The 115,343-nt window shown below is 47.4% G+C and carries 102 protein-coding genes, 1 tRNA gene and 1 pseudogene (2 of these 104 running past the window's edge); 56 read left to right on the forward strand and 48 right to left on the reverse strand.

Annotated elements, in window-relative coordinates; all coding sequences use genetic code 11:
• A protein-coding gene (locus tag H8K36_RS13560) for a GGDEF domain-containing protein (protein WP_186917031.1) crosses the window boundary here: on the reverse strand, positions 1–956 show its 5' portion. Its footprint begins 187 nt before the window's first position; the window shows 956 of its 1,143 coding nt (coding positions 1–956); it begins with the start codon at positions 954–956; the stop codon falls past the left edge of the window.
• Positions 957–1,194: 238 nt separating this feature from the next.
• Here H8K36_RS13560 and H8K36_RS13565 point away from each other — a divergent pair, with 238 nt between their 5' ends.
• Positions 1,195–1,980: a hypothetical protein gene (locus H8K36_RS13565; RefSeq protein ID WP_186917032.1), complete on the forward strand. Its 786-nt coding sequence runs from the start codon at positions 1,195–1,197 to the stop codon at positions 1,978–1,980.
• Between the two features lie 55 nt (positions 1,981–2,035).
• On the opposite strand, the gene ychF is transcribed toward H8K36_RS13565, so the two are convergent.
• Together ychF and H8K36_RS13575 are read right to left on the reverse strand one after the other, a co-directional pair.
• Entirely contained in the window at positions 2,036–3,127 is a 1,092-nt protein-coding gene (ychF, locus tag H8K36_RS13570; RefSeq protein ID WP_186917033.1) for a redox-regulated ATPase YchF, read from the reverse strand.
• Between the two features lie 128 nt (positions 3,128–3,255).
• A complete protein-coding gene (locus H8K36_RS13575; protein ID WP_186917034.1) occupies positions 3,256–4,644 on the reverse strand; it encodes an MATE family efflux transporter in 1,389 nt (462 codons plus the stop codon).
• A 205-nt stretch (positions 4,645–4,849) separates the two neighbouring features.
• Here H8K36_RS13575 and H8K36_RS13580 point away from each other — a divergent pair, with 205 nt between their 5' ends.
• Both H8K36_RS13580 and H8K36_RS13585 read left to right on the forward strand, forming a co-directional pair.
• The gene (locus H8K36_RS13580; protein WP_186917035.1) at positions 4,850–5,314 is read left to right on the forward strand and encodes a hypothetical protein; all 465 of its coding nucleotides are present in this window, start codon (positions 4,850–4,852) and stop codon (positions 5,312–5,314) included.
• 334 nt (positions 5,315–5,648) lie between these two features.
• Positions 5,649–8,441 (forward strand): TonB-dependent receptor plug domain-containing protein, encoded by a 2,793-nt coding sequence (locus H8K36_RS13585; RefSeq protein WP_186917036.1) that lies wholly within the window; start codon positions 5,649–5,651, stop codon positions 8,439–8,441.
• A 114-nt stretch (positions 8,442–8,555) separates the two neighbouring features.
• Here the strand turns inward: H8K36_RS13585 and pth are convergent, their stop codons facing one another.
• Entirely contained in the window at positions 8,556–9,131 is a 576-nt protein-coding gene (gene pth / locus H8K36_RS13590) for an aminoacyl-tRNA hydrolase (RefSeq protein ID WP_186917037.1), read from the reverse strand.
• An 87-nt stretch (positions 9,132–9,218) separates the two neighbouring features.
• On the reverse strand, positions 9,219–12,167 hold the full coding sequence (uvrA, locus tag H8K36_RS13595; RefSeq protein ID WP_186917038.1) for an excinuclease ABC subunit UvrA: 2,949 nt from the start codon (positions 12,165–12,167) through the stop codon (positions 9,219–9,221).
• 311 nt (positions 12,168–12,478) lie between these two features.
• Between uvrA and H8K36_RS13600 the strand changes: the two genes are divergently transcribed.
• The 3 genes from H8K36_RS13600 (at position 12,479) to H8K36_RS13610 (ending at position 16,657) form a co-directional block, all read left to right on the forward strand.
• Positions 12,479–13,711, forward strand: coding sequence for an MFS transporter (locus tag H8K36_RS13600; RefSeq protein ID WP_230404634.1), 1,233 nt, complete (start codon positions 12,479–12,481; stop codon positions 13,709–13,711).
• A 142-nt stretch (positions 13,712–13,853) separates the two neighbouring features.
• Positions 13,854–14,360 carry a single-stranded DNA-binding protein gene (gene ssb / locus H8K36_RS13605; protein WP_186917039.1) on the forward strand — a complete coding sequence of 169 codons (507 nt, stop codon included), beginning with the start codon at positions 13,854–13,856 and terminating at the stop codon, positions 14,358–14,360.
• Positions 14,361–14,500: 140 nt separating this feature from the next.
• Positions 14,501–16,657 (forward strand): TonB-dependent receptor plug domain-containing protein, encoded by a 2,157-nt coding sequence (locus H8K36_RS13610; protein ID WP_186917040.1) that lies wholly within the window; start codon positions 14,501–14,503, stop codon positions 16,655–16,657.
• 41 nt (positions 16,658–16,698) lie between these two features.
• Here the strand turns inward: H8K36_RS13610 and H8K36_RS19725 are convergent.
• Positions 16,699–16,875 (reverse strand): annotated as a pseudogene (locus H8K36_RS19725) (diguanylate cyclase); the annotation flags it as partial.
• A 59-nt stretch (positions 16,876–16,934) separates the two neighbouring features.
• Here H8K36_RS19725 and H8K36_RS13620 point away from each other — a divergent pair.
• Positions 16,935–18,395: a hypothetical protein gene (locus H8K36_RS13620; RefSeq protein WP_186917041.1), complete on the forward strand. Its 1,461-nt coding sequence runs from the start codon at positions 16,935–16,937 to the stop codon at positions 18,393–18,395.
• Positions 18,396–18,813: 418 nt separating this feature from the next.
• On the opposite strand, the gene H8K36_RS13625 is transcribed toward H8K36_RS13620, so the two are convergent.
• Positions 18,814–20,148 (reverse strand): sensor domain-containing diguanylate cyclase, encoded by a 1,335-nt coding sequence (locus tag H8K36_RS13625; RefSeq protein ID WP_186917042.1) that lies wholly within the window; start codon positions 20,146–20,148, stop codon positions 18,814–18,816.
• Positions 20,149–20,287: 139 nt separating this feature from the next.
• On the reverse strand, positions 20,288–20,710 hold the full coding sequence (locus tag H8K36_RS13630) for an Lrp/AsnC family transcriptional regulator (RefSeq protein WP_186917043.1): 423 nt from the start codon (positions 20,708–20,710) through the stop codon (positions 20,288–20,290).
• A gap of 279 nt (positions 20,711–20,989) precedes the next feature.
• Between H8K36_RS13630 and H8K36_RS13635 the strand changes: the two genes are divergently transcribed.
• Positions 20,990–22,093: an ornithine cyclodeaminase gene (locus H8K36_RS13635; RefSeq protein WP_186917044.1), complete on the forward strand. Its 1,104-nt coding sequence runs from the start codon at positions 20,990–20,992 to the stop codon at positions 22,091–22,093.
• A gap of 263 nt (positions 22,094–22,356) precedes the next feature.
• Positions 22,357–22,683 carry a hypothetical protein gene (locus tag H8K36_RS13640; RefSeq protein ID WP_186917045.1) on the forward strand — a complete coding sequence of 109 codons (327 nt, stop codon included), beginning with the start codon at positions 22,357–22,359 and terminating at the stop codon, positions 22,681–22,683.
• A 105-nt stretch (positions 22,684–22,788) separates the two neighbouring features.
• Here the strand turns inward: H8K36_RS13640 and H8K36_RS13645 are convergent, their stop codons facing one another.
• From H8K36_RS13645 to H8K36_RS13655, 3 genes are all read right to left on the reverse strand, one after another.
• Positions 22,789–23,283 carry a cache domain-containing protein gene (locus H8K36_RS13645; protein ID WP_186917046.1) on the reverse strand — a complete coding sequence of 165 codons (495 nt, stop codon included), beginning with the start codon at positions 23,281–23,283 and terminating at the stop codon, positions 22,789–22,791.
• Between the two features lie 18 nt (positions 23,284–23,301).
• A complete protein-coding gene (locus tag H8K36_RS13650) occupies positions 23,302–24,486 on the reverse strand; it encodes a tetratricopeptide repeat protein (RefSeq protein ID WP_186917047.1) in 1,185 nt (394 codons plus the stop codon).
• A gap of 140 nt (positions 24,487–24,626) precedes the next feature.
• A complete protein-coding gene (locus tag H8K36_RS13655) occupies positions 24,627–25,265 on the reverse strand; it encodes an NAD(P)-dependent oxidoreductase (protein ID WP_186917048.1) in 639 nt (212 codons plus the stop codon).
• A gap of 169 nt (positions 25,266–25,434) precedes the next feature.
• On the opposite strand from H8K36_RS13655, the gene H8K36_RS13660 reads away from it, so the two are divergent.
• Together H8K36_RS13660 and bchE are read left to right on the forward strand one after the other, a co-directional pair.
• Positions 25,435–26,334 carry a LysR family transcriptional regulator gene (locus H8K36_RS13660; RefSeq protein ID WP_186917049.1) on the forward strand — a complete coding sequence of 300 codons (900 nt, stop codon included), beginning with the start codon at positions 25,435–25,437 and terminating at the stop codon, positions 26,332–26,334.
• 98 nt (positions 26,335–26,432) lie between these two features.
• Complete coding sequence (gene bchE / locus H8K36_RS13665; RefSeq protein WP_186917050.1) at positions 26,433–27,959, forward strand: magnesium-protoporphyrin IX monomethyl ester anaerobic oxidative cyclase; 1,527 nt, start codon at positions 26,433–26,435, stop codon at positions 27,957–27,959.
• Here the strand turns inward: bchE and H8K36_RS13670 are convergent.
• From H8K36_RS13670 to H8K36_RS13700, 7 genes are all read right to left on the reverse strand, one after another.
• Entirely contained in the window at positions 27,954–30,755 is a 2,802-nt protein-coding gene (locus H8K36_RS13670) for a nitrate reductase (protein WP_186917051.1), read from the reverse strand. The genes bchE and H8K36_RS13670 overlap by 6 nt on opposite strands.
• Positions 30,756–30,775: 20 nt before the next feature.
• On the reverse strand, positions 30,776–31,120 hold the full coding sequence (gene nirD / locus H8K36_RS13675) for a nitrite reductase small subunit NirD (RefSeq protein ID WP_186917052.1): 345 nt from the start codon (positions 31,118–31,120) through the stop codon (positions 30,776–30,778).
• 32 nt (positions 31,121–31,152) lie between these two features.
• Complete coding sequence (gene nirB, locus H8K36_RS13680; RefSeq protein ID WP_186917053.1) at positions 31,153–33,582, reverse strand: nitrite reductase large subunit NirB; 2,430 nt, start codon at positions 33,580–33,582, stop codon at positions 31,153–31,155.
• A 16-nt stretch (positions 33,583–33,598) separates the two neighbouring features.
• Positions 33,599–34,414, reverse strand: coding sequence for an ABC transporter ATP-binding protein (locus tag H8K36_RS13685; protein ID WP_186917054.1), 816 nt, complete (start codon positions 34,412–34,414; stop codon positions 33,599–33,601).
• A gap of 27 nt (positions 34,415–34,441) precedes the next feature.
• Positions 34,442–35,266: a nitrate ABC transporter permease gene (gene ntrB / locus H8K36_RS13690; RefSeq protein ID WP_186917160.1), complete on the reverse strand. Its 825-nt coding sequence runs from the start codon at positions 35,264–35,266 to the stop codon at positions 34,442–34,444.
• 104 nt (positions 35,267–35,370) lie between these two features.
• Positions 35,371–36,543 (reverse strand): CmpA/NrtA family ABC transporter substrate-binding protein, encoded by a 1,173-nt coding sequence (locus H8K36_RS13695; RefSeq protein ID WP_230404649.1) that lies wholly within the window; start codon positions 36,541–36,543, stop codon positions 35,371–35,373.
• Positions 36,544–36,982: 439 nt separating this feature from the next.
• Positions 36,983–37,654, reverse strand: a complete 672-nt coding sequence (locus H8K36_RS13700) for an ANTAR domain-containing response regulator (RefSeq protein ID WP_370587147.1) — start codon at positions 37,652–37,654, stop codon at positions 36,983–36,985.
• Between the two features lie 217 nt (positions 37,655–37,871).
• Between H8K36_RS13700 and H8K36_RS13705 the strand changes: the two genes are divergently transcribed.
• From H8K36_RS13705 to H8K36_RS13715, 3 genes are all read left to right on the forward strand, one after another.
• A complete protein-coding gene (locus H8K36_RS13705) occupies positions 37,872–38,144 on the forward strand; it encodes a hypothetical protein (protein WP_186917056.1) in 273 nt (90 codons plus the stop codon).
• A gap of 90 nt (positions 38,145–38,234) precedes the next feature.
• Positions 38,235–38,933, forward strand: coding sequence for a transposase (locus H8K36_RS13710; protein ID WP_186917057.1), 699 nt, complete (start codon positions 38,235–38,237; stop codon positions 38,931–38,933).
• A gap of 20 nt (positions 38,934–38,953) precedes the next feature.
• The gene (locus tag H8K36_RS13715) at positions 38,954–40,651 is read left to right on the forward strand and encodes an amidohydrolase (protein ID WP_222611225.1); all 1,698 of its coding nucleotides are present in this window, start codon (positions 38,954–38,956) and stop codon (positions 40,649–40,651) included.
• 53 nt (positions 40,652–40,704) lie between these two features.
• Here the strand turns inward: H8K36_RS13715 and H8K36_RS13720 are convergent, their stop codons facing one another.
• Both H8K36_RS13720 and H8K36_RS13725 read right to left on the reverse strand, forming a co-directional pair.
• On the reverse strand, positions 40,705–41,181 hold the full coding sequence (locus tag H8K36_RS13720) for an FKBP-type peptidyl-prolyl cis-trans isomerase (protein WP_186917058.1): 477 nt from the start codon (positions 41,179–41,181) through the stop codon (positions 40,705–40,707).
• A 111-nt stretch (positions 41,182–41,292) separates the two neighbouring features.
• The gene (locus tag H8K36_RS13725) at positions 41,293–41,775 is read right to left on the reverse strand and encodes a hypothetical protein (RefSeq protein ID WP_186917059.1); all 483 of its coding nucleotides are present in this window, start codon (positions 41,773–41,775) and stop codon (positions 41,293–41,295) included.
• A 424-nt stretch (positions 41,776–42,199) separates the two neighbouring features.
• On the opposite strand from H8K36_RS13725, the gene H8K36_RS13730 reads away from it, so the two are divergent.
• Complete coding sequence (locus tag H8K36_RS13730; protein WP_186917060.1) at positions 42,200–45,832, forward strand: two-component regulator propeller domain-containing protein; 3,633 nt, start codon at positions 42,200–42,202, stop codon at positions 45,830–45,832.
• 22 nt (positions 45,833–45,854) lie between these two features.
• Here the strand turns inward: H8K36_RS13730 and H8K36_RS13735 are convergent, their stop codons facing one another.
• From H8K36_RS13735 to H8K36_RS19390, 8 genes are all read right to left on the reverse strand, one after another.
• On the reverse strand, positions 45,855–46,292 hold the full coding sequence (locus tag H8K36_RS13735; protein ID WP_186917061.1) for a hypothetical protein: 438 nt from the start codon (positions 46,290–46,292) through the stop codon (positions 45,855–45,857).
• Positions 46,289–46,735 carry a GNAT family N-acetyltransferase gene (locus H8K36_RS13740; RefSeq protein WP_230404635.1) on the reverse strand — a complete coding sequence of 149 codons (447 nt, stop codon included), beginning with the start codon at positions 46,733–46,735 and terminating at the stop codon, positions 46,289–46,291. The genes H8K36_RS13735 and H8K36_RS13740 overlap by 4 nt, the downstream gene beginning before the upstream one ends.
• A 158-nt stretch (positions 46,736–46,893) precedes the next feature.
• The gene (ygjK, locus tag H8K36_RS13745) at positions 46,894–49,386 is read right to left on the reverse strand and encodes an alpha-glucosidase (RefSeq protein WP_186917062.1); all 2,493 of its coding nucleotides are present in this window, start codon (positions 49,384–49,386) and stop codon (positions 46,894–46,896) included.
• A 159-nt stretch (positions 49,387–49,545) separates the two neighbouring features.
• A complete protein-coding gene (locus H8K36_RS13750; RefSeq protein WP_186917063.1) occupies positions 49,546–50,001 on the reverse strand; it encodes a YccF domain-containing protein in 456 nt (151 codons plus the stop codon).
• Between the two features lie 36 nt (positions 50,002–50,037).
• Positions 50,038–50,553 (reverse strand): hypothetical protein, encoded by a 516-nt coding sequence (locus tag H8K36_RS13755; protein ID WP_186917064.1) that lies wholly within the window; start codon positions 50,551–50,553, stop codon positions 50,038–50,040.
• A 103-nt stretch (positions 50,554–50,656) separates the two neighbouring features.
• Positions 50,657–51,250 (reverse strand): class I SAM-dependent methyltransferase, encoded by a 594-nt coding sequence (locus H8K36_RS13760; RefSeq protein ID WP_186917065.1) that lies wholly within the window; start codon positions 51,248–51,250, stop codon positions 50,657–50,659.
• Positions 51,251–51,364: 114 nt separating this feature from the next.
• A complete protein-coding gene (locus H8K36_RS13765; protein WP_186917066.1) occupies positions 51,365–51,898 on the reverse strand; it encodes a GNAT family N-acetyltransferase in 534 nt (177 codons plus the stop codon).
• 328 nt (positions 51,899–52,226) lie between these two features.
• Positions 52,227–53,333, reverse strand: a complete 1,107-nt coding sequence (locus tag H8K36_RS19390) for a DUF2846 domain-containing protein (RefSeq protein WP_230404639.1) — start codon at positions 53,331–53,333, stop codon at positions 52,227–52,229.
• Between the two features lie 990 nt (positions 53,334–54,323).
• Here H8K36_RS19390 and H8K36_RS13775 point away from each other — a divergent pair.
• Both H8K36_RS13775 and H8K36_RS13780 read left to right on the forward strand, forming a co-directional pair.
• Positions 54,324–59,006 carry a glutamate synthase-related protein gene (locus H8K36_RS13775; protein WP_186917067.1) on the forward strand — a complete coding sequence of 1,561 codons (4,683 nt, stop codon included), beginning with the start codon at positions 54,324–54,326 and terminating at the stop codon, positions 59,004–59,006.
• Positions 59,007–59,113: 107 nt separating this feature from the next.
• Positions 59,114–60,577, forward strand: coding sequence for a glutamate synthase subunit beta (locus tag H8K36_RS13780; RefSeq protein WP_186917068.1), 1,464 nt, complete (start codon positions 59,114–59,116; stop codon positions 60,575–60,577).
• A gap of 92 nt (positions 60,578–60,669) precedes the next feature.
• On the opposite strand, the gene H8K36_RS13785 is transcribed toward H8K36_RS13780, so the two are convergent.
• The 3 genes from H8K36_RS13785 to H8K36_RS13795 form a co-directional block, all read right to left on the reverse strand.
• A complete protein-coding gene (locus tag H8K36_RS13785) occupies positions 60,670–61,101 on the reverse strand; it encodes a 2OG-Fe(II) oxygenase (protein WP_222611226.1) in 432 nt (143 codons plus the stop codon).
• A 176-nt stretch (positions 61,102–61,277) separates the two neighbouring features.
• The gene (locus H8K36_RS13790) at positions 61,278–61,790 is read right to left on the reverse strand and encodes an O-acetyl-ADP-ribose deacetylase (protein WP_186917070.1); all 513 of its coding nucleotides are present in this window, start codon (positions 61,788–61,790) and stop codon (positions 61,278–61,280) included.
• A 15-nt stretch (positions 61,791–61,805) separates the two neighbouring features.
• Positions 61,806–62,744 carry an ADP-ribosylglycohydrolase family protein gene (locus tag H8K36_RS13795; protein WP_186917071.1) on the reverse strand — a complete coding sequence of 313 codons (939 nt, stop codon included), beginning with the start codon at positions 62,742–62,744 and terminating at the stop codon, positions 61,806–61,808.
• A gap of 160 nt (positions 62,745–62,904) precedes the next feature.
• On the opposite strand from H8K36_RS13795, the gene H8K36_RS13800 reads away from it, so the two are divergent.
• The 7 genes from H8K36_RS13800 (at position 62,905) to H8K36_RS13830 (ending at position 71,405) form a co-directional block, all read left to right on the forward strand.
• Entirely contained in the window at positions 62,905–63,645 is a 741-nt protein-coding gene (locus H8K36_RS13800) for an NUDIX hydrolase (RefSeq protein WP_186917072.1), read from the forward strand.
• 129 nt (positions 63,646–63,774) lie between these two features.
• Entirely contained in the window at positions 63,775–64,623 is an 849-nt protein-coding gene (locus H8K36_RS13805) for a cysteine hydrolase family protein (protein ID WP_186917073.1), read from the forward strand.
• A 34-nt stretch (positions 64,624–64,657) separates the two neighbouring features.
• Positions 64,658–65,848, forward strand: a complete 1,191-nt coding sequence (gene pncB, locus H8K36_RS13810) for a nicotinate phosphoribosyltransferase (RefSeq protein WP_186917074.1) — start codon at positions 64,658–64,660, stop codon at positions 65,846–65,848.
• A 47-nt stretch (positions 65,849–65,895) separates the two neighbouring features.
• A complete protein-coding gene (locus H8K36_RS13815) occupies positions 65,896–67,596 on the forward strand; it encodes an NAD+ synthase (RefSeq protein ID WP_186917075.1) in 1,701 nt (566 codons plus the stop codon).
• Positions 67,597–67,630: 34 nt separating this feature from the next.
• A complete protein-coding gene (locus H8K36_RS13820; protein ID WP_186917076.1) occupies positions 67,631–68,683 on the forward strand; it encodes an NUDIX domain-containing protein in 1,053 nt (350 codons plus the stop codon).
• 83 nt (positions 68,684–68,766) lie between these two features.
• Positions 68,767–69,225 (forward strand): hypothetical protein, encoded by a 459-nt coding sequence (locus H8K36_RS13825; RefSeq protein WP_186917077.1) that lies wholly within the window; start codon positions 68,767–68,769, stop codon positions 69,223–69,225.
• Between the two features lie 227 nt (positions 69,226–69,452).
• Positions 69,453–71,405 (forward strand): methyl-accepting chemotaxis protein, encoded by a 1,953-nt coding sequence (locus H8K36_RS13830; protein ID WP_186917078.1) that lies wholly within the window; start codon positions 69,453–69,455, stop codon positions 71,403–71,405.
• Between the two features lie 51 nt (positions 71,406–71,456).
• Here H8K36_RS13830 and H8K36_RS13835 read toward each other — a convergent pair whose 3' ends face one another.
• From H8K36_RS13835 to H8K36_RS13895, 13 genes are all read right to left on the reverse strand, one after another.
• Positions 71,457–72,782 carry a hypothetical protein gene (locus tag H8K36_RS13835; protein ID WP_186917079.1) on the reverse strand — a complete coding sequence of 442 codons (1,326 nt, stop codon included), beginning with the start codon at positions 72,780–72,782 and terminating at the stop codon, positions 71,457–71,459.
• Positions 72,775–73,626 (reverse strand): ABC transporter ATP-binding protein, encoded by an 852-nt coding sequence (locus H8K36_RS13840; RefSeq protein WP_186917080.1) that lies wholly within the window; start codon positions 73,624–73,626, stop codon positions 72,775–72,777. The genes H8K36_RS13835 and H8K36_RS13840 overlap by 8 nt, the downstream gene beginning before the upstream one ends.
• 151 nt (positions 73,627–73,777) lie before the next feature.
• Positions 73,778–75,184: a dihydrolipoyl dehydrogenase gene (lpdA, locus tag H8K36_RS13845; RefSeq protein ID WP_186917081.1), complete on the reverse strand. Its 1,407-nt coding sequence runs from the start codon at positions 75,182–75,184 to the stop codon at positions 73,778–73,780.
• Positions 75,185–75,360: 176 nt separating this feature from the next.
• Complete coding sequence (locus H8K36_RS13850; RefSeq protein WP_186917082.1) at positions 75,361–76,686, reverse strand: dihydrolipoamide acetyltransferase family protein; 1,326 nt, start codon at positions 76,684–76,686, stop codon at positions 75,361–75,363.
• Position 76,687: 1 nt separating this feature from the next.
• Entirely contained in the window at positions 76,688–77,725 is a 1,038-nt protein-coding gene (locus H8K36_RS13855) for an alpha-ketoacid dehydrogenase subunit beta (RefSeq protein ID WP_186917083.1), read from the reverse strand.
• A 24-nt stretch (positions 77,726–77,749) separates the two neighbouring features.
• A complete protein-coding gene (locus H8K36_RS13860) occupies positions 77,750–78,982 on the reverse strand; it encodes a 3-methyl-2-oxobutanoate dehydrogenase (2-methylpropanoyl-transferring) subunit alpha (RefSeq protein WP_186917084.1) in 1,233 nt (410 codons plus the stop codon).
• A gap of 415 nt (positions 78,983–79,397) precedes the next feature.
• A complete protein-coding gene (locus H8K36_RS13865; protein ID WP_186917085.1) occupies positions 79,398–79,901 on the reverse strand; it encodes a hypothetical protein in 504 nt (167 codons plus the stop codon).
• A gap of 150 nt (positions 79,902–80,051) precedes the next feature.
• Positions 80,052–80,852 (reverse strand): nucleotidyltransferase domain-containing protein, encoded by an 801-nt coding sequence (locus H8K36_RS13870; protein WP_186917086.1) that lies wholly within the window; start codon positions 80,850–80,852, stop codon positions 80,052–80,054.
• Positions 80,853–80,957: 105 nt separating this feature from the next.
• Entirely contained in the window at positions 80,958–81,983 is a 1,026-nt protein-coding gene (gene rtcA / locus H8K36_RS13875; protein ID WP_186917087.1) for an RNA 3'-terminal phosphate cyclase, read from the reverse strand.
• 267 nt (positions 81,984–82,250) lie between these two features.
• Positions 82,251–83,480 carry an RtcB family protein gene (locus tag H8K36_RS13880; RefSeq protein ID WP_186917088.1) on the reverse strand — a complete coding sequence of 410 codons (1,230 nt, stop codon included), beginning with the start codon at positions 83,478–83,480 and terminating at the stop codon, positions 82,251–82,253.
• Between the two features lie 12 nt (positions 83,481–83,492).
• A complete protein-coding gene (locus H8K36_RS13885; protein WP_186917089.1) occupies positions 83,493–83,969 on the reverse strand; it encodes a phosphatase domain-containing protein in 477 nt (158 codons plus the stop codon).
• Positions 83,970–84,025: 56 nt separating this feature from the next.
• Complete coding sequence (locus tag H8K36_RS13890; protein WP_186917090.1) at positions 84,026–85,156, reverse strand: slipin family protein; 1,131 nt, start codon at positions 85,154–85,156, stop codon at positions 84,026–84,028.
• Positions 85,157–85,425: 269 nt separating this feature from the next.
• Positions 85,426–85,495: transfer RNA gene (locus H8K36_RS13895), tRNA-Ile, on the reverse strand.
• A 342-nt stretch (positions 85,496–85,837) separates the two neighbouring features.
• On the opposite strand from H8K36_RS13895, the gene rtcR reads away from it, so the two are divergent.
• The gene (gene rtcR, locus H8K36_RS13900; RefSeq protein ID WP_186917091.1) at positions 85,838–87,436 is read left to right on the forward strand and encodes an RNA repair transcriptional activator RtcR; all 1,599 of its coding nucleotides are present in this window, start codon (positions 85,838–85,840) and stop codon (positions 87,434–87,436) included.
• Between the two features lie 36 nt (positions 87,437–87,472).
• Here the strand turns inward: rtcR and H8K36_RS13905 are convergent, their stop codons facing one another.
• Complete coding sequence (locus H8K36_RS13905) at positions 87,473–88,258, reverse strand: substrate-binding periplasmic protein (protein WP_186917092.1); 786 nt, start codon at positions 88,256–88,258, stop codon at positions 87,473–87,475.
• A 307-nt stretch (positions 88,259–88,565) separates the two neighbouring features.
• Here H8K36_RS13905 and H8K36_RS13910 point away from each other — a divergent pair, with 307 nt between their 5' ends.
• From H8K36_RS13910 to tatC, 29 genes are all read left to right on the forward strand, one after another.
• Positions 88,566–89,375 carry a lipase family protein gene (locus H8K36_RS13910; protein ID WP_186917093.1) on the forward strand — a complete coding sequence of 270 codons (810 nt, stop codon included), beginning with the start codon at positions 88,566–88,568 and terminating at the stop codon, positions 89,373–89,375.
• A 209-nt stretch (positions 89,376–89,584) separates the two neighbouring features.
• Complete coding sequence (locus H8K36_RS13915; RefSeq protein WP_186917094.1) at positions 89,585–90,454, forward strand: phosphate/phosphite/phosphonate ABC transporter substrate-binding protein; 870 nt, start codon at positions 89,585–89,587, stop codon at positions 90,452–90,454.
• A gap of 3 nt (positions 90,455–90,457) precedes the next feature.
• The gene (locus H8K36_RS13920) at positions 90,458–92,338 is read left to right on the forward strand and encodes an ATP-binding protein (protein ID WP_186917095.1); all 1,881 of its coding nucleotides are present in this window, start codon (positions 90,458–90,460) and stop codon (positions 92,336–92,338) included.
• Between the two features lie 29 nt (positions 92,339–92,367).
• Positions 92,368–92,763 (forward strand): VOC family protein, encoded by a 396-nt coding sequence (locus H8K36_RS13925; RefSeq protein ID WP_186917096.1) that lies wholly within the window; start codon positions 92,368–92,370, stop codon positions 92,761–92,763.
• Positions 92,764–92,884: 121 nt separating this feature from the next.
• A complete protein-coding gene (locus H8K36_RS13930; protein WP_186917097.1) occupies positions 92,885–93,274 on the forward strand; it encodes a hypothetical protein in 390 nt (129 codons plus the stop codon).
• Between the two features lie 368 nt (positions 93,275–93,642).
• Positions 93,643–94,458 (forward strand): ABC transporter ATP-binding protein, encoded by an 816-nt coding sequence (locus tag H8K36_RS13935; protein WP_186917098.1) that lies wholly within the window; start codon positions 93,643–93,645, stop codon positions 94,456–94,458.
• The gene (gene mlaE, locus H8K36_RS13940; RefSeq protein WP_186917099.1) at positions 94,455–95,243 is read left to right on the forward strand and encodes a lipid asymmetry maintenance ABC transporter permease subunit MlaE; all 789 of its coding nucleotides are present in this window, start codon (positions 94,455–94,457) and stop codon (positions 95,241–95,243) included. Before H8K36_RS13935 ends, mlaE begins: the two co-directional genes overlap by 4 nt.
• Positions 95,244–95,303: 60 nt before the next feature.
• Positions 95,304–95,777, forward strand: a complete 474-nt coding sequence (gene mlaD, locus H8K36_RS13945) for an outer membrane lipid asymmetry maintenance protein MlaD (protein WP_186917100.1) — start codon at positions 95,304–95,306, stop codon at positions 95,775–95,777.
• Complete coding sequence (locus H8K36_RS13950) at positions 95,774–96,559, forward strand: MlaA family lipoprotein (protein ID WP_230404640.1); 786 nt, start codon at positions 95,774–95,776, stop codon at positions 96,557–96,559. The genes mlaD and H8K36_RS13950 overlap by 4 nt, the downstream gene beginning before the upstream one ends.
• A gap of 143 nt (positions 96,560–96,702) precedes the next feature.
• The gene (locus H8K36_RS13955; protein WP_186917101.1) at positions 96,703–97,335 is read left to right on the forward strand and encodes an MlaC/ttg2D family ABC transporter substrate-binding protein; all 633 of its coding nucleotides are present in this window, start codon (positions 96,703–96,705) and stop codon (positions 97,333–97,335) included.
• Positions 97,336–97,422: 87 nt separating this feature from the next.
• Complete coding sequence (locus H8K36_RS13960; RefSeq protein ID WP_186917102.1) at positions 97,423–97,707, forward strand: STAS domain-containing protein; 285 nt, start codon at positions 97,423–97,425, stop codon at positions 97,705–97,707.
• Between the two features lie 228 nt (positions 97,708–97,935).
• Positions 97,936–98,871: an ABC transporter ATP-binding protein gene (locus H8K36_RS13965; RefSeq protein WP_186917103.1), complete on the forward strand. Its 936-nt coding sequence runs from the start codon at positions 97,936–97,938 to the stop codon at positions 98,869–98,871.
• Positions 98,868–99,620, forward strand: a complete 753-nt coding sequence (locus H8K36_RS13970; RefSeq protein WP_186917104.1) for an ABC transporter permease — start codon at positions 98,868–98,870, stop codon at positions 99,618–99,620. The genes H8K36_RS13965 and H8K36_RS13970 overlap by 4 nt, the downstream gene beginning before the upstream one ends.
• Before the next feature lie 96 nt (positions 99,621–99,716).
• Positions 99,717–99,950 carry a BolA family protein gene (locus H8K36_RS13975; RefSeq protein ID WP_186917165.1) on the forward strand — a complete coding sequence of 78 codons (234 nt, stop codon included), beginning with the start codon at positions 99,717–99,719 and terminating at the stop codon, positions 99,948–99,950.
• Positions 99,951–99,952: 2 nt separating this feature from the next.
• Entirely contained in the window at positions 99,953–101,203 is a 1,251-nt protein-coding gene (gene murA, locus H8K36_RS13980) for a UDP-N-acetylglucosamine 1-carboxyvinyltransferase (protein ID WP_186917105.1), read from the forward strand.
• Positions 101,204–101,360: 157 nt separating this feature from the next.
• Positions 101,361–102,017: an ATP phosphoribosyltransferase gene (gene hisG, locus H8K36_RS13985; protein ID WP_186917106.1), complete on the forward strand. Its 657-nt coding sequence runs from the start codon at positions 101,361–101,363 to the stop codon at positions 102,015–102,017.
• On the forward strand, positions 102,014–103,333 hold the full coding sequence (hisD, locus tag H8K36_RS13990) for a histidinol dehydrogenase (protein ID WP_186917107.1): 1,320 nt from the start codon (positions 102,014–102,016) through the stop codon (positions 103,331–103,333). Before hisG ends, hisD begins: the two co-directional genes overlap by 4 nt.
• Before the next feature lie 51 nt (positions 103,334–103,384).
• Positions 103,385–104,344, forward strand: a complete 960-nt coding sequence (locus tag H8K36_RS13995) for a DNA-methyltransferase (protein WP_186917108.1) — start codon at positions 103,385–103,387, stop codon at positions 104,342–104,344.
• A gap of 47 nt (positions 104,345–104,391) precedes the next feature.
• Entirely contained in the window at positions 104,392–105,522 is a 1,131-nt protein-coding gene (gene hisC / locus H8K36_RS14000; RefSeq protein WP_186917109.1) for a histidinol-phosphate transaminase, read from the forward strand.
• Positions 105,523–105,619: 97 nt separating this feature from the next.
• A complete protein-coding gene (gene hisB, locus H8K36_RS14005) occupies positions 105,620–106,216 on the forward strand; it encodes an imidazoleglycerol-phosphate dehydratase HisB (protein ID WP_186917110.1) in 597 nt (198 codons plus the stop codon).
• 60 nt (positions 106,217–106,276) lie between these two features.
• Complete coding sequence (hisH, locus tag H8K36_RS14010) at positions 106,277–106,915, forward strand: imidazole glycerol phosphate synthase subunit HisH (protein ID WP_186917111.1); 639 nt, start codon at positions 106,277–106,279, stop codon at positions 106,913–106,915.
• Positions 106,916–107,032: 117 nt separating this feature from the next.
• Positions 107,033–107,824 (forward strand): 1-(5-phosphoribosyl)-5-[(5-phosphoribosylamino)methylideneamino]imidazole-4-carboxamide isomerase, encoded by a 792-nt coding sequence (gene hisA, locus H8K36_RS14015; protein WP_186917112.1) that lies wholly within the window; start codon positions 107,033–107,035, stop codon positions 107,822–107,824.
• On the forward strand, positions 107,821–108,585 hold the full coding sequence (gene hisF, locus H8K36_RS14020) for an imidazole glycerol phosphate synthase subunit HisF (protein WP_186917113.1): 765 nt from the start codon (positions 107,821–107,823) through the stop codon (positions 108,583–108,585). The genes hisA and hisF overlap by 4 nt, the downstream gene beginning before the upstream one ends.
• The gene (gene hisI, locus H8K36_RS14025; protein WP_186917114.1) at positions 108,582–108,980 is read left to right on the forward strand and encodes a phosphoribosyl-AMP cyclohydrolase; all 399 of its coding nucleotides are present in this window, start codon (positions 108,582–108,584) and stop codon (positions 108,978–108,980) included. Before hisF ends, hisI begins: the two co-directional genes overlap by 4 nt.
• 57 nt (positions 108,981–109,037) lie before the next feature.
• Positions 109,038–109,382, forward strand: a complete 345-nt coding sequence (locus tag H8K36_RS14030) for a phosphoribosyl-ATP diphosphatase (RefSeq protein ID WP_186917115.1) — start codon at positions 109,038–109,040, stop codon at positions 109,380–109,382.
• Between the two features lie 47 nt (positions 109,383–109,429).
• The gene (locus H8K36_RS14035) at positions 109,430–109,786 is read left to right on the forward strand and encodes a histidine triad nucleotide-binding protein (protein WP_186917116.1); all 357 of its coding nucleotides are present in this window, start codon (positions 109,430–109,432) and stop codon (positions 109,784–109,786) included.
• A 41-nt stretch (positions 109,787–109,827) separates the two neighbouring features.
• Positions 109,828–110,037 carry a Sec-independent protein translocase subunit TatA gene (tatA, locus tag H8K36_RS14040; protein ID WP_186917117.1) on the forward strand — a complete coding sequence of 70 codons (210 nt, stop codon included), beginning with the start codon at positions 109,828–109,830 and terminating at the stop codon, positions 110,035–110,037.
• Positions 110,038–110,064: 27 nt separating this feature from the next.
• Positions 110,065–110,562: a Sec-independent protein translocase protein TatB gene (gene tatB / locus H8K36_RS14045; RefSeq protein WP_186917118.1), complete on the forward strand. Its 498-nt coding sequence runs from the start codon at positions 110,065–110,067 to the stop codon at positions 110,560–110,562.
• A gap of 39 nt (positions 110,563–110,601) precedes the next feature.
• Positions 110,602–111,363, forward strand: a complete 762-nt coding sequence (gene tatC, locus H8K36_RS14050) for a twin-arginine translocase subunit TatC (protein WP_186917119.1) — start codon at positions 110,602–110,604, stop codon at positions 111,361–111,363.
• A gap of 52 nt (positions 111,364–111,415) precedes the next feature.
• On the opposite strand, the gene H8K36_RS14055 is transcribed toward tatC, so the two are convergent.
• The gene (locus H8K36_RS14055; RefSeq protein WP_186917120.1) at positions 111,416–112,084 is read right to left on the reverse strand and encodes a DUF2461 domain-containing protein; all 669 of its coding nucleotides are present in this window, start codon (positions 112,082–112,084) and stop codon (positions 111,416–111,418) included.
• A 15-nt stretch (positions 112,085–112,099) separates the two neighbouring features.
• The gene (locus H8K36_RS14060) at positions 112,100–113,266 is read right to left on the reverse strand and encodes a S1C family serine protease (RefSeq protein ID WP_186917121.1); all 1,167 of its coding nucleotides are present in this window, start codon (positions 113,264–113,266) and stop codon (positions 112,100–112,102) included.
• 12 nt (positions 113,267–113,278) lie between these two features.
• Here H8K36_RS14060 and H8K36_RS14065 point away from each other — a divergent pair, with 12 nt between their 5' ends.
• Positions 113,279–114,046, forward strand: coding sequence for a Nif3-like dinuclear metal center hexameric protein (locus tag H8K36_RS14065; RefSeq protein WP_186917122.1), 768 nt, complete (start codon positions 113,279–113,281; stop codon positions 114,044–114,046).
• 114 nt (positions 114,047–114,160) lie between these two features.
• Here the strand turns inward: H8K36_RS14065 and mscL are convergent, their stop codons facing one another.
• Positions 114,161–114,592 carry a large conductance mechanosensitive channel protein MscL gene (gene mscL, locus H8K36_RS14070; RefSeq protein ID WP_186917123.1) on the reverse strand — a complete coding sequence of 144 codons (432 nt, stop codon included), beginning with the start codon at positions 114,590–114,592 and terminating at the stop codon, positions 114,161–114,163.
• Positions 114,593–114,964: 372 nt separating this feature from the next.
• On the opposite strand from mscL, the gene petA reads away from it, so the two are divergent.
• A protein-coding gene (petA, locus tag H8K36_RS14075) for a ubiquinol-cytochrome c reductase iron-sulfur subunit (RefSeq protein WP_186917124.1) crosses the window boundary here: on the forward strand, positions 114,965–115,343 show its 5' portion. 236 nt of this gene lie beyond the right edge of the window; 379 of the gene's 615 nt are visible here — the first part of the coding sequence; the start codon lies at positions 114,965–114,967; the stop codon falls past the right edge of the window.

Here is a 115,343-nt window from a genome sequence, read left to right on the forward strand (position 1 = left end):
GCTTGGTTGGCGATACTTTTGCGTATCCGTTCCGCGACATATTTAGCGTCTTCGTGATTGGTGTTAACCAGCAAAACAACAAACTCCTCACCGCCAAATCGCCCTAAGGTGTCGCTTAAACGTAATTCAGCTTTGATTCGTTTAGCCGTCTCTTTGAGCACTTCATCACCACCTGGGTGGCCGTGAATGTCATTAATTTTCTTGAAGTAATCAATGTCCAAATACATGCATGAAATGCCGTAGTGCTGTCGTCTTGCTCGTCCAATTTCTTCAAGCATGCGTTGTTCGACGTAACGGCGGTTGCTGACGTTGGTCAGTGCATCGGTCAGTCCAATCTGGGTCAGCCGTTCACTGTTAATGACATTCTCAAGACAGATTGCAATGATGGAGCCGAGGCGCTCGATAAAATCGGTTCCCATATCGATGGCAAAGCGATCAGGATGGTCGCTACCTAGGTTTAGGCAACCAAGCAATTTGCTTTGGCGTATCAATGGAATGATAGCGACGCTATTCGGTTGGTCAGGGTAAGGTTCAAACCAGCGTTGGTGCTCTTTGCTTTCATATGGGCCTACCAAAGGTTTACGTAGCGGTCGACTGCCATGACGCAGCTCGGTCTCGCTCTCGGAAAAAAGCAGATAAGGGAATTCATCGTTATCAATTTTGAGGTCCGCTAGCATTTCCTTCAAATTGTGCTGGGAATTGAGTAAGCACAGGGTAACTTGATCGAGTTCGCAGATCTCAGCAAGGGTAATGAAAATATGGCGGATCAATTCGCGAAAACTTTGCGATCCAATGAGTTGCAAGTCGAGTGTTTGATGGCGTTGCAGAATTTCCTGATTTTGGCGTGCCTCAGCGATAAGGTCGTTGAGCTGCGCGCGCACCAATTGCAACTCATTTTCGACAGGGTTGCTGCGGGTACCTACTGGACCAGTCTGTGTTGTATGTAGTTTATCCATACTCTCTTTCATTGGATGAAATAGTGTGTTCCAAGCACCACTGAACAGCAACCGAAGACTTGAGTCATTAGGAGGGTGGTAGGGTGTCTAGTGGAAAGTCCAAAAAGTATCCTTTGTGATAATGCCATAACTGTATCATTTGGTGGTCACTTCCAACAAAATCTCGTTGTAAGCAAGTATGTGAGACGCTTGAAAAGGTAGTTTGCTGCTTTCTGATTCGGGCGATACAATCGCAAACATGAAAAAAAGTCATTTATTTGCGACGGTTTGTACTTGTCTGACAAGTATTGCTTTGCTGGCGGTGTTTGCCACTGAGGCGTGGTCTCAGGCGAGCCCAGTTAAGGCGACCAAAAGCGGTGTGCAGTCGGTGCAAGTGAGCGGGATGCGCGATCAAGATTGGAAGCCATATCGCACACTTCTGCGTGGTTTAGACGCTTATGAAGCCAATCGCTTTCTTGCACCGGAAACGGTATTTAAGTTTGTGCTTCGACCACAAAGTCTTGACGTCGACCTCAAGCAAATTCAGCTGAAAGTAGTAGGGGAGACGGTTGTGCTGCCCGTCGCCTTAGATTCGGATGGATCATTTGCTTTACCGAGAAACCAAATGGCTTTTGATGAGGATGCGGAGCTCGTTCTCAATCAACGTCAGCGCTCGATACGCTGGAATTTGCTCGCGATTCGCACCCGTGGACTGCCCGATCATCATCGCCGTATTGGCGATTTGCGGTTGACATGCGAAGTTTTCGCGGCAATGGAAGATTGGGAAAAATTGAAACGACAGTTGGGATTGCGCGGCGTGAACTCTAGTAATGCCTGCATTTCCCCACGCTTGCATTGGACCTTTTTTGAAGCGCGTACTTTGAAGTCTGCGCGCTTGGTCAATGATCAACGAAGTGAAAATTTAAGACTTACCTCTGATGGTAAAGGCTTTATTGTTTATTTGTTTGATCAATCATGGAGCGATCACTCATTGATCCATCTTGAATTCGCAGATGGAGACGAATTGCTTGATCGGCCCGAATAAAAAAACCCCGTTTTAAGACGGGGATTTCGGCTAATGTTTCGTTACTGATTGATCGTTAGACGTTAAACAAGAAGTTCAACACATCGCCATCTTTCACCACGTATTCTTTACCCTCGGCACGCATTTTTCCCGCTTCTTTGGCACCAGCTTCACCCTTGTGAGCGATGTAGTCTTCGAAAGCAATTGTTTGTGCACGAATAAAGCCGCGCTCAAAATCTGTATGGATCACGCCAGCCGCTTGTGGTGCTGTGTCACCGATATGAATCGTCCAAGCACGTACTTCTTTAACACCCGCGGTGAAGTATGTTTGTAAGCCCAAAAGCTTAAATGCAGCGCGAATCAACCGATCAAGACCTGGCTCTTCCATGCCCATATCTGCCAAGAAGGCAGATTTATCTTCATCTTCGAGGTCGGCGATTTCTGATTCGATCGCTGCACAGATCGCGACGATAGGAGCATTCTGTTTCGCCGCAAATTCCGTCAATTGATCGAGCAAAGGATTGTTGGTGAAGCCACTATCGGAAACGTTGGCGACATACATCGCTGGTTTCGCTGTAATCAAACACATCGGTTTGATCAAAGCCATTTCTTCTTTGTCTAAGCCCATGGCGCGAATTGGCGTCGCGTCATTCAAGCCTGGCATAATTTTCTCAAGTAAAGTGACGAGCTTCATCGCATCTTTATCGCCTGAACGCGCTTTCTTGTTTTCGCGATGGATTGCTTTTTCGACGGAACCCATATCGGCCAAGCACAATTCGGTTTGGATTACTTCGATGTCATCGAGTGGGCTCACTTTGCCAGCCACGTGAATGACGTTGTCATCTTCGAAGCAACGCACTACATTGACGATCGCATCAGTTTCACGGATGTGTGCCAAAAATTGATTACCTAAGCCCTCACCCTTGGAAGCACCTGCAACCAAACCTGCAATGTCGACGAACTCAACAATCGCATTCTGAATGCGCTCAGGTTTGACGATTTCAGATAACTGTTTCAAACGTGGGTCTGGGACCTCGACGACGCCGACGTTCGGTTCAATCGTACAGAACGGATAGTTTTCTGCAGGGATGCCAGCCTTAGTTAAGGCGTTGAACAGAGTTGATTTGCCGACGTTAGGGAGGCCGACGATGCCGCATTGAAGACTCATGATGTGCTTTGCTTTAAAAGTGTTGAGCAAGCCGCAAAGGAGTCGACTTGCTCAAACGGAAATATTTGGGGAATTAATCCGCTATTTTACACTATGTGTATTTCAGCCAAAAACTAAACCTCAGATGGCTATGCGTTCTGCGATTTGAAATGATAGGCAATACGCGTACTAGAAAGGCGCTGAAGGAAGATGCATAGGAAAAATGCCGCTACGGTTAAGCCAAGGACTAAACCTATCCAAAATCCGCTGGCTTCCATCGGTTTCTCGGGATGCCAAGGCATCCATTCGGGCGCAAGACCGAGAGCGCAGCCGACAGGCAAAGCGACACCGTAGAACGCAAGAATATGGATCATCATCGGCACTCTGGTCACTTTGTAGCCACGCAGAGCGCAAGAGAGTGTGACCTGTGCTGCATCTGATAATTGAAAAATGGCGGCAAGCAAGAGCAGGCTAGCGGCGACTTCTTGTACGGCAGGGTCAGAGGTGTAGGCGGCAGCCACTTGGTAGCGCAGCAGGGTCATGAAGGTTGCAGAGAAGACAGCAATGACCAGTGATACACCAACGCCCACCCACGATACAAAGCGGGCGTGGACAACGTCGCCTTCGCCCAAGGTTTGACTGACTCGCGTGGTCAAGGCAATACCTAGACTCATCGGTACCATGAAAATCAATGAGGAGAAATTGAGTGCGATTTGATTGGCCGAAATGGCGACTACACCAAATCGAGCAACCAAGAGGCCTACCGCGCAAAATGCCGAGACTTCAGCAAAATAAGTCACACCGATTGGCAAACCTATTTTGAGCATGGAGCGGATTTCGCTCCATTTTGGCCCTTCGCGGTGAGTGAACGGAAAGGTTTGTTGGTACACCGGTGCGTGATGTGTCCACCACAGCATCGAACCTAACATCAACCACATTCCTATACCTGTCGCCCAGGCGCATCCCGTCGAGCCGAGTTGCGGCAAACCGAATTTGCCATAGATAAACAACCAGTTCACGATGATGTTAAACAGTAAGCCAATGATCGCAATCACCATCACCGGCTTGGTTTGGTTGAGACTGGTCGTGTAACTATATAGCGCGCGATACATCGCGAACGCTGGCATCCCTATGCTGATGACATGAACAAATTCACTCGCCTTCGCTTGGACGACAGGTTCGAGCTGTAGATAGTTGAAAACGAAAGTGGAAAGGTTTAACAAGAGGCAGGCAATGAGACCCACTCCGAAAGCCATCCACATCGATTGGCGCATGATGTGGGGAATTTTATCGAATGCAGATGCACCGACTTCATGCGCAACGACCGCATTAATAGCAATCATAATGCCCATGACAGTGACCAAAATAATCGACCACAAAGACGCACCCAATGCAACAGCGGCTAGATCTTGCGAGCTTAAATGGCCAGTCATCGCGACGTCCGCAACTGACATGCCAACTGTGGCAAGTTGGCCTATCAATACGGGCCAGGCAATGTGCCACAACTTGGCAACTTCATTCAGGATTTTGGTCTTCATTGGTGTACGGCATTTTCTATTTTTACTGCGAGGCATCTTACCTGAACTACTGTTGAAGGTGGTTGTTAACTCGTGACGATTGATGTTGAAAATACTTGACTTGGCTTAATTTTGGTTCTGATATCATAAGCGCCAGCCTGAAGCGTGCAAGTAAGGCGATCAACATCTGCTGAAGCATTTCTCGCAAAAAATAATTGGAAATAATATGAATGAAGTGAAATATCAAAGCCGTCAATGGTTGAAGTTGCTATGGGTGTTTTTGCCGGTGCTAACTTTAGGAATGGTGTTGTTCGATATGCGAGGACAAGATCTCGCTTTATTGCCGAGAGCAATCGCCGTGTTGATGGTCGTGAACTTGCTCATTCTTTCGATGTTTGGCCATCTCCAAATTCGTTTAGATCGAGATCGTTTGCAGTGGCAATTTGGATTCTTGGGATGGCCGAAATGGGAACTGAAGGTAAATGACATACGCCACGTTGAAGTCTGTGAGACCCAATGGTTTGAAGGCAAAGGCATACGTTTTACGAGAGAGGGCATGCTGTATAACGCGGCTGGTCGCGGAGCGGTACGCATCACTAAGAGTGATGGCACACGCTTGCGCCTAGGTTCAGCGGAGCCGGAAATACTATGCCAACAAATAAAAGCAGCAATGGCTCAGCGTATTCTCTGACTGACACAGGCTTGCTTGGCTTTGGTAAGTTGTTGAAGTCAGTTTGAAGTGGTGCTTTACACAAAATTATCAAAAAGATCATTAAATGTAAAATTCTTTTCAAAATTTGTATGAAAAGCCCATTTTTGGATATCTTTTATGTAATAAAGCCGATTATTTATCGGTTTTGTTGCATATAGTTATTTAAGTTTTCCCTTGTTTCTTGTAACATCGCGCCCTGGTTTTGGAAGTATGTGGTAATACCACTTGCTTTCATCCCATTCCCGAGCATACGGGATTTAAACAAAACATAACTATGTTCCTTAGTTTATCCACATAGTACACAGGAAATCATATGAAACTTAAACAAATCACCCAGTCCCTGCTGGCAGTTGGTGTGGTGTCTTCGGCTTTCGTCGTAGCGCCAACACATGCACAGGAACAACAAAAAGTTCAACGCGTTGAGATTACAGGTTCCAGTATCAAACGTAGTGATTACGAAGCTGCTGGTTCTGTTCAAACTTTGACACGCGAAGATATCGAACGTTCAGGCGCAAATACAGCGTTGGGCGTTATTAACGACTCCGTTTCTGTTAATCAGGCGTCAAGCTCAGCGACAGCAAGTTCTGGTAGTTTCGCAACAGGTTCTTCCAGCGTAAGTATGCGTGGTTTGGGTAAAGTTTCGACATTGGTCTTGGTCAATGGTCGTCGCATCGCCCCTTATGGCCTGTCTGATAATGCACAAGAGAGCTTCACAAACTTAGACGCGATTGCAGCTGATGCGATTGAGCGTATCGAAATTTTGCGTGATGGCGCGTCCGCGATCTACGGTTCCGATGCGATTGCTGGTGTAATCAACATCATCTTGCGTAAAAACTACAAAGGCGCAGAAGTAAAAGTAGGCTATCGCCAAGCCGAGGATTTTCAAGACAACCGTAGCCGTAACGTCTCCGCGATCTATGGTTTCGGCGATGTGGAAAAAAATGGTTTCAACACCTATTTGACAATCGAAGGCTATAAGCGTGATGGTTATACAACTGGTGATTTGCAAAACAAATACCCAGAGTGGCACCGTCAAACACCAGGTCGCTCGACTTGGGATGCGAAAAGCACATTCTCCCCAACAGGTAACTACTTCCTGAGCAGTACGAATATTGTTGCTGCGCCAGGCTGCCCAACGGGAAGCATCGATCCAGTCGACAAACAATGTAAGTTTGACGTTTTGGGTTACGCTGGCCAAACAACAAATAACGAACGTTATGCTTTGGCGAGCAATACGAACTTCAAAATTGGCAAAGACATCAATGCGAATTTTGAATTGACTTACGCTAATGCCTACAACTCCTATATCGTTGCACCGTTCAGTAGCAATAACGGCGGTACGACAACAGCAACAAGTGTTTGGTATAACGTTTATGGCGGCAAAATGGTTGGTCCATTTAGCTATCCAAAACTGCCAGTTGGTCACCCAAATAATCCATACGCTGTGCCAGTCGAATACCGCGCGCGTTTGATGGATACAGGCAATGGCTTCAACTTCAACAAAACCAATTCTGAACAGTATCGTGCGATGTTGGCTTTGGATGGCACAATCGGTACATTCGATTGGAAATCTGCAGTTGGCTATATGGACTCCACAGCAGACAAAGCAACACGTGCTGTAAGCGCAAAAGGTTACACTGATGCGATCGTGAACAAAACTTACAAGTTCGGTCAACAAAATGATCGCGCTTTGTTAGAAACAATGTTCCCAGTGCGTACAACAAATGGTCAATCGACTATCGTGTTTGCTGATGCTGTCTTCACAGGTGAAGTAATGCAATTGCCAGCTGGCCCATTGTCAGTGGCGTTTGGTACAGATTTGCGTCGTGAATCTTATCAAATGAAGAGCTCTGATAACGTTTTGAACGGTGAGTTGGTTGGTATTTTCGGTTTGCAAGTAAAAGATACACGTAACCAAGCAGCGATCTTCGGCGAAGCGACTATTCCAGTCATCAAAAAAGTTGAAATGAGCGCGGCATTGCGTGCAGATAAATCTGACGGCTTTGATGCTCACGTTTCTCCAAAATTGGGCTTGAGCTATCGTCCAATGGACGGTTTGTTGTTCCGCGGTACAGCAGCCGGTGGTTTCCGTGCACCAAACATCGTTGAATCTGGTAATGGTTTGGGTCGTAGTTCTGTAGCGACAGGTGTTAACGATTTGCGTCGTTGCCCGATCGCGAATGAATTGAACGCTTTGGTTCAAAATGCACCAAATGCAACAACGACAGATAAGACTTTGGCGAATACTTATCGTGGTAATGATTGTGTAGCTGGCTTGCCAAGTTTCGTAGCATCTAATCCAAACTTGAAACCAGAAACTTCACGTTCTTACACCTTAGGCTTTGTGTTTGCACCAAACAAGCAATGGTCTTTCGCAATGGACTACTTCAACATCGAACGTAAAGATGAAATTGGTTCACGCTCTGTTATCGATATCTTGAAGGGTGAAGCAACATTGCCTGCGGGTCAATTGATTCGCGTGGATAACACAGTAACTGACAACGAATTCTTGGCGTTGGTGAAGAAATACGCTCCAAATACGACAATCAATTTCCAAAATATCGGCAAATTGGGCTTGGTGTATAACCCATACGTAAACACAAGTAAAACACGTGCTTCTGGTTTTGATTTCGATATCACGACAACACAGAAGATCGCGAATGTTGGTACTTTGAGTGTGAAGTTGGATGGTAACTACAACTGGAATTACCAACAATTCAGTCAAGCTGACAACAAGTGGGGTCCGAACCAAACTGGTACGTATGACTTCGGTGGACAAATGGAAATGAAACTGTCTGCTGGTTTGAAAACGGGTGTTTGGAACAACGCAGTGGTTGTTAGTTACAACAGCGGTTACAGCACAAACAGTATCGCTTTTCCAACATACTGCGTAACACAAAAAGTAGCAGCAGAAAATATGGCAACATGTGGCCGTGTTGATGCGTCTACCGTTGTTAACTACAGCTTGACATACTCTGGTATCAAAAATACTAAGATCAATATGTACGTTGGTAACCTGTTCGCTGCTGAAAATCCAATGGATTGGCGCGGTGGTTGGTCTCCAAACTTCCGTACATACTACTTGAACGCTTCATACAAGTTCTAATGTAGGGATTGGGGTGTTTGAACGGGCTTCGCCCGTTCAACAAAAAAGCCAGACAATTTTTTGTCTGGCTTTTTTATTTGTCGCAGCAAAAATCTCTGCCCTTAATTTTTTAGATTACTTGGCAGTGTGCAACTGCGTCATCGCTTCAGCAAATTGACCTTGTACTAGTTTCGGGATCACTTCTAAGCCGCGAGCAATTGATTCATCGATTAGCGGTTGTTCTTCTTTGCGCGGACGATGTAGAACGAAATCAGCCACGCCTTGTTGCAGATTGAGCGTACGCGGATGACCAATACCGATGCGCATGCGCCAATAGTCTTGCGTGCCCAATGCGGCGGTGATGTCCTTCAAGCCATTGTGCCCACCGCTAGATCCACCTTTTTTGAGTTTGGCTAAACCTGGAGCAATATCTAACTCATCGTGCACCACCAAAACTTGCTCGGGTGTGATCTTGTAAAAGCGACAGATTGCTCCAACCGATTGTCCAGAGCGATTCATGAAGGTTTGCGGTTGCAGTAGCCAAACTTCTTCGCCCGCAATGCGGGTTTTGGCGACGAGCGCATTAAAGTTTTTATCGCGTTGTAGACCCATGGTCGCTAACTGATCGACCAGCCAGAAGCCAGCGTTGTGGCGGGTTTGCTCATATTCAGCCCCAGGATTGCCGAGGCCAACGATTAATCGGATGCTCATACTATTTTTATGTTGGAGGCTTGCGAGGCAGCATTCATTGCAATTGAACGAATGCCGCTTCGCAAGCGTGTGCTCTATGTTTTCGTATTACTTTTTCTTCAGCAAAGGCAGCAGGTAGTGACCAGTCACGCTCGCTTCATTGGCCGCCACTTGTTCCGGTGTACCGCTCGCAATAATTCTACCGCCGCCGGCGCCGCCTTCAGGGCCCATATCGACTATCCAGTCGGCTGTTTTGATGACGTCCAGATTATGTTCGATGATGACAACAGTATTGCCTTGATCACGCAAACGATGAATCACTTTCAGTAGTAAGGCGATATCGTGGAAATGCAAGCCCGTGGTCGGTTCGTCGAGAATGTACAAGGTACGACCAGTGTCGCGTTTTGATAATTCCAAAGATAATTTCACCCGTTGCGCTTCGCCACCTGACAATGTGGTCGCGCTCTGGCCAAGTCGAATATAGCCGAGACCCACGTCGAGCAGGGTTTGCAATTTACGCGCGATCAATGGAACAGGTTTGAAGAATTCGTGCGCATCTTCCACCGTCATTTCCAAAATTTCGTGGATGTTCTTGCCCTTGTATTGGACTTCCAAAGTTTCGCGGTTGTAGCGTTTACCATGGCATACATCGCAAGGTACATACACGTCTGGCAAGAAGTGCATTTCGACCTTGATGACGCCATCGCCTTGACAAGCCTCACAACGTCCACCTTTGACGTTAAACGAGAAACGACCTGCGCTATAGCCACGTTCTTTGGCCACCGGTACTGTCGCGAACAAATCGCGAATCGGTGTGAACAAGCCTGTGTAAGTAGCTGGGTTGGAGCGTGGTGTGCGGCCAATCGGCGCTTGGTCGACTGAGATTACTTTGTCGAAATGCTCTAAGCCGCTAATGCTTTCAAATGCGGCAGGCTCGGTTTGTGAACCATACAAGTGGCGTGCTGCGGCCAGATACAAAGTGTCATTCACGAGAGTTGATTTTCCCGAACCTGAAACGCCTGAAACGCAAGTCAACAAACCGACTGGCAATTTCAAAGTCACTTTTTTCAAGTTATTGCCAGATGCACCCGCAATCACAAACTGTTTGTCAGGATTAAACGGTGTACGTGTTTTTGGTACAGCAATTTCTAAAGCGCCAGACAAGTACTGGGCCGTCAACGAGCGCTTACTTTGCATGATGTCATCGAGCGTGCCTTGTGCGATGACTTCGCCACCATGCACACCAGCACCCAAACCCATGTCGACGATAAAGTCGGCACAGCGGATCGCATCTTCATCATGTTCAACCACTAAGACGCTGTTACCGATATCGCGCAAATGTTTCAGTGTGCCAATGAGTCGATCGTTGTCGCGTTGATGCAAGCCGATCGACGGTTCGTCGAGCACATACATGACGCCAGTCAAACCAGAACCAATTTGGGAAGCCAAACGAATACGTTGCGCTTCGCCGCCAGATAAAGTATCTGCGCTGCGATCGAGCGATAAATAATCGAGACCGACATTATTTAAGAAAGTAAGACGTGAGCTAATTTCTTTAATGATGCGGTCAGCGATATCGCGTTTTGCACCAGTCAGTTTGAGCTTGCCAAAAAAATCCATCCCTTCACGTAAAGGCATAGCACTGATTTCATAAATCGCGCGCTCTTGTTTGCCTGTGCCGACTTTGACAAAACGTGCTTCGACGCGCAGACGCGCACCGTGGCAAGATGGGCATTCCTTCTCGTTGATGAACTTTGCCAGCTCTTCCTTCACTGCCATCGAATCGGTTTCGCGATACCGGCGCTGTAAGTTGGTGACCACGCCTTCAAAGGTATGCTCCTTAATGACGGTGCGGCCTTTTTCATTGATATAGGTGAACGGAATCGATTGTTTGCCTGAACCGTACAAGACAACTTGCTGCGCACTTTCTGGCAATTGCTCAAATGGGACATCGAGATCGAAGTCGTAAAACGCTGCCAAGTTAGACAACATCTGGAAATAGAATTGATTACGACGATCCCAACCTTTAACTGCACCGCTGGCTAAAGACAAATTAGGAAAGGCGACGATACGTTTCGGATCGAAAAATTCGATATGACCTAGACCATCACATTCAGGGCAAGCGCCCATCGGATTGTTGAATGAGAATAAGCGTGGTTCCAATTCTTGCAAACTATAGCCGCAAGTAGGGCAGGCGAATTTGTTTGAAAATAGTTGTTCGTGATTGCTATCCATATCGACGATCAAGGCGCGACCTTCGGCAATACGTAAGCAAGTCTCAAACGATTCTGCTAAGCGTTGTTTGATTTCAGCTTTCACTTTGACGCGATCAACGACGACATCAATGCTGTGTTTCTCTGTTTTCTTCAGTTTCGGTAAATCGTCGACGTCGTAGATCTTGGCAGCGTGAGTGCCGCTTTGCACGCGGAAGCGCACAAAACCTTGCGCTTGCATTTGTTCGAATAAGTCAACGTGCTCACCTTTGCGATTCGACACCACAGGTGCCAAAATCATCAGTTTGGTGTCTTCAGGCATCGCCAACACCGCATCCACCATTTGCGACACTGATTGTGCAGCAAGCGGGTTTTCTGGATGATCTGGACAATACGGTGTGCCAACGCGGGCATAGAGCAAACGCAGATAGTCGTGAATCTCAGTGACGGTACCAACGGTGGAGCGCGGGTTATGTGAAGTCGCTTTTTGTTCGATCGAAATCGCTGGTGACAAACCTTCGATCAAGTCGACATCAGGTTTTTCCATCAGTTGTAAAAACTGGCGCGCGTAAGCGGATAGTGATTCAACATAACGACGTTGACCTTCAGCATACAAAGTATCAAAGGCTAAAGAAGATTTACCTGAGCCCGACAAGCCCGTAATCACCACCAATTGATTGCGTGGCAAATCAAGGTTGATATTCTTCAGGTTGTGGGTACGCGCTCCGCGTACGCGAATCGCATCCTTTTTGGGGATGGGGAAATCACTACCGTCAAATTCAATTTCAGCGGGTTTGGCTGATTTTGAAGTTTTCGATGTTTTGGCGCTTTTGCTAATGGTCATGAAACGATTCCTGCAAAGGTACAAATAAGCTGCAAACTAAGCATCGAAATCAGCAAGCCACTGTAAACGCTGGCTTTGGGCCTCGTTTCGCGCAGTTTGCGCGGCTGAGACTTGATTTCGATGGATCTAGGCGTTGATTATTAAGCGCTTTTGTAATTCAAAAGCGAGCAACCTGATACTATAACGGGTTTTCGAAATTTAGCGCGAGTACCGCTTTAATATTGTCCCGAGAATCGCGCCTCGAAACCGGGTAAACCCATGAATAATGCAATACCCGCAAGCACTATCGCTCCAGCTGTCAGAAAAGCCTTATGAATAACGCAACATCGATGAATACTTCACCCATTGCCGACGAGCTCGCAAGTGACAAGATGTCACGTAGCGAGATTCGCGCTGGCGTTTCTTTGGCGTCGATCTTTGCGCTGCGCATGTTGGGCTTGTTTTTGATGTTGCCGATCTTTGTCCTGCATGCCAAGACATTGCCCGATGGTGGTAGCGAAAGTTTGATTGGTTTGGCGTTTGGTATTTACGGCATCACACAAGCTTGTCTGCAAATCCCCTTCGGTATCGCCTCTGATAAATTCGGTCGTAAGCCTGTGATTGTCGCTGGTTTGCTCTTGTTTGTGCTCGGTGCTTTGGTCGCTGCATTTTCCCATACGGTAATGGACTTGTTGATTGGTCGTGCCATTCAAGGCGCTGGCGCGATCTCCGCTGCGGTCACCGCCTTGCTTGCTGATACCACGCGCGAAGAACATAGAACCAAAGCCATGGCCATGGTCGGCGGCTCGATCGGGATTAGCTTTGCGCTAGCGATGGTCATCGCTCCTGTGCTGTATCTCAATATCGGCATGAATGGTATTTTCTTCTTGATCGCGGCGATGGCGTTCGCTGCGATTGGCGTCGTGTGGTGGATCACGCCCAACGCACCTAAGCTCGATGCACCTAAAGTGCCTTTGATCGAGGTCTTGAAAAACCGTGAGCTAATGCGTTTGAACTTTGGTGTGTTTGTTCTGCACCTCAGTCAAGTTGCGATGTTTGTGGTGTTGCCATCAGCACTTGTGCAATCTGCCCACATTCCATTGAATCATCATTGGCAGGTGTATTTGCCGGTAATGTTCGGTTCTTTCTTGGTCATGTTGATATTGATTATGCGCGGTGAACGCGCGGGCAAAATGAAGCAAGTATTTGTATGGTCGATTGCTCTGTTGATGGCTGTGCAATTCGGCTTCTGGGGATGGCTCGATAGCACAGTTGGCATTATTGCTTTGCTGTTTGCTTTCTTTGTGGCATTTAATACATTGGAAGCAAGTCAGCCTTCTTTAGTCTCTCGTATTGCGCCGCCAGCCGCCAAGGGTGCGGCTTTGGGTGTCTACAACACCCTGCAAGCCTTGGGGCTTGCCACCGGTGGTGCACTCGGTGGGTGGATGAAACAACACACTGGTAGCACCTCGATCTTCATTTTCACTGCAGTTTTATCACTGATCTGGCTTATAATCGCAGTCCGCATGCCGCAAATCTTAAAACGTGGTGCAAAGCCAGCGTAATTGAGTGAGCTTCTATTTTTTAGAGGCAGGCGGGAAGTGTAAGACCTAAGCAAAATTGTCCTCCTGAATGGAAAGCATTTTTGACCAATTGAAACATGTGAGTTACGTTGATAAATTAATTTTGAGTGTAGGAGACATTGAAATGGCATCATTAAATAAAGTTCTGATTATCGGTAATCTAGGACGTGATCCAGAAACACGTTACATGCCAAGTGGCGACGCGATGACAACGATCGCTGTTGCAACCACAGAGACTTGGAAAGACAAACAAACCGGCGAGAAAAAAGAAGCGACCGAATGGCATCGCGTGACTTTCTTCGGCAAGTTGGCTGAGATTGCAGGCCAATACCTGAAAAAAGGTTCACAAGTGTATATCGAAGGTTCTTTGCGTACGCGTAAATACACGGACAAAGATGGCGTAGAAAAATACGCGACTGACATCCGTGCCGATGAAATGAAAATGCTTGGTAGCCGTCAAGGCATGGGTGGTGGCGGTGGTGCTCCGATGGATGATGAGAGCTACGGCGGCGGTGCACCAGCGCCACGTCAACAGCAAGCCTACAGCGCGCCGGTACAACAGCCGCGTCAAGCGCCAGCACAACGTCCAGCGCCGAATTTCTCAGACATGGATGACGACATTCCATTTTGATCCATTCGAGCTGTGTAATGAGAGAAACAGCACATTTGATGTGCTGTTTTTTTTCGTCTGTAACAAGCCGAAAAATCTGCACTATTCGTGAAAACTGAATTCTGTCATCATGACGCCTTGTTAGAAAAATATCTCTTTTTATGCGCCGCACTTTTCTTCAGCTGTTCCCCTCGCGTCCTTTGTTTCCTTTGTTATCTTCCTGTGTGATCTTAGTTCCCACACTAAGCCTGGCACAAGAACAAAATGTTTCGCAGCCAAACAAGACTGAAGCGCCGCAAGGGCAAACGGTAGAGGTCAAAGCTAGCTATGATCCGCGTCGAGATGACACGGCGAGTAAGTTCGTGGTACGTCGAGAGGAAATTATCAAGTTTGGTGATCACTCTTTGCTTGATGTATTGAGCCGTCAGCCGGGTATTACGACGGATGGGAAAACAATCAGTCTTAATGGTTTTGGTGGCTATACCAAAATTCTGGTTGATGGTTTGCCACCAGCGGCTGGACGTGGACTTAACGATATTGATCCGAATGAGGTAGAACGGATTGAAATTATGCGTGCCGCTGTGGCTGAGTTTAGTACCCAAGCGATCGGTGGTGTTATTAATATTATTCTCAAGCGGAAGACCTTAGAGGATTCGAATAAGCTCAGTTATCGTCTCTCGAAATTTCAACCATCAGATTCATCTCAAAATCTTTCGTGGAATTGGCAAACGAAAGGTGACGCATACTCATATTTGCAAGTTGTGACAGCACGTGCATATGATATGTATCTACATAGTCAGGCATCTGTCTTTAATGTTGATGCAAAAAATCGTGAAGTTGATCGGGTTGAGACTTCTGGGAAGGTATTGGCGTCAGTCAGAAGCGCGCTATTCATGCCTAGATTTGATTTTAAGAGCGATGACGGTGATACGATTTCAGTACGCCTGACCAAGATTCATGAAAATCAAACGATCAAGGGGCCTGAGTATTGGGCAGTCATTCGCGGCACTCCAAAAGTCGTGCCTCAAGTCGACGAAAAAAGTGATGTAAGGACGAGTGTTGACAGTAGAACCGTCGATTGGGGGCGTGAAATCAGCAAAGATTTCACCCTACAAAGTACATTCACCCAAAGTACACGGTCCAAGCGATATGCTCACCAAGATGTAGGCTGGCTAAGTAAAATATCCGCTCCCATAACGATGAATAGCTTAACGATTGATGCAACGAATTCATGGATATCCAACGGTTCGTTAACCAATGCTAGCGTTGATCGACACCTTATTAAGTTGGGTTGGGAAGTTGGTCAAGATAGGAATAGTTCTATTTTCACGAACGATGATAATAGTCAAAATTCAGCAAATGTTCGAACCAGAAATCAAGCGTGGTATGTTCAGGACGAATGGAAGCTGTCTTCCAATTGGTCACAATACCTTGGCATACGAACGGAAGCGTTTAATACGGAAGTCCTTGAAGTAGGAGAGGGAAAAGTAACCAATTCGTCGCAGACGACAAGCCCGATCGTGCAAAGTTTGTGGCGGCTGAACCCTGAAAACGGTGACCAAATCCGCTTCGCATATGCTCGCACATTCAAGAATCCTAGTGTTTCCGATTTATATAACCCAAGAGTGATACGGTTCAACAATAACGTCGCTTGGACTCAGTTTGTCGGTAATGCACAATTGCAGCCCGAGTTAGCGCATGGATTTGATCTGGTTTTTGAACACAGTGGTCAAAATCAGCTTAACTATTCTGCCAATCTTGATACGCGCAATATTGGTGGCCTTCTCAATTTACAACAATTTACTCAAGAAGGTACTTGGTTAGCCCGTCAGGTGAACGATGGTAGAGCCTTTAAACGGACATTGGGTTTGGAAGTCAGCTTTCCAACGAGCTTATTTGTTGAATCTCTGAGGCGCTTACAGTTCAAAGGTAGTGCCCAACAAACGCAGGCTAGTTATCAGTCATTTGTCGCGGATCCAACTTTGCGTTGGACCTGTCAAACCTACAGCATGAAATGGTCGCTCGATTATATTGGAAACGACAATCTCAAAATGGGTGCTAGCGATAATTTTCAATCAGCGTCAGATTGCCGTTCGAGCCCATTGGAATGGTTGAAGACAAGCGCCACTCATCAACTTGATACTTACGTCAATTGGAATATCGAGAAGAAGCTCAGTATTAGGTTCGCGGTAAAAAATTGGCTAGCGAAAAATTCTCAGTCCGAGAGCCGAGTCAAAACCGACACGGGGTATGCGATTAGTCGCATGTCCTTTCCTCGGTATCGCCAGATTTCTTTGCAGTTGGAGTGGAATTTGTAGTTGGAAAAGTCTCGAATGAATTCCAATCGAGAGCCGGTTTCTTAACCTAACTCGACGCGATTTCTTCCCGAATTTTTAGCGCGATACAAAGCGACATCAGCGCGTTCAAAGACATTTTCTGCTGAACGATCCTCTGCATGGATCTGTGTGATACCTATGCTTATAGTAATAGGAATTTCGTGCTCGCTATCGAGGAACGGCGTGATTGAGCTATTGGTGTAGCTCCGTTTTCTTTGTACGCACTATTTTCTAGTTTGTTGCGTTATCCTGCAGCTTGATGGTTAAGAATAACTCTAAAAAAATGAAGAATCCATTCACAATTCGAATGTTGAAATTTGGATCTGGAGAAAAATTTCCCGTTTTGAGTGATTCGAATAATTTTCAACCTAATTCTTATGAAAAATATGCTGGGGCAAAAATGTATTTAAATGAGTTTGTTATGTTTGGAGCAAATAGGTCCACTTGTTCATTGCGGGGTTTAAGACGATTTTTCATCATTGGCTTAAACATATTTTTGGGATTATGTTTGTTTGCAAACCTTGCTTCAGCAACTGAAACCGAGGTGCCACTGCGGAAACGACCGAAATTCGAACAGTTAAAAATTGCCGAGATGAAAGTCAATGAATTAATGGTTCAAAGCAAGACATCTCAAGATGAAAATCTTGCAAACATCCTATCAAGTAAGATGCAAAACCTCGGGGCAATTCAAACCTTTGTCGGCGATGCATTTAACGCGATGAAAACTTTTGATGATTGGGCCAAGCTAGTCGGTCAAGCTGAAGTGCTTCGAACTGGCGACTTGAAACGCCTAGATGAATCAGAAGCGAGTGATGCAATTGACGCAATAATTAAAGAAGCAAAATCAAGACAGATTGTCATTCTTAATGAAGCACATCACATACCGCTACATCGTGCATTTGCGATGCGACTCGCGAGAGAGCTGAGAAAAATTGGATATCAATACTTGGCCTGTGAAACGCTCGATGGAGCATTTGACGATGGGCGCCTAAATCAAAGTTCTGGTTATTACTCTCAAGAACCAATGTACGGGAATTTTCTTCGTGATGCGGCCAATGATGGTTGGAAAATCGTGGGTTATGAGCCTAAAAACAATTATAGTAACTTGTCATGGAAAGAAGTCTTGAAATTACGAGAGTCTGGCCAGGCGAAAAACATTATCGCGGCGACTTTAAGCCGAGATAGTCAAGCAAAAATATTTATTTATGTGGGTTATGCGCATGTTTTGAAATCTGGTAACAAGCCTTCTGAAGAAAAGTGGATGGCAGAATACTTACAAGAGCTGACACATTTAGATCCGCTAAGTATCGATCAAACGGTGTTTTATGCTCATACAACTGATGAAGTGGGTCATCCGCTGTATAACTTAGCGAGCAGAAAATATGGCAAGCGACAAGCCTTTGTTCTAAAGTCAAAAGAGCCTGGCTATCAAGTCTTCAGTTCCTTCAATGGCCGAACAGATATTCAGGTTATCCATCCTAGATATTCAATTGACCCTATGACAAATCGTTATGAATGGCTCTCAAGCCTTGCCCAGCTCGAGCCAGTTAATGTGCCACCAGAGCTATTGCCAAAGCAAGGACGAAGAGTTGTCTACGCATTTCGAACGTCCGAAAGTATTGATGCGATTCCAGTAGATGCTGTGGTGGTTGAATCAGGTAGGCCGACACCAACGTTCATGCTTCCACGAGGTGACTATCGATTTGTCGTGGAAGAATAGTTAGGTTTAACTTTGTGAGCTTGTATCCCTTCTTGGAGCCGCATTTATTTAGAAGCAGATTTCTTTATGCGTCATATTTAATTTCCACCAGAGCTTAGTGTTCCTCGTGCCAGTCGCTGGTTGGGATAAGCCATAATTTGGCAACTACTTTTAATTGGCCTCGTAGTTTGGGCCAACGTTGCATTTGCATTGGGTCTTGTAATCTTCATTTCCAGTGCAAACTATATAGAACGAATATGCATAAACAGCGGTTTGGTTCGAAGTAAGGGATTACTCAAAGTACTTTCAAAGTAAGAGATTTAATGAACCTCAATAGCAAATAAGAATTGATTTACAAGTAAACCGGAAGGTTCGCTGAAGCGAAAGTGAGTAAAGAAGTGTGATAGATCTCGATTGAACTCTAATTGATCGTCGTTTTTTAACCCAACTCGACGCGATTTCTTCCTGAATTTTTAGCGCGATACAAGGCGACATCAGCGCGTTCAAATACACTTTCTGCTGAACTATCTTCTACGTGAATTTGCGTGATACCGATGCTAATGGTAATTGGAATACTGCGCTCGCCATCGAGCAGTGGGGTGATTTCGATTTTCTTGCGTAGGCGTTCTGCAAATGTCTTCGCTGCTTGAATATCGGTGTCTGGCATTAAGATTGAAAACTCTTCGCCTCCAATGCGACCGATGCTATCGACGCGGCGCAGATCATTGCGCATCAGGCGGCTTATGTGTTGCAGCATGTGGTCGCCAACCGCATGGCCATAGATATCGTTGACACGTTTGAATAGATCGAGGTCGATCAATAATAAACTACATAGTGCTTGCGGTGAGCGCTGTATCCGCGCAATTTGGCGATTGAGATCATCGATGTAGTCGCGGCGTGAGGCTAAGCCTGTTAGGAAATCTGTGGTGGCCATCGTGCGCAATTCGTCTTCGCGCGCTTTGCTCTCAGAAATATCGCGGCTGATACCGAAAATGCCGGTGACCGTTTTTCCATCTTCCGCAAACATCGGCCATTTATTAGTACTAACCCAACCGACGCTGCCATCAGCGCGGAAATAGGGATTTACTTTGTTGAGCACGGCGACTCCATCGCGGAAGATCGGTACTTCCTCTTGTATATAAACCTGTGCGGTTTCTAAGGGAAAGATTTCATTGTCGTGCTTGCCGACCATATCGCGCCAGCTCTGATGTCCTGTGATTTCCGCTAAGGTTTGGCTGCAATAGCGAATGCGACTTTCTTTGTCTTTAATGTAAATGAAGTCAGAAGTCGATTCTAAGACTGTGATGAAGTCCTGATTCATTCTTTGCAAGTCAAGTTCAGCTTGTTTGCGATTACTAATATCTTCGATGGCAATGACAAGTGCAGGCTCATCGTAAAGTTCGATATGACTTAAATTAATACTGAACCACTGAGTGCCCCTTTCATCTTGGCATTCTTGGGTGATGGGCTCTTTCGTATGCATGACTTTAGAAGCCAAGCTAAGCAAGGAATTTTCCCCCATCGAGAAGCGATTGCTGATTTTCTTTAGCGATGCGCTATTGAGTGCTTCGATACCTGTAAGTTTGGAAAAGGTATGGTTGGCATATGCGATGAGAAAATCATGTGTGTCGATCTTGTCATTGATTTTTGGAGTGCAGTAAAGCACGCCATAACGCAAGTATTCGAGTAAGTTAAAACAGTTCGCGCATTTATTGAGACCATTCGCTTGCAGTGATGATGCTGCGTGAATCTGCACATGAGGTTTGTTGTCCATGGTTCTTTTTCATCGACCAGTTAGTTCTTTGTTTAGTGAAGTTTTCCCCTTTGTTTAGGATACGCTGCTGGAAATCTGTCTATTTGATATGGGTCAAATGTTTATGGCGTAGCCGACGTGCTAGAAACATGCCTCGAAATTAGGTACGGAAGGTTTGCAGGTGAATACTCGTCTCCGTATTTTGAATTGCCTTGATCAAGCGTATCCGTTCCAAGATGGTCGACAGCTCAGATAGGTTTTCGGCTCGTAGACTGGCCAGTAAGTCCCAACGTCCATTGGTGTCATGAATCTCCTCAATCCCTGGCTCACCTAATAATTTAGCGATGACCGCCCGCGTTTCATTGCCCTCGACGGCGATGCTAATCCAAGCATGGATTTCGTTTGGCTGGGCGTCGGGACGCAGCCGTACGGTATAGCCGACGATGACACCGTCTTTTTCGAGTTTTTCAATGCGATTATTGACCGTCCCGCGCGACACCTTCAATTTGTATGCCAAAGCGGCAATACTGAGGCGGGCATTGGTGCGCAAAAGTCCAATTAATTGTTGATCTAAAGCATCCATTTTGTTTATTCCGTCAATTTAGGTCTTCATTTTGCCAGCTTTTTGACGAAATTGGTACATTTTTGCTGATTCTGTTTAACATTAACATCCCGTAAGATCCTTCCATCAGATTTTAAAAAGAACTTACGCAAAGTTGTTGCAGCGAGATTTACCCCTTCGCTTCATAGAAACAGTAAAAGCGCTGTTTTATCAAACAGCTGGTTGTAGAAATTTTGCGCAAGTTCTCGAGCGCCCCGCTATCAGGGGATTGAATTAGAGAATTGAAAAACGGAGACCATCATGTCCACAACTACACAAACAATTACACCACGTCGCGCAGTAACTCAATACTTGAGCGCAGAACGCGTTGCTGAAATCATCAACAAACGTGGCATCGCTGCTTGTATCACTGGCGTTGCTTCTTATATCAACCAAGATTTCTTGCGTTGGAACGCGTTTGATAAGTGCGCTCGTGTTGCTAGCCACTCTGACGTGGGCGTGATCGAATTGATGCCGATCGCTGATGACAAGAGCTATACATTTAAGTATGTGAACGGCCATCCAAGTAACCACCGCTTTAATTTGCCAACAGTAATGGCTTTCGGTGTATTGGCTGACGTAGAAACAGGTGTGCCAGAGTTGGTTAGTGAATTGACTTTAACGACGGCAATTCGCACAGCAGCGATGTCTGCAGTGGCTGCCCGCGCATTGGCACGTGACAATTGCAAAACAATGGCGATCATCGGCAACGGTGCACAAAGCGATTTCCAAGCTTTAGCATTCCATCATTTGTTGGGCGTTGAGACTTTCCATTTGTACGATATCGATTCCGCTGCAACAGACAAATTGGAAGCCAACTTGGCGAAATTTGGTTTGAAAACTAAACGTTTCAATAGCACTAAAGAAGCAGTCAAAGGCGTGGACATCATCACGACGGTCACTGCAGACAAAACCAATGCAACGATCATTACGCCAGACATGATTGAGCCAGGTATGCACATCAATGGCGTAGGTGGCGACTGCCCAGGTAAGACAGAGTTGCACGCCGATGTATTGCGTATGGGTCCAGTATTCTGCGAATTTGAGCCACAATCGCGTATCGAAGGCGATATGCAACAAATGCCAGCGGACTTCCCAGTGACAGAATTGTGGACAGTGTTGTCAGGCAAGGTTGTTGGCCGTAGCAGCGCTGACCAAGTAACGATTTTTGATTCTGTTGGTTTCGCTTTGGAAGATTACTCTGCTTTACGCTACATGCGCGATGTAGCGATTGAGTTGGGTATGAATGAAACTTTGTCATTGATTCCAGCATTGCCAGATCCAAAAAATCTGTTTGGTTTCATTGGCGCTAATGCTCCTACGACAACAACAGCTGCACGTGCTGTTCCAGCATTCGTAGCCTAAGTGATAGATTTTTGCTTATTGTAGATATTTTTGGTAGTAAATCATATAAGTTTGATCGTCCGGTAGTTACCGATTGAGCCCGAATTCCTTAAGAATTCGGGTTTTTTTTTATTCAAAACAAAAATAAAGGCGAAAAAGTGAAAAAAACTGAGATTTTGTAAGTATTTGTGTCAACCGACTGTTTCTGGCTCACGTTCTTGGACGTAAGCATCTTCACACGAAGGTTTGAGAATAGTGAAGAGTACCCCCCGAGAGGAAACATCATGATTTACGAAATTTTAGTTCGCCCTTCTTACAATAAAGTGATGACGTCTGATCACTTGATCTGGGTTGATAGTGAAATGCCAACACGCTTTTTTGAGCAATGGTTGCGTGATCATGCTTTGTTAGACGGCAGTGGTCGTTCCCCTATCGTGCGTTGGGGTATTGTACAAAGCCAACGTCCAGCGCATTTTGAATTGGCGACACAGGAAGGTGCTTTGACAGACCGTATCGCTGAATTGATGAGCGGTGCAGCACATTTGGCAGAGCTGCCAGTATCGGCGCGTGATTCTGCTGTTGCAAAGACACCAGTTTTTTTGGCAGCATAAATTTACCGCAGCGCCTTCATCTGAGCGCTGAGTAGAAAATAATAACAGCGACAAGCCACTGTGATGGTTTGTCGCTGTTTTCATTTCTGGGCAGCAAGTTCGCGCCTAATCTGAAGTAGTTCCCGGCTCTACATAAATACCCCCACAGACTATGGTCTGGTCGAGGCGTTCGCAATACATGAGCTTATGCTCGATCTTCTTACTTTCAGGATTCCTAAACTTGTATTCATGCCAGAACTGCTGGTGATTGCGGGCGAGTGCCAGCCGTTCAATCACGAATGCTTTGCCGTCAACGTCGGTAAGATTAATGAGGTCTTTGCCTATCATCTTGGGATTTGCCCCGTGTGCAAGGACGATGCCATTGATTTCATAGACCACAATGTAAAGATCGCGGTCGGTGAATTGACCCTCTTGCGAATTAAATTCTCGATAAGCCTTTGCTGGTCCATTGTCTTGGATGAAGCTGACCGCTTTTTTGACCATTGCCACCGCTTCCGCTTTGTTGGCGCCAACATCTTCGCTTGCAGCGCATGAAATAAGGAGTAGAGACGCAATACAAGTCAGCAGATATTTTGTGAAGGAAAAGAGTGCTTTGTTCATTGATTTAAGTGCTTTGGTCTATTGAAACTTGCTTTGCGCTGCGTGAAAACGATCAAGTTTCGATGAGTACATTGAGTAGACTTCTTGTGAGGTGCTATTTGATTTTGCTGCGGTTAGGTGCTGTTCAGCCGCTTTCATATCGCCTAACTTCAGGTGTGCCATCCCCAGCCAAAAGTGAAATTCATGATAATCCGGCGCGCGGTCGAGCTCACGCTCAAACCATCGTTTGGCAGTTTGGTAATCTTGATCTTCCATCGCTTTCATTCCCAATTTGAAGAAGTGGAAGGGGGGGAAGGGTTGCCGACTTGCCAGCTTTTCTTGCATGGCTTTGGCGTCGGCTAGGCGATTCGTTTGTTCCATCGCTTGTATGATATTCGACATGGCAACCGTGCTGGATGGATCAAGTCTTAAAGCGGCATCAAGTGCGTTATAGGCCAGTTCATCATTCTTATGGCGCAAATAGACCACGCCAAGGGTATTGTATCCGGCAGCATAACTAGGGTCAGCAGTTAATGCAGCACGTGCCCAATGGTATGCTTGGTTGAGGTCACCCGCCGACATACTCTCTGCAGCTCGATTATTGAAATACATGGCGACGATGGTCTTTTCCTCGAGCTCTAAGGTTCGTTGACCAGCGATTTCTTCTGGTGGATAAAAATCAATCGTCATTTGATGGTTCTTGTCGAGGTGATTCCTATCATCGAAATGACGTTTCCCTAATACGATGTTGACGTGGCCAACATTGAAATAAAGTGCACCATTTCGACTCCACGTTTCTGGGGTGATGACACTTTGATAGCTGATATCCATGCCCATTTCTTTTGCTATCGCTGCTGTCATGATCACGAGCGATAAACAATTGCCCGATCTCGCACTAAAGGTCTCGGCAGCATTTCGCGTGTAGCTTGAATCGTATTCCAGTTTTAATTGTGCTTTGGTGTAGAGAGCGTTGAAGAGTGCTCGTTGATGGCTTGATGAACGTATCTGGGTCAGAATTTCTTTGGCGATAAATTGCTTCATCTCCGCGGTTGGCGCGAAGATAGCAGCAGCATCAGGTGTTTGTTTGGCAATGGCAAAGCTTTGGTCGTCAAACAGGTGCTGTGGTACTTGGACGACGGGGCGCTGCATGGCACATGCCGAGAGAAGTGCCACGCAGCTCATCAACGCGAGATACTTGGCCCGGATTTGTAGACTAATTAGCATTCTGGTCTCCCTGTCGCACAGTGCAGATCTTGCACTGTGAATTCGATCTCTGATCTTCAGAATAGTTCGAATTCGTTATGCTGCAAAGCAAATTGCGACAGAGAGGGTCATTGATGGGATAAAAAGGGTAAGAGGTGCAATTAATATGCAACAGTGAAGCGGCTTCCTATGTGTTCCGCTTTCTCTAATTCGTCCACCATCGCCACGGCATAGTCCTCGACAGAGATGTGGCTATTACCGGATTCGTCAGTCAACAATTGATCTTTACCAAGGCGAAATTGCGCTGTGCGTTCACCTGGTGCGATCATCGCGGCCGGGCTGAGCATGGTCCAAGACAAAGCAGTTTCGGCACGCAACATCAGCAACGTTTGGCGCGCGCCTTCAGCCGAAGCGCGATACGCATCCGGGAAGTTTGGCGTATCTAATAAGGCAACGCCAGGTGCAACTTCGAGTGAGCCAGCTCCTCCTACTACTAATAAACGTGCCGCGGCAGCTGTTTTTGCTGCGGCGATAATGTTCTTCATACCGTCAACGTAGTAGTCCAAGGTATTGCTTTGCGCATGACCGCTAAAGGCGGTGATCACAGCATCGTGACCTTTCAGCTGCGCACTCAGGGTTTCGACATTATTCACGTCGCTGCGATGCGCATGCAATTGTGGATGTGCTGCTAGTTTCTCTGGTCGAGAAACATAAGCGTGAACCTGATGTCCGCGTGTTAATAATTCTTTCAAGATGGCTGAGCCGATAAAACCTGATGCGCCGATGAGTGCTACTTGCATGATGTATTCCTTTCGCGATTGCGGATGAGTTTGGTTTTTTTGACTGGTCGCTCGAAAGTGATCAAGCGGTACAGTGTGAGAAGAAGTATGCGCTTTTAGATTGACTAGATAAATAAGCAAATCTAGAATTGATTGTTTCGATTTTCTAATCAATGGAGGAGCGGCTAGCATGTCGACATTGGACCAGATTGACCTCAATACGCTCAGTATTTTTGATGCTGTTGTCGAGATGGGCGGTTTTACCGCAGCGGCAAATAAGCTCGACATCGCCAAAGCGAAAGTGAGTCTGCAAATTGCAAGGCTGGAGAAACAGTTGGGGACGAGTTTGTTCATCCGTACTACCCGTCAGGTCAGCTTGACCGATGCGGGGCGGCAGCTACACGAACAGTGTCAACCATATCTTGCAGGATTGCGCGAAGCCTTGCATCAATTGGGGAATCCAGCCACCGAGTTGCATGGCGTGCTGCGCGTATCTGCCAGCGTCAATCATGCCAGTCAATCGGTTGCGCCAGCACTCGCGAAATTCGCTCAGCTTCATCCGCATCTACGTGTTGATCTGCGTACCAATGATCGGATTACTGATCTGATTGCAGATGGCATCGACCTGTCGTTTCGCATGGGATGGCTCAGAGATTCGTCCCAGCGGGCGATCAAGCTCGGTGAGTTCGAGCAATGGTTATTGGCGTCGCCTACGTATCTTAAAAAGTGGGGAAGACCCAGTCATCCTTCGGAATTGCGTGAACACGAATGGATTGCACTGTCATTGTTATCGGCCCCATTAACTTGGAAATTTGTTGGGCCACACCAAGAGCAGTGCCAAGTGCATATGAAATCGCGAATTCAGGTTGATGCACCGAGCTCAATGCTGGCATTGATGCAGCAAGGTCTGGGTATTTCGGTGATGGAACAAATGAGCGCACAACAAGCGATTAAAGCTGGCAATTTAGAACGTGTTTTATCGCAATGGAGTTTACCGCAGGGTGGAATCTATGCGGTTTTGCCACCGGGGCGCCACATGCCCGCGAAAGTACGTGCCTTCATCGATTTCTATCGGGACTACTTGCAGTGAACTGAACGCGCTACGCTTCACTTTGAACACATACTGACTTCACAAGCTGTTTTTAGAATGCGATCTCCTTTAGTTCTGACATAGAAGCGAGGTCATCCATGAAAAACAGAGTCTTACTGATTAACCCGCCGCATACGGCGATCGGTAGCCGTATCCCGCGTGAGCATTTGCCACCATTGGGCTTGCTGAGCATAGCTGGCCCTATGATTGATGCAGGGTTCCAGCTCGATTTGCTCGATGCCGAATTTGGCCCGATGAACCTGTTCGAGGTCGTCAAAGAGGCTCGTAACCGTCGGCCTGATTGGATTCTGATCGGGCATTCCGGTTCTTCGTCGGTGCACGCCACAGTCATGATTTTGTGCGGCATGCTGAAATTTACTTTGCCTGAGGTCAGTATCGTCTATGGTGGTGTTCATCCTAGTTATCACTACGATGAGATTTTGAAAGAAACAGAATCAATTGATGTCATCGTCCGTGGCGAAGGAGAACGCACTGCTACGCAATTACTACTAGCGTTGCAGTGCGGGGGCGACCTCACGGAGATCAAAGGTATCGCATTTCGGCAAGGTGCCGAGGTGTATGCGAGTGAACCCGCAGAGATGATAGAGAAACTCGACGACTATCGCGTTGCTTGGGAATTGATAGACCACCGTCGTTATTCGTATTGGGGCGGCAAGCGCGCAGTGGTCGCGCAATTTTCACGCGGCTGCCCACATCTGTGCAGCTACTGCGGACAGCGTGGTTTTTGGAGCCAGTGGCGACATCGCGATCCCGTTCGATTTGCGCGTGAGCTTGCGAATCTGCATCGTGAACATGGTGTGGAATTGATCAATTTTGCCGATGAACTACCAACGGGTTCACGCAAGGCATGGAAAGCTTTTCTCGAAGCCTTGATCGCCGAAAATGTGCCTTTGATCTTGGTCGGCTCCACCCGCGCCAGCGATATCGTACGCGATGCCGATATTCTTCACTTATATAAAAAGGCCGGTGTGATCCGCTTCCTGCTGGGAATTGAAAGTTATAGCGAAGCCACGCTCAAACGCATCAAGAAGGGCGGTAGTATCAGCGAAGATCAGCAGGCGATTCAACTGATGAGAAAGCATGGCATTGTCTCGATGGCGACCTACGTCGTTGGATTTGAGGAAGAGACTGATCTCGATTATTGGCGTTCATTGCGCCATTTACTGCGTTACGATCCGGATCAAATTCAGATGCTATACGTCACGCCTCATCGCTGGACGCCCTACTATCCAACCGTGATGCAACGCACAGTGATCCAAACAGATACACGCAAATGGGACTACAAGCACCAAGTCTTGGCAACCCAAAAAGTGCCAGCGTGGCGTGTCTTCCTGTGGGTGAAGAGTATCGAAGTCATCATGCAATTACGACCGAAAGCCATTTTCCGAAATTTGTTTGTAAGAGATTCAGACGTTGGCTATGCCATGCGTTGGTACACCCGTATTGGTAGGCGTGTGTGGTTTCATGAAGTCTTTCATTTTTTGTTCAAAGGCCGTCGTCAAAAACGGGGGCCTAGTCTTGAAGCTTTTTTAGGAAACTCACTCGAGCAGAGGGAATATAGTATGCAGAAACGCAAGCATATAACAATCAAAACAGCTTCATGAGGCTAAAGGTGTTTGTTGTATGAGTTTTCTGACCTCCGGCAGGCATGAGCCGCAGTTTGTGCCGCATGCGAGCTGATTCTGCAACAGTTTTAGTTTATCGGATGGAGCGAGGGCGATTGCTATTTGACTTCGATTTAATAACGCATCTTGAATTTTTTCACGTGACACGTTCATGCAGCTGCAGACGATGGTACTTGCAGGAGACTTCAGGTTGCCTAATGAAGCATTTTTTTGCAGTAGCGCTGCACTTTGGATAATAGGTTCTTTCGTATGCAATAAAGGGCTCAACCAAGATTCAGCACTGATGTCTCCTGTGAGTGCATAGCTACGAATGGTACGAGTATTATGATTTTGTTGTAGTCGAATGTGGCGTGATGCTGAACGAGCTTTATCTTCATATCGTAGATTGTCACTGCTATCGATTTGTAGGAGCTGTAATAATGCCTGAAAACGGTCTGCGTTAATGGTTTCGGTATGCGCGCCACGAAAGACAATCCCTGCATCCTCACCACGTCCAAAGAGGGTGCAACTCGCGTAAGAAAAATCTGAATAAAATTGGCGTAAGTTCTGCTGAACCTCAAGCAGCTCTTCTTCACTAATCCACGTCACTGCCAGGAAACGCCATGCTAAATCGATCTTATTGATCTTCACATGGGCCAGTTTCAATTCCGGTTGTTTAGAACTTGGATCGAAAGCACTGGTGGTGAGTGCGTTGACACCCAGATGCTCAGAACTCATCTGATCTTGATTCAGATGATGGCCACCAGTAAATTCTTGACCCCAATGCATAGGGATGAAAACCTGACCCGAGTGTAGGCTATCACTTTGATTCGCAGGCAAGATGATCTTTCCTCTTGCATTGCTAATCTCTATTAAGTCACCCTCCGTAATAAAACGTGCTTGCATATCGCTAGCGGCGAGTTGAACTGAAGGCTCTGGTGCATGTGCAAATAGTTGAGCAACGGTTCCTGTGCGACTCATGCCATGCCATTGATCGCGTAGACGTCCAGTATTTAGCAAAAACGGATAGCGTGCGGATACTTTTTCACTTGGCGCAATATATGCGGTCGGTATGAACTTTGCGCGGCCATTCTCGGTAGCAAATTGAGCGGTAGTGTAAAGGCGGGTAGCGCCCTTTTGTGCGCCAAAGGGATAAGGCCATTGTTGCGGGCCCTGTTCATCTAAGATGCCATAGGAAAGTCCGGTAATGTCGAGGTCTCTACCGGCAGTACTTTGGCGATGTTCATTCCAGATTTCTTCACTGTCAGCATAGTCGAAATACGGTTTGTCTCGATGGAGTTTTCTTGCGAGTTTGAGCGCAACGGCCTTCGCAATTTCCCAGTCTGGTTTCGCTTGCGCAAAGGGAGATAAAGCCGCTCTTACACGAGAAATACGTCGTTCGGAGTTAGTCACCGTGCCCGACTTTTCTCCCCAGCTTGCTGCTGGGAAAACGACATCTGCATAGGCCATCGTTGCTGTTCCGCGATAGGCTTCTTGTACGATAACCAGCTCTGCGCGTTCTAAAGCTTCCCTGATCAAATGTTGGTCAGGCATCGACTGAGCTGGATTGGTGCATACAATCCAGAGGATCTTAATTTCGCCTTGGCGTGCTGCGTTAAACATTTCGACCGCTGTTTTTCCTGCAGTCGATGGTAGTTCGTCTACCCCCCAAAGTTCCGCAACTTCAGCCCGATGCTGTGCGTTATTTAAATCACGATGGGCCGATAGTAAGTTCGCCATGCCTCCTGTCTCCCGCCCACCCATCGCATTGGGTTGGCCAGTGAGAGAAAACGGACCTGCTCCTTCACGACCTATATGGCCCGTTGCTAGATGTAAATTAATTAGGGCACTATTTTTTGCCGTGCCCGCGGTCGATTGATTTAAGCCCTGACAATACAAAGATAGACTCGCATTGGAGGTAGCAAACCAACGGGTGGCTTCTAGCAAATCTTGTTCTCGAATGCCACAGGTCTTTGCCACCATACTGGGCGTAAAATCGCGAACGAGGTCTTTGAGTTCTGTGAATCCATCGGTGTGTGACCGAATGAATTCTTGATCTAGCCATCCCTCCCACAAACAGAGATAGAGCATGCCATTAAATAGGGCAACATCTGTCCCAGGTTGTATCGCCAGATGGAGATCAGCTTCTTGCGCAGTATCAGTGCGCCGTGGATCGACAACAATCACCTTGAGTTGTGGTCTGTTCCTACGCGCTTCTTCGATGCGACGATATAGAATTGGATGCGCATAGGCGGTATTCGAGCCTGCAATCAGGATCACTTCTGCTTGGTCGATATCTTCGTAACAGCATGGTGGCGCATCAGCACCGAGACTTTGTCTGTAAGCGGCCACCGCGCTCGACATGCATAGTCGGGAGTTGCTGTCGATGTTATTGGTGCCAATTAAACCTTTCGCTAGCTTGTTGAAGAGATAGTAATCTTCAGTAAGTAGTTGGCCTGATACGTACAAACCAATACTGTCAGGGCCGTGTTCTTGTATGCATTGTGCTAGTCGTTCACTCACAAACTCGAAACAACTTTCCCAATCAGACTCGCGCAATGCGTCTGCACGATTTTCTCGCATATGTGGTGCTAATACGCGGGCCTGTTGCTGCAAAATCCTTTTTGCACTTAAGTGCAAGCTGCTACCTTTACTACATAACTTCCCGAAATTGGCTGGATGCTCTGGATCACCACGCACACCGGTAATCTCTAAATCGTTGTGTTCGATAATAACGCCACAACCGACGCCGCAGTAGCAACAGGTTGATTTCGTTTCTTGGGTAGTAGGATGCATGCCCATATTCTTTCTTGAGTTCAGGGCTCGATCGCTAAGCTTCGAATTTCATCACTATGTAGGAATATTTGTCCACCATCGAGATGAACTTGGAACGTTTGGCTGCAACCCACGTCAGGCGCGGTGGCGCAGCCATTTTGCAATTCGATATTCCAGTTATGCAAAGGGCAAGCGACTTTATCTCCGAACACAATGCCTTGTGATAGAGGCCCACCCTTGTGCGGGCACTTGTCAAGGATAGCAAAGACTTTGTCTTGGCTGGTACGAAAGATGGCGATATCAGCACCAGTGGGACGTGTGAAAACACGGGCACCGAGCACAGGGATGTCACTAACGTAACAGATTTTTTGCCATGAGGTAGACATGCTGATCTCTCCTAAATATCGAGTGGATGCGATTACGATGAAATACTTTCAAATTGACGCAGATCGACGTGCGCTTTTTCAGGTTCATGCCAAGGATCTGCTTCACCGTCGAGCGAAAACAATAAGCGCTGATAGAGTTCTTGCCGTCGCTCAGCATCTTCGATCATGGTTTTTTTGATGTAATCCATGCCAACTCGCGCCAAGTAGTGAACTGTGCGCTCTAGATACCATCCCTCTTCGCGATATAACTGCAAAAAGGCGCCCGCGTATTGCATCACTTCCTCATGGGTTTTGAGTTTGACTAAGAATTGAGCGACTTCAGTTTTGATGCCACCATTACCTCCAATATAGATTTCCCATCCTGAGTCGACCCCGATAACACCCACGTCTTTAATGCCGGCTTCAGCACAATTACGTGGGCAGCCAGACACCGCGAGTTTCACTTTGTGTGGTGCATACATGCGTGCTAAGGCGCGTTCGAGTTGTTGCCCCATCAGCGTGGAATTCTGTGTGCCGAAGCGGCACCACTCGCTACCGACGCAGGTTTTTACTGTGCGCAGACCTTTGGCATAAGCAAGTCCAGAGGGCATGCCTAGCTCTTGCCAGACGTTTCGCAAATCCTCTTTCTTTACCCCCAGCAGATCGATCCTTTGTCCGCCAGTGACTTTTACCGTTGGGATTTGGTATTTGTCGACCACGTCAGCGATACGCCTCAATTCAGAGGCGTTAGTCTCACCGCCCCACATCCGAGGAATCACAGAATAAGTGCCGTTCTTTTGGATATTGGCATGCGCTCGTTCGTTAATGAACCGCGATTGCGGATCGTCGATCGCCTCTTTCGGCCAAGTTGAAATCAGATAGTAGTTCAATGCTGGACGACAACTGGCGCAACCGTTAGGGCTTTTCCAGTCCATACTTTTCTGCACGTCAGCGATAGTCAGCAAATGCTGCTGACGAATCGCTTCGCGCACCACGCTGTGCGAATGTTCAGTGCAAGCGCACATCGCTTTTGCCTTCGGTGTGGCGGAGTAGTCGCCACCGGCAGTGAACATCAGAATCTGTTCGACCAATCCTGTGCAGGAACCGCAAGACGCCGATGCTTTGGTATGCTTGCGCACGTCTTCGATGGTAAATAAGCCTTTGTCTTTAATGGCTTTGACAATCGTACCCTTGCAGACGCCATTGCAACCACACACTTCCGCGTTGTCTGGCATAGCGGCAGCTTTGGTATGACCTTCATGGCCCACATCGCCGGTATTCGATTCGCCAAACATTAAAGAATCACGGATCTCTGCAATGTTTTTTCCCTCGCGTAGTAACTTGAAATACCAGCTACCATCGACGGTATCGCCATATAAGCAAGCGCCAATGAGTTTGTCGTCCTGAATGACGAGTTTCTTGTAAACGCCACCGATCGGGTCGGACAAGATAATCTCTTCAGTATTCTTGCCACCTGTGAAGTCGCCTGCGGAGAAGAGGTCGATCCCTGTGACTTTCAGTTTAGTCGAAGTTAAAGAACCCTGATAGCGACCAATACCGAAGTTCGCCAAATGGTTAGCGCACACCTTGGCCATTTCAAAAAGGGGGGCAACTAAGCCATACACCGTACCGCGATGATTGACGCATTCACCGACAGCATAGACACGAGGGTCGTAAGTTTGCATGGTGTCGTTGACCACGATGCCACGATTACAATACAGGCCAGCGGACTCGGCCAGACTCGTATTGGGACGTATCCCGACCGCCATCACCACCAGTTGTGCTGGAATTTCGAGACCATCACTAAAGCGGATAGCGCACACTTGTCCTTGATCGTCGCCCAGTAAGGCTTCGGTGTTTTTCTCAAGTAAAAATTGCAGGCCACGTTCCTCGAGCGATTTCTGCAACATCTTGGCTGCGGTCTGATCGAGTTGTCTATCCATCAGCCACGCGGGTAAATGGACGACAGAGACATCCATTCCACGGAGTTTAAGGCCATTGGCCGCTTCTAAGCCGAGCAAGCCACCTCCGATGACGACCGCGTGTTTATGTTGACTCGCCGCGGCGATCATTTGTTCGGTATCGTGAATATCGCGATAAGCAATGACACCTTTTAAGTCTTTGCCTGGTACTGGCAACATGAAGGGACTAGAGCCGGTCGCGATTAGGAGCCGATCGTAATGCGCTCGCGTACCATCTTCTGCTGTGACGAGCCGATTGACTCTATCGATGCTGACAATTTTCTTACCGAGATGCAGCGTGATGTGATTGTCGCTATACCATTCAAGCTCATTGAGCATGATGTCTTTTATTGTTTGCTCGCCTGCGAGTACCGGTGACAACAGAATACGGTTGTAGTTCGGATAGGGCTCAGCGCCGAACACCGTAATATCATAGAGTTCTGGCGCGATCTTCAATAACTCTTCCAGCGTACGAACACCCGCCATACCGTTGCCAATCATGACCAGCTTCATTTTTTTCATTTTCAACTCCAAAACTTTAGGCAGCGTCTTTGGTAGGATGCGATTGGCGGTGATAGAGGAACTCCAAAACCTGAGCTCGGTATTGGATGTAGTCATGATCATGAGCGAGTGCAACGCGATCACGAGGTCGTGGTAAGCTGACCGTCAAAACTTCGCCGATAGTGGCAGCAGGGCCATTGGTGAGCATCACGATTTTGTCGGATAACAAAACAGCTTCATCCACATCATGGGTGACCATCACTACCGTTGATTCGGTTTGGGCGACGATCTTCATCAACTCATCTTGTAAGTGCGCACGAGTGAGTGCGTCGAGTGCGCCAAAAGGCTCGTCCATCAGCAATACTTTGGGTTCAATCGCCAACGCCCGCGCGATGCCGACCCGTTGTTTCATGCCACCTGAAATCTCGTGTGGGCGTTTCTTCTCTGCCGCGCTTAAACCGACTAAGGCCAAGGCGCGGTGGGTACGATCAACTAATTTGCTCACACGCTCAGCGCGGCCAAATACACGTTCCACTGCAAGATAGATATTTTCAAAACAGGTGAGCCAAGGCAGGAGCGAATGGTTTTGAAAAACGACGCCGCGTTCCGGAGAGGGGCCAGAGATTTCTCGATTTGCACAAATCAAATTACCGCAGCTCGCCCGAGTGAGTCCAGCAAGCAAGTTCAAGAGTGTCGATTTGCCGCAACCTGAATGGCCAATCAAGGTAATGAATTCGCCTTTTGCGATCGTTAAATTGATATCGCTTAAGGCATGGAAGCTGCCATGTTTGGTATTGAACACCATATCAACGTGTTGGACTTCGATATACTTTTTGTGGCTAGTGTTATCCATCCTATTTTCCTCTGTCTTCACTCGATCTCAGTTACTGTCGTAGGTAAAAGCGCGTGCGGCGGCGACCAAAATTTGTTCGAGTACGAGCCCGACTAAACCAATGACAACGATGGCGATGATGATGTGCGGAACATTTAAGTTATTCCATTCATCCCATACCCAGAAGCCGATACCTACCCCACCAGTCAGCATTTCAGCGGCAACGATAACCAACCATGCTGTGCCTATTGCTAGACGAACACCAGTCAACATGTAAGGTAAGACGCTGGGGAATAGGATGCTGGTAAAGATTTTCCATTCCGACAAATCTAGTACGCGGGCGACGTTTAAGTAGTCTTGCGGCACCCGTTGTACTCCGATTGACGTGTTGATGATCATGGGCCAGATCGAGCAAATAAAGATTGACCAAATCGCAGCGGGATGCGCCGCTTTAAATACTAAGAGACCGATCGGCAGCCAAGCTAAGGGTGAGACAGGCTTGAGCAAACTAATGATAGGATTAAACATGCCTGCCAGAAAACGGAAGCGTCCTATCATAAAGCCCAGAGGAATGCCGATGACAGCGGCCAAACCGAAACCCAGCGCCACCCTTTTCAACGATGCATAAATGTTCCAGCCTATGCCTTGATCGTTCGGACCATTTTGGTAGAACGGATCAGCAAAGACCTTCAGCGCTTCATGATAAGTGGCGGTCGGTGTCGGCAATGCGCTGTTCTTTTCAGCGATGATGGACCAGATCAATACCAAGAGTGCTAGCCCTAGCACTTGAGGTAATAAATACAGTCCAATGTCGGCAAGTTTGTTTAGCCATAGACGAGGAGGTTTCACTCTATGCTTTTCCTCATTTGGCATGGCGACACTTGCAGCGGAAGTCAGATTCGTATGCTGGCTTCTGTCCTTTGCTTCAGGTAATCCATTCACGCTTAGCTTACTTACTGTCGCAGTCATGACCGTTCTCACGCTTTGATTTTGAAGGAGTTCGCATACGCCGTGGGATTTTTTCCATCCCATACGCTGCCATCGAGAAGTTTGCTCTTGCGCATAGGGTCTTTAGGGACATTGACCTTGGCTAAGCTGGCACCTTCTTTGTATAAATCGATACGGTTGACGGCCTGCGCAACCGCCATATAGTCTGGATCTGCTTTTAATAGTCCCCAACGACGATGCTGCGTCATAAACCACATACCATCCGAAAGGTAAGGGAAGTTCACTGCGCCATCATTAAAGAATTTCATGTAGTTAGGATCATCCCAAGTCTTGCCTAATCCATTTTGATAGCGACCAAGAATACGTTGGTTGATGACATCGACTGAGGTATTCACATACGATTTTTCAGCGATGGTTTCAGCCATTTTTTGTTTGTTGCTGAGCGATGCGTCTATCCAACGGCCTGCTTCAAGAATCGCAGCGACGACAGCACGTGCCGTATTGGGATATTTTTGCGAAAACTCTGCCGTGGTACCCAAGACTTTTTCTGGATGGTCGCGCCAAATGTCTTGGGTGGTCGCTGCCGTAATGCCTATGCCGTCAGCCACCGCACGATGATTCCACGGTTCACCAACACAGTAGCCGTCCATATTATCGACACGCATATTGGCGACCATTTGTGGTGGCGGTACTGTAATGACTTTGGCTTCTTTGATCGGATTGACACCATGTGCCGCTAACCAATAATAGAGCCACATGGCGTGCGTACCGGTTGGAAAGGTTTGCGCAAAGGTGTAGTCGCGTTTTTCTTTTTGCATTAGCTTTGCTAAGCCAGGGCCGTCGATAGCCCCCTTATCTGCAAGTTTTTTGGAAAGAGTGATGGCTTGCCCATTGTTATTGAGCGTCATCAAAATATTCATGTCTTTTTTAGGGCCGCCAATACCGAGTTGCACACCATAGATTAAGCCGTAGAGAACGTGCGCCGCATCGAGTTCGCCATTGACCAGCTTATCGCGCACACTTGCCCATGAGGCTTCTTTGGTTGGAATGATTTTGATACCGTATTTTTTGTCGAAACCGAGCACGGAAGCCATCACGACAGAGGCACAATCGGTCAGTGGAATAAAACCGATTTTGACTTCTTCTTTTTCTGGTTTATCTGAACCTGCGGCCCACACGCCGCCTGTGCTCAGGCTTAACATACTTCCTGCAGCCAGTGCGCTGGCGCCTTGTAATAATTGACGACGACTGGGGTCGACGGGGCGGTCGGTGATATGTGCATGTTGAACCTCATCGTTTGTGTTGGCAGATACTTGCTTGTCCATGGTTTCACTCCTGCTTTAGGTAAACATCAAATGGCAAAATCAAACTATTCCGAATGCGCAAAGCAAAAAAGCGTCTTCTCATCACACTGAAAGCAGTGAATGAGTAAGACGCCTTTGTCTGGTGGAACCGAACCGCCATTGGCTCGATATCCGCTGTACCGATTGGGTACTTAAAATAAGTTTAGCAAGTTGCGTGCCAAGTGGTATCTGCTCGAATTCGCCGACAATGTCGAATTAGTCGTGAAAAATAGGTTCAAGATGCACCGAATTGGATGCCAAATTGGTGCGTTGCACCAAAAACGCACGCGAACTGGTATCAACCGAGTAGGTCGGCAACATCGAGTATGCGTTGGGCCAAGTCGACCAATTTGAGGTTCTTCTCCATCGCTTGTTTACGTAACTTTTGATAGGCATCGTTCTCGCTCAAATGATGCTTTTCCATTAGGATGCCCTTGGCTCTATCAATGATTTTACGCTCGGCCAATTTGTTTTTTGTTTCGCTTAACTCGGTACGTAGTTTCTGATCTGCGTTGAAGCGCGCCACCGCCACTTCTAATACTGGCTTCACTCTTTCCACTTGTAAGCCTGCGACGACATAGGCGGAGACCCCAGCGCTCATCGCCGCTTCGAGTTGTGATGGTGTGCCTTCTTCAGTAAAGAGGACGATAGGGCGAGGGGCGTCACGGCTGACCATGACTAAGTCCTCAAGCACGTCGCGCGCATCGGACTCTGCGTCAATAATGATGAGATCTGGCTGTAGTTGAGTCAGACGTTCTACCAAGTAGATGTCACCAGGAATCGAGGCGACCACATTGTATCCCGCTTGTAGCAGACCAATTCTGAGGTCACGTGAACGCGCACGCTGACGCTGCATTACCGGGTCAGCTTCAGCCTCTGACGGCGATGAGTGGTCTACTGTGCCATCTACAGTCTCTTCTACAGTATTGATCACCACGATTCTTAAACTGGTGGCATGCGGGTCGAGCAAGTTATGTCCTTTAAAGAGCGTTAGATTTGGTCTCAGTCGTTTTGTGTCACTGAGTCTAAGTGAATGCAAGTATCGCGCCAAGATCATGAGTTGGTTCTGATAATAGAGTTTTTGGCATGTAAATCAATGAAAGCGAAAGTTCACATGCAGCACATCATGACTTCACAAGTCAGTTCTAAAGTCATCGCTCGATTAACTTTAGAGGCGCAAAGCCAAAATGAATACTCCTGTTCTCAACATTCAGCTGCATATCGATTTACGCTCAGGCACATTGGAGCTAAAGACTGCTTTCTCACAAGACCAAGCAGAAAAACGCCATCTTCACCTCCTTGCTTTATTGAGAGAGTTGCGTCGCCTCCAGCCGCAGGCGGTTGCGATACATGCAATTGGTTTACACGAAGCAAAAGCAATCGCACAGCTGCTTCTTAATATGGTGAAATTGACGCTACCGCGTTGCAAACTTAAGATTGTTGAAACCGATTTAGCATGATCTGGCGAGAGATGCGCCAAGCTCGCGTAGGCGTTTATCGTGATTTCCACTACAATGTCCCTAATTATTTTAGGCATTGGTAGAACACAAATGGCAAGACTTCCGCGTCTGGTTATTCCCCATCAAGCGCACCATATTACGCAGTCTGGTATCGACGGCAAAACCTTGTTCGTCGATAGCGCCGACTTCACGGCTTTTCTCGATTGGTTAAAGTCGGGCGCGAAGCAATTTGGTGTGGCTTTGCATGCGTATAGTATTTTGCCTGATCGCTTCCATCTACTTGCAACACCGAATGATGAGCTCGCACTTGGCAAGATGATGCAATGGCTGGGGCGCTATTATGTTCCGTATTTCAATGCGAAGTACAAGCGCAGTGGCTTATTGTGGCAAGGACGTTTCAAAGCAACAGTGATTGAAGCATCAACTTACTTCTTGCCTTGTTGTGTGTTGATTGAAGAGATGGCAGTTCGGCTGCACTTGGCGCAAGAGCCTGTAAATTATCCTTGGTCGAGCTGCCAGCACCATTTGGGTTTGCGAGCGGATCCTTTGGTTGCTGATCATGCGATGTATTGGGGCTTGGGAAATACGCCTTTCCAACGCGAAGCGGCTTATCGTGAGCTGCTCGAACGTGGTTTGTCTTCTGCTAACTTCAGCGCTATTACGAATGCCACCAGCAAAGCCTGGGTTCTCGGTTCTGACATGTACAAGGCTGAGATGGCGAAACTCACCGAGCGCAGAGTAGAACCTGTGCCGAGGGGGCGTCCGCGCAAACATAAACCTAGCGATTGAACCTATTAGGAGCAAATACCATGCGTTATTTCATTCTCAGCGTCATGCTAGTAACGAGTGCCATGGTGACCGACGCCTTTGCGCAAAAGCCCGCAGCAGATCTGATCATACACAATGCAAAGGTGTGGACGGTCGATGCAAATAAGCCCCAGGCGCAAGCTGTAGCCGTCTTGCACAATCGGATAGTTGCCGTCGGCTCAGAGAACAAGGTCATGGCTTGGCGCGGCAAGCATACTTCGGTAATCGATGCCAAAGGAAGACGTTTGCTGCCTGGCTTCAACGATGCGCATGTCCATTTCGCCGATGGTGGTAACTCGCTTTCAGAAGTCGATTTAAAAGATGCCTCTTCACCGCAGGAATTTGCAAAGCGAATCGCCTCACATGCGGCCAAGATGCCCGAGGGCGAGTGGATTTTGGGCGGAAATTGGGACGACCAAGCGTTCACACAACCACAACTGCCCACGCGGCAAATGATTGATGCACTTACCGCTAATCGTCCTGTATTTGTCACCCGCTATGATGGGCATATGGCGGTGGCAAATTCTGTGGTTTTGAAACTTGCAGGTATCGATCGCAATACGCCTGATATACCCGGTGGCGAGATCGTGCGCGACAAAGATGGTAATCCCACCGGTTTATTGCGCGATGCTGCAATGGATTATGTGTTTAAAGTGATCCCTGAACCGAGCAAAGAGAAACGCTTGCACACGATCAAAGCCGGTTTGCAGTACGCACTGACCCAAGGTGTGACGAGTCTGCAAGATATGAACCCACTCTTAAGTGATATCGCAATTTATGCAGCGCTTGCAGAGCGCGGCGAGCTTAGTTCGCGTATGTATGTGGCTCCGATGTTGGAGTATGTTGATGAGGTGGCGAAGCTCGGTATTCGACGTGGCTTTGGTAGCGACTTTTTGCGCATGGGTGCCTTTAAAACTTATGCAGATGGATCACTGGGCTCAAGTACTGCTTATTTCGAACAAGCCTATACCGATACCCCTGAGACGCGCGGTATGTTGTCAGCCGAAATGCTCAATCAGCAGCAAATGCGTGAACGCTTAATGAAAGCAGATGCAGCGGGTAACCAACTTTGTATTCATGCGATTGGCGATGCTGGTATTTCGGCGACACTCGATCTCATTGAAGAGATGCAGCGATTGCACGGACCGCGTGATCGCCGTTTGCGTATCGAACACGCGCAACACTTGGCCGCCAAAGATTTCGCACGCTTTGCAGCACTCAATGTGATTGCTTCGGTGCAGCCTTATCATGCGATTGATGATGGCCGATTTGTTGATCAACGCATAGGCAGTGATCGCGCGAGTCGTACTTATGCTTTTCGCAGCCTTCTACAGCACGGCGTGAAGTTGGCGATTGGTACCGATTGGACGGTCGCACCTTTAGATCCGCTCGCAACGATACATGCCGCAGTGAGCCGCGCCACGCTCGACGGCAAGCATCCGCAAGGTTGGTACCCAGAACAAAAGCTGAGCGTCGCGGAAGTGGTGTACGGCTATACCATGGGCTCTGCTTATGCCGAGTTTCAGGAGCAGAATAAGGGGAGTATCAGCGTTGGAAAATGGGCAGATATGGTGTTGCTATCCGAAGACATTTTTCAGATCAAAGCAGAACGTATCAAGGATGTGAGGGTTGACATGACGATAGTCGGAGGAAAGCTGGTATTTGATCGGTTTAAACCAAACACCGCGCGTCAAAAGTAATTGAACTTTGGCAGGCATGAAAGAGAGAACATGCCGCCAATTTTTATCAACGATTAATGATGATGGCCATGCTCGCCATGAACGTGGCGATGTGCGACTTCTTCATGTGTTGCAGGACGTACTTCTAAGACACTCAAACCCACTTTCAAGGTTTTACCTGCGAGTGGATGATTACCATCTAACATCACTTGGTCGCCCTTGATCTTCAGTACGGTGTAGACAGTTTCTTCACCTTGATCGTTCACGCCTTGCATCGCACCGCCAACTTTTACACCTGGTGGGAAATCTTTTTTGGAAATCGTACGCAGCAAGCTCTCGTCACGTACACCGAATGCGTCTTCGGGTGGCAAAGTTAAACTTGCTTTGAAGCCCGCTGCTTGGCCTTGCAAGGCTTCTTCAATTTTCGGTAGCAAGTTGTCGTAGCCGCCATGTAAATAGGCCACAGGCGTTTTGCCATCTTCCAACACTTTGCCAGTGCTTTCACTCACAGTCAGGCGCAAGGTAACGACGGTATCTTTATCAATAATCATGATGCAATTCTCTATGGACAATTAAAAACTGTAGCATGATAGCGGAAATTAGCGGAAATGCGCATTTTGCCCTAGCACAGCGGGTTTTGTAGAGGGTGCCGTGGGTAGTGATTATTTGAGTTTGCTGGCTTTGAGCTCGCCGGGATGCATACTAAAGTCAAAGCTAAAACGTGATTTGAGGTGTGCATCTGCAGAGAGTTGGTCTTGCCTGATGCTCGTGATCAGAATAATCAGGTGATCCTTCACGTGATCTTTGCCAAAGCGAATCGGTCGATCTAGTTTTGCCCACACCATGATTTGCTTAGCTTGCCGTTCTATTTTTTCGCTGATGAAATTGCTGTCACCGAAACTACCGCTGATGATTGACTTCTCTCTGATAGTGAGTCTGATAGGAATACGCCCGGGTATTTGTTGATACTGCGTTTCGTATGGGCGCCATTCGCCCAGCCATTGCCCTTGCAGCTCGGCGCGCTCTAGATCCTGTGCCATCGTCGAACCACAATACAAAGCACTTATAAAGAGAAGCAGCACGGATGCAGAACATAGCACTAATAAGCGCATGAAGGTCTTACGTGATCGTTTTGATTTAGGCATGGACTCATCTCACAGAAATTCGTTGCCAAATAAGCGTTATCACTGCTTGTATCAAACTATCCTGCGCAATTGAGATGTGCTTAACTAGGATAGAAGTTGGGAATTGTAAGAATGATGTCTCCTACGAAGTTTGATTAACTTCAAAGCTTTGGATAAAAGCCCGGGTTTTGTTGGCCGGAAATCACATCAATGAATAGCAAATTCTCGATCAGGCATATTAAAAAAACATGCCTTTCCATTTTTAAGCGGCACCGAGGCCTGTTGTAAAAAATCCGTTTAACACTTGTTTATTGTGCCACTCCATACGATGGCCGGAGAAAAGTGTTGACATGCGGTAACTCCATTGGCAAAGTTGATTGATATGGGGTGCACTCGCCTAGAGTAGAAAGCGACTGGTGCAGCTCTTCACAAAGTGGGTGGGTGATTGAAGAATTTGCTGCAACTATTCAAGCGTGGTGTCGTCGCCCTAAGCCTGTTTGGCTTAGTGTCGACAGTCGCTTGTGCGCCAGTATTTGCAGGCACCACTTCAGAACTGCGTTTTCAACGTATGTCGGCTCTTGGCGCTGATCAGCTGTCGACGCTTTCCCTTCTGCAAGATCGACAAGGCTTCATTTGGATTGGTACCAATAATGCTGGTTTGTACCGATTTGATGGTTACCACAGTGAGAAATATCAAAGTGTGGCTAATCAAGCGACAACACTACCTCACGACCGAATCTCAGCGCTGTATGAAGATAGTGATGGACGGATCTGGGCCGGCACACAAAATGGACTGGCACGCTTCAACCCGGAAACGAATGATTTTACCCGCTTTATTTTGGACTCCGGTCCGAGCAATCAACGCATCATCAAAGCCATCTCCTCCGATGGCAAGTCTGGCCTGTGGTTAGCCACTTGGGGCGGGCTACAACATTTCGATACGATCAGTGGAAAGTTCACCCTTTTTGCGCATGACGCAACACGTCCAGACAGTTTAGGAAAGAACGATTTAAATGCGATTGCCGTCGATAAGCAAGGTGGCGTTTGGGCAGGAACATGGCCGGCGGGGATAGACTATTTGCGGCCTGGTTCGCAGAGCTTTCAACACTTTCGTGTAGACGACGAAAGCGCGCCTGATTCGAAATTGAATATCGTACGTTCAATCTTGCTCGACGACCAAGATAACCTTTGGATGGGTACTGAGAACGGCGTGGTGCGGTGGAATACCAAGAGTGATTGGAGTACACGTCAAAGGCTTGATACCCCATCGAGTCGAGTCAATGCCTTATACACAGATAGAAATGGCGTGCTGTGGGCGGCGACTTTGTCAGCAGGTTTGCTGCGCTGGGATGAGAAACAACAGCGCTTTACCCAATTTGTAAAACAGGCGATTGACCCCTATAGCTTACCTTCAGACGATGTGCGGGCCATCTTGCATGATCGTGGCGGCATGCTATGGGTGGCCACTTTGACCGATGGTATCGCACTGACTAACTTAAACAGTCGAGGATTTAAGCGAGTAATTCCTTTTGATGCAGACGCTAACAACCCACGGCCGAACAACTCGTTACTGAGGGTCATCGGTAGGGGAGATGGAAAACTTTGGTTGAGCAGCAATAGCGGTGTTGCATTATTCGATCCGATGACTGGTGAAGTCCTAAAGCAATATCGTGCAGATAAAAAACGCAAGGGTAGTTTAAGTAATGATCTCGCTTATAGCTTGTATCAAGAAAAAAATGGACCCCTATGGGTCGGCACTTCAGTTGGCCTCAATCGTCTAGATGCTGCCAAAGACCAATTTTCTTTAATTCAGTTCGGTAGTATCGCGGATGACTATATCAATGTGATCGCACCTGGCGAGGAAGGCGTGTTATGGCTTGGTACTGGTGATAGCCTCATCCGCTACGACCTAGGCTCAAACAATTTCCGAAAATTTACACCAGACCCCAAAGACCCTGATAGCCGAAGCGCGAAAGGCACTACGGTTATTTTGCGAGATAAGAAGGGGCATTTGTGGGCCGGTGCCGAATGGGTTGGTGGTGGACTCGACATGCTCGATGTCAGCACAGGAAAGTTTAGGCACTTTAAGCATAATCCTAATGATGAATCGAGCATCAGTGCCGATAACGTATCTTCACTCTATGAGGATGCCAAAGGGCGTTTATGGGTCGGCACGATTAACGGACTCAATCAAATTCAGATAGCGGCGGACGGCGTGGTTCGTTTCAAACGTTTTAATGGAAGTAATAGCATCGGTGCTGCTAAAGTTGTCGCCATCGAAAGTGATCAGCAAGGCAAGCTGTGGTTGAGCACGGTCGATGGTTTGATACGCTTTGATCCTGAAACTGAAATCGTCGATCGTTATACGGTAAGCGATGGTTTGTCCGATAATTTTGCAGGTCCATCACATCGCAGCGCGGAGGGTATTTTGTACTTTGGGGGCACCAAGGGGATGACTGCAGTGTATCCTGATCGCGTAAGCCGCATCACAGTTCCACCGCAAATCGCGATTACGGATATTAGCGTCTTCAATCGCTCGCTCAAAAATGGCAAAGCGCCGCAAGGTGTCGTGTTAAATGGATCGGTAACAGCGCCAAAGTCCTTGAGTATTTCGCAGCAAGAATCGGTGTTCTCGATGGAGTTCGCCGCACTTCACTTTACCAACCCTGGACAAAATCGTTATGCGTATCGCCTAGCGGGATTTGATCGTGATTGGGTGGAAGTTGATGCGGATCATAGAAACGCTACTTACACGAATCTTAACCCTGGCGAATATACTTTCCAAATCAAAGCAACCAATGACTTGGGTATTTGGAGTGACCATATTTCTAGCTTGAATATTTCAATTCCTCCTCGTTACTGGCAAACAGTATGGTTCAAGTGGTTGTTATTTTTCGCAGTCAGCGGATTATTGTTTGCCATCTATCGATGGCGCGTAGGTCACTTAACACGTGACCAAGCCAGACTCGAATCTTTGGTTGCCGTTCGATTGCAGGAATTAGTGGCGCAACAGCAGCTCAATCGTGACAATGCTGAACGTATGCAAGCCATTCTGCAAAATGCGGCTGACGCGATCTTAACGACTGATAAAAACTGGGTTATCGAATCGTGTAATCGCGCGGGGCTCGAGATTTTTGCGTGGACGGCAGAGGGGATGAAAGGCAAGGTGTTCACTAAACTCTGTGTGGATAATTTGAGTGAACGATTGGCGCAAGGTATTGCCGCACCGGATTTTATCGAGAAAGGCCATACTGAAATGGAAGTGCAGTTGATGCGAGCTGATGGTAGCCCATTCATTGCAGAGCTCTCTCTCAGTGGCTTTGCTGACGCAGGTCAACGCAAGTTTATTTTGATTGTGCGTGATGTTACCGAACAGCGGCGTGTGGAAAAACTCAAAACACAATTCGTTTCTACGGTGAGTCATGAATTACGCACCCCATTAACTGCAATTCGGGGTGGCCTCGGTTTGATGGTCGGCGGTGCCACGGGCGAGCTACCTGCCGCGGCAGCGAAGCTTGGGCAAATTGCACTGAATAATGCGGAGCGTTTGGCGCGGTTAATCAATGATCTGCTCGATATGCAAAAAATTGAAGCGAACATGATGGACTTTAATTATCAGACGGTGCCGGCTTCCCAGCTACTGAGCGACGTGATCGAATCTAATCAGCCTTTTGCGCAAAAATTGGGCGTCCATTTGGCTTTAGAAAATGGGGTGGCAGATTGCGCGATTCGTGTCGATGTCGATCGTTTTGCACAAGTCATGGCGAATTTAATGTCGAACGCATGTAAATACTCGCCTAAAGGTGAGAGCGTTATCCTGCGAGCGAGCCATCCCACCCAGAGCGCACTGCTGATCGAAGTTGTCGACCATGGACCTGGTATTCCACTTGATTTTAGTGAACGGATTTTCCAAAAATTCTCACAGGCTGATGCCTCAGATACGCGTGCAAAAGACGGCACAGGCCTCGGACTAGCAATTGCAAAAGAGATGGTGGAAAAAATGGAAGGTAAGATTGGTTTTTACGGCAATCCGCTTGGTGGCACAATTTTCTTTGTCGAATTTCCTGTGCAAAAATAGCTAGTGTGTTTCAGTTCATCGGTTATTGAGGTCGCATTACATTCCACCGTGATACCGTTCCCACTGCAAAACATATTCCTGCGATCAGCCAAACAAATGAGGCGGTAATATCAAAAGCACTCAGGCGTTCTGGAATTTTGATTAACAGCGGAACAATCAAAGCACCTCTTACAATACATATCAAAGAAATAGTGCACAAGGCACAACGCGACAAAGGAATGCGCTTGGTGAGCCCGGCACCTGCACAAGCATATACACCGCACAAGAACATCAAACCGCCAACGCCCGCTGCCCCAGCGGGTGCTTGCCATGTCTGTGCTTTGGCCGATGTGACCACCCATTGCGGCGAAGTAAGGAACATGTACCAATCGACGCCTACGAACGGTGCGATCCAGTGGATGATGGCGCCGAAAAAGGAAATGCCAGCGGCAATTAGAAAACAAATTTTTTCAAATTTCATCGGATAGGTCGGGGCAAAATGAATTTGACGTCACGTGAGTCAGGTAGCTCGCTTCGATTCCATCCCTGATTCGCGTAGAAGCGGTCGGCACGTGTGCCTGCAGCTGTACTCAGTTGTACTTGCTTAGCTCCTTGAGAAAATAGCCACTCACAAGCGAACTTGAGTAATCGTTTCCCAGCACCCAAGCCTTCATGTTCTGGCGATACGAATAAGGCCCAGATGGAATGATCAGCGAGCGCAGCGTAAGAAAATCCTATGATCTTGCCTTGATATTCGCAGACCCAAGCGCGGCCTGCATGGTGCAGGTAGTCGTGATACATCTCTATCGTCACTTTGCTTGGGTCACGTAAGATGTTTTCTCGCACAGAGCGTCGAATCACGGACATGGCAGGAATGTCCGCATCGATCGCTAGACGATACTGTAATTGAGGAAGAGAAGTCATCGCAATCTAAGCCCGTAATTTGAGCCTGTAAATTAAGTCGGTATTGTAAGCTGCTTATCAGGCAAATAACGATGTGTTCCATGGCTAGTTCTGTTAGTCATCGACAGCCTTGAAAGTAAAATTTGTGATGGATTTCTGTATAGACCGCTTTTTGCGTACTATTTTCTCTTCGCTAGAATTTCTCTTTCTATCATCCAAAAATGCGCTGCCGTCCAACTAAAGTTACCTGGGCCCTGACCTCGCCCATTTAAAGGGTGGTAGTTTTCTCTGAGGGGCGCATCACTTGTAACGCCTTCTGCTTGACGGATTAATTGCTTTGCCATCTTTTGGGCGAGTAGGCGTTGGCCATAGACTTGCATGCCTTTCAAAGCAAAATAGGCTTGATCAATCCAGACCCGTCCGCGCCAATAACTCTGCGGATGAAATGCGGGATTGTCGACCGCAGCTGTGGGGAAGGGTAATTGAGTGCTGAATTTCTTTTTATTCGTGAGATTTTTAATGACTTGCTTTGCTTTGTCTTGGTCAGCAGCGCCTGACCACAGCATGATGAAGGCTTCACTGGCCATTCCGCGTTGGCGCAGTAAGCCACCATCTGCACATGCATTTGGATTTGCCTGTTGGGTCTTGATTTGTCTATCGTAGTAAAAGCCAGATTGCGCATCGTAAAAGCACTGGTTTAGGCGTTGCTTTAATCGTTTTGCTTGATGACGCCAGTCATGTGCTTCTTCACTGAGATGCAGTGCTTGTGCGATCTTGGCGAGATAGAGTTTGTCAGCATACATGAAGGCATTCAAATCGACCGATTCTTGGTTCATGGAATACCCGATCAATTGTTGTGCTTGGTTCTTGTTTTCAAAGAAATCGACTTGCCAGTCTTTGCGTGCCAGTTTCAGGTCACCTTTGTAAGCGCCATTTGCATAGACTTGTAACTGATCGGTTTCGATAAAACCAAAGCGCGCAGCATTGTCCATGCCTGATTCATATCCCGTTCCTTCTTGTGCTGGTGCGAACACCTCTAAGCCCTGTGCTTGAGCTTCTTGATATCGGCTCATGCCGTAACAAGTGAGAGCGTTATCGCTGTTTTTCTCGCATTCTTTTTGCCAAGCTGGATCTTTTGTGCGTAGGATGAATTTCAATTCCCCTTGCTGATTATTGTGCTCGGGATGATTGGTAGCACCGAATTCCACTAGGCCATTGCGATTGACATCGCGATTGCGATACCACCAGGCGTGAAAAGCTTTCAACTTTGGGTATATTTCGCGCAGCCACTGTAGATCTTTATCTTGGCGATATATCTTCCAGCTAGCCCAAGCGGCGAGTGGAGGCTTGGTATTGCGTTCGTTCCAGTTGTAGCCATCTCCACCTCGCAAGGGATCTCGGTTGTAGCAAACATCGTCGATCACCATGCCATGATCGAAAGGTCGTAGCGCATCATCTTCCTGAATTTGAGTCGCGAACATCGCACGTATTTGATCTTTTGCGAGGGCCGGATTGATCTCACTTAAGGCATACGCGTGTTTGTAGCTATCCCATCCCCACATGCAGTTGAACCAGCGCGACGTAGTCGACGGCACCACACCTTCGTAGCGTATGGCACCGGCTGCATGTCGCCAGTTGCCTAGGAGCGTCGTCTTCACCTTTCTCTGTAAGCGGGTGGTGGCGTTCTCGCGCGGTTGGCGTGAATCGTTGTCTGCCTTGTTCCAGTGTTGCTCTGGATGTGTCATCAGCGTATCGGCACTGTTCTGCGCTGCCACAAGATCTTGATCATCCAGAGCATAGTGGTGTCCGGTATATGTCGTTAAGTTCGCGTGTGGTTTGATAGAAAACATCTTGCTACGGCTGACATAAGCAAGGTCATTTATCTCGGTTTGTGTTGGCGTTGATCGTGTAATCCAATATTTTCCTGTGCCAGAAAACATAAGGTCAGTAGGCGAACGTAAACGCCCTAGTGTGATGGTGAGGCTGTTTTCCGTTGACGCTAGACTGCGCTGCCAATCAGGAAACTTTGTCGCGATATCCGACACGTAAGTCGACTTCGCAGCCTGCGCGCTAGCTTTGGTTTGCCAACGCGACAGTAATTCGCCATGCCATCGCAACTCGATCAACTTTGCATGGCTACTATGATTGACTAACCTTGTTTCGACCACGGCGCTATGTGCGGAAAGAAAGCGCAAGCTGAGTCGCAATTCGAGATCAGGCCAGATTAAAGTCTGCGTTAATGCATCATCCTTTTCTAAGTATTGCCATCTCGCTTTGTGTTTGTCATAGGCCTGTTTGCGTTGCATGTCGATGACGTCGAGGGTTTCTAATGCCGTCGCCAAAAATACAGCATATTCTTCGGCGACCAACATGGGCCCATTGAAGCCACCGCGTTTGTCGACAGTATCGGGAAGTAGAAAACCATGCCAACTGCCTTGGGCGAACAATGGGTTGTAGCGCTGATTGCCGTAAGCATCGAAATCTTGCATCGCTTGCGGCGAACCGAAGCGATTGATCGTCATGTGAGATGTTGGGTCACCGTGTTTTTGCGCGGCATATAGCGGCGCTGTGGTGAATGTGAGTACGCTTAGTAAGCCGCAGACGAAAGCGGCAGTGGCAACAGCGCTCAGTCGAGATGACGAGATCGAAAAAAACAAATTGAAATGAAGCATACCTGACTTTGATTAAATATATTAAGCAAAGTGTAAAACAGATATGCGGAAGTTTCGAGAAGTTTCTCGGCGCAATTAGGATGTTTCAGCGCAATTGTCTTGCGCATGGAATGCACAAATTCCGGCATTCCATGGCCAACTCGGGGCGCTAGGCAGTGATCAACGACGTGCAGCGTTAACAAAGGCAGCTGCATTGCGCTGGCGGGCCTCGGCGGCCACCTCTTTAGGAACGACGGTTTTTCCAATTGGAGCGATGGCAATGCCAGCTAGCTTCAGGTGCTGAATGGCAAACGGTATGCCGATAATTGTAATGGCACAGGAGACGGCAGCCATCACGTGCCCGATTGCTAGCCAAATTCCAGCAAAGATAAACCAAATAATATTACCTACTGTGCCCGCGCCACTGGTACCAATATCTTCTACCTGAGATAGTTCTTTGCGATCAATGGCTTCTTGTCCAAAAGGGAAAAATGAAAAATTCCCGATGACAAAACAAGCGCGTCCCCAAGGGATGCCGATGATGCTAAGGAACGCGATGCAACCGACTAGCCACCAGCCAAGTCCCATGACAATGCCGCCAAAACAAAACCAAATTAGATTACCAATTGCACTCATTACTTTTCCTTAGTTATTTGATTCAAGAACTGAAATTTAATCTTTACTGTGTGATGCGAAATATGCTTTTCCTTTTTTTGAAAATGCAAGGGCATATCCCCACCAAAGCATTAACAAGGGGGAGACAAAAAAGCGACCGAGTAGAGCACCTGCTCGCTCCGCATTATTGACATAGTAGGACGTGTCGGGTCGGAGCATAATGAAAGCGATGAGTAAAAACAGCAACAGCAAACTTACCCACTTACTCCAAGTTGCACGACGATATAGTGCGATGGCTGTGGCGACAAAACTGAAAATGAGGGCGATATCCAAAGCCAGTGCCAGCAATATCTTCCATACTTCTTCATAGTTCTGATGAGCATTGACCAAATCAAGCAACATGCGAATCGCAGATATGCCAAAAAGGCCAACGAACATAAACATAAACACTTGCATTAGCCATACGCTAATTGGACGCTTCGGTGTTGCGCTCTCGCCTATGGAAACATTACCTGAACCGAGTTTGCTCGATGCAGCATAGGGATTGTGTTTCTCAAGAGGTGAGCTAGGCATAGGTGATGCATGTTCATGAAATAAAGTATCGGGAACATAGCATTATCATGTAAAAAATACAAATGAATCTGTGTTCTTAATGAGAGAAATATCGTTAGCTTGCTCAGCTTAGTCTTGAAAAGAGGTAGTAGTGATTATCACCTTCATCGATAAACTGAGATTGCAATTTCAAGCCTACATCACGACACAGAGAGAGATAAACATCTGCACCCAAGGATCTCGCCGCTGCGCCAGTGAGTACATCCTGCCATTGGTGTATTTGAGTAGGGGCCGTAAATAGAAATTGACCACCGGGCGCAAGGTGGTTTGCTACTTTACGTATTAATTGTGCCTGCGCGGCTTCGTTTAAAAGAAACATTAAGCCGATTGCAATGACTGCATCAAATTCGCGGTTGAAGAAAGTAGAGTTGTCGACAGACTCGCACTTGGCCTGCGCTTGGGGTAGGTTTTTGCGAAAGGCTTTGACTAAGGTTTCTGAGGTATCGATACCAGTCATCTTAAAACCAGATCTTGCAAGTGCTATGGCTATCGGCTTGCCTGAGCCGCAGCCGAGGTCGAGAATATTTGCTCCAGGCGGTAATGTTTTCGACCAGTTCAATATGGTAGATGTGCCAATATCAGAACGTTCTCGAAGTACCATGAATTCCTTAGCGTGCGCTTCATAGTCACTGATAATTGGGGGCGAACTTGTCTTCATTTCGAGTGTTGGTGATTATAGTGGCACTGAAAAGCGGGTGCTCGATAAACGAGTTTAACGCAGATAAATCGAATAAATCCAAGATGCTTCAACGACTCTCAACTCAGGAGCAAATCATTTTACATAGCGATGTGGGTGCTTCGCATAGTCTTCCTTGCGAAGTCGAAAAATAATTCGGTCGCTGTGCTTCTGTTTTTCCGATGGGTCTGCAAGCGCGCCTAGTTTGAGTACTGCTTGCTGTGAACGAAAGTTGCGATCGCCAACCACAAACATTACTGAGTCAATGAACTGAAAAGCATGTCGCAGCATCAGATATTTGAGCTCTGCGTTGTAGCGCCCGCCCCAATAGTCACGTCCCAAAAAAGTGTAGCCAATTTCAATTTCGCTTAGGTGCTCGGAATAGGCACAGTAACGAGAGGAGCCAATGATCTGTCCAGATGAGTTGTCGTTTATAAGGAAAGCGCCACCCGATGCTATACCTTCATCAAAAAATTTTCTAAACACAGACTCTTGATACCGATCACGGGCAGGATGTTGTTCCCAGATTAGCGGATCAGATGCGACATCATAGAGTCGATCGAAGTCCTCAGATTGCAGCGGCCGTAGCGTAATCAGTTCACCAGTGAGAATAGGTTGTAGCTGGAACATGGCAAGTCGGAGAATTATGTTTGTAAAAGGAAGGTATCAACGTATTAGTCAAGAATAGCATCACTGCGCGCGATAGGTGATGCCTTCGAACGAAAAAAATTCGCTTCTTAGGCGTTTGTTTCTTGGCTCACTTGGTCATTTATGCAGAGGTATTGTAGGCGCCCAGTAGTACGACGTGACGCCGAATACTCACCTGATTTGTTTGTGCTCATTCGCGGCAGGGGAGGTCTTTGCTAGATCTAAGTATGTGCTTAGAGCTTGATTGTTGCAATCTCAGAAAAGAGATCAATGGAGATCTGGGGAGCGAGCGCTCCCCAGAGTAAAGCAATTACTTGTGACTGATCACAGAACACTGTCTTAATTCGCAAGTTGCCATTAAAACGCGACCATCGGTGCACTGTACTTTGTAAAGTTCGCGTACACCTTTGGGGCTGACTAAGCCTGCACCCTTTGTCGTGCCGCATGATCTTTCTTTTGCCAAGCGTTCAACTGAATGTGAAGAAACACCAATTTGGAATTCGATCAATTGAAGCGTGCTCTTATCCGTTGAGGGCGCTGGTGCAGTCGTCACATTGACTACTTTAGGTTCTGTAACGAAGTTTGCCACTGGCGCTGGAGCTGGAGCTGCAGCCACTGGAGCAGCAACAGGGGCAGCAACAGGGGCAGCAACAGGAGCAGTAATAGGAGCAGTAATAGGAGCAGTAATAGGAGCAGTAATAGGAGCAGTAACAGGAGCAGCAACAGGAGCAGCAACAGGAGCAGCAACAGGAGCAGCAACAGGAGCAGCAACAGGAGCAGCAACAGGAGCAGTCGTGATAGGTGTAGTTGCCAATGTCGTTGCAGCTACTGGTTTTGTAGTGGTAGATGCTGTAGGGTTTTGCAGAGATCCGTCTTTGCTCTGTTGAGCTTCGGCGGCATTTGGGGAAGTTAAAGACTCTTGAGACCCAGAGTCTGTTGGCATTGTCGTACTTGGTGGTTTGCTCGTACATTTACCAGGTGCTGCCATTTCCAATGCGATAATATCTTTTTTGCCTTGCTCTTCAGATACTCGCTCCAAGTTGGCTCCCCAAACAAATACGCCAATTTTCATGTATTGTCGGTAGTAGTAATTCTTGTTGCTCTCAAGTGTCGTTTCGAGAACATTTGCTGAAAACTCTGATTCAGTTGCAAGTTGATATTTTTTTCCTCCAGGAACTTGCTGATAAAAGAATACGTCTGGAGCGGATTCGCCAATGCACTTACCATCGATCCACAGATCTTTTTTAAGCAGCTTTGCAGCAAAACTGTTCCTGTAAATATAGAGGCCCGCGTTCCCTGGTGAGGGAGCGTTAAATTCTTTTGCTTTCGCTGAATCTTGTTTTGATGCCATATTGACTGAAGCGCATCCGGACAAGATTAATGCGGTAAGCAGGGTGGTGGATGTGATGAATTTCATCTATTACCTCAATTCGAGTTTTAAATTTTCAAAATCGGATTCGCATGGCGAACCTTGTTTAACTAGCTTCTTGTTTCGAGCTTCGGGTTTTTACGAACCGAAATTCTTCTGGCTCATCCTTAGAGTTGTTCAACTTGTGTTCTAAAAATAGGCGCAAATTTATTCGCTGGCATACTTTTATAACCGAAGTTGATCTTGGGAGCAAAAATCCTCGGTGGACTATGTCAAGGCCACTAACTAAAGGGTCAATTTTACGACAAGGCATTCATAGACGAGTGCTTTTTTTAGGTATGTAGCAGGTAAGTGTCGCCTTTTTCGTCTAGATCGTCAGGAAAATCATTGAATCTAGAATTTCAATTTAATGGTCGGTTTACAGTTTCTTTTGATTTGTTCGCCAAATTCATGAAAGTCAGCCCTGCTCTATTTTTCTTCTTATTTTTTGATTTTGGTGAGCCCTATTCAGGGGGGGGGGGCTCTAAGTCTGAGTGTTGCGGGCGACTTTTCCGAAGGTGAGATTTGCCTACTGGTTTGCACCCCAAAAACCGAATCGAAGATATAGGTTGTAAGATTAATTTCGATGTAATTTGTTTAATTTTTTGCTTTTCGACTGGGTTGAAGGCGTGAAACTCTCTCCAGTCTGGATCGTAGCTTGCTTTGAGAGATGCTTTTATTGACGCCATTTGATCTAGCGGATGAATGCCACTTTTGTCCTGTATCTCTAATTTATTAGCGCTCTTTTTTACCCTTGTCATAGAACCCTGGTAGGACTCAATAAAATTACACTGTCCCCTTTAAATAATGCGGTAAAACAAGACCACTTTTTATAAACTCTGACCCTAATTTTTCTTGTTGTTTTTCCTGTTGCGCTGCACTATTCTTGAGCCCAAGTTTGATTTTTCATTGTCTGTTTGCGAGTTTTCAAAACTTTATTTGGGAGTTCTCGCAAAACATCAGTAGGTACTTCGGTATCACGCAAAGTAGGGGAATGCTATGCACGCACAAGGTTTATACGATCCAAGTAATGAAAAAGACGCCTGCGGTGTCGGTTTTGTTGCTCACATTAAAGGCAAGAAGTCTCACGCCATCGTTGAACAAGGTCTGTTAATTCTGAAGAATCTCGATCACCGTGGTGCGGTTGGTGCCGATGCGTTGATGGGTGATGGTGCGGGTGTCTTGATCCAAATCCCTGACCAGTACTACCGCGAAGAAATGGCAAAGCAAGGAGTGGAATTGCCACCTCCAGGTGAATACGGCGTGGGTATGATCTTTTTGCCGAAGGAACGCGCTTCCCGTTTGGCTTGTGAACAAGAGATCGAACGCGCAGTACGTGCGGAAGGTCAAGTGGTGTTGGGCTGGCGCGATGTGCCAGTCGATCGCGAAATGCCAATGTCGCCAACGGTACGTGAAAAAGAGCCAGTGATTCGTCAGATCTTTATCGGTCGCGGCCCAGACATCATGGTCACCGATGCTTTGGAACGCAAACTCTACGTGATTCGTAAATCAGCCGTGCATGCGATTGAGGCTTTGCATCTCTTGCATGGCAAAGAATATTTTGTACCGTCGATGTCGGCGCGCACTATCGTCTACAAAGGTTTGCTGCTCGCGGATCAGGTTGGCGTCTACTACAAAGACTTGCAGGATGAGCGTTGCGTCTCGGCCTTGGCCTTGGTACATCAACGCTTCTCAACTAATACGTTCCCAGAATGGCCGTTGGCACACCCGTATCGCATGATTGCGCATAACGGCGAGATCAACACGGTGAAAGGTAACTTCAACTGGATGCGTGCACGCGAAGGTGTGATGAAGTCTGCGGTGCTCGGTGATGATCTGCAAAAACTGTATCCGCTGATTTTTGAAGGCCAATCTGATACAGCAAGTTTCGACAATGCGCTCGAACTCTTGGTGATGGCAGGTTACCCAATCGCACAGGCGATGATGATGATGATTCCAGAAGCCTGGGAAAATCACACGATGATGGATGATAACCGTCGTGCCTTCTATGAATATCACGCCGCGATGATGGAGCCATGGGATGGCCCAGCAGCGATGGCATTTACCGATGGTCGCCAAATCGGCGGCACTTTGGATCGCAATGGTTTGCGTCCAGCACGTTACATCATTACTGATGATGACTTGGTCGTGATGGCATCTGAATCTGGTGTGTTGCCAATTCCAGAGGCACGTATTATCAAGAAATGGCGTCTGCAACCAGGCAAGATGTTTTTGATTGACCTTGAAGCAGGTCGCATCATCGACGACAAAGAAATCAAAGATACCTATTCCAATGCAAAGCCATACAAGCAATGGATTAATTCTGTCCGTATTAAACTCAACTCACTTAAAGGTGAAGAAGACAATATGCCAGAAGCTGCTTCCTTGTTGGATCGCCAGCAAGCCTTTGGTTACACGCAAGAAGATATTAAATTCTTGATGGAACCAATGGCACTGTCAGGTGAAGAAGCGATCGGTTCTATGGGTAACGATGCTTCCTTGGCTGTGATGTCAAACAAATTGAAGCCGCTGTATAACTATTTCAAACAGTTATTCGCGCAAGTGACGAATCCACCGATTGACCCAATCCGTGAAGCGATGGTGATGTCCTTGGTTTCCTTCATTGGCCCAAAACCGAATCTGCTCGATACCAACAACATCAATCCACCAATGCGTTTGGAAGTATCGCAACCAGTATTGGATTTTGCAGATATCGCGAAGTTGCGCAATATCAGTGCAAACACAGGTGGCAAATTCAAATCCTACGAACTCGATATTTGCTATCCAGTGGCTTGGGGTAAAGATGGTATCGAAGCACGCTTAGCTTCGATCTGTGCAGAAGTTGTCGATGCGGTGAAATCCGGTCATAACATCATGATCATCACTGATCGTAAAATGGATGCGAACTTTGTCGCGATCCCAGCTCTGTTGGCGACATCGACTGTGCATCAACATTTGGTCAGCAAGGGTTTGCGTACAACCACAGGCTTGGTCGTTGAAACTGGCTCTGCGCGTGAAACGCATCACTTCGCGTTGCTGGCAGGCTATGGTGCGGAAGCCGTTCATCCCTATTTGGCAATGCATACGCTGGCAGATATGGCCAACAAACTCAAAGATGTGGACGCAGAAAAAGCGATCTACAACTACACCAAAGCAATTGGCAAGGGTCTGCATAAAGTTATGTCGAAAATGGGTATTTCGACATACATGTCTTACTGTGGTGCACAGATTTTCGAAGCTGTTGGTTTGAATAAGTCATTAGTCGATAAGTACTTTAAAGGCACGCCATCTAACGTCGAAGGTATCGGTGTATTTGAAGTTGCAGAAGAAGCTTTGCGCTTGCACAAAGCAGCGTTCGGCGCAGATCCTGTATTGGCCAATGCTCTCGATGCTGGTGGTGAATATGCTTTCCGTATCCGTGGTGAAGACCATATGTGGACACCTGAGTCGATCGCTAAACTGCAGCACTCGACGCGTACGAATAACTTTAATACGTATAAAGAATACGCCCAGCAAATCAATGACCAGTCAAAGCGTCACATGACATTGCGCGGCTTGTTCGAATTTAAGATTGACCCAAGCAAAGCGATTTCCCTCGATCAAGTTGAACCCGCTAAAGAAATCGTGAAACGCTTTGCAACGGGTGCGATGTCGATGGGCTCCATTAGTACCGAAGCGCATGCGACTTTGGCGGTAGCGATGAATCGCATTGGCGGCAAGTCCAATACGGGTGAAGGTGGCGAAGATCCAGCCCGCTACACACAAGAGTTGAAAGGCATCCCAATCAAGCAAGGTGCGACCATGGCTTCGGTCATTGGTAAAGACCAAATCGAAGTCGATATTCCTTTGCAAGAAGGCGATTCTTTGCGCTCACGTATTAAACAAGTGGCGTCCGGTCGCTTCGGTGTGACAGCAGAATATCTGAGTTCGGCAGATCAAATTCAGATCAAGATGGCGCAAGGTGCGAAGCCAGGTGAGGGTGGTCAGTTGCCAGGCCATAAGGTTTCCGAATACATCGCGAAATTGCGTTTCTCAGTACCAGGCGTAGGTTTGATCTCTCCACCACCACACCATGATATTTATTCAATCGAAGATTTGGCACAGTTGATTCATGACTTGAAAAACGTCAACCCTCGTGCATCGATCTCGGTGAAGCTGGTGTCGGAAGTGGGCGTGGGAACAATTGCGGCTGGTGTGACGAAAGCGAAGTCTGATCATATCGTGATCGCTGGTCATGATGGTGGTACTGGTGCATCGCCATTATCTTCGATCAAGCATGCTGGTACGCCATGGGAACTCGGCTTGTCCGAAGCACAGCAAACTTTGGTATTGAATGGTTTGCGCGGACGTGTTCGTGTACAAGCAGACGGACAAATGAAAACTGGCCGTGACGTCGTGATTGCAGCGATGTTAGGTGCTGATGAAATCGGTTTTGCGACTGCGCCGTTGGTGGTCGAAGGTTGCATCATGATGCGTAAGTGCCATTTGAATACGTGCCCAGTCGGCGTGGCGACACAAGATCCAGAATTGCGTAAGAAGTTTTCTGGCAAACCTGAGCATGTCGTAAATTATTTCTTCTTCGTCGCTGAAGAAGCACGTCAAATCATGGCGCAATTGGGTATCCGCACGTACGACGAATTGATTGGTCGTGTTGATCTCTTGGATAAATCCAAAGCGATCACGCATTGGAAAGCAAAGGGCTTGGATTTCAGCAGAATTTTCCACCAAGTAGAAGCGGGAGCAGAGGTAGCGATTCGTCACGTTGATGTTCAAGATCATGGCTTGGATAAAGCACTTGATAACAAACTGATTGCACAAGCCAAATTGGCTTTGGAAACAGGAGAAAAAGTATCCTTCATCCAGCCTATCAAGAATTTGAATCGTACCGTTGGTGCGATGTTGTCGGGTGAAGTGGCGAAGCGTTACGGTCATGCAGGTTTGCCAGACGACACGATCCATATTCAGCTGCAAGGTACGGCTGGTCAATCTGCAGGTGCTTTCTTGGCGCGCGGTGTCACTTTGGATTTGGTTGGTGAAGGCAACGATTACGTTGGCAAAGGCTTGTCGGGCGGCCGCATCATTATTCGTCCTAATACGGAATTCCGTGGTTGGGCTGTCGATAACATCATCTGCGGTAATACGGTGTTATATGGTGCGATTGCAGGTGAAGCCTTCATTAACGGTGTCGCTGGCGAACGTTTCGCGGTGCGTAACTCGGGTGCTTTGGCTGTGATCGAAGGTACTGGTGACCATGGTTGTGAATACATGACAGGTGGTACGGTTGTTGTACTCGGCGCCACAGGCCGTAACTTTGCAGCAGGTATGTCAGGTGGTATCGCTTATGTCTATGACCCCGATGGTGAATTCGCTGCGAAATGCAATTTGGCGATGGTGAGTTTGGAATCAGTCTTGGCTGGTGACGAGCAAGAGAAAACCATCGATAAAGCCCAGTGGCATGCGAAAACGCGTGGCGCTGAACGTGAAACCGATGAAGCGATTTTGCGTAATGCGATTGAACGTCATTTTAAACATACAGGTAGCACTCGATCACGTAATTTGCTGGATGATTGGGCGCGTAGCCGTGCGAAATTTGTGAAGGTATTCCCACATGAATACAAACGTGCTTTAGGTGAAATGTACGTTACGGAACAAGCGGCAGCGAAATTGGAAAAAGCAGCTTAACAAGGAAGCTGCAGAGGCGCAGAGAAGTTGAAAAATTGTTGAAAATTTTTCTGCGATTCACATAGATTTTAGGGCCCAGGGCCCATCAAAATATTTGAGGTTTTATCATGGGAAAAGTAACCGGTTTTATGGAATACCAGCGCTTGCAAGAAGCGAGCGAAGCACCTAAAACACGTCTCAAGCATTACAAAGAGTTCTTGATGCATTTGGATGATGGTCAAGCCAAAATCCAAGCAGCACGCTGTATGGATTGTGGCATCCCATTCTGTAACAATGGCTGCCCAGTTAATAACATCATCCCAGACTGGAATGACCTCACTTACAATGGCAATTATCAGCAAGCCTTGGAAGTGCTGCATTCGACCAATAATTTTCCTGAATTTACTGGACGTATCTGCCCTGCACCGTGCGAATCTGCATGTACCTTAGGGATTAACGAACTACCAGTTGGCATTAAGTCGATTGAGCATTTCATCATCGACAAAGGCTGGGAAAACGGTTGGGTAAAACCTCAAATCGCTGAACATAAAACGGGAAAGAAAGTCGCGATTGTTGGTTCTGGTCCAGCGGGTTTGGCGGCAGCGCAACAATTGGCGCGCGCTGGTCACGATGTCACCGTATTTGAGAAGAATGATCGTGTCGGCGGATTGCTGCGTTATGGCATCCCTGATTTCAAAATGGAGAAATCGCATATCGATCGCCGCGTTGAACAGATGCAGGCGGAAGGCGTGACTTTCCGCACAGGTGTTTTGGTCGGCAAAGATTTTCCAAGCAATATCACGAACTGGTCAAAAGAGACAGTTTCTCCCGACGAGTTGAAAAAAGAATTTGATGCCGTGATCGTCGCAGGTGGCGCAGAAGTACCGCGTGATTTGCCGGTGCCTGGTCGCGAGCTCAAAGGTGTGCACTTCGCAATGGAATTCTTGCCAGTGCAAAATAAGGTGAATGCAGGAGACAAATATAAAGACCAAATCATGGCGAGCGGTAAGCATGTCGTCGTGATCGGTGGCGGCGATACAGGTTCAGATTGTGTGGGAACGTCGAATCGCCATGGCGCCAAATCAGTCGCTCAATTTGAACTGATGCCTCAACCACCAGAGCAAGAGAATAAGCCCTTGGTTTGGCCATACTGGCCAACGAAGCTGCGCACATCGTCTTCGCATGAAGAAGGTTGTGATCGTGATTGGGCAGTTGCCACAAAACGCCTAGAAGGCAAGGGCGGTAAAGTAGAAAAGCTGATCGCCTGCCGCGTAGAATGGAAAGACGGCAAGATGAGCGAAGTGCCAGATTCTGAATTTGAAATGAAGGCAGATTTGGTGCTGTTAGCAATGGGTTTTGTATCGCCAGTCGGCCAAGTGCTTGATGCTTTTGGTGTAGATAAAGACGCACGCGAAAATGCACGTGCAAGTACCGAAGGCGAAGGCTGTTACAAGACGAATGTCGATAAAGTGTTCGCAGCAGGCGACATGCGTCGCGGACAATCATTGGTGGTATGGGCTATTCGCGAAGGCCGCCAATGTGCGCGTGAGGTCGATGCCTTCTTGATGGGCGAATCCGTTCTTCCACGCTAAGCAAGTGAAGTTTCCGTAGTTTGTGTAGCACCCTGTAGTAAACTTAAGGTTGCCCTCCAATGCATCTATGCCTAGATGTTTGGAGGGTTTTTTTATGCCTCTGGATTCTGACTATCGATAGACGCTGCTGAATACATGACATCAGTACGAAGAACGTATTTGATACCACTATGAACATTCGCTCCTTGATGAACAAGCCGGTGTGGAAATATTACAGCAGTGCCAAGCCGGGTCGCGACTTTTCCCCATCGAAACTCAGTCTCCCCGCCTGTGAATTCGTCGTTCAGGTAAATTAAGAATGTAAGTAGGCTACGTTCCTTGTCACTCCGTACGACGTGACCGTCTCTGTGCCATTTGAAGTATTGTCCTGCCCCGTATCGATAGAAACGAAGTCGATGATTCAGCCCGATTAAGCTCTCACCACCCAATTGTGGCGGTAGTACCATTTTTGCTTTATGAAACAGTTGTTCCGCTAGCTTGCTATCTTCAATGTTTACACGATCATTGTTTCGAATGTCCTCCATCAATAGAGGTCCATTGCGTGGGTGTTGAACACTAGCCTGATGAAAACCACAGCGCTCGCTGAATTTAATATAGGATCGACACTCGTTTTCGCTTAGAAAATCGTGAATCACGAATGCCGATTCTTGTAGGTGTTCTATCTTCATGATTCATATAAAGTGTTGATTCAGGAATGCCTCTAAGGTGATTGGCGCGACATGTGACTCCCATAGATCAGTTTATCTTGCTCGCTAAAACAGCAAAAAACGACCTCGGTGAGTGAAGTGGTTTCTTCTGCAAACGCCAACACCGTTTCAATCGCGATAGAACTTGCGAGTTCTATAGGGAAGCGATAAACACCGGTGCTAATCGCTGGAAAAGCAATGGATTTTAGATTCAGTTCTGTTGCGATCTGAAGTGAATTCCGATAGCAGTCGGCAAGTAGTTCGGCTTCTTGACGATTTCCACCATGCCAGATTGGACCGACGGTGTGAATCACATAAGCAGCCGGTAGATTAAAGCCAGCCGTGTATTTCGCCTCGCCCGTCTTGCATCCATGTAGGGCTCTGCATGCTTCGAGCAATTGTTTTCCCGCCGCTTTGTGAATTGCACCATCCACACCACCACCACCCAGCAGTGATGAATTCGCCGCATTGACGATGGCATCGACTGATAACTTTGTGATGTCAGATTTGATGATAGTGATTTTCATGATTACTTTCTTTGCTTATTTGCGCGCTGGTGTCGTTTTGCATTCTGATCGGTGAAATAGCGCTAACGCCATTTGTTCTATGTCTTCTCTTAATGAAATTTGCGATCTCCATTCAATTGGTATGGCTCCAAAACCGTAATTTGCTCCAGCTATTTGCCCTGTGACAGCTGCGGTGGTGTCTGCATCGTCGCCTAGATTTACTGCTTTCAGAACCGCGTCGCTATATGATTCAGTCGTGAAGAAACACCAAAGCGCTGCTTCAAGGGAATCGACGCAATATCCAGAACCGCGAATTTGTGAGCGGGTCTTCGTTTGGAAGTCGCCTCTTTTTATGGATTTTACTTTTTCCATACTTGGATCGAACTTGAGCTGATGAAGCAATTTGTCTTTTTCTATGCCGTCGAAGATATGAAAGAGGACGTCTCCAAGTAGCTGACAGCATTCAATTGCTTCTGTTGCCCCATGGGTCGTTCGAGAGCTAATTGAAGCGTTTCGCATAGCATCGGCATGATTCGGGTAGCTGAACATAATTACTGGAGCAAGACGCATTATCGAACCATTTCCAGCAGTATTCTCAGCAATAGATCCGCAAAATGGTTCGCCAGTATGGGCAAATCTCGCGATCGCATCGCGGACGGTATGTCCTATGTCAAAGCATTCCCCGGTCGAGCTCAAATAGCCCCATTCATACCAGTTTCGATATCGATTTAGTTGGTCAATTGGGTCGCAACTATCCTTGGTCAATAGACTCTCCGCTAGACATAGTGCCATGGATGTGTCATCCGTCCATTGTCCAGCTTTTAGGCTGAATGGCCCTCCACCATGCATTCCTGTAACTTCAGTAAAGGAATCTCTTGGAGAAAATTCGACTGTTGTGCCTATCGCGTCGCCACAGGCTAAGCCGATTAACGCGCCTTTAAACCGATCGGCCATGTTTATTTTTGAATGTTCCATTTTCGAAGTGAGTCGCTCTTTTGATATGTGTTCATGCAAGCATACATATGTTCGTTGTAATTCGCAACTAAGTTCGTTGAACTTTTGCACTATCTTAGTTGTAAAATTGCACCAATAGACATTCGCGCTTACAATACTCGCTTCAACTAAGGAGTTTGCCATGCTGAATAAAGCGCAGTCTGAGAAAGAATTTTTGAAGAATTACAATATTCATGACTACGATATTCCATTAACGAGTGTAGATCTTGTGATTTTTACGATTCGTGAACAGTGCTTGCATGTACTGTTGGTGAAGCGCGGCGATTTTCCGTTTAAAGGAGAGTGGAGTCTGCCAGGCGGTTTTATTGATGTGCATAAAGACAAGGATCTTGATGCTACGGCGTTGCGTAAATTGCGCGAGAAAACCGGCGTTCGGGTGCCGTATCTGGAGCAGCTGCAAGGTTTTGGCTCTCGTACTCGTGATCCTCGTGGCTGGTCGACGACCTTTGTGTATTTCTCCCTCATCGCTTCCGATCAAATTGAACTCGCACACGGCGGTACGGCCGACGCTGCGCAGTGGTTTCCGATTAATGCCGAATCGCGCTTACCGAAGCTGGCGTTTGATCATGCGGAAATTTTTCAAGTTGCATTGCAACGTTTATATAACAAAGTCGAATATAGCTCTTTAGCTGCACATTTGTTGCCAACTGAATTCACGCTTACCGACTTACAGCAGGTTTATCAAATTGTGCTGGGGCGACAAATTGATAAGAGCGCGTTTCGTAAGCGCATTAAAGAGGGAAACTTCTTGGATGAACTTGAAGGGCAATTTCGCTATGGCAGCAATCGCCCTGCTCAGCTCTATAGGATTAAAGAAGGCAGTGGTCTTGTGTATTACAGTCGCACTCTCAGCAATGAATAGCCAGCTCAAAAAAACATGAATACTTAGTTGCGTTTTTACACTAAGTATCCTACAATGCTTTTACAGTCACACATTCAGCTGAATTCTGAATGGTATTTGAGACTTGAGAACTTTGAGAAAGGCAATGCCATGCAAGCACGTCAGCATCTATTGATTATCGATCCGCAAAATGATTTTTGTGATCTCCCTGCGCAGTATTTACCACAAGCGCTCAATGGCAAAACCGTGGTGCCCGCGTTGCCCGTAGCAGGTGCGCATGCCGATATGCAGCGGGTTGCGCATTTGATTGATACTTATGGCCATCAACTAACCGCGATTACTGTGACACTCGACTCGCATCATCGATTCGATATAGCCCATCCGAGTTTTTGGAGAAAAGCAGATGGTAGCGATGTGAGTCCGTTCACCCAAATCAGTTTGCAGGAATTCAAAGCAGGTGAGTTTGTGCCGCGTCTCGAATCTGCGAAAGCACGGGTTCAGGCCTATCTCGAAACTTTAGAGAGCGCAGGCAGTTATCGGTTGATGATTTGGCCGGTGCATTGTGAAATTGGCAGTTGGGGGCACAATGTTCATGCCGATGTACGTGCTGCATATAATCGCTGGGAAGATCAGCATAAGGCTGTGGTGGAGATGGTGTATAAAGGCTCTAACCCATGGACAGAGCACTATTCAGCGATGATGGCTGAAGTGCCAGATGATACAGATCCTGATACGCAATTGAATCAAGACTTGCTAAAGACCTTGAGAAGCGCCGATAGTGTGTTGATTTGCGGAGAAGCGAGTAGCCATTGTGTGCGTGCAAGTACAGAGCACATCGTCGCTAACTGGCCTCAAGATCGCTTATCTCAACTGGTGTTGTTAAGTGATTGCATGAGTGCGGTGACAGGTTTTGAACAAGCTGGTGACGACTTTCTGAAGGATATGCGCAATCGCGGCTTACGCATCATGAAGTCGACAGAACTCGTCAATCAAAAATAAGACCGAGATCGTACCCATTTTTGGAGAAAATTCTATGCAACCCGTCGTTCGCAGTCTGTTAGAAAACGATCTTTACAAATTTACGATGTGGCAGGCTTTTCTACATAGTCATCCTGATACTCAGACGGAATATGCATTTGTGTGTCGCAATATACCAGCTTATCCTTTGGCGGCGCTGAAGGAGGATGTAGAACGTGAACTTGATCACTTATGTAGTTTAAGCTTTGCGAGTGATGAGCTCGACTACCTACGCCAGCTGCGTTACATCAAAAGTGACTTCGTCGATTTTCTGACCATCTTCCGCTTTCAGCGTAAGTTCATCGAAGTAAGTGTCGACGGCGATACCCTGCAGATCATTGCCAAAGGCCCACAAGTACACGTTATGGGCTTCGAGATTTTCGTGCTGTATATCGTCAACGAATTGTATTTCCGTCGATTGGGTAAGGATGAAGTAATGGCCGAAGGACGCTTGCGTCTACGGAATAAGGTCGAACAGATCCGCCATTTGGCTTCGACGACTCTCAAGAAACACCCTTTTGAGTTCTTCGATTTTGGACTGCGTCGTCGCTTCTCTGGTGTGTGGCAAGAAGAAGTCGTGGCAACCCTTGCGCAGGAATTGCCACAGTATTTCAAAGGCTCTTCCAATGTGTATTTAGCCAAGAAATATAATCTGACTCCGATAGGCACGATGGCCCATGAGTATCTACAGTCATACCAATCGTTTGGTGTGCGCCTCCGTGATTTCCAGAAAGCAGCTTTGGAAGACTGGGTGCAGGAGTATCGCGGCGATCTCGGTACAGCCCTTACGGATGTCGTAGGCATGGATGCCTTTTTGGCCGACTTTGATCTGTATTTCGCAAAACTTTTTGACGGCTTACGGCATGACTCTGGTGATCCTATCGTCTGGGGTGAGAAAGCCTTGGCGCATTACGTCAAACTACGTATTGATGCCAATACAAAACGCTTGGTATTTTCTGATGGATTGGATGTGGCCACAGCGTTTTCACTCTACCAGCACTTTGCCGATCGTGTGATGACAGGTTTTGGTATCGGTACCAACCTCAGCAACGATATGGGAATTACGCCTTTGAATATCGTGATGAAGATCGTGTCTTGCAATGGTCAGCCAGTAGCGAAGTTGTCTGATGCGAGTGGTAAGACTCTCTGCAAAGACGAAACTTTCCTTGCGTATTTGCGACAAGTTTTTCATCATCCAGTGCCATAAGATGTTTGCCACAGCTTATAACAAACGAAAACAATAAAGGTCAAAAGATGTTGAATTTTGCCATTGCACAATGCAACTTTACGATCGGCGATTTCGCTGAAAACACCCAAAAAATAGTCGCTCGTATGCAGCAAGCTGCCGATGCCCAATCTGACTTGGTGATTTTTTCTGAATTGAGTGTATGTGGATACTATCCCGGCGATCTATTGGAAGATGTTCGATTTCTCAACGCCTGCAAGCAAGCTTTGGACTTGGTGCTCGCAGCTTCTTGCCAGCACCCACAAATCGTTACTGTGCTCGGTACTGTGCGCGATCACCACGGGCCAGGCAAGCCTCTGCACAATGGCTTGCTGGCGATTCAGAATGGAAAAATAGTCGCTGAGTATCACAAACAGCTCTTGCCCACTTACGGTATATTTGACGAAGGACGTCATTTCGAGGCGGGCAAGGAAGGTGCTTGTACGCTCCAGATCGCTGGCCACCATATTGGATTTATGGTGTGTGAAGATGGTTGGAATGATGAAGGTAAAGACTATAAAGTCAACCCGTATGCGGCTTTAGAAAATGCGGGAGTTGAGCTGATTATCAGTATCAACGCAAGCCCTTCGGATTTTGGAAAAAGAGAGCAACGTCATCGTTTGTTCAAGCAAGCGGCGCAAGCACATGATACGCCTATCGTTTATGTGAACCAGGTCGGTGGTCAAGATCAGTTAGTCTTCGATGGTTATTCTTTTGTTGTCAGTCCAGAGCAGGGCGTGGTGTTTGAAGCCGCTCCGTTCGAGGAAGATTTTGCATGCCTCGAATTTTCAAACAAAGAATTCAAATTAGTTCAGCAGGTACAAGCGAAAACTGAAGAGGGTAGCTTACTCCCAGTTGAGTTTGCGCGACGTCAAATTGTTTTGGGTTTAAAAGATTATGCTCGTCGCTGCCACTTCACAAAAGCGGTTGTCGGATCTTCTGGAGGAATTGACTCAGCTTTAACTTTGGCTTTGGCCGTCGAAGCTTTAGGTGCTGAAAATGTGATTGCGATAACGATGCCCTCGGCGTATTCGAGCGAAGGTTCTGTGTCTGACTCGGTGAAACTATGCGAGGCTTTGGGTATTCCTCTGTTGAACCATCCAATTCTCGATCTGGTGAATCAATATAGTAGGGGATTTGAAGCAGCCTTCTCCAGCCCCCTGAAAGGCTTGAGCTTAGAGAATTTACAAGCGCGTGTGCGCGGTACGATCTTAATGGAATATTCGAATAGTTTTGGCGCGCTATTACTTACCACTGGTAATAAGAGTGAGATTTCGGTTGGTTACTGTACGCTCTACGGTGATACGAATGGTGGTTTAGGTTTAATTGGCGATTTGTATAAAACTGAAGTGTATGCTCTATCGCGACATGTCAATGAGCGTGCTGGACGAGAAATTATTCCGAATGACGTTCTCACCAAGCCACCATCAGCGGAACTTGCGCCAGGGCAGCTTGATACAGACAGTCTCCCTCCTTATGAAGAGCTCGATGAAATTTTGAAGTGGCATATTGAGGGCCGACGTTTGCCACAAGCGGAGGCGGCGCGAGCCGAAGACTTCGTTAATCGACTACTGGCAACGGAAAAAGGTAAAGCAACAGTGAAGCGTATCCTGGGAATGGTCGCTCGAAATGAGTATAAACGCCGTCAAGCACCACCGATTATTCGTGTTCGTGCACGTGCATTTGGCAGCGGTAGACAAATGCCGATTGCTGCTCATTACGAATTTTAAGAACATCAATTGCTAGCAGTGATAGGACCAGAAGATGCAAACAGATCAATTTGAAACACAAACCGAAGTCGCTGTCGTCATCGGACGGTTTCAGCCTTTTCACTTAGGACATGCGCATCTCTTGCAAGCCGCCTTGGCTGCCGCGCCTCAAGTCGTGGTCGTGCTTGGTTCTTCATTTCATGCGCGTAGCGTGAAAAATCCCTTCACGTCGCAAGAGCGCATTGCGATGATTAATGCGACACTAGACGAAGCAACGAGAGGGCGCGTGCAGTTCGTAGCGGTTCGCGATTATTACGACGACGAGCGCTGGTCAAAAGCGGTACAGGCCAAGGTCATGCAATTGCATGCCAATGCCAAAAGTTATACCTTGATTGGACACTTTAAAGATGCATCCAGTTATTACTTGAGGCGTTTCCCGCATTGGCGGTTACGTGAATGTGAAAATACGACCCAGATCGATGCAACAGCGATTCGTCGCGTGTTGTTTGAAGCTGAAAATGTTGAGGTTTCACTCGCAGTGCTTGAAGCGATGTTGCCACTTGCGGTTCGTCAGTATCTAAAAGCTTGGACTACGTTACCGGCTTTTGCGGCTTTGGTCGAAGAATACCGAGGTTTGCAAAAGTATAAACTGGCTTGGGCTAGCGCACCCTATCCACCTATCTTTTGCACAGTCGATTCGGTAGTTTGTACCAACCAGCATGTGTTATTGATTCAGCGCGGTGGTTTTCCGGGGAAGGGCTTATGGGCGCTACCGGGAGGCTTTCTTGATCCGCATGAACGCCTACAGCGGGCAGCGGTACGCGAGCTGAGAGAGGAAACAAAACTGGCGGTACTTGATTCCACGCTGGAGAATGCCTTGGTCGATGTCAAAGTGTTCGACCATCCAGACCGCAGTCAGCGTGGCCGCACCATTACTCATGCTTTTTATTTTGATCTCAAGCTTGATCATTTTCCAGATATCGAGGCCGATGATGATGCCGCCGCGGCAAAGTGGGTAGCGATCGCAGATATCCTAAGTATGGAAGAGCAGTTCTTTGATGACCACTTCCATATTTTGGATCAATTCTTGCAGATCAGCGAACATTAGCTTGACCAAAAATTGCCTTTTTGCAGTTTCGTGAATGGGCAAACATGTTTAAGATGAATGCTCGTTCTTCAAAGGAAAGTTCTATGCGTTTCGTTACTGCACTGGCATTGTTTGCTGCATCAATGGCCTCGACTCAGGCCTTGGCACAAGACGTCAAAACGCAACAAATACTGATGCCCCTTGATGTAAAGCAGGTGTCCAAATGGAGTACGCCGTATGAGTATCGAATCGCCAGTTTTGCAAAAGATGAGAGCAAACTTGGCGGCGGGGCGCTGATCTTGCTATTGAGCCAAGACCAAAGAAAGGCGTTCGTCAACTTTCAAGGTACGACGATAGAGCTAAGCTCGGTGCAAAAAAATCTAGCGACATCTTGTGTTGCCGGTGAAACCCGACAAAACGTGTATAGCAACGGACAAGTTCGCCTACTGTTGAAGTTGAAGTTGGAGCCTGCGGCGGAAGGGTGTTTGGGCAATGGATTAATTAGTGTGTATGTCGACAAACACACACATCGTTATCTCGTTAAGGGGCTTAGTGCCTTGTAGTTTTACCAAATAAGACCAGTTCCGCCGGTTTTTTCGTAATCAACCGCTAGGAATCGACAACGAGCAACCGCAGCTTGTTGTATTTCACTCTGTGAACCGGAGATCAAGCCTGATCTTTAACAAACTCTGACACATTAACATTTCCATATGGAAATCTTAGATCTATAATCAAAGACTTAATTAGTACTAATTCGAAGCTTTGTTTGTATTTGTAGAAGGAGTTCCACTTGTCACTGAACATTTTTGGCCCTGGCAAACAATTGATGCGCAGCCTGCGCATGCCTGCGAAATTTTCTATCATCATGATCACGCTGTTGATCCCTCTGATGATGCTGTTGTACTTATATGTGGATAAAGCAAACGCGGATATTGATTTCGCAAGAAATGAACGTGTTGGTGTCGAATATCATGCGCAGGTAAATCCGATTATGGATGCGGTTTTGCAGCATCGAGGGCAAGCGTTATTGCGCCTGATACAGGTCGAAGACAAAGCACTTACCGATGAGGCGGCTAAGACGGTTGACAGCGGCATTGCGAGTTTGGATAAAAAGTTGCAAGCAGCTGACCCCTATCAGCTCAAAGCTATTTTGGCCAAAGTGAAAGATGCTTGGACTGCCGCTCAGCAGGGTACTTACACTGAGACCGCTCAAATTACGGAGAAATACACGAAGGTAAATGACGCTTTGGTCGAAATGCGTCGTCAGATATCTGAGTCATCGAGTTTGGCATTAGACCCAGACGTTGACAGTTACTACTTGATGACAGCCGCGACCGATAAGCTTCCTTCGATGACAGGAAATCTTGCACCTCTGCGTGGTCTGGTTGCCTATGTTGCCGCGAACCCAGATAAAGCCGATACGACGCGTACACGTATCGCTGCCTTTAGTGCCTTGATTAAACGCGATCGTGCTGATGCGAAGGATGCACTCGATCGAGTCGCTCAAGCGAATCCCGACGCAATGAAGAAACTGGATTTGAAGGTGTTTGACTTAACCGATGAGTATCTAAAGTTGATTCAAGCAACAATCATGGAAACCGTGAGTGGTGATGCGAAAAGTATTTACAACCAAGGCAGCACAGCAATCAATGCGAACTCAAATCTAACGAGCGAGAGCTTGAAGGCGCTTGAAACAGCGCTGGGTGCGCGCATCGATAGTTTAGCGCGCCATCGCAATTCTATGTTGGCGGGTGTCGCTTTTGCCTTGGCGATTGCACTCTACACTTTGTACACCTTCTACATTACTTCATTGAGCGGCTTCAAGAGTATGTCGAAGCGCGTGAACATGTTGGGGCAAGGTGAGTTGACGATGTCGAATATCGCCGTCGGTCGCGATGAGATTTCAGAATCGATCAATATCTTCCGTAGAAGCGTACAAGCCTTAGCGCAAATTGTGTCGGGTGTACGTGAGTCTGCCGAAGCGATTAGCCTTGCTACATCGGAGATCGCTGCGGGTAACAATGACTTGGCTGAACGCGGCGCGAAGATAGCAACGACTGTGCAACATACCGCAGAAAATATGGATTCCTTAGCGGCGAAGGTCGCACATAATCTTGAAAACGCGAAACAGGCCGACCAGCTCGCGCTCTCTGCTTTTCAAGTAGCGACCAAAGGCGGTAGTGTGGTGGCGCAAGCCGTCGAGACCATGGAGAGAATCACGATCTCTTCACGTAAGATTGGTGAAATTACCGAAGTCATTAATGGCATCGCTTTTCAAACCAATATCTTGGCACTCAATGCCGCGGTTGAAGCTGCACGCGCAGGGGAACAAGGCCGTGGCTTTGCTGTGGTCGCCTCCGAGGTACGTAGCTTGGCGCAACGCAGTGCTGGCGCCGCCAAAGAGATTGGTGACTTGATTCGCGAATCGATTCAAGACATCGAAGCAGGCGCGCGCTATGTGAATGACGCCGGCAGCACGATGAAGGAAATCGTCGAGTCCGTACAAAACGTCACGACCATCATGGATGAAATCACGCGTGAGTCGAATGAACAATCGACAGAGATCAATGATATGGCAGAAGCCGTACGTGAAGTCGATTCGAGTACACAGCAAAATGCCGCGATGGTCGAAGAAATATCAGCGGCGGTGATGTCACTGGAAGAGCGCGCGAATTTCTTGGCTGAGTCTGTCAAGACGTTTAAAGTCGACGCGGTGCCAACGACGAAATTGATAGGCTACTAAACGTTGGATCGTAAACGAAAAATCTCCGCCCTGTGAAGCTCGGAGATTTTTTTATCGATTCAAAAAATTTAATAGACGTTGACGACTCCAAATCAGATTGGCTCGCCTTAGCGCGAATGCTGAAAACATCAATAAAGTGGCTGCGTAGCGCCAGTCAGCGACAAATAGTTGAAATACGGTTCCGGTCCTGCCGGAAAAATAATCGATCCCATGCGCTAGAAAAAAGATGAAGGCGACGCTTATTAGTCCGTAATACACACTTCGATGTGAATTTTCTTTCGCTGCAATCGTGATCGCAATGATCAGTAAGCTGGTTATCTCTGCAAGCGCAATAAGGATGGCTTGCAATATCACTTCTAAAGAACCTTGACCGCCCCCAAAAGATAAGAGAAAAGCTAGGACAAACGGGGTTCCGAAGAAAGCGAGATTCACTACGAGCAAACTGCTCGCAAATTTGCTGCTTCCTAAACCATGAGGGCGAAGCAAATATCGCCAATGTAGATCGCGTACCACCAGATATTTACTCATGATCAAGGCGGCAGACACTAGTAGTAGTGAGCGATGTAGATGTATGTTCGTTGCGAAGGGGCTACCAATATTTACATAAGCGATGACGAATAGGGTGAATACAGCGATAGGGCGAAGTAATGAATCGAAGCTATAAGAATGCTTTCCGTCCAGCTTGCTTTCAGAAAAGCGCGAGACTCGCTTAAGTTGGCCTTTGATTTCATTGAGATAGGTATTCGTTTCTTCAGTCGTTGGCACCGCTTCTTTTGAATTGCTGGGTTTTCCATTGTTGAGGCTATGCCATAGCGAGATTGGCCATGCAAAGCAACACACAATTGAAACACTCACTGGGAGCTGAAAATAGAGAATGCCAATTTGACCAAGCATAAGTGCCATCCAAAGAGCAATGAGCAAGCCATATTGAACGCGAAACCTCCGATGGATAATTCTTGCTGTGCTCATACCTGCACATAATGAAAGCGACCACAGACCGATTACGGAGGCGAAATCGTGCCAATTGTTCGAATCCGCCATCGCCAGCATGGGCAGCAGCGATACCGCGCTGACAAAATTGAGGCGTTTGACAAGCGACAAATAAAGAAACTGATGCAGAGCCTGTGGTATCACGTTTGAGCGTGAGAATGAGTTTAGCTGCGTTTCACGATTGATGATCATGAAACTTATTGCGAAGAGCAAAAGGCCAAGAGCCGTCAGTCCGTGGGTATTCAAACCAGGGTCGTTTTTGACGCACAGAGCGGCAAATAGTGGGACAAGTAAACACAAGAGAAAGCCAGCAACAACACGTTGACGCAAGCTTAACCATGAAAAATGCCAATGGGATGATGCAGTGCGCATGATGATACTAATCATTTAATGCAGCAAATACGGCGTCAAGTGTGGGTGCGGGAAAACGCCGACTCAATTCGTTTCCTTGAGCGTCTGTAAGTTCATTTAAATCAATTAGGGCGAGTTTCTTGCTTTGAAAATGAGGAGAGCTGACAAGCCCTGCTGCCTCAGTCTTCGGAATTAGGCGGCAATGTTTTTTGGTATAGACCCAATCCGTTTGCCATTGGAGCTCACCTTGTCGCATAAAAAGAATATGTGTCAAAAGATGATTGAGGTCGGCCAGCAGATGACTGGTAAACACGATAGTTGCTTCTTCTTTGACCCAACGGCCATCTACAAATAAGCTTTGCATTAGCCCTGCACGACGAAGTGGATCAAGGTTGGCGACAGGCTCATCCATAAAAATTAAGTCTGGCTCATGAGCTAAGGCTAATACGATGGCGAGCTTTTGCTGATCGCCACCTGAGAGCTTGCTGACCAATTTACCCAAAGATAGCTCAAGGTGGAGAGCAAGTTCAAGAGCGCGTCTCTCGGTCCAACGCGGGTAAGCTTGTCCTATGGCCTTGAGATGTTGCTCCACCGTGAGCCAAGGAAACAGGTCAGGTGTTTGGGCGACATAGGCGATTCTTTCACGTACGCTGTCGTTCATTTCCATGGTCGACTGCCCAAACAGTTCTACAGTGCCACTGTCTGCTAAAGTCAAGCCTGTGAGACACTTGAGTAAGCTTGATTTTCCACTGCCGTTGCTACCTAAAAGGCCAACTCTCGATCCCTGAGGAATCGTAAAACTGACATCTTTCAGAATATGGTTTAGACCGCGATGCCAATTGAGTGCCTGGCATTGAACGACGAACTGGGAATCAGGCATTGTGCGATCTTGAAGGAGTGGAATTTCACGAGTGTAGCGAGGAATTGCTTGTCAATGCAATCCCAATTGCCAAATTAGGCAAGGTATGAAGTGGCAATCTCGAATTTAAAGTTCATCGGTGGGAGCATTGGTGCCCCCACCGCGTAGAACATTAAATATGCAAAGCATGGCCCAAAGCGCGCAATGCTGCTTCTTGTACCGCTTCGCCTAGCGTTGGATGAGAATGGATGGTGCCGGCGACATCTTCTAAAGTCGAGCCCATTTCTAGTGACAAACCAAATGCGGCACTCAATTCAGAAACGCCCTTGCCGACGGCTTGCCAGCCGAGGATGAGGTGATTATCTTTGCGAGCGACCACACGTACAAAACCTTCGCTTGATTCTAAGGTCATTGAACGACCATTGGCGGCGAAGGGGAAGTTTGCGCTAATGATGTCGATACCGGCGTCTTGCGCTTCTTGTGGAGACTTGCCGACGACGACGAGTTCAGGGTCAGTAAAGCATACGGCAGGAATCGCCGCTGGCATAAACTGACGACGTTTGCCAGCGATAATTTCAGCGACCATTTCACCCTGTGCCATTGCCCGATGCGCCAACATCGGCTCACCCGCCACGTCACCAATCGCCCATACATTACGCATAGAAGTGCGGCATTGGTCATCAATCTTGATCGATCGGCCATGCATATTGAGCATCAAGGATTCAAGCCCGAAACCTTCGGTGCGTGGACGGCGCCCGACTGCGACCAAGACTTTGTCGCAAGCGAGTTCAGACTCTTCGCCAGCTGCAATCTTGATACGGACGGCGCTGTTATCTGCGTTCATTCCTTGCACTGTGCATCCAAGATGTACTTCGATACCCGCTTGTTTAAGTGCAGTGCGAATGACTTTGGTCAACTCTTCATCGTAAGCTGGTAAGATACGGTCAAGTGATTCAACGACACTGACTTCACTACCGAGTTTGCGGTAGGCGATGCCCAGTTCTAAACCAATGTAGCCACCACCAACGACCACCAGTTTTTTGGGAATGTTTGTTGGTGACAATGCTTCCGTTGAGCTGATCACTTTGCCATCGCCAGAGCCAAAAGGCATGAATGGAAGTTCAACCGCGCTGGAGCCGGAAGCGATTAGTAGATGTTCGCAAGTGATGCGTTGTACTTCTTTACCGTCTTGCATGACGGCGACTGTTTTGCCATCAAGGATTTGCGCCCAGCCTTTGACGACTTGTGCGCCATTCTTTTTGAGTAGGGCGCCGACGCCTGTCGTCAAGCGTTTGACGATGCCATCTTTCCAGCTCACGGTTTGATCGATATTGATGCTAGGCGCGCTCACTTGAATGCCAAGCGCGGAGCCGTGGGCATAGTGTTTGGCTTTCTCAAATTCTTCAGCGGCGTGGATCAATGCCTTAGAAGGGATGCAACCGATATTGAGGCAAGTGCCGCCCAGTTGATCACCTTCGATGAGAATCGTCGGGATCTTCAGTTGCGCGGCGCGGATGGCGGCGATGTAGCCGCCAGGGCCACCACCGATGACCACGAGAGTTGTGGATGTTGTTTGCATGGTTGTTCCTTACAGCAGTTTTTCTGCTAACTGCCTTGTTAATTAAGATGGAAGTCAGAATAAGGGTATTCAAATTGCGCTGTCGCTCCTGCGCAGGCAGCAGCCCAGTGGTTTTCGTTGATCAAGCAACGGCGCTGGATTCCCGCTTGCGCAGGAATGACACCAATACATACCCCTCACTCAATAAACAGCGTCGCCGGACATTCCAAATAGCCACGTATCGTCTGAATAAACTGTGCCGCATCCATGCCATCGACCACGCGATGATCAAACGACGACGACAGATTCATCATCTTGCGTGCGACAACTTGGCCATTGCGTATCATCGGACGTTCCACCATTTTGTTGACGCCGATGATGGCCACTTCTGGCGAATTGATGACCGGTGTCGATACAATGCCACCCAAAGCGCCTAAGCTAGAAATCGTGATCGTCGAGCCCGACAATTCTTCACGTGTTGCTTTGCCCGTGCGCGCCGCTTCAGCGAGGCGTCCCATTTCGTTGGCATTGCTCCAGAGGTCACGTGCTTCAGCATGACGCACCACCGGCACCATCAAACCTGCTGGTGTCTGTGCTGCGATACCTAGATGGACAGCTGCGAACTGTGTGACCACGCCAGCCTCGTCGTCGTAGCGTGCATTGATCTGTGGATAGTCACGCACAGCTAATACGACAGCCCGCATCAACAGCGGTAACAGACTGAGCTTGCCACGTTCTTTGCCCCACTTTTGATTCAATTGCGTGCGTAAGGCCTCAAGCTCAGTGACGTCGACCTCTTCTACATAAGAGAAATGCGGAATGCGGCGTTTTGCATCTTGCATTTTCTGCGCAATCTTACGACGTAGGCCGATGACAGGAATGGCTGTTTCTTCGTGCAATTCGCGGTAACTGCTACCACCGCTGGCGATCGATACAGGACCACGCGCAACATAAGCTTCCAAGTCTTCGTGCGTAATGCGACCCGCTGTGCCAGTACCCGGCACAAATTGTAATTCGATGCCCAAGTCCCAAGCACGGCGACGTACTGCCGGCGAGGCGATAGGCTTTTCACCATTGGCACGAGCTGCACTTGGTAAGCTGTTCGATTTTGCCGCGACTGGCTTAGTTGTGACTGCAGCTGGAGCCGGAGTTGACGTCGCTGGCGCGGCCTTTTCCACAACAGCCGGCGCAGCTGCTGTCACTGCTGGCTTGGCGGCTGGGGCTGGCGTCGTTGGTGCAGCGGCCACAGGCGCGGCTGCATTGGCATCCACATTGCCCGCACCTTCCACTTCAATGCGTATCAACTCAGATCCCACCGCCATCACCTGACCAGCAGCGCCACCGAGTGCCAACACTTTGCCATGAACTGGGCTAGGAATTTCTATCGTCGCTTTATCGGTCATGACATCAGCCATGACTTGATCTTCGACGATCATGTCGCCCACTTTCACATTCCACGCTACCAACTCAACTTCGGCAATGCCTTCACCGATATCCGGCATTTTAATGACATGAATACCCATCTTATTTCTCCATCGCACGTTTAAATGCCGCGGCAACGCGGGCTGGACCAGGGAAGTAATCCCACTCTTGCGCATGTGGGTAGGGCGTATCCCAACCCGTCACGCGTTCGATCGGTGCTTCCAGATGGTAGAAACAATGCTCTTGCACCAGTGCGGTGAGTTCCGCGCCAAAACCGCTGGTGCGCGTCGCTTCATGCACAATCACACAACGTCCTGTCTTCTTCACAGACTTCAAAATGGTGGGTAAGTCTAGTGGCCACAAACTGCGTAAATCGATGATTTCAGCATCGATGCCACTTTCTTCGGTCGCCGCTTCAGACACCCACACCATGGTGCCATACGTGAGTACGGTGAGGTCTTTACCTTCGCGGAAGACCGCAGCCGATTCGAGTGGCACGGTGTAGTAACCTTCAGGCACGTCGCCCATAGGATGCTTAGACCACGGCACTACCGGTTGATCGTGATGACCATTGAATGGACCGTTATAAATACGCTTAGGCTCTAAGAAAATGACAGGGTCATTGTTTTCGATGGAAGCGATCAATAAGCCTTTGGCATCGTAAGGGTTGGATGGCATCACTGTGCGCAAACCGCAGACATGGGTAAATACGGCTTCCGGGCTTTGGCTATGCGTTTGGCCACCATAGATACCACCGCCACACGGTGTGCGTATGGTTAATGGTGCCGTGAAATCACCAGCAGAACGGAAACGTAGACGCGCTGCTTCCGAAACGATTTGATCGTAAGCGGGGTAGATGTAATCGGCAAATTGAATCTCAATACATGGGCGCAAACCATATGCGCCCATACCAATTGCCGCACCGACGATACCGCTTTCCGAAATCGGTGCATCAAACACACGCGATTTGCCATACTTCTTTTGTAATCCTTCGGTGCAGCGAAATACGCCACCAAAGTAGCCGACGTCTTGCCCGAAAACGACGACATTGTCATCACGCTCTAACATCACATCCATCGCTGATCGCAGCGCTTGAATCATGGTCATCGGCGTGGTCTTGCCTTTTAGATCTTCACTCATTACATGGTTCCTTTAGCTACCTGATTAGATGCCCAATTGTTGACGTTGTTGACGCAGATGCTCAGGCATATGCTCATAGATGTCTTCAAACATCTCCGCCGGACTAAACACATGGTTATCTGCCAGACTACCGAGCGTTTCGGCTTCTTTCTGGGCGGCGATCACCATTGCTTCTAGTTCTTTCTGGGTATCTTCATGCTCTTGTTCGGACCATGCTCCTTGATTCATCAAATATTGTTTGAGGCGCGCAATTGGGTCGCCCAATGGGAAATGGCTGGCGTCATCCAAAGGACGATACTTCGATGGATCATCGGATGTAGAGTGAGGGCCTGCACGGTAAGTCACCCATTCAATCAACGTCGGACCGAGATTGTTACGTGCACGTTCCGCAGCCCATTTGGATGCCGCATATACCGCGAGGAAGTCATTGCCATCGACGCGCAGGGCAGCGATGCCGCAGCCAACGCCGCGCGCAGCAAAAGTTGTATTCTCACCGCCCGCAATGGCTTGGAAGGTGGAAATCGCCCATTGATTATTCACCACGTTCAAAATGACTGGTGCATGATAAACGTGGGCGAAGGTCAATGCGGTGTCGAAATCTGCCTCGGCTGTGGCACCATCACCAATCCACGCGGAAGCGATCTTGGTATCGTTCTTAATCGCTGAAGCCATCGCCCAGCCCACCGCTTGAATATATTGCGTGGCGAGATTGCCGGAGATGGAAAAGAAGCCCGCTTCTTTAATCGAATACATCACCGGTAATTGGCGACCCTTGAGCGGGTCTCCTTCGTTCGACATCAATTGGCAGATCAAACCATGCAAGGGCACTTCACGCGCCATCAAAATACTTTGTTGGCGGTAAGTTGGGAAACACATATCGTCGCGATTCAAGGCCATCGCTTGCGCTGCACCGATCGCTTCTTCGCCTAAACTTTGCATGTAGAAGGACATTTTCTTTTGGCGCTGGGCGATCAACATGCGCGAATCGAAAATACGCGTTTTCATCATCGCCCGCATTCCTGCGCGCAAAGTCTCAATGCTAATGTCAGGAACCCAAGGTCCAACTGCATTTCCCTGTTCATCGAGCACGCGAATCAAGGAATAGGCGATATCGCGCGTATCGACAGGCGTCACGTCGACTGGAGGGCGACGTACTTCACCAGCGGCAGATAAACGTAGATAGGAAAAGTCGGTCTGTTGGCCAGGACGGCCAGTGGGTTCCGGTACGTGTAAACGTAACGGTTCTGTGTGTGGCATGGTTTGTCTCCTTGCTCAATTTTGTTGAGCAATCATTGGAAATAAGTGTCATTTTTCACTACACCATTGTTGTGGCGCAGCATTCTTTTTTATTAGTGGCGTTTAATTCTTGTGGAGTAAAACGCCGCGAAAGCCTTCAATCTTTCTGGCGCAAAGTATCCACAAATCGACCGCGATTGGCAAGCAAAGCGAGGTTGTTTCTTGCGCTAATTAAAGAAATTTAGTGCTTGATTTTCTGGGACAAATCACATTCGAGGAAAGTGCGATTTTTTTGTTGCGATGCAATATGAATTGCACTTGAATGAGATGTGGGAGGGTAGAGAGGAATTAAATTTCCCTGATCAATTTGAATCTAGATATTGGAGTGGCTTTGGTGCTTTTGTTTGCACTCAATGTATATACCTTTGAACTCCATTCAAAGTTTATTTTTTTCTGGCGTGATTGCCATCGGAGATGCTTTCTTCTCGGCTTTGAGTAATTCGATTTGTGTAGCAATCAGCTGTACCTCTTGCATCAGCGTGTCGTCTTCACTACCTGACCCGTTCTTTTGCTTGCGCTGTGAGCGGGCATGCGACTCTGACTGTAACTTCACCATTTCCTGCAGAAATTCAATTTTCTTGCCTTGATCTTTTTCGATGCCGAGTTTTGATTGTAATAATCCTAGCTTGGCCGCATCGAGAGATTTTGCATCACCTTTGCCGAGCGCTAATTTGTGCTGACGCAAAGCGACAATTTTCTCCTGCACGGCAATGTATTTTTCTTGCAGTTGGGTGAGGGCGTCGGGTAGCTGCACCTCTTCCAGCCCAGCAGGAAGCGCCAATGGCAACTCTCCAGCCTTGTTGTCTTGTTTCGCAGCTTGGCACCAAGCACCGCCAATCAAAGACAAGTTTAAGAGTAAAGCAATGAAGAATTTCAACATGACGAAACCTCGCGCAGAAGACCCAGAGTTGCGATACGTTTCGTCATTCTGGGTAATCGTTAGATTAGATGAGGTCAAAGTTTAGCTTGAGTTCAGCTTGTGTGCTGCAATATTTTACTTGCGCACAGAAGCGTATTTCCTCGTCGTTACTCATTCCCAATTCTTGATCGTGTTCATCAAGAATGCATCGCAATCCGTGTAAGCACGTGCACCCATTTCGTTCACAGCGAAATTGATGTCTTTTATCCGAGCCAGTTCAGTATTGATAAATTCATTTAGTCCTGCGATAGGTGACGCTGTTTCCAGCTCGCCGCCCGCCATTTTCTTCGCTAGCAGTAAATCGATCTCCTGCCGCAGGCTGCCGTTTGGAAGCAGGGTATCTAGTAAACGATGAAACTCGATGGGTGGCATCGTGCCAAAACGTTCTATCCATAAACAGGAAAATATCGGCCGTAGTACGTACAGATATTTCTTGAGCCGTACTTGATCTTTGTGAAGAAACTCACGTGTATTGGTGATCGCCATACTGACATAATGTTGAAAGCAGGCCTGCGGCTTGAAAAAGACCTCTGCTTGCTGGCGAAATGCCGTCATCACTGTTTTATCTTCACGATAAACCAAGGGGGATTGTAGCCATTCCATCAGAGCGGGATTACTCTTGTGAAGTAGCTGCAAACTTTTCCGTAATTCCCACCCATTGATATCCAATTCACCTAGCGGGTGCTGCTCTATGCCAGTTTCGATGACATCGCGACCCGCGTGAACCTTGAAGTACCATGGCTCGCGATGTACATACAAAAAACGGACATCCCAATCACTATCGGGCGAAGCAAAGCCCCAGGCACGGCTGCCAGACTCGATCGCTAAAATGATCTTGACGTCGTGTTCTTGTTCTATGGTGTTTAAGCGATCTTGTATGACCGTTTCTACGCTTGTTGCGAGGTTTTTCATGACTGTGTCCTACCTGTTCTATTGTTGTTCTTGTCTTCCGTTCGACTTCAAGCAAACCTGTCTAAGCATTAGTGAATAGCCTAAGCAATCTTGTTTAACTCTTCGCTAAATGATGCAGCCCTTGGTTTGCACTTTAAAACAATGAGCGTCGATCTTCTCAATCCCAAAATTGACATTCAAAAACGCTTGAATGATGTTGCAGTTGGTTTTGAAATGCTCGCTAATCACATTCGTGGTGAATACGCCTCCTGCTAAAGCCAAAGGAATCAAGAGTTGATCTGCCATATGTTCGCCCACTGCAGCTTGGCTGGCGAGATAGTGCTTCATCTCATCGCAAGCTTGTTGTGCCACTAGCCCGCTTGAACGCGACTTAACGCCATAGCCAGTGACGATTTCAGTATGTTGACTCGACTGCACATTCAGTAGCAATGCATTGCCAACCCCATGTGAATTACGTAGCCCTTGGTGTATCAAGTCTTCTTCATTCCAATTCAGGTAACGCTGCACTTCTTTGAGTTGAGTCGCAGCGACACTGTGGTCCAAGTTGGCGATTAAACACAATCCATGCTGGCTAATTCGTTCACCGCGCTCTTGTAAATCCAGCGCTGATTTCTCGCGCCAAGGCTTGATGCTTGCACGCAGTTTCCCACCACCGCCAGGGTAAAAACCGTGTTTTAATAATTCAAACTCGGCATCGACCTGCATTTTCTGGATTGCTGGTAAAAAACTGTATTCTAAAAACTCAAAAGACGGCGACATCGGCACATGCGTTCCGCCTTCGATACTGACAGTACTAGCCCCTTCTGCAAATAGCAGTGGCCACAGTATGGTTTGCAGCACCAGGGCACAACTTCCCGCGGTGCCGATTGCAAAAGCATACTCACCTGCTTGCACCGCATTCGGTGTAAAGCTGAGTTCAGTGCTGCCCAAACTATCACCGGAAACTTGCGCATTCGAGATTGCTTGCGCTGCTTTCACGCAAGTCAAATGCTGGCGCATGAGTCCTGGTTTAGACCGTTTCGCTCTTATATTTTTCAGCCTAACGGCTTGCTGCGTGATGATGGACAGGGCAAGTGCCGTGCGCAGTATTTGCCCGCCACCTTCACCTTGTGATGCGTCGATTTGTATCATGTTCATTTCTATTGTGACTTACGCAAAACAGACGCTAACGTCGTTGTGTCGCCTTGCCTTAAAGGTGTACTTTCTGCGGCGACGCGCCTAGTGAGCGCAATTTTGCGTAAGTCCTATCTAAAAAAGATGAGCCTCGCTTGATTTTATATCTTAGATAATCAGGCGAGGGTCATTGTTCATTCATCTAAAAAAGTTAAAGTCACTAGATTTCCGCCTTCGCGGGAATGACCATCTCAGTTTTCCATATCGAGGTAGTGTATTGATCCTTTACCCCTTCACACACACCACCTGCTTCAATGTGTACACCACTTCAACCAAGTCCTTTTGCGCTTGCATCACGGCGTCGATGTCTTTGTATGCCATCGGAATTTCGTCAATCACATCGGCGTCTTTGCGGCATTCCACGCCAGCAGTTGCGCGTTGTTGATCTTCGATCGTGAACAACTTTTTGGCTTTGGTACGGCTCATCACACGACCTGCGCCGTGGCTACAGGATTGGAAGCTTTCTTCGTTTCCTAAACCACGTACGATGTAGCTACGCGCTCCCATTGAACCAGGAATAATGCCGAGTTCACCTTTCTTGGCCGATACCGCGCCTTTACGCGTCACGTAGACTTCTTCTCCGAAGTGCTTTTCTTTTTGCACGTAGTTGTGGTGGCAATTTACCGCTTCCAAGTGCGTTTCAAAAGGTTTGGTAATGATCTTCCGCATCGCGTCAATCACATGCTGCATCATGATTTCACGATTGGTTTTGGCAAACTTCTGTCCCCAACCTACAGCCTTGACGTAATCACCAAAATATTGACTACCTTCTTCAAAGTAAGCCAGATCTTGATCTGGAATATTGCACAAATGCTGCTGCATATCTTTTTTTGCCAGCTCAATAAACAAAGTTCCAATCGCATTTCCTACACCGCGTGAACCGGAGTGCAACATAATCCAAACAGACTCTTTTTCATCTAAACAGATTTCGATAAAGTGATTACCTGTTCCCAAAGTTCCTAAGTGTTTATGCTGATTAGTTTTCTCTAAACGAGGATAATCTGCTGTAAGTTCTTTAAAAGTCGACTCCAAAGATTTCCACGCATCATCTACTAAAGCTGGTGGACGATCACCCCAAGCACCCTTATCGCGCCCACTACGTGTGGAGGAACGTCCATGTGGAACAGCCTTCTCTATGGCGGCACGCAATGGACCCAAATTATCTGGCAAGTCCTTGGCGTTCAAAGTTGTTTTGCAGGCGATCATTCCGCATCCAATATCGACACCAACCGCGGCAGGAATAATTGCTCTATGGGTTGGGATCACGCTACCGATGGTGGACCCTTTCCCTAAGTGAACGTCGGGCATCACGGCCAAATGCTTAAAGATAAACGGCATCTTCGCCGTGTTGATCAATTGTTCTTTCGCATCGTCTTCAACGGGGACACCTTCAGTCCACATTTTAATCGGTGCGGCGTTTTCGATTTCTAGTAATTGGTAGTTTTGGTTTTTCATGTTTTGTTCTTCTTAAAATTTTCCTTGTGCGACTTGAAAGCAGCTGATTCCCGCTTCGCGCCACATTTGTACGACTCTGTCTCGATCATCAAAAACAGCGACCAGACGATTGCGGTCAACTTCGAGCATCCCCGATAACCATTTTGCTTTGAGGTTGTCGTCTTCGGTGAAGTCTCCTTGATCGCGCATGGTTAGTGCTGTGTGAAGTTCTTCCCTCTCGAATCGCGTATTTTCAATTAACCATTGTTCGGTTTCGTTTCTCACTTCATTGCTGCGTCCGGAGAATATCCAGATCTCAGCGCCATTCGCACGAAGAGCTTCCATCGTACGAATCACATTCTGGTTTGGCTTGTCAAAAACGCAGTCTTGGTGGAAGCTGCGCCAATCGTTGGCGCTTGGTCTTACTTTTTCGACCCAGTGTCTGCGATGATCAATGATGGCAAGGGTGCCATCGAGATCAAAAATATAGAGTGGTTTGCTGTTTCTCATTTGAATCTAGCTCCGTTATTACAGGGTTGGTTCTTCCAACCCTGTAAATTTCTTATCTACACCTTCAATTTCACTAAGCCATTCAAGACCTGATCTAAACCACCGAAGACAGATATCTTATCGATACGTTCGGCGATTTTTTCCAAAGTCTCTAACTCTTTCAAACGCAGCGCAGTTGGGTTGTTCTCCATGACGCGCGCAGTGTTCAGCATAGAGCGGGTGGCGTTGGTTTCTTCGCGTCGACGAATCACGTTCGCTTGTGCCGCTTTTTCTGCCTCTACCACTTGTGCCAACAAGACCTTCATGTCGCCTGGTAACACGATGTCTTTGACACCCACACTCAATACCTTCACACCAAAACCTTGCAGTTTTTCTTCCAGATGTTGGTTGACTACGGTATCGATGATTTGTTTGTTCTCCAAAAGTTCGTCAAGGCTACGGGTTCCAACTGCGGCACGCAAGGCGAATTGTAATTCGCGATAAATGTGTTCCGCAGGTTTAGCCAAACGGCTATAGGCCAATTTCACGTCTTCGAACAGCCAGTTGGCGTTAAGGTTAACTCGCAAGCTTACTTTATCGCTAGTCAAAATTTCTTGGCCTGATACTTCTAGTGCCTGTATTCGGGTATCAACGGTCTCTACTTGGATATCGCGGTTAAAACGCCAATAGGCGGTCTTTCCGGGCGCCAAGACTTCCACTAATTTACCGTCTACCTTTAAGAGTCCAAGGTGTGATTCTGGGATTTGTACAGACAATATATTTTGCAAGCCAGAAATCTCTTTGCCGCGCAAAGTCGGTTGCGCTAAATAGCCCAACAATTTTTTGGAGACTGCAAAGTTCGCAGAGATATCGATAGTCTGAAATTCTTGTTCTGCACCAAATTTCCAATACATTTTGCGTGTGCCTGGCGCCAAAATCTCCACCAAACTTTGATTTTCATAGCGTAGTACGACTGCTTCATCGGCAACGTCAACTACATAAAAATTCTCATTAACCACGTCAACTTCGTGACGGCGTAAGGATTCTGCGCAAGCATGTTGGAAGCGCACATTATCCATATCAAAAATCTGTGCCGAGTATTTCCCGAAAAGATCGAGAAAGCGATATTCGCCAGGCGCCAAAATGGCTTCAAAAGCCTTGTCCTTAAACAAGATGGCGCGTTCATTTTTTTGTACTTTGATTTTCATTTTTCTTTTTCCTTATTTTTCTATTTGCCATTTAAAAGCAGGGTGTTTTACTTAACGCGGCAATCAATGTTGTCTCAATTGTTGGTCAAGGGGGTGTCGAAAGTGCCGATACTTGCTTTCTCTGTATCGCTCACTTTTGACTTACCCCCAAGCCCGAGAACCAAGAGTTCAAGGATGGCGGTGCTGAGTAAAGAAGAAATCCTGCCAAAACTCTTTCTTCCCACCCTGTACTACATTTACTACTAACGAAACACTTGTTGAGAGTGTGTTGGAGCGGGAATCGAACCCGCGACAGATCGATTATTAGTCGATTGCTCTACCAGAATGAGCTATCCATTTTGGTGGCGATGTCGGGAATCGAACCCGATGCTCTTCACCAGAAACATCGCCAATACCTTCTTTTCCTTGCTGCGGCATACCTGAAACCTATCAAGTTTGGAGAAACTCCGCGTTGAGGCACAGGTACCAGTAGGGCTTGTTGAACCCTGATCTATTGCAAACAAGTTCTACAGAAGACACTTCCTCTATTGCGAATTGCGTGCCAGCTTTTCTGTTTTTCTATCTTTAGATCACTAACTATTTGATTTAATGAGATTTTTCTATTTTCTATTTGGTTTTGATTATTTTTGTGTTTTGACTCATACTTGTATTAGTTAGAAAAATAGCGTGTTATTTATAAAAATGGATAAGATTGTTTTTGGATTTCTCGGAACTACCCTTGATGCGGGCTTCAATGCTGCGCGCTGGGAGCGTTGGCGCCCGACGGTATCTCTATGTCAGCAAGAAGATGTGTTGATTCACAAGTTGGTCTTGTTTCATGGCGGTGGTAAAGGCGAGCTATTGAAATTGGTGGCCGCTGACATTCAACGTGTCTCGCCAGAGACGGTGGTTGAACCAGTGCTAATGCCGATCAAAGACCCTTGGGACTTTGTTGAGGTCTATTCGGCATTGCATGACTTCGTGCGACGCTATCCATTTGATACGCAAGCGCATGAGTACTTGGTGCACATCACCACAGGCACGCATGTGGCGCAGATTTGTTTGTTCTTGTTGACCGAAGCACGCTACTTCCCGGCTAAGTTATTGCAAACTTCGCCGCCACAACGTGGTGGCTATCCTGATACTGGGCAGGTGGCAGTCGTCGATTTGGATCTGTCTCAATACAATCAGTTGGCGGCGCGTTTCGAAGAGGAGAGACAAGAGGATTTGTCATTTCTGAAGTTTGGTATTGCCACCAAAAATGCGAAGTTCAACCGTACTATAGAAGAAATTGAGCAGGTCGCTTTGCGTTCGCAAACGCCCATTTTATTGACCGGGCCGACCGGCGCTGGGAAATCCTTCCTTGCTCGTCGCATCTATGAATTGAAGAAGTCGAAACATCAGTTGCAGGGAGATTTTATCGACGTTAATTGCGCCACCTTGCGTGGTGACGGGGCAATGTCAGCTTTGTTTGGCCACGTCAAAGGATCATTTACCGGCGCTTTACAAGCGCGTGCTGGCTATTTGAAAGCAGCCGACGATGGTTTGCTTTTTCTCGACGAAATCGGAGAGCTTGGTCTTGATGAGCAAGCGATGTTACTGAAGGCAATTGAGGAGAAACGCTTCTTCCCGATGGGGAGCGATAAAGAAGTCGCAAGCGATTTTCAACTGATTGCAGGTACCCACCGAGATCTCGCACAAGATGTACGCGCGGGGCGTTTTCGTGAAGATTTATTTGCCCGTATTAATACTTGGCTGTACACCTTGCCGGGATTAAAAGACAGGCGCGAAGATATTGAACCTAATCTCGATTTTGAGCTTGATCGCATAGCCAATCAACTGGGTAAGAAAGTACGCTTCAACTCGGATGCCAAGAAGGTCTATTTGCAATATGCGATGGATATGGGGACCGAATGGTCGGGTAATTTTCGCGACCTATCCGCGAGCTTACTGCGTATGGCGACATTGGCGGATGGTGGGCGTATCGATATGCCAAATGCTGAGAGAGAATTGCAACGCTTGCAGCATCGGCAGCGGCAATCCGATTCTGAACGTTCGGCGAAACAACAAGCACTCGATCATCCCGATTGGTTGGCCTTACAAGTAGAGTTAGATGCCTTTGATCAAGTTCAACTTGCCTACGTAGTACAGGTGTGTCGTGAAACGACCAGCTTGTCTGAAGCAGGGCGGCGCTTGTTTCAACGAAGTCGGCAAGAGAAAAAAATCTCGAATGATGCTGATCGTTTGCGCAAATACTTAGCTAAGTTTGATCTCAGCTTTAATCAGATACGGCAGTGGTAAAGAAATCGCTTCGCGCTTTTATCGTCATGCTTGAGCTCAGAGAGAAACCGGTTTGTAGTCGATCTTCCATTGTTCGTGTGTACGCTGTATGGTCTTGTCTTTGATCATGTTTTGAAACTCGGTTTGTAACTGATCAACCAGCGCTTTATCGCTCTTTTTGCTCAGGGCGATATACAGCGAAGTGTCTCGCGGTAAGTGCAAAACTCTTTCGATATCCTCAGGCTTTAGGCCGCAAGTATGTAGAAATATCTTTATTCCGTTGGGATCAAAGGGAACGAGATCGACACGTCCCGCTTTCAGTTTTCTGCAGTTAGACACATTGCTTGGCGCTGGGTCGATCTTGGCTTTGTGTTTGGCGAGTAGGGCACTCGTCGAACTACTAGCGATATCGCCAACGACGTAATTCTTGACATCATCAATGCTGTTGATTTGTACATCTGAGCGCGACTTCAATTTGAATAACCAAACTTCGCTGCTGGTAACAGGACCTATCCAATAGTAAGCATCTTCTCGTTCTGGGTTGCGGGCGACGCTAAAGACCAAAACATTTGGCGTTTCTTTGGCTGTTTGTAACGCTCGTGTCCATGGCTGCGCTTCCGTTTGTAAACTGTAGCCAGCTCGACCCGTGAGCGTTTTCGCGATGTCGTAGACCAATCCTTTGATCTGTTTTTTGAACTGGAAATTATAGGGGTAAGCGTCTTCGCTCGTGAAGGCTTTGAGGAAAGGCCTATCATTGGCACTTGCCTGCCCTGTAAAGCCGAGTCCGACGAACATAAGCAGAGCCGCACACAGAAAGCGATGCTGAGTGAAATTGCTTGGCATGGAGGCACCCGGTGAAATGGTCAGAGCATGAAAAGAGAAAGGCTTACGATTAAATCGAATTTTATGAGATTCGACTGCAACAAGCGAGTAGTTTGCTGTTTTCCGTTCAAATCTGAGTTTTGCTTGAAACGCAATCGATCTTGTTTAGTTTATAGTCCAAAATGAGGTTTTGTGTTTTCAACATTAAGACTTGCGTGCAGAACGGTGGCAGCTTTTTCGATGTTATAAATAATTCGTAAGTGCTCAGTTGAACCTGGTCGCACAGGCATCGAAATCTTAAAATGGCTCATAAAAACAGGAGGGCGACATGGTGCAACTATGGATGACTCAGGGATGGCGTGATTTGCTTTATCCCGGTCAAGCACAGGACTTTTTTCAACGACGACCAATGCTTGAATTGGATATACAGGCATCCGACTTTCATTTGGGGAACGCACTTTGTTGCGCCGAATTGAGTCGCTTGGTGTATCGATACGATGCAGAAGAAGTTGATCAAGTGCCTAGCCCTAGCCGAACCCAGTTTTTAGAAAATGCAGGCTTCCAACAACTTGCGTTTTTTCAAGACAAAGCGACCCACACACAGGCAATGCTGGTAAAGTCCTTGCGCCATGATTTAATCATTTTGGTGTTTAGGGGGACTGAGCAAGATGTGAGAGATTTTGTAACCGATATGGAGCTTGGCGGCTTGCCCTTGGGGCAGGGAACTGAATTTGTACATCGTGGATTTGCTCGTGCGTTCGATGCGGTTTGGCCATCGATAGCGGCAGTACTCGCTGATATTAACTCAACTGTGTGGGTGACGGGACACAGTTTAGGTGCTGCCTTGGCGACCTTGGCTTGTGCTCAAATTCCCAATTCAACCTGTTATACCTTTGGTTCACCCCGAGTGGGAAATCAAGCCTTCGTCAATCGATTGCGGCAGCGCCCTATTTTTCGTGTGGTTGATGAAGATGATCTGGTCTGTAAAGTGCCAATGGAAAGTTTGGGCTTTCGTCATGTGGGGCAAGAGCGTGTGCTCAAAGGCTCGCCATTTCAGATTTCTTGGGACGTGCTTCTCAATCCGGTCAAGGCTCTTGCAGACCATGCGCCAATCAACTATGTGTTGCGCCTAGCCTAGATGCACGAGATTGCTTACTTGTTAATTTTCGTCGATGTTCGCTGGATTTATATTGCTTGGCAGACGAAAAACAAACAGTCAAACCACGGTTTCCAGAGTTTTGAGCCTCCACGTGTTGTTCCTCGGCAATTCAGTTGTATGATGTGATCAGCTTTCAAAGGTAAAGTTGGCATTTCATCGACGAGTTTTCCGATACAAGGAGTGACAAGATGCGGCGTACAAACTTACGGCGAGTAATGACGGCGGTATGCCTACTTTTTACTCTACCTCTGGGTGAAGTGCTCGCACAGGGTTCTCTGAAACCGGCTGCTACGGCAACCAAGACCTACACTATTTCCGTCGTGCCGCAATACAATGTGGTGCAGTTGCATACAGAATGGGCGCCTCTAGTCGCTCGCATTTCGCGTGAATCTGGCATACCTCTGCAATTGGTGCTTGCTAAAACTATACCTCAATTTGAAAACACCGTTCTCGCAGGAGAACCTGATTTTGCCTTCATGAATCCTTATCATGCGGTGATGGCAAAACGCGCCCAGTCTTATATCCCCGTGTTGCGAGATGCGAAAGCGCTCAAAGGGATTCTTGTTGTACGCAATGATAGTGCGGTGAAAAACATCAAAGAACTCGATGGCAAACCGATAGGCTTTCCTGCACCAAACGCGTTTGGCGCGTCTCTATATATGCGTGCCTTATTGACTGCCGAACCCATCACGTTTCAATCACAATTTTTGACCACCCATGGCAACGTCTATCGTAGTGTTCTGAATGGCTCGGTAGCCGCGGGTGGCGGAGTAAATACAACCTTTAATGACGAACCTCCAGAAGTTAGGTCGCAACTACGTGTTTTGTATCAAACCCCAGAGTCTGCCTCACACCCACTGGTTGCTCATCCACGGGTACCAGCGGAAGTCGTCAAAGCTGTCACGGATGCATTTCTTCATTTGTCAAAAGACAGCGAGGGACAACGAATGCTCGCTGACATTCGAATACCGCAACCGGTCGCAGCAGATTATGCACGCGACTACTTGCCGTTAGAGAAATTGAAGATCGAGAAGTTTGTGATTCTCGAAAAGGAGTAAGGTATGCGCGCGCTCTTTGATGCCATTCATTTACGCCGTGTTTTACCTTATCGCATGGTGTCGCAGCTGATGTTTTTGGTTGGCGTTGCCGTTGCGCTGTCATCACTTATTGCCGGAAGCGTATTCACTTACGCATCGATTAAGCGCTCAAGGGAAGTCGCTGATGAGCAAGTGCTTTACCTCGGTAAAAGTATTTCTAGCATTTCGACCGGTCTCTTGATTAATCGAGATGTGGCTGGCCTCGAAGATTTGCTGCGAACCAATGCACGGCTACCTTACATTCAATCGATACTGATTGCTGACGTGAGTCATCGCCCTGTGACCAGTGTCATTAAACGCGATGGAAAGATCATGGCGTCATATGATATGACTCCCGTGATGCCGACGCGAATGGGTGAAGTACAAAGTATGAATGCGGAAACTGGCTCTGTCCGCCCTATGCTTTTTGGGCTCATTCAATTGCAGGAACAGTACGAAATTTGGCTACCAATCGAAGCAGGGACTCAGATCGGCGCCTTGCGTTTGCGTTACAGTATCGAAGAAGTAAACAGTGCCATTATGAGCCGATGGGCTTACTCACTTATGTTTGCTCTGGTGCTGACCTCTGCGGTACTACTTCTGCTGTACTTGTTGTTACGGGCGCCGATGCAAGCGCTCGCCAACATTACAGCGTTCGCGAGTTTGTCGGCGGTGAAGGCGAGTAGACAGATACCCGTTTACGCTGGGACCAAAGAAATATATGAGTTGTCGACTGCACTTAATCGTCTTTCGATCACCATACGATCACATGAGCAAAATCTTTCTGATCGCATGGCGCAAAATCAAACGATTCTTGATAATTTAGCTGATGGTATTTTAGTCCTCGATAGTGACGGCTCAATTCGATCTTGTAATGTTGCAGTGAGTCGAATTTTTGGTGGCGATTCTCGTGAGCTTTTGGGACAAAATATTGAGCGACTAATTCCTTCCGCTGCAGTAAATAATAAAGCAGATTTTCTCTATGAATTTGTCGAGCGTAGTCATTCCAAATTGAATGCGGTTGGCATGGAGATCGAAGCTTGTAGACTCAACGGAGAAAGATTCCCTGCCGACTTAGCTCTATCTAAAACGACTGACCATGGAGAGCCCATATTCATTGGCATCATTCGCGACATTTCAGAGCGTCGACGACTCGATCGTTTGAAGTCTGAATTTGTAGCGACCGTTAGTCATGAACTGCGGACACCACTCACTTCGATTCATGGTTCGCTAAAATTGGTTGAAAATGGTGTACTTGGAGAATTGCCGCCTGAGGCAAAAAAATTAGTCGGCCTAGCGCAAAAAAACAGTTCGCGATTAATCTTACTCATTAATGATTTGCTCGACATGGAAAAATTAGTGGCGGGTAAGATGCCTATCCAATTGGTCGACCTCGATTTAGTTAACGCTGTCAAACAATCTGTCGCTGACAATGCGGGCTATGCAAGTCAGTATCACGTGCAATATGCGTTTGCTAGCGGTTTGGAGAGCCTGCCTGTGCATGCGGATACTGCTCGATTAGCTCAAGTACTGGCGAATATCTTGTCGAATGCAGCGAAATTTTCGAATGGATCTCCCAAAGTCGACGTCCGAGTGAGCCGGAGTAATAGTGCTGCCTTGGTCGAAATCGAAGACTACGGGCAAGGCATTCCAATAGACTTTCAAAGTGAAATATTTAATGCGTTTGCGCAGGCCAATAATGGAAATACGCGCCAGCAGGGCGGGACGGGTCTTGGTTTGAAAATCAGCAAAGCACTGGTTCATGCTATGGGGGGGGAAATTGGATTCTCTACTCAAGAGGGCTTGGGAACTACTTTCTGGTTTACCTTGCCCTTAGCGTATGACGATACCGGCGCCGGAATCTAGGTGCTCGCACTTTTCACGAAAGGACATTTATGTATATTCCTCCAGGGTTCAATACGGTCACGCCGTATATTTTTGTGAACGATGCAATTCAATTTGTGGATTTCTTGGTGCGTGGCTTGGATGGATTCGAGGTTCATCGAACTTTGAGGAAGGACGGTTGCATTGCCAATGCCCAAATAGCAATTGGTACGTCCACTTTAATGGTCAGTGAGGCATCGAAAGAGTACCCAGCCATGCCTGGGTCATACTATTTATACGTGGAAAATGCAGACGAGAGTGTCGCTCGAGCCTTAAATTATGGGGCGACTTTAATTATGACGGTTGCCGATATGCCTTATGGCGATCGGCAAGGCGGAGTGCGCGATGCATTTGGCAATCTTTGGTGGATATCACAGCGCCTAGTCAAGGGTGGATATCAAAGTTAAGTTTTTTGATTCTTAGCATTTACTTGGGCATCGGTAATCTCTCGCGTTCACTACCGTGTTTGTCGAGCTCGTCCTATTAGTAGAATCCGCCCCATCTTAAACATATATTTTTAGGTGCGGTATGGAAGAGTTCCTGCTCGTGTTTTTTGAATTCTTGTTAGAAATCATTCTTGAGGTGGGCGTCAACTGGCCAGTAGCGGGAGTCGATCCGGCCAACCGGCGCGATGTCGATATCTCGCTCCTCTGGCAATGTCTGCTATACGCCTTGGTTGGTTGTGGGATCGCTGCCCTGAGTTTGTACTTCTTTCCGCACCCTTGGATTAAGAATCCGGTATTGCAACTCCTTAACTTGATTGTGGCACCATGTTTTGCTGCTTTCGTCGCCTATTGGTTCGCAAAGCGGCACGTGGGTGAAGTGATGTCAGCCTCACCAAGAGTTCGCGCTTGGAAATCGTACTGTCTCACGCTCGCTTTGGTACTGGTTCGTTATACCTTTGGGAAACATGTCTAGTCTTGCGCTAGCGCGTTTTACAATACACACTGGCCAAACGTGAACTTAAAGCAGAGTCAAAGACTCTGAGCTCACATAGATTCGTGTTGCAGGTAAAAACAGTCGATTTTCGCCCTGTTTTGGCTTTAGTTTTAGTGTCTTTATTTCAATTTTTATTGAAATTGCTGACTCAAGGTTCATTTATTTTTAAAATATTTTGCAGTGCAAAAATATTTAATTTCGCGAAAATGTCATTGTTTAAAATTAAATTCGTTTAATTTTGATTTTTTCGGTATTTTATTATTTGCTTACATTTTCGCTAGCATTGCCGCTCAACTCGTTTTCCCGATCTAGTTTACAATTTCACCTTTACTTTTCCAATTGCAGCCGTGCCCAATTTAGTCGAAATTCGTGATTTGCAGTTCTCCTATGGTGGTCGGACTATTTTGTCTGGTCTCAATATGGATTTCCCACGCGGTAAAGTGATCGCGGTGATGGGTGGCTCCGGCTCGGGTAAAACGACAATTTTGCGCTTGATCGGTGGACAGATTACACCGCAACTTGGGCATGTGGCAGTCGATGGGCAAACCGTACACGAGCTCAACACCGATGCGCTGTATGTTTTGCGTCGCAAGATGGGTATGCTTTTTCAGCATGGCGCCTTGTTCACTGATTTGAGCGTGTTTGAGAACGTCGCCTTTCCGTTGCGCGAACATAGCAATCTGCCCGAAGCGATGTTGCACGACTTGGTCCTGATGAAATTGAACGCGGTGGGTTTGCGTAATGCGGCAAAGTTAAAACCTTCTGAAATTTCAGGCGGTATGGCACGTCGCGTTGCATTGGCGCGCGCTGTGGCATTAGACCCGCAACTGATCATGTATGACGAACCATTTGCTGGTCTTGATCCAATCTCGATGGGCGTGACCGCGACTTTGATTCGCAATCTGAATAATGCGCTCGGTTCCACCAGTATTTTGGTATCGCACGATGTACATGAAACCTTTGTGATCGCCGATTACGTGTATTTCCTATCACAGGGAAAAATTGTGGCACAAGGGACGCCAAAAGAAATGTTGGAGTCGACAGACCCTTACGTCAAACAGTTTGTGCACGCGGAACATGATGGTCCAGTGCCTTTCCATTACCCTGGAAAATCTTTGGCTGACGATATGGGTTTACATGCCTTGCCGGGAGATAAATTATGATCGGCGGCGTCGTGAACCTTATAAGTCGACTTGGCCAAGCCACTCGTGAAACGGTCGAAGATGTTGGCCATGCTGCGCGTAGTTTTGTCAGTATCGTATTAAGTGCAACTGGCTTGTGGCGTCGTCCGCAGTTGATCGCAGATCAAGTTCACTTTATTGGTAATTACTCACTGGTGATCATTGCCATTTCGGGCTTGTTCGTCGGTTTTGTACTGGGCTATCAAGGTTACTACACCTTAAATAAATACGGTTCGGAAGAAGCGCTTGGCTTATTAGTCGCATTGTCTTTGGTGCGTGAATTGGGTCCAGTTGTCACGGCTTTGTTGTTTGCTGGCCGTGCTGGTACTTCATTGACGGCAGAGATTGGTTTGATGAAAGCAGGCGAGCAGTTAGCTGCGATGGAAATGATGGCAGTCAATCCCTTGCAACGTGTGATCGCACCGCGTTTTATTGGCGGCATTATCGCTATGCCGATTTTGACGCTGATTTTTAATGCCATGGGCATCATTGGTGGTTATTTGGTTGGCGTAGTCTTGATTGGTGTTGATAGTGGTTCTTTCTGGTCGCAAATGCAAGCTGGCGTCGACATCTGGAAAGATCTTGGCAACGGCATTATCAAGAGTATCGTATTCGGATTCGCGGCGACTTTCGTCGCGCTGTATCAAGGGTATGAAGCAACACCAACGCCAGAAGGCGTATCTCGTGCGACAACACGCACGGTGGTGATCTCGTCCTTATTAGTTTTGTGGCTGGACTTCCTATTAACAGCTTGGATGTTCCAGTAATTTAGATTGTTTGCTAGTGAATGGCGCGTTGCCATTGTTGACTGAGCGCAGAGGTAAAGTATGCAAAAGAAATCAATTGATGTTTGGGTAGGTTTGTTCGTTTTGTTAGGTGCCGCGGCATTGCTATTTTTAGCATTGAAGGCTGGCAATATGAGCAGTCTTTCCTTCGATAAAACTTACGACGTGATCACCAAGTTTGACAACATCGGTGGCTTAAAGCCAAACGCCGCGGTCAAGAGTGCGGGTGTAGTTGTTGGCCGCGTTGGTGAAATTCGATTTGATGATAAGAGCTTTCAAGCGACGGTCGTTTTGAAAATGGAAAAACGCTACAGCTTCCCTAAAGATACCTCTGCCAAGATCTTGACCGCAGGTCTTTTAGGTGAACAGTACATAGGCTTAGAAGCTGGTGGTGATGTAAATAATTTGGCGTCAGGTGACAGGATCAAGATGACGCAGTCTGCGGTAGTGCTGGAAAATCTGATTAGTCAGTTTTTGTTCAGTAAAGCTGCGGAAGGGAAGGACGAGAAAAAATGAGCTGGACTTCATCATTTAGTATGTTGAAAGGTTTGCGTGGCGTAAGTTTGCGCCTGAGTATCATCTTCGTATTAGCGCTTGGTATGAGTGCATGTACTACGGTGACGAAGGTCAAGACTAAGGCGCTAGCGACTTTGGAAAAAGTGAGTGAAACCACGGGCATTGGTAACAATCCAGATGATCCACTTGAGGGTTTTAATCGATCGATGTTTTCATTTAATGAAAGCGTAGATGCATCAGTGATTAAACCAGTGGCACAAGCGTATCAAACTGTGACACCGAACATCGTCAAAACGGCAGTCGGTAATTTCTTTAGTAACGCAGGTGACGTATGGACAGCGGTTAATAACGTGTTACAAGGGAACTTTGCCGATGGGGCAAATGATTTCATGCGATTCGCGATTAATACCACCGTCGGTATTGGTGGCTTAATTGACGTTGCGACTGCGGGCGGTATGCCTAAGCATCAAGCGGACTTTGGGCAAACTCTTGGTGTTTGGGGGGTGCCGGCAGGGCCATATGTGGTGCTGCCAATATTAGGCCCGTCGACGCTAAGGGACACTGTTGCTACCCCAATTGATTTTAAGGGGGACCTATTGTATTCCAGAGGCTCCGTTGCATTTAGGAATACGACCTCGGTCTTAAGAATCGTTGATAAGCGCGCGGCCGCACTCGATGCAGTGAATCTGATTGAGGAGGCAGCGTTAGATAAATATGTGTTTATTCGTGGTGCGTATTTGCAAAGACGTGAAAGTCAAATCCATAAAGACGATCAAGAGTAATCGCGTTTGCGATTGATGATGGATTGAGTTTCTCATCCAAGGTCAACCAAAGTGATCATCAGATTGTTTATAGAAGAGTGAAAAGAATGTTTTAGCGGTGTTTAAAATAGTCCGCATCTTTTCCTAATTTGAGAAAGAAGACAATGAAAAAATTAAGTCAAATATTTGTGAGTTTGTGTTTAGGTTTGGGTTTAACTTTTGCAGCAGTTTCTGCGAAAGCGGCAGATGAAGCGCCTGACCAATTGGTTAAACGTTTGAGCACAGAAATTATCGATGCTGCAAAGACAGACAAAGATATTCAGAACGGTAACCGTAAGCGTATCGACGAATTGGTCGAAACTAAAGTATTGCCTTATATCGACTTTAATCGCATGACAGCCTTGGCCGTTGGTAAAAGCTGGCGTGATTCCACGCCGGAACAGCAAAAGCAATTGATTAACGAATTCCGTACTTTGTTGATCCATACTTACTCCGGTGCGATCACACAAATCCGTGATCAACGCGTTGAGTTCAAGCCTTTCCGCGCAGCTGCGGATGACACTGAAGTCGAAGTTAAGAGCTTGGTGATTCAGTCTCGCGGTGAACCTTTGCAATTGAACTACCGCTTGGAAAAAACAGCTAGCGGTTGGAAAATTTTCGATATCAATGTGTTGGGCGCGTGGCTGGTAGAAACTTACAAAGGTAGCTTTGCTGCTGAAATTAGCAAATCTGGCGTCGACGGCTTGATTAAAACATTGACGGAAAAAAATAAGAAATTGGCTAGCGCGAAGAAGTAAAAATTACGCTTTGATTTTGCTAATTTGAAATGAGATAGAACTTGCGCGAAGCTTTGCGCAAGTTTCTTAAAAGTTTTGGAGCACGGAATGGTCTTGACTGAACAAGAACTGAATTTGAGCAATGCGGTGACAGTGTCACAGGCAGGGCTACGTGCTATTGAAGCCGGCAGTCGCGAGATCGACCTCTCGTCGTTGCAGAATGTCGATTCATCCGCAGTAGCGGTCATGCTTTCATGGCAACGTCATGCACAAGCACAACAGCGTGCTTTGAGCTTCACTGGTGTACCTGCTAGTTTGCAAAGTTTGATCGCTTTGTACGGCTTGCAAGATTTCTTCCACATGGTTCCGATTAGCTCCGCTGAGCGACATTGAACCTGTCTATACAATTGCCCTTAGAGTGCTAGGCTTTTCTGCTGCTTGTAAAAAGTCCTGCGTCTCTGCCTAAGTGGCGGCAAAATCCCCTATAATCGAGAGTTTTCGCGACAAATGTCGTGCAAATTGCTGTTTGATAAGCTCTCGAGAGCATTTGAATCGAAGAATAGATCGATTCCCCCTTTGAAACTACCAGCACTTCGGTGCGCAATCGGTGTGTAACGCCATATGGCTGCAATACAAATTACCAATGTAGAAAAATCCTATCAGTCTGCGGGCAAACGCTTGCAAGCTTTGGGTGGAGTGTCGCTACAAATTGAGCAAGGCGAATTTTTTGGTTTGCTGGGCCCTAACGGTGCGGGCAAGACCTCCTTAATTTCGATCATTGCGGGATTGAATCGTGCGGATTCCGGCACGGTGTTGGTCGAAGGTCATGACGTCGTTAAAGACTACCGCAATGCACGCCGCAATTTGGGTGTGGTGCCGCAAGAATTGGTGTTCGACCCGTTCTTTACTGTGCGTGAAACTTTGCGTTTGCAGTCTGGCTATTTTGGTATCAAGAATAATGATGCTTGGATCGAAGAGATCATGGAGAACTTAGATCTTACGAATAAAGCCGATGCCAATATGCGCGCTTTATCGGGTGGCATGAAGCGACGTGTCTTGGTGGCGCAGGCACTGGTGCACAAACCACCTGTGATCGTGCTCGATGAACCGACCGCTGGTGTCGATGTGGAATTGCGCCAAACTTTGTGGAAGTTTATTTCACGTTTGAACCGCGAAGGACACACTATCGTCCTCACTACGCATTACCTTGAAGAAGCACAGGCATTGTGCAATCGTGTCGCGATGTTGAAGGCTGGTAAGGTAGTTGCACTTGACAGCATGTCGGCGCTCATCAAACGAATTTCTGGTTCGCAAATCAAAGTGCAATTGGCAAAAGGTGAACTGCCCGCAGGTTTGCAACATCTCTTGATTGCGGCAGAGACCAACGCAGCGCAACGTCAATATGTATTGCGCGTGACGCATCACGATGAAATCGAACCTATCTTGGCGAGCTTGCGTACTTCTGGCTGTATTCTAGAAGATTTGCAAATTCAGCAGGCCGATCTGGAAGATGTGTTCTTACAGATTATGGGTAGCGATAAAGGAGAAGTGCAATGATAGGCTTCCAAACCTTATTCTACAAAGAGGTGCTTCGTTTTTGGAAAGTCGCAACACAAACGATTACAGCGCCTATCATGACTGCCATGATGTACCTGTTGATTTTTGGCCAAGCGCTTGATGGTCACGTCAAGGTTCATGGCGTAAGCTACATGGCGTTCTTGATTCCTGGCTTGGTGATGATGAGTGTGTTGCAAAATGCGTTTGCCAATGCCTCGTCTTCTTTGATCCAATCCAAGGTGACGGGCAATCTCGTCTTTATCATGTTGCCACCGTTGTCGCACTGGGAAATGTTTTCAGCTTATGTGTTGGCTGCTGTCGTGCGTGGCGTAGCAGTTGGTCTAGGCGTTTTCGTCGTCACAGCTTGGTTTGCACATTTGAGTTTCGCATCACCATTATGGATTGTTCTGTTTGCCTTTTTGGGCGCAGCCGTACTCGGTACCATGGGTTTGATCGCAGGTATTTGGGCAGAGAAATTTGATCAATTGGCGGCGTTCCAAAATTTTGTGATCGTACCTCTGACCTTTCTGTCTGGAGTGTTTTACTCGATCGAATCTTTGCCGCCAATCTGGAAAACTATTTCGAGTTTGAATCCATTTTTCTATATGATTGATGGATTCCGTTATGGGTTTTCGGGGCAGTCTGATGCGTCACCTATGCATAGCTTAATCTTTGTCACGGGTTTTCTGTTGGCACTGGCGAGCTTGGCACTGTATATGCTCCGTAGTGGATATAAATTGAGACATTGAGTCTTCGTAAAGAACAAGCTTCAACCTCATCTGAATAATGTGAATAAAATAGACTCCAAATTGATGCAAAGAGTCGATCTTTTGAAAGTAAGTATCGTGTTACCAACACCTGAACAAGTAAAAAACTATATCGCCGCTGGCTTGGAATGCACTCACCTTGAGGTGGAGGGCGATGGCCAACATTTTACGGCAGTGATCGTATCCGAAGCCTTCGCCGGCAAACGCCTGATTCAGCGTCACCAACTGGTTTACGCCGCGCTTGGCGATCGCATGCGTGAAGAAATTCACGCCTTATCGATGAAAACTTTAACTCCTGAAGAATTTAAATAAGCATGGATAAATTACTGATCACAGGCGGCAATCGCCTCAATGGCGATATCGCAATCTCTGGTGCAAAAAATGCAGCTTTGCCGATTTTATGTGCAGGCCTGCTGACGGCAGGTGATGTCGCTTTGCAGAATGTGCCAGCGCTGCAAGACGTTGCCACTATGCTTAAATTGTTGAAGCAGATGGGCTTGCAAGTCACTGAAGAGAATGGTGTGGTAACTTTGAATGGTGCCAATATCGATAAACTCGAAGCGCCGTACGACTTGGTGAAAACCATGCGTGCGTCGATTTTGGTATTGGGTCCGTTGCTGGCACGTTTCGGTGAAGCGAAAGTGTCTCTGCCAGGTGGCTGTGCGATTGGCTCACGTCCAGTGGATCAGCATATCAAAGGCCTGCAGGCCATGGGTGCTGAAATCACAATCGAAGCTGGTTATATTCATGCCAAAGCAAAGCGTTTACGTGGCGCTCGTATTGTTACCGATATGATCACCGTTACGGGAACCGAAAATCTCTTGATGGCTGCGACCTTAGCTGATGGTGAAACTGTGCTCGAAAACGCCGCACGTGAACCTGAAGTAACCGATCTCGCCAATTTATTGGTGGCGATGGGAGCAAAAATTACTGGCATCGGTACTGATCGCTTGGTCATTCAAGGTGTTGAATCATTGCACGGTGCGAGCCATACCGTGATCGCCGATCGTATTGAGACAGCGACTTTCTTGTGCGCTGTTGCGGCGACTGGTGGCGATATTACTGTTCGCAACACTCGCAGTGATATATTGGATGTAGCCTTGGATAAATTGCGCGAAGCAGGCGTGATTATCACGACAGGCCCTGACTGGATTCGTGCGCAAATGAGTGGACGTCCAAAAGCAGTGAGTTTCCGTACGACCGAGTACCCAGGTTTTCCTACCGACATGCAAGCGCAGTTTATGGCGTTAGATTGCCTAGCCAATGGCACGGCCCGCGTGACAGAAACGATTTTCGAAAATCGTTTCATGCATGTACAAGAAATGAATCGTCTCGGCGCACATATCGAGATTGATGGTCATACCGCGATCGTGAACGGCGTCGAAAAACTCGTTGGCGCACCAGTTATGGCGACCGACTTGCGTGCTTCCGCTTCCTTGGTGATTGCAGCCCTGGCTGCGCAAGGCGAAACCTTGATTGATCGTATTTATCACCTCGACCGTGGATACGACCGCATGGAAGTGAAGCTGTCAGCAGTAGGTGCACAAATTCAACGCGTTAAATAAGAAACCCCTACAAACTCAATTCTAGGGTGCATTGCGTTGTTGCTTGTCCTCACAATACTGGCGTATTGTTGCGGGAAGCGCCTAGCACTCCACCCCTATAATTGAGTTCTTAGGAGCTTCTTAAAGTTAGTAAAATGGAAGAGCAAAAAAGATCGATATGAGTTCTCAGCAACTGACATTAGCCCTTTCCAAAGGGCGCATCTTCGAAGAAACCTTGCCGCTGTTGGAAGCGGCTGGCATCCGTGTAACTGAAGACCCAGAAAAATCACGTAAATTGATTTTGGCGACCAATGATCCAGATGTGCGCGTGATTATCGTGCGCGCTTCGGACGTACCCACATATGTGCAATATGGCGCGGCCGATTTCGGTGTTGCCGGTAAAGATGTACTGTTCGAACATGGCGGCGCAGGTTTGTACCAACCTATCGATTTAGGTATCGCCAAATGTCGTATGTCGGTTGCGGTCTCCGTCGGTTTTGACTATGCCACTGCAGTACGTCAAGGCGCACGTTTGCGCGTGGCGACTAAATATACAGAAACAGCACGCCAACATTTCGCTAGCAAAGGCGTGCATATCGATTTAATCAAATTGTACGGTTCCATGGAATTGGCTCCACTGGTTGGCTTGTCGGATGTCATCGTTGACTTAGTCAGTACAGGCAATACTTTGCGTGCGAATAATTTGGTCGAAGTCGAAGAGATCATGGACATCTCTTCACGTTTGGTCGTGAATCAAGCGGCCTTGAAATTGAAACGTGAACGCTTACAGCCAATTTTGGAGGCATTCGAACGCGCGTCGGAGGGCAAGGCATGAGCTTCGCAACCGATATTAAGCGTTTGAGTTCTAGCGACGATGGTTTCCCTCAGACCTTACGCCAATTGCTGGCGTTTGAAGCCAGTGAAGATGCAGCGATTGATCAGAGCGTGGTGCAGATTTTGCAGGCCGTAAAAACGCGCGGTGATGCAGCAGTCTTGGAATATACGCAGAAGTTTGACCGACTTGGCGTCGATGCAGTAAGTGCCTTAGAAATTCCAACATCTGAATTGCAAGCTGCTTTGGCCTCATTGCCGGCAGAACGTCGTCAGGCCTTAGAAGCGGCAGCAGCGCGAGTGCGTGCTTATCACGAAGTACAAAAACGGGAGTGTGGCTCAGCAGGATTTAGCTATACCGAAGCAGATGGCACAGTACTCGGGCAAAAAGTGACGCCGTTAGATCGCGTCGGCATTTATGTGCCTGGCGGTAAAGCGGCATATCCTTCTTCGGTATTGATGAATGCCATTCCTGCCAAAGTCGCTGGCGTACAAGAAATCATTATGGTGGTGCCTACACCCGATGGCGTACGTAATCCTCTTGTTTTGGCCGCGGCCGCGATTGCGGGTGTTGATCGTGTGTTTACAATCGGCGGTGCGCAAGCCGTTGGCGCGCTCGCTTATGGTACTGAAAGTATTCCCCAAGTCGATAAAATTGTTGGCCCAGGCAATGCCTATGTTGCTAATGCAAAGCGTCGCGTGTTTGGTACTGTTGGTATCGATATGATTGCGGGGCCATCAGAGATTCTCGTGTTGTGTGACGGCACGACCGATCCTGATTGGGTAGCGATGGATTTGTTCTCCCAAGCAGAGCACGATGAATTGGCACAGTCCATTCTGTTATGCCCGAATGCAGAGTACTTGGATCAAGTGCATGCCAGTATCGATAAATTGATTACGACCATGCCACGTGCCGAAATTATTCGCACTTCCTTGCGTGATCGTGGTGCCTTGATTCTGGTGCGTGATATGCAAGAAGCCTGCGATATCGCGAACGATATTGCAGCGGAACATTTAGAAATCTCTGCTGAAGAACCGCAACAATGGGCTGATCAAATTCGTCATGCAGGTGCAATGTTCCTAGGTCGGTATTCTTCCGAATCTCTCGGCGATTATTGTGCTGGTCCTAATCACGTTTTGCCAACTTCTCGTACAGCGCGCTTCTCTTCACCGCTCGGGGTGTACGACTTTCAAAAGCGTTCGTCGATGATACAAGTCAGCGAGCAAGGCGCGCAGAGCTTAGGAAAAATTGCCGCTGAATTAGCTTATGGTGAAGGTTTGCCAGCACATGCGCGTAGCGCTGAACTGCGTTTGAAATAATGGCGTGTAAAACCACCATTTGTTTTGTCATGTTTATAGCTGATCGAGCGTATGAGTAGTTTCATCAATCAAATCTTTAACGAAGATGCCATCACGGGTTTGCAACGCATACCCGATGGCAGTATTGATTTGATTTTGACCGACCCGCCTTATGGCCTAGGAAAAGATTACGGTAACAATTCAGATAAGCAGGAATCGGCTGAGTACTTGGCCTGGACAGAGCGTTGGATTGACGCCGCCTTACCAAAGCTGAAGCCCACTGGGTCATTCTATATTTTTCTGACTTGGCGTTATTCGCCAGAGATCTTTGTCATGCTCAAACAACGCATGACGATGATAAACGAAATCATTTGGGATAGGCGAGTGCCGTCGATGGGCGGTAGTACACGTAGTTTCACTTCGGTGCATGACACCATTGGTTTGTTTGTGAAGTCGAAGAATTATTATTTTGATCTCGACTCGGTACGTATTCCGTATGATGCAGAAACTAAGAAAGCACGTTCGCGTTCCATCTTTGTTGGCGCCAAGTGGCTGGAATTGGGCTATAACCCCAAAGATTTATGGAGCGTGTCTCGCATCCATAAAGAAAACCCCGAACGTGTTGAGCATCCGACGCAAAAACCGCTTGAGATCATCGAGCGTATGGTAATGGCTTCCTGCCCTGAAGGTGGCATTATCCTTGACCCGTTTATGGGTAGCGGCACGACAGCTGTTGCTGCAAAACGGTGTGGTCGACAGTTTGTCGGCTTCGAATTAAATCCTGACTATTGCGCGATTATCGACGCGCGTTTGCAATCGGCGGAGGCAGAGTTACAGACTCTGAATAATCAACCGACTGAACCGGTGCGCACTAAACCTAAAAACAAGCCCACCGCAAAGACGACATCAACTCGTAAGAAATCAACGAAAGCCGCTAAAACGACCTCAGCTAAGGCCACGCTATCGAAAACGACGGTATCAAAGACGCGTTCAACACGTAGCAAAAAAATGGTGGCGACGCTCGGTGATTAAATTGTGATCGATGTCCCTCAGCCCGATTAAGAATAGATAGAACCGAAATGACTTCAACCAACTCAACAGTTCAGACTTTAATTCGAGGAATTATTCGCGACGATGTGCAGGCTCTTTCTGCTTATCACGTGCCTGATGCTTCTGGCTTTCTCAAACTCGATGCGATGGAGAATCCATATCGTTTACCTGCAGAAATTCAGCAAAAGTTGGCTCAGCGCATGGCGCAAGTCGACTTGAATCGTTATCCAGTGCCAAGTTATGCTGGTCTGAAAACAGCACTCAGTCAACATTTCGGTGTGCCTGCAGAATACGATGTGGTATTAGGTAATGGTTCGGATGAATTGATTGCTATTCTGAGTATTGCTTGTGCGCGACCAGGCGCGAAAGTATTAGCGCCAATTCCGGGCTTTGTTATGTATGCTATGTCCGCTAAGCTTTCAGGCTTAGAATTTGTTGGCATACCCTTGAATGCAGATCTCACTTTAGATACTCCAGCAATGTTGGCTGCGATACGGGAGCATCGCCCAGCCATCACTTACTTGGCCTATCCGAATAATCCCACTGGTACTTTGTTTGATGAGGCCGAGATGGAAGAAATTATTCGCGCGGTCGGGGATAGCGGTATCGTGGTGGTCGATGAAGCCTATCAGCCTTTTGCACAACGTACTTTTATGTCGCGTTTGCCTGAATTTCCGAATTTGGTGGTGATGCGCACCGTGTCGAAATTAGGTTTGGCGGGTGTGCGTTTGGGGTACATGTCGGCGGCGTCCGAGTTACTGCAAGAGTTTGATAAGGTCCGTCCTCCTTACAATGTGAACGTATTAACCGAAGCAGCTGTCTTATGTTTATTGGAAAATGCCGAGGTGTTTGAGCAGCAAGCGGCCGATTTACGGGCGCAACGCCAACAGTTGTCTATTCAACTTGCTGCATTGCGAGGTGTGACAGTCTATCCGTCCTCAGCGAATTTTCTGCTCGTTAAATTCACAGATTCAGAGGGAAAAGCTGGTCAAAGCCCTTCATTTGCAGATCAAGTCTTCACAAAATTGGTCGAACGGAAAATTTTAGTGAAAAATGTGGGTAAAATGCACGATCTTCTGCATAGCTGTTTACGGATTACCGTCAGCACGGCTGAAGAAAATACGGTACTCTTGAAAGCCTTGCAGCAGATACTCGAATAAACTTGTCGAAATCTCCTTTTGTTTTCAAAGTCTAGTCTTTGCCGTAGTATTTTTTTAGTTTTTTAAACCAGCATCTAAATAGCTTTTTTTGACAATCATGTCCGCTCAACGCAAAGCGCAAGTCACTCGTAATACCAACGAAACTCAAATCCGTGTTGCCATCAATCTCGATGGCACTGGCCAACAAAAACTCAATACTGGCGTGCCATTTCTTGATCATATGTTGGATCAAATCGCACGTCACGGTTTGATTGATTTGGACATCGAAGCTCACGGCGACTTGCATATCGATGCGCATCATACGGTGGAAGATGTCGGCATCACTTTGGGCCAAGCTTTCGCGCAAGCGATAGGCGACAAGAAAGGTATTCGTCGTTATGGCCATGCTTATGTGCCTCTCGACGAAGCGCTATCTCGTGTGGTGATCGATTTCTCCGGTCGTCCAGGGCTAGAGTATTTCGTGGATTTCAAACGCGCGATGATCGGTAGTTTTGATGTCGATCTCACGCATGAATTTTTCCAAGGTTTTGTGAATCATGCCTTGGTCAGCTTGCACATCGATAATTTGCGTGGCGAAAATGCGCATCACCAATGTGAAACGATTTTCAAAGCCTTTGGCCGTGCTTTGCGTATGGCCACAGAGCTCGATGAGCGTGCACTCGGTACTATTCCATCAACTAAGGGTAGCTTATAAGAATCATTCTCGGCAGTGAACGCTGCCGCTGTTACTTGATTATGCCTACTTCTCAATATCATGAATAAAATTGTTGTCGTGGATTACGGCATGGGGAACGTGCGCTCTGTTGCGCAAGCCCTGCGCGCCGTCGCGCCTGAAGCGCAAGTCTTAATCTCAGGCGAAATTGCGGATATTCGCAGCGCTGACCGCTTAGTATTGCCAGGGCAGGGCGCGATGCCAGATTGTATGGGCTGCTTGAACGCTTCTGGTTTAAAGGAGGCTGTGCTCGAAGCTGCTCGTAATAAGCCAATGTTTGGCGTGTGCGTGGGCGAGCAAATGTTATTTGATGTTAGCGCTGAAGGCGACACACCTTGCCTCGGTTTAATGCCGGGAAAAGTCGTACGTTTCGATTTGAGCGGTCGCTTCCAAGAAGACGGTTCTCGCTTCAAAGTGCCACAGATGGGTTGGAATCGCGTCAGCCAAAGTCGGGAGCATGCTTTGTGGGCCGATATTCCAGATCAAGCCTATTTCTATTTCGTCCATAGTTATTACGTGCAAGCAGCGCAGTCGGCACATGTCGTTGGCACCACAGACTACGGCCAAGTATTTGCTTCAGCGGTTGCGCGCGATAATATTTTTGCTACGCAATTTCATCCAGAGAAAAGTGCAGGTGCAGGATTGCAACTGTACAAAAATTTTGTACACTGGAAACCCTAAAACGGTTTAGTCTATCGTTTTGGTGTGGTGTTGAAGGGCTAAGCCCTTTTTGACCACGAAGACAGTGTTGGTGTTTGCATCTTTAGTTTTTATTTTTAATCATCACAACCATTTATTATGCTGCTCATTCCTGCTATCGACCTGAAAGATGGTCACTGCGTACGCCTCAAACAAGGCGATATGGATCAAGCCACTGTATTTTCTGAAGAACCTGCGGATATGGCTCGCCATTGGTTAGAGCAAGGCGCGCGCCGCCTGCATCTGGTCGATTTGAATGGCGCCTTCGCTGGCAAACCAAAGAATGAAGCAGCGATTAAAGCGATCATTAAAACGGTACGTGAATATGCCGAAGAGACTGATACAGAAGAAGTACCAGTGCAATTGGGTGGCGGTATTCGCGATCTCGATACGATTGAGCGTTACCTCAATGCAGGTATTTCTTACATCATTATCGGTACTGCCGCGGTGAAAAGCCCTGGCTTCTTGGCCGACGCCTGCAGCGCTTTCCCTGGCCAAATTATTGTTGGTATCGATGCTAAAGACGGTAAAGTGGCGACCGATGGTTGGAGCAAAATGTCTGGTCATGACGTAATTGACCTCGCCCAGAAGTTTGAGGGTTATGGCATCGAAGCGATCATCTATACCGATATCGGCCGCGATGGCATGATGGGTGGTGTCAATATCGACGCAACCGTCAAATTGGCACAAGCGGTCAGTGTGCCAGTCATTGCCTCAGGCGGCGTGCATACTTTGAGCGACGTCGAAGCTTTGTGCGATGTGCAAGACGAAGGCGTTGAAGGCGTGATTTGCGGACGTTCTATTTATGAAGGTACGCTCGATTTGTTCTCCGCACAAGAACGTGCAGACGAATTAAGCGGTGATCTGGTTTACGAAGAAGACGAAGAATGACACTCGCAAAACGTATCATCCCTTGCCTAGATGTGAACGCTGGGCGAGTGGTTAAAGGCGTTAACTTCCTCGAATTACGCGATGCTGGAGACCCAGTTGAAATCGCGCGGCGCTACGACCAACAAGGCGCAGATGAAATTACCTTTCTCGATATCACAGCCTCGTCTGACGATCGTGATTTGATCCTGCCGATGATTGAAGCCGTCGCTTCGCAAGTATTCATCCCCTTAACTGTCGGTGGTGGTGTGCGCGCGGTCGCTGATGTACGCCGATTGTTGAATGCTGGTGCTGACAAGGTTGGCATCAATACCTCAGCAGTCACGAATCCGCAATTAGTCGCCGACGCTGCGCATAAATACGGCTCACAATGTATCGTGGTGGCGATAGATGCGAAAGCGGTTGCGCCTGGTAAGTGGGAGGTCTACACCCATGGCGGCCGCAATGCGACTGGCCTTGATGCCGTTGACTGGGCGCAAAAAATGGCGAAGTTCGGTGCGGGGGAAATTCTCCTCACCAGTATGGACAAAGATGGCACCCGTTCAGGTTTTGATTTGGGCTTAACTCGTGCTGTATCAGACGCAATTGAAATTCCAGTAATCGCTTCCGGTGGTGTTGGTGGTTTGCAAGATCTTGCTGATGGCATCAAATTAGGCGGTGCCGATGCTGTATTGGCCGCCTCGATTTTTCATTTTGGTCAACATACCGTACAGGAAGCAAAGCAATTTATGGCAGCACAACACATTCCAATGAGGCTAGCATGAGTTTTCGTTGGTTGAATAAAGTGAAGTGGGACGACTCTGGCTTGGTGCCGGTGATTGCCCAAGAAGCGAGTAGTAATGAAGTTTTGATGTTTGCGTGGATGAATCGTGAAGCCTTGAGCCGCACGGTTGAACTCGGCGAAGCAGTGTATTGGAGCCGCTCACGCAAGAAGCTATGGCACAAGGGCGAAGAATCCGGCCACATCCAAAAAGTAAAAGAGATCCGCCTCGATTGCGACGAGGATGTTATTTTGCTCAAAATTGAACAAGTTGATGGCATTGCTTGTCATACGGGCCGTCATTCGTGCTTTTTCCAGAAATTTGAAGGTACGCTTGACGAAGGTGAATGGCAGAGCGTTGATCCTGTCCTCAAAGATCCAGAATCTATCTACAAGTAAATCTATCAGCAATTGTTGCGATCTCAGCATCGTACACTGCGTGAAATCGAGTCGAATATGAGTCAATCCAGTATTCTTGATCAGCTGGCTGCTGTCATTGAAAGCCGCAAGGCCGTAAATGGTGGCGACCCTGCTACCTCTTATGTCGCTAAGCTATTTGCCAAAGGCGACGACGCCATTCTCAAAAAAATAGGAGAAGAAGCGACTGAAACCGTGATGGCGGCGAAGGATGCGCGGGTAAGTGGAGATGCCTCCGATTTAATTTATGAGTGCGCTGACTTATGGTTTCACTCTTTAGTCATGCTGGCGCAGTATAATCTGCACCCGCAGCAGGTTTTAGATGAATTAGCACGGCGCGAAGGGATCTCCGGTATTGTTGAGAAAGCTTCTCGTCCAGAGTAAAGTACGCCAGATTTTTGTAACAGTTGATGAATTTGCTTGGGTTTCATATGGATAACTGTATATTTTGTAAAATCGTCGCCAAACAAATCCCGGCCACGGTTTTGTATGAAGATGATGATTTGTTGGCGTTTAAGGATATCAACCCTGCGGCCCCAGTCCATTTCCTCATTATCCCTAAGAAGCATTTGTCGAGCTTAGCCGACGCAAAGCCAGAAGATGCCGTATTGTTAGGTAAAATGTTGGAGTTGGCGCCCAAATTGGCGGCCGAGCATGGCTGTGCGTATGTGGAAGATGCTAACGGCAATAAGTCGGGTGGTTTCAAGACAGTGGTGAATACAGGGCCGAATGGTGGCCAAGTGGTTTATCATTTGCACATGCACGTGCTTGGTGGTGCGAAGTTATAATTTAGTTTTTATTCGAGGAACAATCCTCTAAAGGAAATAAAATGGGTTCATTCAGCATATTACATTTGATCGCTTTATTGGTTGTCGTTGTATTGGTCTTCGGCACGAAGAAACTGGGCAATGTAGGCTCCGATTTAGGTAAAGCTGTAAAAGGCTTCAAAGATGGCTTGAAAGGTGAAGAGGAAACTGCCGCTAAACCAAACGAGCAAAAAACTATCGATGTCGAAGCTAAAGACAAATCGACACATTGAAATCCCGTATTGCGCTAGAAGCGACTTATGATTGATCTTGGGCTTACCAAACTTGCCGTGATTGGCGCAGTGGCACTTATCGTAATTGGCCCTAAGGATTTACCCAGAGTTGCCCGTATGGCGGGTACTTTGCTAGGGCGCGCTCAGCGCTATATCAGCCAAGTCAAAACCGAAGTGAATCGTGAGATCGAGATGGAAGAGCTGCGCAAGATGCAGCAAGAAGTTCAAAGTGCGGCACAGGAAATCGAACAGAGCGTACACAAAGAGTTGAGTGAGGCTCAGCAAGAGCTTAACTCCATTGCCTCACCAGGACAAGATTATTCATACTCCTACCACGATCGCCAATACGCGCTTGAAGCTTTGGCAGAGAAAGCGAAAGACTTTCGACGCAAGAAGCTGGCAAAAACTTCCAATGTGCCAAGCTGGTATAAAAGTAGACATGGCCAACGCACGCGTGTGATGTCGGGTGCGGCGCGCATGGCTAAGCATCGTGTGAAGTCAGCCAATCCTTCGAGTTTCTTTTGATGTATTCCTCACATTATATTTTTTCAGCCCGGGATCCAAATGAGTGACGATAATTTCTCAGGCTTGCAAGAGTCTTTTATATCGCATTTGGTTGAACTCCGCGATCGCCTGGTCAAGGCGAGTCTTGGAATATTGGTAGTATGTATTATTTTGTTTTCGTGGCCTGGCCCTGCTGTCATTTATGATTTTCTTGCTCAGCCGATGATCGATTCATTGCCAGCGGGTTCAAAATTGATTGCGACCGGGATCGTATCCCCATTTATGGTGCCGATGAAGGTCACCTTACTACTGTCATTTATTTTGGCATTGCCCTGGGTTTTGTATCAAGCGTGGGCATTTGTTGCGCCTGGCTTATATGCTCACGAGAAAAAACTGATTGCGCCATTGGTAATTTCTTCGTCTTTGCTATTTGTGGCAGGTGTTGCGTTTTGCTATTTTTTAGTATTCGGCAGGGTATTTAAATTTATTGCTGAGTTCGCGCCTGCTTCAATTACTGTGTCTCCAGATATTGAGAATTATCTCGACTTCATTATGTCGATGTGTTTCGCGTTTGGATTGACTTTTGAAGTCCCAGTGGTGGTTGTCGTGTTAGTGAGGACAGGTATTGTCAGCGTTGAGAAATTCAAAGCAATACGTTCATATGTGATTGTGGGGGCAACGGCGATCGCTGCAGTGGTGACACCACCTGATCTGATGAGTATGGTTTCTCTAGCGGTTCCAATGTGGCTGTTGTTTGAGATCGGTCTCTTGGTTGCGCCAGCATTCGTTAAAGCTACTCAGGCGCCAGAAGAAAAGAAGTGAAATTGATTTATCCGTGTATCTCACTTGAAACAGAATATGTTGCGCGATTCGCTTATTCTGCGCTGCGCAGCCAAGTCACTAAAGGAAAAGCATCTTGAAAGCCGCTCACCAAGCGGCTTTTTACATCGTCATGCAATAAGCCTTTGAGCGGCACTTCGGTCCACACCATCAAACTCTTTAACTTCAAATACTCGACATGTGGGTGTTCGGGATCATAGCCTTTTGGAGGACGTTGTAACTTGCCTTCCTCAACCAATTGGCCGTATGTTGCCTTCAATTTCTTGTTGTTCAAGAGTTTCTTGAAACCAGTCTCATCATCGATCATGTGCTGACGAATGGCTTTCAAGCGATCACTCGGCGGCATATACTCACCGACCGCAAAAAACAAACGACCGTCACCCATCTGGAAATAGTAAGCTGGGCCACCGCCTTCGCTCGGCTTTTTGCGACCATTGGGAATCATGGCCGCAGAAAAATTGGTTTTGTAGGGTGATTTATCGTGTGAAAAACGGACGTCGCGGTTGATGCGGAACATCGCCTTTTTCGGATCGCATTGCGCCAGTAAAGGGTCGAATTTGCTGATGGCTGCGATCAACTCAGTCACTAAAGCAAGAAACTCTGTGCGTAAAATATCGTACCTAGGCTTATTCATAACGAACCAAGCGCGATTATTATTGTCGGCTAATTCGGATAAATAGCGATCGAGTTCGATAACGTGCATAAAGCTTCCTAGATTTTATTTTTCAGGTTTTGGCAGTTCGCGTTTGCCGACCGTAACGTCCACGCTTAACTCTTTGCCTTGTCGCATCAGTTTAAATGGGACTTTGGCATTGGGTTTGAGCTTGGCGATTTGATAGAACATGTCGGTACGATTCAAAATAGGATCATTGCCAATATGCGTCAAAATATCGCCTGGTTTGATGCCAGCTTGAAAAGCAGGGCCATTACGTACGACACCAGCAATGATGGCACCGCTCGCTTGCTTGATGTTAAAGCTTTCTGCCATCTCAGGCGTGATGTCTTGCGGGTCAACACCGATCCAGCCACGAACCACTTCTCCTTTCGTGATGATTTCTTCCATCACTGATTTGATGGTGGAGACAGGGATCGCAAAGCCGATGCCTAAAGAGCCGCCATTGCGTGAATAAATAGCGGAGTTGATTCCAAGCAGATTGCCATCAACATCAACCAGAGCACCGCCCGAGTTGCCGGGATTTACTGCAGCATCTGTTTGGATGAAATTTTCATAGGTGTTAATTCCAACGCTATTGCGGCCCATTGCCGAGATAATACCCATGGTGACGGTCTGCCCAACTCCAAATGGATTGCCGATCGCCAAGACGATATCGCCGACTCTTGCATTTTCCGAATGCCCAAGGGTGATCGCAGGTAGATCTCTTAGATTGATTTGTAAGACTGCTAGGTCAGTCTCGGGGTCGGTACCAATGACCACTGCTTTGGCGTTGCGACCGTCAGCAAGAGCAACGTCGATGCTATCGGCGCCTTCGATCACATGAAAGTTAGTGATGATATGACCTTCAGCCGAGACGATAACGCCAGAACCGCTGCTTGCTGGGCGTTCAGATTTTTGCGGCAATTGGTCGCCAAAAAATTTTTTGAAAAACGGGTCGTTCTGAAGTGGGTGTGCGGAAGCAGACTCGTCTCTCGATGTTCCTATATTGACCACTGCAGGCATAGATCTCTGCGCTGCGTTGCGATAGGAGCTTTGGGTAATCGGAAGTGCTTTGTTCGATTCTTTTACAGTAGCGGTCGAACTAAAGGATAAATTGCGGCTGCTATTGAACCCTTGACGCACCCATTCAGGCTTCAAGGTGGTTACAATAAACCACAACGCCAGGCCGACTGTCGCGGTTTGTGCAAATAATAGCCATAGACGACGCATGATGAGGATTCAATGTTAGAAAAATCGGTAGATAGAGATGCGCTTGCGCAATGTTTGGCGAACGAATTACAAGTCGCCCGATTCCGTGATTATTGCCCAAATGGGCTTCAGGTGGAAGGGCGCCGTGAGATTAAGCGTTTAATTTCTGGTGTTACAGCTTGCCAACTGCTGCTTGATGAAGCAGTGCGTTTGGAAGCGGATGCCGTCCTTGTCCATCATGGCTATTTTTGGCGGGGTGAAGATATGCGGGTTATCGGCCAAAAATTTAAACGTCTCAAGACCCTGATCGAAAACGGCATTTCTTTGTTTGCCTATCATCTACCTCTTGATTCTCATCCCACAATGGGGAACAACGCTCAGTTAGCGCAATTGCTAGGCCTACAAATGCAAGGGCGATTTGGCGAGGATGATATCGCTTGGATAGGCTCCGCAGTCTCTAGCGACATGCGGACAGTGGCTGATTTGGCGGCAGTCATTGAACGTGAACTAGGTAGGGCACCGACTATCATTGGTGATGTTACTCAAGAGCTAGGAAAGGTAGCCTGGTGTACGGGGGCAGCACATTCGATGTTGGGCAGCGCGATTGATGCTGGTGCCAATGTATTTTTAAGTGGTGAGATTTCTGAGCCAACGGTGCATTTGGCGCGGGAGTCAGGCGCGGTCTACATGGCTTGTGGTCATCATGCCACCGAGCGATATGGAGTGCAGGCCTTGGGGAGTTTTGTGGCAGAACAATTCGGAATCGAACATCAGTTTGTCGATATCGCCAATCCCGTGTGATGATGCTCATTCGAAATAACAGCTGTGGGGAGAGTCCTAGCGCCAGCGCGATCAGGGGATGAAAAAAAGACCTCAATTAAATTGAGGTCTTTTTTTGTGCACTTCGGTTAGTGATTATTTTTTCAATGCATCACGAATTTCGCGCAACAAAGCGATGTCTTCGGGTGTTGCTGGTGGTTCTGCTGGTGCAGCGGCTGCAGCAGCAGCATCTTTTTTCTTCATCATATTCACCAAACGCACCATTTGGAAAATAATGAATGCCAAAATGATGAAGTTCAAGGAAATTGTTAAAAAGTTACCGTAAGCCAGTACCGCGCCTGCTTTTTTGGCCTCAACTAAAGTCAGAGAAGTCGCTTGGCCGTTTAAAGGCAGATAGTAGTTGGCAAAGTCGAGGCCGCCAAAGATTTTGCCGACCACTGGCATCACGATATCGCCCACTAGAGAATCAACGATTTTGCCGAAAGCTGCGCCGATGATGACACCGACTGCTAAGTCGATCACATTGCCTTGTGCCGCAAAACTCTTAAATTCTTGCATCATTCCCATAATGTTTCCCTCAATTTATGTTTATACTCGTTCGCCTAAATATGCTGAGTTGAGTGGGTTCAAAATTGCCAAACATTCAGCTATTAAAACGGCAATATACTAAACGCTGAAAATGCTCTTGTGTAAAGCGTTTTGTGAAATCTTGTGACCTTGTGCCCAGATTTAACCATCTTCGTTGCAGAAAATGCGAACAAAAGCTGGAAATCGAGCCTTATTCGTGAGAAATTCGTGTCATTCCCACGGAAATGCACCGTAAATTGTCCTTCAAAGCATCTTTTTCTTTAAATCACCTCGCGGCTCCTTTATAATTTAAGGTTGTTAGAAGTGGAGTTGTGCTTCGTCAAGTTTGATTTTTGATAGATTGGGGTTTGTATGAGTATCGAAAAGCAGGTCGATTCAGGCCGTCGCGGTCTACTCGTTGCAACATGCGCTGCAGGTGGCGCAGCAGGTTTAGCAACGGCAGGCGCGCTAGTAAGCACTTTTCAGCCATCCGAGCGCGCTAAAGCGGCGGGTGCACCAGTTGAAGTGGATATCTCCACTCTCAAACCAGGTGAGATGACGACGACAGAATGGCGCGGTAAGCCAGTCTGGATTTTGAAACGCACTCCAGAAATGATGGAGAGCTTGAAAAAGACAGAAGACAAAGTCGCGGATCCAAAATCTGAAAAGCCATACACCATGGATATGCCAGCGTATTGCGACAAGCAAACTCGCTCCCGCAAAGAACATAGCGATATTTTGGTCACTGTAG

Origin of the sequence: Affinundibacterium nitidum, assembly GCF_014284155.1 — a bacterium.
Lineage (GTDB): Bacteria > Pseudomonadota > Gammaproteobacteria > Burkholderiales > Burkholderiaceae_D > Undibacterium > Undibacterium nitidum.

What these genes read in the sequence shown, in the direction of transcription:
- H8K36_RS13565 (WP_186917032.1), top strand. Translation starts at nt 1,195, where the DNA reads ATGAAAAAAAGTCATTTATTTGCGACGGTTTGTACTTGTCTGACAAGT.
- ychF (WP_186917033.1), bottom strand. Translation starts at nt 3,127, where the DNA reads ATGAGTCTTCAATGCGGCATCGTCGGCCTCCCTAACGTCGGCAAATCA.
- H8K36_RS13575 (WP_186917034.1), bottom strand. Translation starts at nt 4,644, where the DNA reads ATGAAGACCAAAATCCTGAATGAAGTTGCCAAGTTGTGGCACATTGCC.
- H8K36_RS13580 (WP_186917035.1), top strand. Translation starts at nt 4,850, where the DNA reads ATGAATGAAGTGAAATATCAAAGCCGTCAATGGTTGAAGTTGCTATGG.
- H8K36_RS13585 (WP_186917036.1), top strand. Translation starts at nt 5,649, where the DNA reads ATGAAACTTAAACAAATCACCCAGTCCCTGCTGGCAGTTGGTGTGGTG.
- pth (WP_186917037.1), bottom strand. Translation starts at nt 9,131, where the DNA reads ATGAGCATCCGATTAATCGTTGGCCTCGGCAATCCTGGGGCTGAATAT.
- uvrA (WP_186917038.1), bottom strand. Translation starts at nt 12,167, where the DNA reads ATGACCATTAGCAAAAGCGCCAAAACATCGAAAACTTCAAAATCAGCC.
- H8K36_RS13600 (WP_230404634.1), top strand. Translation starts at nt 12,479, where the DNA reads ATGAATAACGCAACATCGATGAATACTTCACCCATTGCCGACGAGCTC.
- ssb (WP_186917039.1), top strand. Translation starts at nt 13,854, where the DNA reads ATGGCATCATTAAATAAAGTTCTGATTATCGGTAATCTAGGACGTGAT.
- H8K36_RS13610 (WP_186917040.1), top strand. Translation starts at nt 14,501, where the DNA reads ATGCGCCGCACTTTTCTTCAGCTGTTCCCCTCGCGTCCTTTGTTTCCT.
- H8K36_RS13620 (WP_186917041.1), top strand. Translation starts at nt 16,935, where the DNA reads ATGGTTAAGAATAACTCTAAAAAAATGAAGAATCCATTCACAATTCGA.
- H8K36_RS13625 (WP_186917042.1), bottom strand. Translation starts at nt 20,148, where the DNA reads ATGGACAACAAACCTCATGTGCAGATTCACGCAGCATCATCACTGCAA.
- H8K36_RS13630 (WP_186917043.1), bottom strand. Translation starts at nt 20,710, where the DNA reads ATGGATGCTTTAGATCAACAATTAATTGGACTTTTGCGCACCAATGCC.
- H8K36_RS13635 (WP_186917044.1), top strand. Translation starts at nt 20,990, where the DNA reads ATGTCCACAACTACACAAACAATTACACCACGTCGCGCAGTAACTCAA.
- H8K36_RS13640 (WP_186917045.1), top strand. Translation starts at nt 22,357, where the DNA reads ATGATTTACGAAATTTTAGTTCGCCCTTCTTACAATAAAGTGATGACG.
- H8K36_RS13645 (WP_186917046.1), bottom strand. Translation starts at nt 23,283, where the DNA reads ATGAACAAAGCACTCTTTTCCTTCACAAAATATCTGCTGACTTGTATT.
- H8K36_RS13650 (WP_186917047.1), bottom strand. Translation starts at nt 24,486, where the DNA reads ATGCTAATTAGTCTACAAATCCGGGCCAAGTATCTCGCGTTGATGAGC.
- H8K36_RS13655 (WP_186917048.1), bottom strand. Translation starts at nt 25,265, where the DNA reads ATGCAAGTAGCACTCATCGGCGCATCAGGTTTTATCGGCTCAGCCATC.
- H8K36_RS13660 (WP_186917049.1), top strand. Translation starts at nt 25,435, where the DNA reads ATGTCGACATTGGACCAGATTGACCTCAATACGCTCAGTATTTTTGAT.
- bchE (WP_186917050.1), top strand. Translation starts at nt 26,433, where the DNA reads ATGAAAAACAGAGTCTTACTGATTAACCCGCCGCATACGGCGATCGGT.
- H8K36_RS13670 (WP_186917051.1), bottom strand. Translation starts at nt 30,755, where the DNA reads ATGCATCCTACTACCCAAGAAACGAAATCAACCTGTTGCTACTGCGGC.
- nirD (WP_186917052.1), bottom strand. Translation starts at nt 31,120, where the DNA reads ATGTCTACCTCATGGCAAAAAATCTGTTACGTTAGTGACATCCCTGTG.
- nirB (WP_186917053.1), bottom strand. Translation starts at nt 33,582, where the DNA reads ATGAAAAAAATGAAGCTGGTCATGATTGGCAACGGTATGGCGGGTGTT.
- H8K36_RS13685 (WP_186917054.1), bottom strand. Translation starts at nt 34,414, where the DNA reads ATGGATAACACTAGCCACAAAAAGTATATCGAAGTCCAACACGTTGAT.
- ntrB (WP_186917160.1), bottom strand. Translation starts at nt 35,266, where the DNA reads ATGCCAAATGAGGAAAAGCATAGAGTGAAACCTCCTCGTCTATGGCTA.
- H8K36_RS13695 (WP_230404649.1), bottom strand. Translation starts at nt 36,543, where the DNA reads ATGTTAAGCCTGAGCACAGGCGGCGTGTGGGCCGCAGGTTCAGATAAA.
- H8K36_RS13705 (WP_186917056.1), top strand. Translation starts at nt 37,872, where the DNA reads ATGAATACTCCTGTTCTCAACATTCAGCTGCATATCGATTTACGCTCA.
- H8K36_RS13710 (WP_186917057.1), top strand. Translation starts at nt 38,235, where the DNA reads ATGGCAAGACTTCCGCGTCTGGTTATTCCCCATCAAGCGCACCATATT.
- H8K36_RS13715 (WP_222611225.1), top strand. Translation starts at nt 38,954, where the DNA reads ATGCGTTATTTCATTCTCAGCGTCATGCTAGTAACGAGTGCCATGGTG.
- H8K36_RS13720 (WP_186917058.1), bottom strand. Translation starts at nt 41,181, where the DNA reads ATGATTATTGATAAAGATACCGTCGTTACCTTGCGCCTGACTGTGAGT.
- H8K36_RS13725 (WP_186917059.1), bottom strand. Translation starts at nt 41,775, where the DNA reads ATGCCTAAATCAAAACGATCACGTAAGACCTTCATGCGCTTATTAGTG.
- H8K36_RS13735 (WP_186917061.1), bottom strand. Translation starts at nt 46,292, where the DNA reads ATGAAATTTGAAAAAATTTGTTTTCTAATTGCCGCTGGCATTTCCTTT.
- H8K36_RS13740 (WP_230404635.1), bottom strand. Translation starts at nt 46,735, where the DNA reads ATGACTTCTCTTCCTCAATTACAGTATCGTCTAGCGATCGATGCGGAC.
- ygjK (WP_186917062.1), bottom strand. Translation starts at nt 49,386, where the DNA reads ATGCTTCATTTCAATTTGTTTTTTTCGATCTCGTCATCTCGACTGAGC.
- H8K36_RS13750 (WP_186917063.1), bottom strand. Translation starts at nt 50,001, where the DNA reads ATGAGTGCAATTGGTAATCTAATTTGGTTTTGTTTTGGCGGCATTGTC.
- H8K36_RS13755 (WP_186917064.1), bottom strand. Translation starts at nt 50,553, where the DNA reads ATGCCTAGCTCACCTCTTGAGAAACACAATCCCTATGCTGCATCGAGC.
- H8K36_RS13760 (WP_186917065.1), bottom strand. Translation starts at nt 51,250, where the DNA reads ATGAAGACAAGTTCGCCCCCAATTATCAGTGACTATGAAGCGCACGCT.
- H8K36_RS13765 (WP_186917066.1), bottom strand. Translation starts at nt 51,898, where the DNA reads ATGTTCCAGCTACAACCTATTCTCACTGGTGAACTGATTACGCTACGG.
- H8K36_RS19390 (WP_230404639.1), bottom strand. Translation starts at nt 53,333, where the DNA reads ATGAAATTCATCACATCCACCACCCTGCTTACCGCATTAATCTTGTCC.
- H8K36_RS13775 (WP_186917067.1), top strand. Translation starts at nt 54,324, where the DNA reads ATGCACGCACAAGGTTTATACGATCCAAGTAATGAAAAAGACGCCTGC.
- H8K36_RS13780 (WP_186917068.1), top strand. Translation starts at nt 59,114, where the DNA reads ATGGGAAAAGTAACCGGTTTTATGGAATACCAGCGCTTGCAAGAAGCG.
- H8K36_RS13785 (WP_222611226.1), bottom strand. Translation starts at nt 61,101, where the DNA reads ATGGAGGACATTCGAAACAATGATCGTGTAAACATTGAAGATAGCAAG.
- H8K36_RS13790 (WP_186917070.1), bottom strand. Translation starts at nt 61,790, where the DNA reads ATGAAAATCACTATCATCAAATCTGACATCACAAAGTTATCAGTCGAT.
- H8K36_RS13795 (WP_186917071.1), bottom strand. Translation starts at nt 62,744, where the DNA reads ATGGAACATTCAAAAATAAACATGGCCGATCGGTTTAAAGGCGCGTTA.
- H8K36_RS13800 (WP_186917072.1), top strand. Translation starts at nt 62,905, where the DNA reads ATGCTGAATAAAGCGCAGTCTGAGAAAGAATTTTTGAAGAATTACAAT.
- H8K36_RS13805 (WP_186917073.1), top strand. Translation starts at nt 63,775, where the DNA reads ATGCAAGCACGTCAGCATCTATTGATTATCGATCCGCAAAATGATTTT.
- pncB (WP_186917074.1), top strand. Translation starts at nt 64,658, where the DNA reads ATGCAACCCGTCGTTCGCAGTCTGTTAGAAAACGATCTTTACAAATTT.
- H8K36_RS13815 (WP_186917075.1), top strand. Translation starts at nt 65,896, where the DNA reads ATGTTGAATTTTGCCATTGCACAATGCAACTTTACGATCGGCGATTTC.
- H8K36_RS13820 (WP_186917076.1), top strand. Translation starts at nt 67,631, where the DNA reads ATGCAAACAGATCAATTTGAAACACAAACCGAAGTCGCTGTCGTCATC.
- H8K36_RS13825 (WP_186917077.1), top strand. Translation starts at nt 68,767, where the DNA reads ATGCGTTTCGTTACTGCACTGGCATTGTTTGCTGCATCAATGGCCTCG.
- H8K36_RS13835 (WP_186917079.1), bottom strand. Translation starts at nt 72,782, where the DNA reads ATGATTAGTATCATCATGCGCACTGCATCATCCCATTGGCATTTTTCA.
- H8K36_RS13840 (WP_186917080.1), bottom strand. Translation starts at nt 73,626, where the DNA reads ATGCCTGATTCCCAGTTCGTCGTTCAATGCCAGGCACTCAATTGGCAT.
- lpdA (WP_186917081.1), bottom strand. Translation starts at nt 75,184, where the DNA reads ATGCAAACAACATCCACAACTCTCGTGGTCATCGGTGGTGGCCCTGGC.
- H8K36_RS13850 (WP_186917082.1), bottom strand. Translation starts at nt 76,686, where the DNA reads ATGGGTATTCATGTCATTAAAATGCCGGATATCGGTGAAGGCATTGCC.
- H8K36_RS13855 (WP_186917083.1), bottom strand. Translation starts at nt 77,725, where the DNA reads ATGAGTGAAGATCTAAAAGGCAAGACCACGCCGATGACCATGATTCAA.
- H8K36_RS13860 (WP_186917084.1), bottom strand. Translation starts at nt 78,982, where the DNA reads ATGCCACACACAGAACCGTTACGTTTACACGTACCGGAACCCACTGGC.
- H8K36_RS13865 (WP_186917085.1), bottom strand. Translation starts at nt 79,901, where the DNA reads ATGTTGAAATTCTTCATTGCTTTACTCTTAAACTTGTCTTTGATTGGC.
- H8K36_RS13870 (WP_186917086.1), bottom strand. Translation starts at nt 80,852, where the DNA reads ATGAAAAACCTCGCAACAAGCGTAGAAACGGTCATACAAGATCGCTTA.
- rtcA (WP_186917087.1), bottom strand. Translation starts at nt 81,983, where the DNA reads ATGATACAAATCGACGCATCACAAGGTGAAGGTGGCGGGCAAATACTG.
- H8K36_RS13880 (WP_186917088.1), bottom strand. Translation starts at nt 83,480, where the DNA reads ATGAAAAACCAAAACTACCAATTACTAGAAATCGAAAACGCCGCACCG.
- H8K36_RS13885 (WP_186917089.1), bottom strand. Translation starts at nt 83,969, where the DNA reads ATGAGAAACAGCAAACCACTCTATATTTTTGATCTCGATGGCACCCTT.
- H8K36_RS13890 (WP_186917090.1), bottom strand. Translation starts at nt 85,156, where the DNA reads ATGAAAATCAAAGTACAAAAAAATGAACGCGCCATCTTGTTTAAGGAC.
- rtcR (WP_186917091.1), top strand. Translation starts at nt 85,838, where the DNA reads ATGGATAAGATTGTTTTTGGATTTCTCGGAACTACCCTTGATGCGGGC.
- H8K36_RS13905 (WP_186917092.1), bottom strand. Translation starts at nt 88,258, where the DNA reads ATGCCAAGCAATTTCACTCAGCATCGCTTTCTGTGTGCGGCTCTGCTT.
- H8K36_RS13910 (WP_186917093.1), top strand. Translation starts at nt 88,566, where the DNA reads ATGGTGCAACTATGGATGACTCAGGGATGGCGTGATTTGCTTTATCCC.
- H8K36_RS13915 (WP_186917094.1), top strand. Translation starts at nt 89,585, where the DNA reads ATGCGGCGTACAAACTTACGGCGAGTAATGACGGCGGTATGCCTACTT.
- H8K36_RS13920 (WP_186917095.1), top strand. Translation starts at nt 90,458, where the DNA reads ATGCGCGCGCTCTTTGATGCCATTCATTTACGCCGTGTTTTACCTTAT.
- H8K36_RS13925 (WP_186917096.1), top strand. Translation starts at nt 92,368, where the DNA reads ATGTATATTCCTCCAGGGTTCAATACGGTCACGCCGTATATTTTTGTG.
- H8K36_RS13930 (WP_186917097.1), top strand. Translation starts at nt 92,885, where the DNA reads ATGGAAGAGTTCCTGCTCGTGTTTTTTGAATTCTTGTTAGAAATCATT.
- mlaE (WP_186917099.1), top strand. Translation starts at nt 94,455, where the DNA reads ATGATCGGCGGCGTCGTGAACCTTATAAGTCGACTTGGCCAAGCCACT.
- mlaD (WP_186917100.1), top strand. Translation starts at nt 95,304, where the DNA reads ATGCAAAAGAAATCAATTGATGTTTGGGTAGGTTTGTTCGTTTTGTTA.
- H8K36_RS13950 (WP_230404640.1), top strand. Translation starts at nt 95,774, where the DNA reads ATGAGCTGGACTTCATCATTTAGTATGTTGAAAGGTTTGCGTGGCGTA.
- H8K36_RS13955 (WP_186917101.1), top strand. Translation starts at nt 96,703, where the DNA reads ATGAAAAAATTAAGTCAAATATTTGTGAGTTTGTGTTTAGGTTTGGGT.
- H8K36_RS13960 (WP_186917102.1), top strand. Translation starts at nt 97,423, where the DNA reads ATGGTCTTGACTGAACAAGAACTGAATTTGAGCAATGCGGTGACAGTG.
- H8K36_RS13965 (WP_186917103.1), top strand. Translation starts at nt 97,936, where the DNA reads ATGGCTGCAATACAAATTACCAATGTAGAAAAATCCTATCAGTCTGCG.
- H8K36_RS13970 (WP_186917104.1), top strand. Translation starts at nt 98,868, where the DNA reads ATGATAGGCTTCCAAACCTTATTCTACAAAGAGGTGCTTCGTTTTTGG.
- murA (WP_186917105.1), top strand. Translation starts at nt 99,953, where the DNA reads ATGGATAAATTACTGATCACAGGCGGCAATCGCCTCAATGGCGATATC.
- hisG (WP_186917106.1), top strand. Translation starts at nt 101,361, where the DNA reads ATGAGTTCTCAGCAACTGACATTAGCCCTTTCCAAAGGGCGCATCTTC.
- hisD (WP_186917107.1), top strand. Translation starts at nt 102,014, where the DNA reads ATGAGCTTCGCAACCGATATTAAGCGTTTGAGTTCTAGCGACGATGGT.
- H8K36_RS13995 (WP_186917108.1), top strand. Translation starts at nt 103,385, where the DNA reads ATGAGTAGTTTCATCAATCAAATCTTTAACGAAGATGCCATCACGGGT.
- hisC (WP_186917109.1), top strand. Translation starts at nt 104,392, where the DNA reads ATGACTTCAACCAACTCAACAGTTCAGACTTTAATTCGAGGAATTATT.
- hisB (WP_186917110.1), top strand. Translation starts at nt 105,620, where the DNA reads ATGTCCGCTCAACGCAAAGCGCAAGTCACTCGTAATACCAACGAAACT.
- hisH (WP_186917111.1), top strand. Translation starts at nt 106,277, where the DNA reads ATGAATAAAATTGTTGTCGTGGATTACGGCATGGGGAACGTGCGCTCT.
- hisA (WP_186917112.1), top strand. Translation starts at nt 107,033, where the DNA reads ATGCTGCTCATTCCTGCTATCGACCTGAAAGATGGTCACTGCGTACGC.
- hisF (WP_186917113.1), top strand. Translation starts at nt 107,821, where the DNA reads ATGACACTCGCAAAACGTATCATCCCTTGCCTAGATGTGAACGCTGGG.
- hisI (WP_186917114.1), top strand. Translation starts at nt 108,582, where the DNA reads ATGAGTTTTCGTTGGTTGAATAAAGTGAAGTGGGACGACTCTGGCTTG.
- H8K36_RS14030 (WP_186917115.1), top strand. Translation starts at nt 109,038, where the DNA reads ATGAGTCAATCCAGTATTCTTGATCAGCTGGCTGCTGTCATTGAAAGC.
- H8K36_RS14035 (WP_186917116.1), top strand. Translation starts at nt 109,430, where the DNA reads ATGGATAACTGTATATTTTGTAAAATCGTCGCCAAACAAATCCCGGCC.
- tatA (WP_186917117.1), top strand. Translation starts at nt 109,828, where the DNA reads ATGGGTTCATTCAGCATATTACATTTGATCGCTTTATTGGTTGTCGTT.
- tatB (WP_186917118.1), top strand. Translation starts at nt 110,065, where the DNA reads ATGATTGATCTTGGGCTTACCAAACTTGCCGTGATTGGCGCAGTGGCA.
- tatC (WP_186917119.1), top strand. Translation starts at nt 110,602, where the DNA reads ATGAGTGACGATAATTTCTCAGGCTTGCAAGAGTCTTTTATATCGCAT.
- H8K36_RS14055 (WP_186917120.1), bottom strand. Translation starts at nt 112,084, where the DNA reads ATGCACGTTATCGAACTCGATCGCTATTTATCCGAATTAGCCGACAAT.
- H8K36_RS14060 (WP_186917121.1), bottom strand. Translation starts at nt 113,266, where the DNA reads ATGCGTCGTCTATGGCTATTATTTGCACAAACCGCGACAGTCGGCCTG.
- H8K36_RS14065 (WP_186917122.1), top strand. Translation starts at nt 113,279, where the DNA reads ATGTTAGAAAAATCGGTAGATAGAGATGCGCTTGCGCAATGTTTGGCG.
- mscL (WP_186917123.1), bottom strand. Translation starts at nt 114,592, where the DNA reads ATGGGAATGATGCAAGAATTTAAGAGTTTTGCGGCACAAGGCAATGTG.